Origin of the sequence: Paenibacillus thermotolerans, from assembly GCF_028745515.1 — a bacterium.
Lineage (GTDB): Bacteria > Bacillota > Bacilli > Paenibacillales > YIM-B00363 > Paenibacillus_AE > Paenibacillus_AE thermotolerans.
The window spans coordinates 1-114,928 of sequence record NZ_JAQZSG010000015.1; the positions used below are offsets into that span (position 1 = coordinate 1).

A 114,928-nucleotide genomic window follows, 5' to 3' on the forward strand; every position below is an offset into this window, starting at 1 on the left:
TTTGGAACAATGATTGTTCGTTAAACATGCCGTCGTAGAAAAAAAAGGAGCCCGGAGGCTCCCGTCAACATCGCGCATCAACTTAATTCTCTGCGTCCTTCAAGCGCCTTCGACAACGTAATCTCGTCCGCGTATTCCAAATCGCCGCCGACCGGCAAGCCGTGGGCGATACGCGTCACCTTCAGGCCGAACGGCTTGACGAGCCGCGATATATACATGGACGTCGCTTCCCCCTCGATATTCGGGTTCGTCGCCAGAATCAGCTCCTGCACCTCGTCGTTCGCAAGGCGCTTCAGCAGCTCGGCGACTTTGATCTCGTCGGGTCCGATTCCCTCCATAGGGGAAATGGCGCCTTGCAGCACGTGATACATGCCGTTAAACTCCTTCGTCCGCTCCATTGCCGCCAAATCCCGCGGCTCCTGGACGACGCATATGACGGAACGGTCGCGGGTGCGGTCGGAGCAAATCCGGCAAGGGTCCGTATCCGTAATATTGCAGCAGACGGAGCAGTAATGGAGGTTCCGCTTCACGTTCACCAGCGCTTTGGCGAAATCGATCACGTCGTCTTCTTTCATTCGCAGCACGTAGAATGCCAGCCGAGCGGCCGTTTTCGGACCGACGCCGGGCAGACGAGAGAAGGAATCAATCAGTTTGGCTATCGGTTCCGGATAAAACAATGGCGAACGCCCCTTAGAACAGACCCGGGATGTTCATGCCGCCGGTGAATCGTCCCAAATCTTGATTTGCAAGCTCATCCGCTTTCGCAAGCGCATCGTTCACGGCCGTCAGTACGAGATCCTGCAGCATTTCCACGTCCTCCGGATCGACCGCTTCCGGTTTGATCTTAACGTCCAGAAGCTTCTTGTGGCCGCTCATTTGCACCGTGACGACACCGCCGCCGGCCGTTCCTTCGACGGTCTTGTTCTCCAGCTCCTCCTGAGCTTTCATCATTTGCTCCTGCATCTTCTTTACTTGCTTCATCATCTGGTTCATATTGCCGCCCATACCGCCACGCATCATGCCAAATGCACCCCAATCGATTATTTTTTAGGTAAAATGTTACTCTTTCACAACGACGATATTTTCGCCGAACAGCTCAATCGCCTCGTTGATCCATTCTTCCTTGTAGGCTTTACCTTCATCCTGATCCTGCTCAGGGATGAGCTCGAACGCCTCCGCATCGGCAGCCGCGGCTCCCGATTTCCCCGCCGCGGTTTCCGCCGCCGCCTGCCATTCGGAAAGCATCAGCGTGGAGAGCCTGTAATGCTTGCCCAGCAGCTCGCTCATCACGCCTTCGATCAGCTCTCTGTTGGCCGGCTTCTCCGTTGTTTCGCGGTGGATCGTGTTTTTGAACGCGACAAGCACGGTATCTCCCGCAACGGATACGGGCTCCCCGTCAACCAGCCAAGCGTGAACCGTAATTTTGCGTTCCTTGACGCGGCTCAGGACGTCCGCCCACTCGGCGGCGACTTTCTTGAACTCCGCCGAGTCCTTCGCCTCCAAATACGGAACGAGCGCCGCCGGGTTTTTCACCGTGACGCGGGGCGCCGCCTGCGGCCTGGCAGGAGCCGGAGCGGCCGCGGCGCTTTCGGCTGCGCCGGCTCCCGGCGCAGCGACGCCGCGCGCTTCCAGCCGCTCGAGGCGCGCCGCCAGAGCGCGGATCTCCACTGCGAGCCCCGCGTTCGCTTGGCTCGCTCCCGGAGCAGCCGCGGCGGACGCTTGCGCCGTTGCGGCACCGCTTGCGCCTTCTTCCAGGGTGCAAAGCTTGAGCAAGGCAACCTCCAGCATCATCTGCGGCTGTGCGGCATAGCGCATTTCGCCGAGGTAGCCGTTCACGGCGTCGATCATCCGAAACAGCCGATCGTGCCCGATGCTGTCGCAGATGCCGCGCAGCCGCCGCGCCTCCGTCTCCGAAAGCCGTTCGCTAACGACAGGCGAGTCGGGAACGAGCTTGACGAGCAGCAAATCCCGAAGGAAAGACAGAAACCCTTCGAGACACTTGTCCGCACTCTTTCCTTCTCTCATCATCCGGTCTACGAACGTAAGCACGAAGACGACGTCCCGGTCGCGAACGGCTTCCGCGAGCGAGCCGTACTGGTCGAACGCCACGCCGCCGGTCATCTCCACTACGCCGTTGTACGTCACCTTGTTGCCCGTGAACGAAACGGCTTGATCGAGCACGCTGAGCGCATCCCGCATCCCGCCGTCCGACAGCCGGGCGATCAGGGCGAGCGCCTCATCCTCGATCTCGATACCCTCTTCGTTACAGATCCGCTTCATATGCGCCGCCTGCTCCGACGGGCTTACCCGGCGAAAATCGAACCGCTGGCACCGGGAATGGATGGTGGCCGGCACCTTGTGCGGTTCGGTGGTCGCCAGAATAAAGAGCACGTGCTCCGGAGGCTCCTCCAGCGTCTTCAGCAGCGCATTGAACGCTTCCGTCGTGAGCATGTGAACTTCGTCTATGATATATACCTTATATTTCACTTCCGTCGGAGCATATTTCACCTTATCGCGAATATCGCGAATTTCCTCCACTCCGCGGTTGGAGGCTGCATCGAATTCATTCACGTCGATGCAGGCGCCGGATGTAATCCGTTTGCAGGCGCCGCATTCGTTGCACGGCTCCGCCGCCGGTCCCCGCTCGCAGTTTACGGCTTTGGCGAGAATTTTCGCCGTGCTCGTTTTCCCGGTGCCTCTCGGTCCCGTAAATAAATAAGCGTGCGAAAGCCGTCCTTCCCGGAGAGAATTTTGCAGCGTCTGTGTAATATGCCTTTGTCCGACCACGTCCTCGAACGTCTGAGACCGCCAAGCGCGGTACAAGGCCATGCGGGCCATAAAATCCCCTCATATGCTTTCTAATGTTCGGCTTGCAATTAAGTTACACAAAGCCGTGTAACCGTATTATAGCAGTTCCGAACCGAACGAAAAAGCGTTTGCCCTCGATTCGAGCAAACGCTTCTTCCATTTACCTCGTATAAGGAACCGATACGATAAAGGCGGTTCCATAGCCTTTGGAGGAAACCCGGATCGTTCCGCCGATGTCGTGAATAATTCGCTGACATACGGATAACCCGAGCCCGGTGCCCTCCTCCTTCGTCGTAAAGAAAGGATCGAATATTTTATCGATCAGAAACGCCGGAATTCCCGGGCCGGTATCCTGGATTAAAATATTCACCCTTTGATCCTCTTCGTCCAGCTTCTCCGTAATCGTTAATGTGCCGCCGTCTGTCATCGCTTCGATCCCGTTCTTGCAAATATTAATAAACACCTGCTTGAGCAGCTCGCTGTCGGCGACAATATACGGCATGTCGAGGGAGGAGGCGTATTGGACCATCACGTTGTGCAATATCGCCTCATTGTTAATAATCGGCAAAATTTCACGGATGACGGACGCCACGTTTACTTTCGTCAAGGACACGTTGCGCGGCTTGCTGAGCAGCAAAAATTCGTTGACGAGCTCATTGATGCGGTCGATCTCCCCCAGCATAATTTCCGAATATCCGTGCTCCTTTTCCATCCCGTTGTCCCTTAGCGTATTTTTTAAGACTTGCAGAAAGCCCTTGATCGATGTGAGCGGATTTCTAATTTCATGGGCGGTGCCTGCGGCGATTTGCCCGATCATGGCGAGCCGGTCGCTTCGCTGTACTTGCTGTTCAAGCGATCTGAGGTTGGTTACGTCCTTAAACATCACGTAAGCGCCGACCGTTCGGCCCAGCCGGTCCTTCAGCAGGCTCGAATCCAGCAGCAGCTCGAACCGCTCGCGGTTATTCGTCCAAGACACGGCGTAATTTTTCACGACCGCCCCGTCCAAGAGGGATCGCTGGACGAGCCGATGCTCGTACGGAACGCCCGCAAACACTTTGTCCATCGGCTGGTTGAGCACCCGCTCCCGTTCCACCCCAAGAACCCGGCACGCCATATCGCTGATGTCGACCAGCTTGAAGTCCGCGTCGATCAGAATGACGCCCAAATTAATATCTTGAATGAAGGAGCCGGCAAACCGCTGCAGCAGGTTGACTCGGCCGCCGCCGTCAAGATCGTCGATCGTCAGCAAAATACCGAATTCGCGATCCGCTTCAAACACCCGAATCAATGAATAATCCCAATAATGCTCTACGCCGTAGATGTCGGTAATACCCACCTTCTCGGGCGCATTGCCGACGATCAGCTTTTCCAGGGCAGCCGCCGAACGAAATAGAACCGAAATCGAGGAGCCCTCCAGTTCCGCAGCTTCGTAACCGAGCGAAGCCGCGAGTTCCGGCTGAACCTTTAGAATCGTACCGTCGGAAGCGACAAACAGCGAGGTGCATCGGTAAAAACGTTCCAGTTGCTTTTCGAACGAACCGCATGTGATATGCAGCTTCCACTCATTCGTCGTCTCAGGCAAGAAAAGCACCACCTTCGATAAAATCGGCGTCCTTCTCGTTGGTTTATGAATAATTAGCATTCGCTTCATAACGTGCCAATTCCTTCTAATACGACAAAACACTTTGCCCGCAAGGGACAAAGTGTTTGGAGAAACGGTATGTAAAATAAAAAAGGCCAGGTTACCCCCCGGCACATGAGACTTCCTACTTACGGCTGCTTCCTTCCGGACCTGACCGGGTTCATAGGCACCCATTGCGAGGGACCCGACCGAACCTTAGTATAACCGATTGCCGGACGAAGTTCAAGCGGCTCCGGAAATTGGCAATTTCGGCGGTTTAATCGAATCGAATTTCGTAATCGTATCTCGGATTGTTCCCCTTGAGCAGCGAATATACGTCGGACCGAATCGCCTCCGCCTCCTGCGGGGAAATGTCGTCGTCCACATTGATCGTAATAATGGCCGTTGCGCCGTTAATGGCGATATACGATCTCTTGTCGAGCGCCATCTCCCGAAGCGCCTGGCGCATTAGCTGCCGGTCCTTCCGGTACGAATGATGCGACGGATGAGTGCGCAAATTCGGGTTTGAATTGCTTAGCCCCATATATCCGTCCTGCGTATAATGCTGCTGTACATTGTTGCCGGCCGTACAGCCGGATAGCGCAAATATGGAAACCGCCAAGCATCCGATCGTTATGAAGCTGCGGATGTTCATAAGAAAAAGACACCTCCCACGGATATTATCTCCGCAAAAGGTGTCATGCCATGCTTGGAAAATCTTAGATACCGTATTTTTTCTTGAATTTATCCACACGTCCGCCGGCATCGATGAATTTCTGTTTGCCGGTAAAGAACGGATGGCAAACGGAACAAATTTCGACACGAAGGCTCGGCTTAACGGATCCCGTCTCGAACGAGTTGCCGCAAGCGCAAGTAACCGTGGTCACGTGATATTTCGGTTGAATGTCTTGTTTCACGTGGATTCACCTCTTTCCGCCCTGGATCTTGAGTTACTCCTGTCGATCCAGAGTAAAATACATGCGACCGTAATTGTAACATGCATCACAGCCAAAATGCAACTTCCAACTATTGCACGTCTCAAAAAAGAAAATCGCTGTCCGTCAACGGCTCCACGTAAATGGTGCGAATATACCCGTTTCCTTTCTTCGAAAAGAAATCGTGCTGCTTCGTCCTTGTGCTGATACCATTATATACGATCGGGTTAATTTCCTCTTCGGGAAATAAAGGATCCAGCCCCAAATTCATCATTGCCTTGTTGGCATTGTAACGCAAAAACGCTTTCACATCGCAGGCAAGCCCCACATTGGCGTAAAGCTCGTCTGTGTACCGCTCTTCATTGGCGTGCAAATATTGAAGCAGCCCGCGGACCGTCTCTACGGCCGCTTCCCGTTCGCTCGGCTCCAACGCTGCGGACACTTCCTGCGCCAGCATGCCTACGTACAATCCGTGGATACTCTCGTCGCGCAAAATCAGGTCGATAATTTCTCCGCTGCTCGTCATTTTGCCTTGTCCAGCCAAGTACAACGGGTAAAAAAATCCGCTGTAAAACAAGTAGCTTTCAAGCATAACCGATGCGGCCATCGCCAAATACAAATCCTGCCGCGTATGAATGCCGTTATAATATTTCGAAATCGTCTCCGCCTTAATTTGAAGGCGGCTGTTGCTTTCGACCCACGCGAACACGCGGTCGATCTCCTCGCCCGTTGCCAGCGTGGTGAAGATGCTGCTGTACGATTTGGCGTGAATTTGTTCCATCATGCCCATAAAGCCGAGCACCGCTTTACGCTGCAGCCCCTCGGCATGCTCCATAATTTTCGGCATGCCGACCCCTCCTTGGACCGTATCGAGCAAGGTCAACCCGCCGAGCACCTTCATATACAAATCCCGTTCATGCTCATTCAGCGTCAGCCACGACATTTTGTCGTCGGATAGCGGAATTTCTTCATCCGTCCAAAACTGCATAATATTTTGATTCCAAAACGCGATCGAATAATCGTCGTCCGGGCGGTTCCAATTCACCGCTTTCCAAGCGTTCATCCCCGGTCACTCTCCGTTCCCTCATCCCAATATTTTCTTGCGCATTATACGGAGCAGCTGACGCACTCCTCGACGGACAGCCGGTTCGTCCGGGTATAATAGAGCGACTTCAAGCCTTTCCGGGCGGCGTAAATATAATAGCGGGCAAGCTGTCTCGTCGTTACGTCGCTGTTGACATGCAGAACGGTCGATATCCCTTGATCCACATGCTCTTGAATTTCCGCAATCAAGTCGAGCACCTTGAATTGATCCATTTGATAAGCGGACTTATAGTAAAAAAAATTATCAGGGCTTAAATAGGGCATCGGATAATAAGTGGTCGAGTTCGCATAGGTACGGGTTTCGATCGTCTCTACGATCGGCATGACGCTGGACGTTGCGTTCTGTATGTACGATATGCTCTGCGTAGGCGCAACGGCCAGCCGGTAGGCATGATACAGCCCGTGGCGCCGGACGTCCTCCTTCAGTCTGCCCCAGTCCTCCGGGGACGGAATCGCGATGCCCGCGAACAACGATTTCACTTTATCGGTAACCGGACGGTAATCGGTTTCCTCGTATTTGCCGAAATACGAGCCGCTTGCATATGCCGACCGCTCGAAGCCTTCGAACGCGACTCCACGCGTTCTGGCGATGTCCATGCTTTTTTCCAGAGAGTAGTAATTCATCATCATAAAAAAAGTCCGAACGAAATCTTTCGCTTCTTCACTCTCATAGGCGATTTTGTTTTTGGCCAAGTAACCGTGCAAATTCATCGCTCCGAGCCCGACCGAATGCAGCTCGCGATTCGCTTTCGCGACTCCCGGCGCGTTGGCGACGTGCGTCATATCGCTGACCGACGTCAATGCGATCATCCCCTCGTGCACGGATTCCCTCACCTTCTTGCGCTCCATCACATTGACAATGTTCAGGGAAGCCAGGTTACAGCTAATATCTTTGCGAATGCGGTCGGGCTGGCCGTAATCCCCTATTTCCGACGTCTCCTGCAATTGGAATATTTCCGTACACAGATTGGACATCTTGACCGTGCCGACACCTTTAAGCGCATGGGCGCGGTTGGCGTTGCTCTTGTTCATGATGTACGGATAACCCGATTCAAGCTGGACCGCGGCGATTTTGACCAGCATGTCCCGCGCGCTCATTACCGCTTTCTTGCGCACTCGCTCGTCTGCCATTAGCGTGTCGTACATTTCGTCCATATCCATGTCGTCCAAATGCGTTCCGTAGGCCTGCAGCACGCTGTACGGCGCGAACACGTTAAGCGGCTTATTTTCTTCGGCCAGCCGGTAAAACCTGTCCGGGACGATCAGGCCGATCGACAGCGTCTTCAGCCGCGATTTCTCATCGGCGTTAATCTTCTTGCTGTCCAGAAACTCCATGACATCCCAGCCGAAAATGTTGTAATATGCCGCTCCGGACCCTTTGCGCTGTCCCATCTGATCCGCGTAGGAGAATGCGTCCTCCATCAGCTTGAGCACCGGCATAATGCCTTTGGCCGCTCCTTCGACGCCCTTGATCGGTTCCCCGCGTCCGCGCAGCTTGGACAAGTTAACGGCGACGCCGCCCCCGATCTTTGAAAGCTGCATGCAGACGCCGAGTATGTAGTTAATCGAGTTGAGCGAATCGTCCGCTTCGAGCAGGAAACAGGACACCATTTCGCCGCGCCTGCTCTTGCCTGCATTGAGAAATGTCGGCGTTGCCGGCTGCAATCGCTGCTCCATCATCGCCGCGGCCAGCGCCCGCGCCGCAGCCGCATCGCCGCGCCCCAAATACAAAGCCGCGATCGCGACCCGATCCGGATAATGCTCCATGTATAGTGAGCGGTCGTCGCTTTTCATTGCGTAGTCCGCATAAAACTTCGATGCCGCCATGTACGAGGAAAATTCAAAGCCGTAGCTATGCGTCAGCTCGAATATTTCCTCCACCTCGGCCCGAGCGTACCGCTCATAAACATTCTCATAGTAATCATTATCAATCATGTAGCGGACCTTCGCTTCTGTATCGGAAAAGCGAACGCTCTTTCGATATACCTCTTCCATAAACGCCCCGACCGCTTCCTTGTCCTTATCAAGCTGAAAGAACCCGTCGGCGCCTCGTCTCATCAATAAATTGTTAAGCTCAATATGCCGCAACCAAGCTCACCTCCTGCTTAAACCGTTCGACGTCCCGGGCTGTGCCCGCAAGCTCGAATTTTCCTAGCACCGGCACGCCGTATTCGCGTGCAATCCGGTCTGCGCTTCCCGCAAAGTTGTGCCCCCAGTTACGATTTCCGCTTGCCGACACGCCTGCCAGCCATTGATGGTTCCTCCTCAGAAAGGATGCGACCTTCTCGGGAACATGCCCGAAGCCGGTCGTGTAGGTGACAAGCACGAACGGCTCGTCCACAATGATGCTGTCTTCGATTTGCAGCGCCGGCGCATTCAGTTTTTCGACAAACCGGCGTACATTACCCGTCCTAGAATCGTAGACGATTAACAAAACGTTCATCCCCTTCTCCCATACCCGCGAAGAGCCGCGCAAAACAAAAAGACGCATCCGGCTCCATAAAGGGCCGAATGCGCCGATGGCTATGCAAGTTAAATAAGCGTTACTTGCGTCAAGGGCTACGCGGACACCTTCCTGTTCTCCGCAGGTTTTGTGTCAAACAAACGGGCAGGTCTCCTGGCTCGAGGATCAACGTGCTCAGTCCGCCTTCCCGGCTTGTCCTATCGACAATGCCAGTGGCTGGTTGGACTGATACTCCTCTCTTACAGTGGCGGGACCGCGCCGGTTTCTCACCGGACTTCCCTATTAAGCGTGTTTGCCTGTGACGACAAACGCGCACCCGTTTGAACAATATATAGAATGTCGTTACAACTTTATATCAATATATGGTATCTGTCAATCGTTATTGCATTTATTTATTTCGTTGCGCCTTGCCTGCGTTTGTCCGGAGGCACATGCGTGTACGATCCGATTACAACGTCCGGCAGCTCGGATTGAAGAATTTCTATCGCTTGCTTCATGCCGAGCAGCTCGCCCTTCGGCTTCGGTATTAAGGAGAGGTAGCTTTCCGGGTCGATATTCAGATTGCGCATCTGAATGAGCCGAAGCTTCGTCCGTCGGGCGAAACCGATCATCGCCTCAAGCTCCTCCTCCCGGTCCGTCACTCCGGGAAAGATCAAATAGTTGATGGACGTGTATACCCCTTTGTCCGCGGCATAAGCAAGAGATTTCGCCACATTCTCGAGCGTATATCCCCGCGGACGGTAATACGCGTTGTAATGCTCGTCCAGCGCACTGATCGTGCTGACCCGCATCAAATCGAGCCCCGCATCGACGATGGCACGAATGTGATCGGTCAAGCCGGCGTTGGTGTTTATATTGATGTAACCTGTATCGGTATGCTCGCGCACCCGCTTGATCGCTTCCACAATGACGGCCGCCTGCGTCGAAGGCTCGCCCTCGCAGCCTTGGCCGAAGGAAATAATGCTTTCGGGCGTCCGAAGATGCTCCAGCATAATTTGGACGACCTCATCGACTGTCGGCCTGAACTTCAGCCGGGTTTGAGGCGCCGGAAATTCGCTGTCCTCCGGCTGCTCGGAAATGCAGCCGAAGCATCCGGCGTTGCACGCGAAGGAAACCGGGACAGCCCCTTCCCAGCGCTGCAAAAAGGTGTTCGAGGCCGTCAGGCACTCGTAGCCCAAGGCGCAGTTCGACAAGTGCTGATACAGCCGATTGTCCGGATAAGCGGCCGTCAGCCGCTTAACCCCTTCCTCCAACGCATCGACGTCGCAATTCGCGGGATTCCACTTCTCCGGATCGTCGGTTTGCTTCGCGGCCGCATAAAACTGTCCGTCTTTCCATACGACGGCGGTGTATCCGAACAGCGGCAGCGCTTCGGCCCCGGGACGCTTGACGTAGCCCGGCAGCAAGAGCCGTGTAAATCCTTGCGGCAGCAGCGCCCCGACTGCGTAAACGTCTTCTTCGGAGACGCGCTCCATCGCATCGGTCTCCAAGTTGATTCCGAGCGGCCGTGTACCCGGGAGGGAAACGAGCGTAGCGCCTTCCGGCAGCGGAATCAGTTCGTCCTCCATGATTTCGGTGACGACATCACCGTTCCGTCCGAGACCGACATAATCCGGATGATCAAACACGTTGCCTGCTTCGTCGGCATATACCAGACGCATGGTTCTTCCACCTCAAATCATAGCCTTTATCGAATGTTCCGTTACGTACGCGACGGGGAGCTGGCCGGCGTCTTCGTCCGTCTGGCCGCTCCGGCCGCCGTCGTGTTCGAGCCGGAAGCCGTCGAGGTTTCCCCGGAGACAGTCCCGGCAGATGCCGAAGCCGGCTTGCGGGCCGTTCCCGTACCCGTTCCGGAGCTCGCGTTTGCCGTACCCGCGCCCGTTCCGGAGGATGCGCCCGCCGAGGACCCGCTCCGACCGCCCTTCGTTTCGATCGTGGCGAGGAATTCCGCGTTCGTCTTCGTCTCGGCTAATTTTTTCAACAACGCTTCCGTATATTCATGCGAATCCTGCATCGATTTGCGGATCGCCCATACTTTATCCAGCTCTTCCTTGGTAAGCAGCACTTCTTCCCTTCGCGTTCCCGACCTGCGAATGTCCACCGACGGGAAGATGCGCCGTTCGGCCAGCTTGCGGTCGAGGTGCAGCTCCATATTGCCTGTGCCTTTGAACTCTTCGTAGATGACATCGTCCATGCGCGAGCCGGTCTCCACAAGCGCCGTCGCCAAGATCGTCAAGCTGCCGCCCTCTTCCACATTCCGCGCCGCACCGAAAAATCGCTTCGGGCGGTGGAAGGCGGCTGGGTCGATACCGCCGGAAAGCGTGCGTCCCGAAGGCGGAATGACAAGATTGTACGCTCTTGCCAGACGCGTGATGCTGTCCATTAAGATCACGACGTCTTTCTTATGCTCAACGAGCCTCAGCGCGCGCTCCAGCACCAGCTCCGCGACCTTGATATGGTTTTCGGGCAGCTCGTCGAACGTAGACGAGACGACCTCGGCATCAACCGAGCGCTGCATATCGGTTACTTCCTCCGGACGTTCGTCGATCAGCAAAATAAACAGCTTGATGTCCGGATAGTTGTTCGAAATGCTGTTGGCGATCTTCTTGAGAAGGAGCGTCTTGCCGGCCTTCGGCGGCGCGACGATCAATCCGCGCTGTCCAAGCCCTACCGGAGTGAACAAATCCATCAATCGGGTAGACAGGTCGCTTGGGGTTCTTTCCAGAACGATTTTCTTCTGCGGGTAAAGAGGAGTGAGTGCGGGGAAATGCAGCCGTTCGGCTGCGGTTGCAGGATCTTCGCCATTAACCGCTTCCACGTGCAGCAATCCGAAATACCGTTCATTCTCCTTAGGAGGCCTGCACTTTCCGGAGACCAAATCACCCGTCCGCAAATCGAATTTTCGAATTTGCGACGCGGAAATATAAATATCCTCCGCGCTCGGCAAATAGTTGATCGGTCTTAAAAAGCCGAAGCCTTCAGGCAGAATGTCGAGTACGCCTTCCATAAACATGAGTCCGGATTTCTCCGCCTGCGCCCTCAGAATCGAGAAGATGAGTTCCTTCTTTTTCATTTGCCCGTAATACGGAATTTGATGGGATTTCGCAAGCTGATAGAGCTCCGTCAACTTCAGCGCCTCTAGTTCGGCTAAGTTGCGATCCATTTGAATTAACCACCACATTTCTAAGAATAAAAGCGTAAGTTTGCATTCACGCAAAAGATAGCTACTCTACCATCATTGACGAACAATGCTAGATTTATTCGGGCTCCGCCCACACTTCGGCGCCAAGCCCGGCAAGATTAGGAATCAAATGATCGTAGCCCCGCCGAATGAATTCGTACCCGGAAATTTCGGTAACGCCGCCGCTCTTCACCATGAGGCCCGCAATAAAGAGCGCGGCTCCGGCTCGCAAATCGGTCGCCCGGACCTTGGCTTCATTCAATTCGCTTTGTTCGATAATAGCGGAGCGGCCTTCCACGCGGATCTTCGCGCCCATGCGCTGCAGTTCCGGCACATGCTTGAAGCGGCTGTTATAAACGTAATCCGTCAATATGCTGGTACCGCTTGCTCTCGTAAGCAAGCTTGTCATCGGCGATTGAAGATCCGTCGCAAAGCCCGGATAAACCAGCGCTTTCACGTCGATGTTCGAATATTCCGGCTGTCCGACGACACGAATCGATTCGTCCATCTCGTATACATGCGCGCCCATTTCCTGCAGCTTGGCCGACAGCGCCTCCATATGCTTCGGAATCAAATTGTCGACCGTCACGTCGCCGCCCGTAGCGGCGGCAGCGATCATGTAAGTCCCCGCCTGAATCCGGTCGGGTATAATCGAATGCCGGCAGCCTTTCATGCTGTCGACGCCTTCAATGCGAATCGTATCGGTTCCTCCGCCCTTGATCCGGGCGCCCATATTGTTCAACAAAGTGGCAACATCTATGATTTCAGGCTCTTTGGCCGCATTTTCGATAATCGTAACGCCTTTCGCGCGCGAAGCGGCGAGCATAATATTAATTGTCGCCCCTACACTCGCTACATCGAGATAAATCTTTGCGCCTACCAGCTCTTTAGCATGAATATGAATGGCGCCGTGCTCGTTCGTTACACGAGCTCCCAACGCTTCAAAGCCCTTAATATGCTGATCGATCGGACGAGGCTCGAAATTGCAGCCGCCCGGCAAGCCGATAACCGCTTTCCCGAATCGCCCGAGCAACGCCCCCATTAAATAGTACGAAGCTCTAAGCTTCTTGATATTGCCGTTAGGCAGCGGCGTCCAAGTCAATTGGGAAGGATCGATCCGGATTTGGCCGTCCTTATACTGTACCCCTGCTCCAAGCTCTTGCAACAGCTCCGAATAAATTAAAACATCGCTGATTTCAGGCAAATTATCCAGTACGACCGGCGTTTCCGCCAGCAGCGCTGCGGGCAGCAAAGCAACGGCGCTGTTTTTGGCGCCGCTTACGGCGATCGTTCCGCGAAGCGGGCGACCCCCGACTATCATTAACTTCTCAGACATCCGTAACTGTTCCTCCTGACACCATGAAGAAAAAAGAAGAGAGGGAAACCATTCGGCTTTGGGGCGCGAATGAGTTTCCCTTATTGCTGCTTAAGCTTGGTTACTGCTGCCGAACAACTGGATTTTCGAACGGACGACCTCCACCATTGCTTTCTTGGCCGGAGTCAAATATTTGCGGGGATCATACACTTCGGAATTTTTGCCGAGCACCTCGCGGATGGCATCGGTACAAGCGACTTGGTTCTCGGTATTGACGTTGATCTTGCCTACGCCCGCCGCAATCGCTTTGCGGATCGAATCGTCCGGAACCCCGGAACCGCCGTGCAGAACGACCGGAACCGGAATCTTGGAAGCTACGGCTTCAATAATATCGTAATGAATTTTCACTTCGCCTTTATACATACCGTGTGCCGTGCCGACCGCGATCGCAACGCAGTCAACGCCGGTCTCTTCGTAGAAGCGGATCGCTTCTTCCGGCTTAGCCAAGGATGCATTCGCCTCGTCCACGCTGATGTCGTCTTCCACACCGCCGATCGTGCCGAGCTCTCCTTCGACGGAAACGCCCATCGCATGAGCTGCTCGTACGACTTCCTTCGTCAAACGGATGTTCTCTTCGAACGGATAGTGAGATCCGTCAAACATAACCGACGAGAAGCCCGCCCGAATACACTTCATAGCTACTTCAAAGCTGCTTCCGTGATCAAGATGCAGAGCGATCGGCAAGCCGGATTGCTTTGCAGCGGCTTCGGCGATCGCGACAGTGAATTCGATCCCCATGTACTTCAGGGCGCCTTCGCTTACACCGTAGATGAACGGAGACTTTTCTTCCATCGCCGCTTCAACGATGGCTTGAGCAAATTCAAGATTGTTCATGTTGAACTGGCCTACGGCAAATTTATTTTGTCTGGCCTTCGGCAAAAATTCGTTCATTGATACGAGCGGCATGTTGTTCCCTCCTGTGTACGTCCTGCAGACCCCTATCCGCCGACGCTTTATCGAAAAAATTATATCATAAACGCAGCGCAATTGGTATTCGCGGTTGACCGCTTACGTTCTGGCTGCGCTTCGAGGCCCTCTCAGCTCGGCGTTAACGGCCGATCTCAGCTCATCGATGTCGAACGGCTTCGTAAAGTGCATCAATGCCCCCGATTCCGTCGCTTCCTTAATCATATCGAGCTCCCCGTAGGCCGTCATCATGATGACCTTGATCTCCGGGTTGATTTTCTTAATGTGCTTCAATATTTCCAAACCGTCCATTCCCGGAATTTTCATATCCAGCAGCACGAGCTCCGGCGCTTCCTTGTTTACGATATCAAGCGCAAGCTTGCCGTTGGAGGCTTGAAATGTACGGTAACCCTCGCTGCTGAACACCTCGGTCAGCAGCACGCGGATCCCGTTCTGATCATCCACGATTAACACCTTTTTCTTTTCCAAAGGAATCCCTCCTATCTCAGTTACCACAGTAAAACGCCTTCATTTTACCTTATAGCTTCTAGAGACAAGGGGATAATCCTCCTTTTCCGTAAAATATTTGCATGGAAAAAGCCCTTTCCCCACGCCGGAGGAAAGGGCACGGCAACTTATTTTATTGTTGCAGCAGCGCCGCCTTCACGAATTCGCGGAACAGCGGCTGCGGACGGTTCGGCCGGGAAGTGAACTCCGGATGGAATTGCACGGCCAAGAACCAAGGATGATCCGGAACCTCCACCATTTCCACCAGGTGGCCGTCCGGGGACGTGCCGGAAATTTTCATGCCTGCCGCTTCCATCTGTTCGCGGTAAGCATTGTTAAATTCGTACCGGTGTCTGTGGCGCTCGTAAATCAGCTCGTCTTTATAGCATTCGTAAGCAAGCGTTTGTTCGTCAAGCTTGCACGGATACAGCCCCAGACGCATCGTCCCCCCGAGATCTTCGATATCCTTCTGCTCCGGAAGCAGGTCAATGACCGGATGAGGCGTATTCGGGTTAATCTCGGACGAGTTCGCGCCGTTCAAACCGAGCACGTTGCGGGAATATTCAATAACCGCAACCTGCATGCCGAGGCAGATGCCGAAGAACGGAATGCGCTTCTCGCGCGCATAACGAATGGCGGTGATTTTGCCCTCGATGCCCCGGTCTCCGAAGCCGCCTGGCACAAGAATGCCATGTACTCCGCTCAGCAGCTCGTCCACATTGTGGTCGTACACTTCCTCCGCGTTCACCCAGCGAATGTTAACTTCCGTATTGCTGACGATGCCGGCATGGCCGAGCGCCTCCACAATACTGAGGTATGCGTCATGCAGCGCGACGTATTTGCCGACGATGGCGATTTCCGTCGTGCGCTCGAGCGACTTCACGCGGCGAACGAGATCCCGCCATTCGGTCATATCCGCAGGCGCAGCTTCGATGCCCAGATGGCGCAGCACGATGTCGTCCATATGCTGCGCTTGCAGCATCAGCGGCACCTCGTACAGCGTCTCCGCATCGCGGCATTCGATCACCGCATCCGAATCCACGTCGCAAAACTGAGCGATCTTCCGCTTCATGTCGTCCGCAAGCGCCTGCTCCGTGCGGCAAACGATCAGATGCGGCTGGATCCCGATGCTGCGCAGCTCCTTCACGCTGTGCTGCGTCGGCTTCGTCTTCGCTTCGCCGGCCGCGTTCAGGAACGGAATGAGCGTTACATGGATATACATCACGTTCTGGCGGCCGATATCGTTCTTCATTTGACGGATCGCCTCAAGGAACGGCAAACTTTCGATATCGCCGACGGTTCCACCGATCTCCGTAATGACGACGTCCGGCTGCGTTTCCCGACCGGCGCGCAGAATCCGCTCCTTAATCTCATTCGTAATGTGCGGAATGACTTGAACGGTCCCGCCCAAATATTCGCCGCGGCGTTCCTTCGTAATGACGGAGGAATAAATTTTCCCCGTGGTGACGTTGCTGTTCTTGCTCAGGTTAATGTCGATGAAACGCTCGTAATGCCCCAGGTCGAGGTCGGTCTCCGCGCCGTCATCCGTAACGAACACTTCCCCGTGCTGGTACGGGCTCATCGTGCCGGGATCGACATTAATATACGGATCGAATTTCTGGATCGTCACTTTGAGGCCCCGATTTTTCAGAAGCCTGCCCAAGGATGCCGCCGTAATCCCCTTGCCAAGGGACGACACAACGCCTCCGGTCACGAAAATATACTTAGTCATGGCGCTTAATTTCCTCCCTGTTTAATGAGAAACATCTATGGAAGCCGTTCACAGATATATTTCACCGAGAAACGGTCTTACCGTCAGAGGACGGCACAGCCGTTTCTTCTTGACGTTAAAAGAAAAAAAGTGACACCCGTCAGGTGACGGGGCACTTTTTTTGTTCCGTTCTGTTAAAGCCCAAAGGATAGTTTACTCTGTCCTTCAGGGCATGTCAACCCGATATTCGATCGTTGGCCGACGAACCGATTAACGGTCGTCATCCTCTTCGTCGTCCAACAGTTCTTCCTCTTCTTCCGCATCCTCGCCGCCGTCATCATCGAGTTCTTCGTCTTCGTCGATCACATCGTCTTCCGCATCCTCGTCGACGATCTCCTCTTCGACCTCTTCCTCCTCCGCGAAAAATTCGTCGCGGTCCTCATCGATCGAATCGAAGTCTTCGACTTCTCCGTCGCCGTCGTATGCATCGTCTTCTTCGCCGAAAATATCCTCGTCGATATCATCGTCATCTTCGTCGTTAATAATGCGCGGTCTTTTGTTGTTGCCCACACCGCTGTCATCGGCTTTCTCAACCGGATACCAGCGCTTTAGTCCCCAAAGATTGCTGCCGACGCACGCAAAGCGGCCGTCGATATTAATTTCGGTATACACCTGAGCGATGACGTCCATCATCTCTTCATCGGACAGGTTTTTGATTTTGGCGATTTCCTTCATTAAATCCCGGTAATAGAACGGCGTATTGGAAGCCTTTAAAATTTCAAAAGCCAAATCGACCATCGGCATTTCTTGCGCTTGGTCCGGGCTAACCTTCAACGTATACGATTCGCTCACGTTCGGCACTTTCCTTTCGCTCCCTGTGCCAAGCCGCACAGGAAAGTATGTAATACAACTACCCTTTCCATTTTCCCATTTTAGTAAAACCTATTTTCTAGAAAAATGCAACCGGGACGCGGAACACCTTAAATAAAAAGAGAGGGCGAAAGGTTTCCCCTTCGCCTTGACTGTATCCAGTGATGGCAAAATCCCTGTTTGCCACCCTTTGATCGAGAGCGACCGCTCCTAAGGCTATACTATGAAGCTTCGCTTCCGCTCGCCACATTTACGTGCCCAATTATTAAGAAAACGGCGAATGCTCAAGCCTCCTAAGACGGCAAGACATACAATGTGACGAATATCCCGACAAGCTATTCTGTGTAAGGGAGGGTTTGCCCATGGAAGCTTTCGCATTCGCCAAGATGCTCAACCGGTTGCTCTCCCGCTCAAGCGAAAGGTCGGCCAAACGCCATATTATCCGGTTGAACGATCCGTCTCTCTTCCGCGCCGTAAAGAAGGCAATTACGCAGAGCAAAAAAATCTATAAGCGTTTGCGTTATGTACAGCCGCTGCCGCTCATCTCCGCATTCGTTTGCCCCGGATTGCCGAGCCCGCAGCTCCTGGGCAAGTTCGCCGGCAGCGTAACGGTTGAGGAAGATGTCAAAATATCGGTCCACGCCATTGCCGTCCAGGATCCTGAGTCGCTAGTGAGCCCCCGGTTCCGCAAGCCGTTTATTCCGACCGGAATCCGCAAGCTGAGAGTGCCTTCGGTATGGAACCGTTCAATGGGCGACCGCGTAAAAATCGGCGTCATCGATACCGGGGTCGATTTTTTGCATCCCGATCTTCAGCCCGTGCTTGCACGCGGCATCAACTTGATCGCACCGCATACGCTGCCGTTCGACGACAACGGACACGGCACGCATATTTCGGGCACCATCGCCGCTTCGGGACGATGGGGAATGTCGGGCATAGCGCCCCGCGCGACGTTATATCCGGTCAAGGCGTTCGACCATAACGGCTCCGCTTACGTGTCCGACATCATTACCGGCATCGATTGGTGCGTTCAGAACGGCATGAACGTCATCAATATGAGCTTCGGCATGAAAAAACGCAGCGAAGCGATGCTGGAAGCCGTCCGCAACGCCGCGCGCCACGGCGTCGTTATCGTCGCATCGTCCGGCAACGACGGGAAAAGCGCCTTCGTCGACTACCCGGCCCGCTTCCCTCAAACGATCAGCGTCGGAGCGATCGACGGAAACGGAAACATTGCTCCGTTCAGCAATAGAGGTAAGCGGATCGACGTGTATGCGCCCGGTTCCCGGATTATGTCCACCTGGCCGAACCGACGCTATTACGAAATGCACGGCACCTCGATGGCGACCTCTCATGTAACCGGAATCGTCGCATTGCTGTTGTCCGCCAACCCGAAGCTGACGCCTGCGGAGCTGAAGCGGATCGTATCCGCGGCCCAAGTGCCGCTGCCCGGCAAAACAAAAAAGGCCCGGTTACCGGGCCGTATCGACGCGCTGAAGGCGTTTCGGGAAATGAATTCGTAAGCTAGCCGGGCGGACTACATTCTTTCCGGAGCGGAAACGCCGATCAAGCGGAGCGCGTTGGCGATCGTATGCCGAAGGGCGAGCAGCAGCGAAAGCTTGGCCTGCGTTTCCTTCGGATCATCCGTAAGAATTCTTTCGGCTTTATAGTAGCTGTGGAAATCGGATGCAAGCTCGTAGGCATACCGGACGATTTTGTGCGGCGCCAGCGCCAGCGCGGCATCCGCCACCGCCTCCGCAAACTCGCCCATCTTCCGCAGGATATCGTAGGTCGCCTCGGAAGCGAGAGGCGAAAGATCGGCCTCCGCACCGGACGGAACGGAAACGCCGTTCTCGGCCGCTTGGCGGAATATGCTGCAAATTCTGGCATGGGCATACTGAACGTAATACACCGGGTTTTCGTTCGATTGCGATACCGCAAGATCCATGTCGAAATCGAGATGCGTATCCGTGCTCCGCATCGTGAAGAAATAGCGTGTCGCGTCGACGCCGACTTCGTCTATGAGATCCTCCATCGTAACCGCTTTGCCGGTTCTCTTGGACATCTTCACCTTCTCGCCGCCCTGATACAGGCTGACCATCTGGGAGATCAGCACGGTCAGCTTGCCGGGGTCTTCTCCCAGCGCTTCCATGGCCGCTTTCATTCTCGGTACATATCCGTGGTGGTCCGCGCCCCAAATATTGATCATGCGGTCGAAGCCGCGGCGGTATTTATCCAGATGATAGGCAAGGTCCGGCAGCAAGTACGTGTAAGAGCCGTCGTTCTTAATCAAGACGCGGTCCTTATCGTCGCCCATCGGCGTCGTGCGGAGCCACAGCGCGCCTTCCTGCTCGTACACGTGTCCGTGCTTGCGCAGCAAGTCCAGAGCTTCGTCGATTTTGCCGGTTTCATATAAAGAGGTTTCGCTGTACCATCTGTCGAAGCGAACCCGGAACCGTTCCAAATCCCGCTTAATTTTGTTAAGCTCGCGCTCCAAGCCGAAAGCGCGGAAGAACGCGAACCGTTCATGGTCCGGCAAGGAGAGAAGCGAATCGCCTTTCTCCTCCGCCAGCTCGTGCCCGAAGCCGATAATGTCTTCGCCGAAGTAGCCGTCTTCCGGCATCTCTGCTTCCTTGCCCAGCGCCTGGACATATCGGGCCTCGATCGACTTCGCCAAATTGGCGATTTGGTTCCCGGCGTCGTTAATGTAATATTCGCGCTGCACCTCGTAACCCGCGAAATCGAGCACGTTGCACAACGCGTCGCCGACCGCCGCCCCGCGGGCGTGGCCGAGATGCAGGCTGCCTGTCGGGTTGGCGCTGACGAACTCCACCTGCACCTTGCTGCCGCCTCCGGCGTTCGTTCTGCCGAACCGTTCTCCTTGCGCAATCGCTTCCTTCACAATTTCTCTTAAGAACGATTTGTCCAAAAACAGATTAATAAACCCGGGACCTGCGATTTCCGCCCGCTCGATGCCGGCGGCTGAACGGTCCAGCTCCGCAAGCAGCGCTTCCGCAATGGCGCGCGGCGGCTTCTTTGCCAGCCGGGTCAGCTGCATCGCCACGTTCGTCGCCAGATCGCCGTGCGCCTTCTCCTTCGGCACCTCCAGCGTAATTTCCGCTTGCTGTCCGTCCGGCAGCAACCCGGCCTTGCCGATCGCTTGCGCGAAGGCCGCTCTTACTTTCTCCCTCTGCTGCTCTAGTGCGCTCATCTGATTTCTTCATCCTCCTGAACTACCAATCTTAAGCGAAAACGTCCCGCCTGCGCCCCTCCGATGAGAAGCGTATATGTCCATTCCACGTAACCGATCCCGTCCGCCAGCGAAATATCCAGCGTCTTCGTGCTCGTTTCCAGCGGAAACGACGCTTGCGGCGTTTCATAGAATCCCCTTGTAGCGATTCCCGGCACGAAGCGCTGCTCGGAGGTTACCGCCCCGCGGCGGATGACCGTAACGGAGCGGTCCGCGATCTTAATCGTTGTCGTAACCGCGCCATGCTGCTCCGTTGCGGGCTCTTCATAACGGATGTAGGTATGCTGTCCTTTTAAATATACATGGCCCTTCGCTCTGACGGTTTGCCGTTCCCCGTCATGGGCCGTATGCAGGCGTATTTGCACTTGGCGTTTCATCTCATTCATGAAATCAAGTGTACTCAACGGTCGTGCCTTTTGCAACAAAGGGAACAAGTTCTCCTGCACAACAAAAAAAGGACCGCCCCTTCCGTAAGAGCAGTCCTTTTTGCCGTTATTTCAAAAAACCGAGCAGCATCTCTCGAACGAGCTTCGCGGCGACAATCGGCGTTTGCTCCGTCGGATCGTAAATCGGCGCCACTTCAACCAGATCGGCCCCAACCACGTTCGCGCCGCTGCCTGCAATCGCGTGTACGGCAGCCAGCAGCTCCTTGGAGGTAATGCCTCCCGCTTCCGCCGTACCGGTGCCCGGCGCCGCCGAAGGATCGAGCACGTCGATGTCGATCGTCACGTACACCGGCTTTCCGGAAAGCTCCGGGAGTACCTTCTTGATCGGCTCGAGCACGTCGAACGGGTGGAAGTTCACGTTATCGCGAGCCCACTGGAACTCTTCCCGCATGCCCGAACGAATGCCGAACTGGTACACGCGCTTGCCGCCCATCAATTCGGCCGCCTTGCGGATCGGCGTAGAGTGCGACAGCGGCTCGCCTTCATACTGCTCGCGCAAATCCGCATGGGCGTCGATATGAATGAGGCGCAGCTCCGGGTATTTCTTGTACACCTCGCGGATGACCGGCCACGACACCAGATGCTCCCCTCCGAGCCCGATCGGGATTTTGCCGTCGGCCAGAAGCTTGCTCACGTATTCTCCGATAATGTCCAAGCTGCGCGCCGCGTTGCCGAACGGCAGCAGCAGGTCGCCCGCGTCGAAATACCGGATGTCCTCGAGGTGCCGGTCCAAGTACGGACTGTATTCCTCAAGACCGACGGACGATTCGCGGATGCGCGCCGGCCCGAACCGGGAGCCCGGGCGGAAGCTGACCGTATAATCCATCGGCATGCCGTAAATAACGGCTTGCGATGCGGCGTAATCGTCCGAGCTCATAATAAAGACGTTGCCCGAATACGCTTGGTCGAGTCTCATTTCACAAGGTCCTCGACGAATTTCGGCAGCACGAACGCCGCTTTATGCAGCCGAGGAGTGTAGTACTTCGTCTCGAATTCCGGAATGGACGCCTCGTCCACGGCTAGCGGGTCGTGCTTCTTGCTGCCCATCGTGAACGTCCACAGACCGCTCGGGTACGTCGGAATGTTGGCGCAGAACACGCGGACGATCGGGAAAATTTCCTTAACGTCGCGGTTCACGTTGCGGATCAAGTCCGCTTTGAACCAAGGATTGTCCGTCTGGGCGACGAAGATGCCCTCATCCTTAAGCGCTTCGTAGATGCCTTGATAAAAGCCTTTGCTGAACAGCTCGACGGCCGGTCCGACCGGCTCGGTCGAGTCCACCATGATGACATCGTAAGCATTCTTGTGCTTCGCGATGTGCATGAAGCCGTCGTCCACCAGCACCTCGGCGCGCGGGTTGTCCATTTCGCCGGCGATTTCCGGCAAATACTTCTTGGAATATTCGATGACCTTGCCGTCGATGTCGACGAGGACGGCCTTCTCCACCTTCGGGTGCTTCAGCACTTCGCGCAAAACCCCGCCGTCTCCGCCGCCAACGATCAGCACGTGCTTCGGATTCGGGTGCGTCACGAGCGCCGGATGCGCCACCATTTCGTGATATACGAATTCGTCGCGTACCGTTGTCATGACCATGCCGTCCAAGACGAGCATACGGCCCCATTCGACCGTATCGATCATCGCCAAATGTTGAAAATCGGTCTGTTCATCCACGTAAGTTCTCGTAATTTTTGCCGTTATGCCGAAATTTTCGGTCTGTTTTTCCGTAAACCACAGTTCCATATCCGCATCCCTCTTTCATCCATCCGGTTGTTACCGTATTTCAAAATATAAGAAAGTATGAGTTCACACCCATACCTGTCTTATATTTCACCGAGAAACGGTCGACCGTCAAGGGACGGCGCGGCCGTTTCTTCTTGCACAATGTCATTATAGAGAACTGCTAAGAAAATGCAACCAAATGAGGAAAACCTAGAGTATATCGCGGGCCGCATTTTTCCATAATGGGTAGTATGATGCAGGTGTACAGGAGGGCTCTAAATGGAAGAACCGCTGCAAAAACCGAATATGCGAGTGCGGGACGGCTCCGATGATATTCCCCTGCTGCGTTTGATTCGGAGAATCAAGCGTATCGTGGTCTTATTTGTCGCCGTTATTTTATGTGCGGGGATCGGATTTGCCGGTCTCTTGCTCTATTTGCGCACGCAGCCGCTTCCGCAAATGTCCTTCTCTCAGTCCTCGCAGATACTGGACGCCAACGGCGAGCTGATCGACTCGTTTCACGGCGGTCGAAACCGGCATATTGTCAAGCTGGATCAAATTTCGCCGTACATGGTGCAAGCGACGCTGGCGATCGAGGATAAAAGGTTTTATCAGCATTTCGGCTTCGACCCGATCGGCTTGGCTCGCGCGGTATGGATCGACATTAAGACAATGAAGTTTAACCAAGGCGCCAGCACGCTGACGCAGCAGCTCGCCCGGAACTTGTTTTTGTCCCATGAGCGCACCTTTGCCAGAAAAGTGAAGGAGCTCCTGTTTGCGCTGCAGCTCGAGATGGAATATACGAAGAGTGAAATTTTGGCGATGTACTTGAACGAAATTTATTTCGGACACGGCGCTTACGGTATTCAGGCCGCGTCGCAAATGTATTTCGGCAAGGACGCCAAAAATTTGTCGCTGGAAGAAAGCGCACTGCTCGCCGGGGTGATGAAAAGCTGGAAGTATTACTCTCCTTATATGGATTACGACCGAAGCAAGGCCAGGCAGAAGCTGATCTTGGACGCTATGGCCGAGCAGGGCGTTATTAGCGCTTCGGAGGCGGAAGCCGCCTATGCCCGCGAGCTCGCGCTCAAGCCGCTGGAGGATCGGAAGCCTTCATTGGCGCCCTACTTCAGAGATTATGTGAGATCGATCGCCGTTAACGAGCTGGGGATCGACGAGAAGCTGTACGATTCGGGCGGCATTACCGTTTATACGACGCTTGATTTGCGGACGCAGCGGATTGCGGAGGAGACGATGGCCAAATATTTGGACGGCAAAGACGGCCTGCAAGCGGCGCTAGTGTCCATCGATCCGCGCAACGGACATATTCGGGCGATGGTGGGGGGGCGCGATTATGAGGAAAACCAATATAACCGCGTCTTTGCAAAGACACGCCAGCCCGGCTCCTCCTTCAAGCCGATTTTATATTTGACGGCGCTTCAGCAAGAGGGCTTTACGGCGACGACGCGGTTTAAGAGCGAGCCGACCGTCTTTACCTATGATGAGGGCCGCAAAACGTATGCGCCGCAAAACTTCGGCAATCGGTACCCGAACGATTACGTCGATTTGCGGTATGCGATTTCCCGGTCCGACAATATTTATGCGGTCAACACGATTATGCAGGTCGGCGCCGACAAGGTTATCGAAACCGCTCGTAATCTGGGCATAGACAGTCCGATGGAGCCGCTGCCGTCTTTGGCGCTCGGCACGTTTCCCGTCAGTCCGTTCGAAATGGCGTCCGCCTTCGGCACGATCGCCAATCACGGCGTACGCATGGAGCCGATGGCGATATTGAAAATCGTGGATTCGTACGGGCGCACGATATATGAAAACCATATGCAGTCCAAACGCGCCGTCGACGCGCGGTATGCTTATGTGCTCACTCATTTGATGGAGAGCGTGTTTGACGACGGCGGCACCGGGAGCCGAGTGGCGCAGCTGATTAAGCGTCCTGTCGCCGGCAAGACCGGTACGACGAATACGGACGCGTGGATGGTCGGCTTTACGCCTGAGCTGGCGACCGCCGTATGGGTCGGACACGATCAGGGGCGCGAGATCTCGACGGTGGAGGCGCACTCCGCGTCGCCGATTTTCGCCGAGTTTACGGAGCATGCGCTGGAAACGGTGCCGCCGAAGCTGTTCCAAGTGCCGGAAGGCGTGGTAAACGTGTATATCGATCCGCAGACAGGGATGCTCGCTACGGCGGATTGTCCGAATCCGCGGCTCGAATCGTTCATCGAGGGCACCGAGCCTACGGAATATTGCACCGTCCACTCCAGGGATTCCGAGCCGCTGGATCCGGGCGGAGGCGGCGCCGACGAAACGAAACGGAACTGGTGGCAAGATTTGAAGCGTTGGTGGAACAGTTAAACAAAAAAAGGGTTGTGCGCCTGGCTCTCAGTCAGGTGCATAACCCTTTTATTCTTAGCTCCAAAACTTGGTGCTAACTCCACTGTTTTCCGCCGCACGACCGTCTTAGCACCAAAACTTGTTACTAACCCTACTGCTTTCCCGCCGCACAACCATCTTAGCACCAAAACTTGGTACTAACCCTACTGCTGTCCCGCCGCACAACCATCTTAGCACCAAAACTTGGTACTAACCCTGCCACTTTACCGCCGCATGACCGCCTTAGCACCAAAAACTCTCATGTCCATGCGGACACCACCGGGTATGAAAATGTAAAGTATGTTTTAAAGACGGATCTTTCTACGACGATGAGAATGGCAGGTCAAAGGTCGAATCGATTTGGGCTGTGATGACGGTGATACCAGAGCTTCCGGTTCTGCCGATGCTGCCGGTATCGCCGGTTACCACTGCTTCCGAAACTGACGCTAACCGCTTTGGCGCTAACGGAACCGGGTGTCCGCTAATTTTGTCGAAACCGGGTAAAAGGGCTCATTAACGGAACCGAATGTCCGTTAATTCGCTTGAATCTCCGAAAAGTGGCGGTTTTCGGGCGATTAGCGGACAACTTGTTCCGTTAAATCGCAGCTTTTAGGGGTGAGGCGGTTTTTAGCGGACATTTCGTTCCGTTAACTCCGGCGGCGCAAACCGGATAAGGGGGACGCCCCGGCGTTAACACCAAAAGTTGGCGCAAACGCCCCGTGGGCAGCCGGCCCAGCCGGAGCTAGCACCAATATTTTTGAGGAAGCAGGTCTTTTTATGCCGAAAACGTATTCGTGCCTAACCCACACTTAAACCACATTTTCGTATAAACTTGGAAATAACCCTACCACTTTCCCGCCGCACGACCGCCTTAGCTCCAAAACTTGGTGCTAACCCTGCCACTTTACCGCCGCACAACCATCTTAGCACCAAAACTTGGTACTAACCCTGCCACTTTCCCACCGCACAACCGTCTAAGCACCAAAGTTTGGCGCTACCGCGAGCCGCAGCTCTTCCACGCACGCATCAACCTGCCGACAAAGAGCTTACGCCTCCAGCGCCTGCTTCAGCTGCTCGCTGGAGTTCGCCCACATCTCGTCGTTGTACGCTTGCAGGAAGTTTCTCAGCACCGACTTTTCTTCATCGTTGAGCCCTTCCACCATGACGCGGCGCTTCATCGCATAATCCATCCGGTTGACGTGGTCCGCGAGAATTTTCCATCCTCTGCGCGCCTCCGTGTCGATCAGCATCTCGCACGCGGACACGCCCGCATAGCTCGCGCCGGCATCCGGCTTCTTGTCGACGGCGACCCACACAATCCAGCAGCGCCGTCCGTTCGGCACATCCTCTTTATTCGTAGAAAATTTGATGCCGCGCTCGATCTTGCTCTTCGCATGCAGGGCTCCCAAATCGATATAAGCTTCATTCCCGTCGATAATGACGGCCGAAACGTTATTCAAATCGATGGTACCCGCTCCAAAGCTCTCATGTCCTTTATTGCCCACCACGTTGAGTGCGGTTAATTTTTTCTTTCCGATTTCCAAGCTCGCTGCACCTGCACTTTCTCGGCGTTTTTCATATAGCTTCATCATATCACAATTATTTTTCCGCTAAAACTCGCATGCCGCACAATCGATTCCACGTTTTCCCCAAACCGCCGCCGAGGAATAGAAATATTCCTAGACAAGCCGACATATACATGCCTTAGAAGCTTGTCAACGGGGTGAAAACGATGAATCGTATCTGGTTAAAGTACGGCCGATCAGTGCTGCTTCTATTATTTGTTTCGGCTGTCCTAGTTACAGTGTGGACGGGCGGGCAGGCTCCGTCCGCCTTCGACGCTTCCTCAGCGGCGGATGATTCCGCCCCGGGGAAAGGAGGCAAGTCCGCAACAAAGCAAGGGACGGTGTCCAGGACCAAGTCGCCGCAAGCGCAAGCCTCCCAGCCCAAGGGCTCGCCGGAGCCCCCCGCTCCCGAGAAGCCCAAAGCGCCCGATCCTCTAAGCCAGCGCATCGTCGAATATCATATCGGCGTTCAGCTGAACGCGGAGGATAAACGGCTGGTCGGGAATCAAACCGTCACTTGGCGCAACCCGGGCAGGCAGTCTGTGCAGGAGCTTTATTTCCACCTTTACCCGAACGCGTTCGAGTCCAAGCAGTCTACGTTTAATCGCGAATCGGGGGGCAAGCTGCGCAACGACTCGGCGAACGGCGACAGCTTCGGAAGCATGAACGTCGTCTACATCAAAACGGCGGAAGGCTTAGACCTCACCCACAGGATGCAATTCGTGCAGCCGGACGACGGCAACAAGACCGACCGCACATTGGTGAAGGTAAGGCTCCCCAAGCCCGTTTCGCCCAATGACACCGTCACGCTAAAAATGGGGTTCGAAGTAAAGCTCCCCCAAGTGTTCGCCCGCATGGGATACTCCGGCAACTTCATTATGGCCGGGCAGTGGTTCCCCAAGGTCGCGGTCTATGAGCCCTCCGGCACTCGCGGCCGGACGGAGGAGGGCTGGAACGCGCATCAGTATCACGGAAACTCCGAATTTTATTCGGACTTCGGCATTTATAATGTAAAAATTCAAGTTCCGGCGCAATATACCGTCGCAGCCACCGGCTTCCCGCCGAAGCCGGCAACGATCGACAAGAAGTCCGGAATGAAGACGTACCGGTTTTACGCCGACGACGTTCACGACTTCGCTTGGGCGGCCTCGCCCGATTTCGTCTATGCGGAGGACTCGTTCTCGGCGCCCAATGTTCCCGGCATCAAAATCAAATTATATCTCGACCCTAAGCACACCGATCTAAAAGAGCGCTATATGTACGCCGTCAAAAAGTCTCTCGAAAGCTACAGCGCATGGTACGGAAAATACCCATACAGCACGCTGTCGGTCGTCGTTCCTCCCGAAGGCGCAGGCGGCGCAGGCGGCATGGAGTATCCGACGCTGATTACGACTTGGGCCGCAGATTCGGCCGATATGGACTTCGAGCTAGAGCGCGTCATCGCTCACGAAATCGGCCACCAGTACTGGTACGGCATGGTGGCGAGCAACGAGTTCGAGGAGGCGTGGCTCGACGAAGCCTTCACCTCGTATGCCGAAGACAAAGTGATGGAGGCCGAGTACGGCGTGCAGCCGAACACGTTGATCGAAGCAATCTATATGACAAATCCGGCCTCGTTAACGAGCTTTGCGTGGAATTACAAAAACCACGACCATTATGCGGACAATGTGTATATCCGCGGAAAGCTGGTATTGCTGGCCATCGAGAAGGAGATCGGCGCGAAGCAGATGAAGCGGGTGCTGAAAACGTATTTCGAGCGTTGGAAATTCCGCCACCCGTCGACCGGCGATTTTCAGAAGGTATTGGAAAATGTCACGAAGCGCAGCTGGGATTCGTTCTTCGACCAGTTCGTTTACGGAGACTTGATGGTGGATTACTCCGTCGACCGGATCGACGAGAAGAAAGTCCGTACCGGCGATAAAACAGGCTACGAATATCGCATTCAAGTGTCCAGCCTCAGCGGGAAGCACGGCCCGGTCAACGTCCGCTTCCGGTTCGAGGACGGCTCGACCGTAAACCAACAATGGAAGGGCGACGAGAAAAGCACCGTATTTACGCTCCCGCCTTCGGCCACCAAGCTTCGATGGGTTTCCGTCGACCCGGGTTACGATTCCGTGCTGGAGCATAAGCGCATTAACAATTTCATGAAAACCGATGTCAACGACAAAACGGAAGCCAGGTTCAACCTGGGGGCGTCCAAATTCATTGAAGCGATCGTAGGGGCGTTCGCGTGGTAATCGGAGCGGAGGTGATGAGTACGATGTGGTCATTCGCACGCAGCGGCTGGAACGCCGCGCGCAAAAGCTGGTTTCTGCTGTTCCTGCTGTTTATTTACCAATATATATGGGGCTTCGTATTGTTCAAATACGTCAAGGACACCGTCGTTCCCCTGCTTCATCGCTACCCCGGAGAAGAGCTCTCCGGGGCGGCGAACCGGCTGTTTTGGCTCGAAGCGCAGTTTCAATTGACCAAAACCGACGCAATTATGCCGTTCGTATGGGCTTTCGGGCTGTTCGTCCTCGCCCGGATGGTGCTGACGCCGCTCATTAACGGAGGCATCTATAATACGCTTCACCAAGGCACCGGCTCGAGGCCGCGCACATCCTTCATTCAAGGCGTGAAGCGATACGCGAAGCCGTTCCTGCTGCTCTACTTGATCCAGACCGTATTGACGTTCGCTCCGTTGTTTTGGCTCGTTCCCCATGCCATCGGCGCCGTCAATGCCGCCAAGGATTTGCAAGGCATGGCGATCGCCCTTGTTCCTTACGCTGCCGGATGGCTTGCCTACCAAAGCGTTCTGGAGCTGGCTTTCATGCACGCCGGCTTCGGCATCGTCTCCGAAAACAAGGTATGGCCGTCGCTCGGCGGGTTTCTCCGCCGCTTGCTTCCGATTATAGGGGTGGCGCTGATCGTCTTCGGCATTACGGGCGGCATCGGATTGCTTACGGCCGCCGCCTCTCTATGGTGGGCCGGCTTTCTTGCCGTACTGATTCATCAGGCGTATCCGCTGGTGAAAGCATTGTTTAAGCTGTGGGGCATCGCCTCGCAATACCATCTGTGGGCTTCGAAGTAAGCTGCACAACCAAGGCCGCCATAACCGGGCGGCCTTTCTTTACTCATTCATCAACTTCACATAATACGTTCGATGCCTCGGGCCGTCGAACTCGCAGAAATAAATTCCCTGCCATCTGCCAAGTACGAGATTCCCCTCATGAATAATAACGGTTTGAGAGGTGCCTACTGTACTTGCTTTTAGATGGGAAGCGGTGTTCCCTTCCATATGACGGTATTTGGGATGCTGCCATGGATATACTTCATCCAGTCTCATGAGCATATCGCGGACTACGTCGGGGTCTGCGTTTTCGTTTATTGTGATGCCTGCCGTAGTATGAGGACAGTACACCACAGCCAATCCATGCCTTATTTTTTCTTGGCGAACGACCTCGGCCACGTCAGCCGTAATATCGATCATTTCGTCTCTCTTTGAGGTTTGTAACGTCATTTTGCGGATCATGTGCGTCTCCACCTTCACCATGGTTTTGTGTATCACGTTTTGTCCATTTATTATGTTACCTTCGCGCTTCGCTTTGCACAATTTGCCCAATAACCCGACTCCACTATTATGGCAAAAGGATGTCTATGTTCTGGCGCGATTTGGTCATATTTTCAGGAATTTGGGTTTGCCGAATGACGGGATGGCAAATCTATGTTCAAAACCTGTTCTTTCCATGGCCGATTATGAACACACTTTTTCCATAATGTTTGGAGCCAACGGAATTTCAGCGGAATTATGGAAAGAAGGCAACACTTTATGAACATACTTTTGTCAAAGTGCTGCGCGGAGAAAGATGTTGCTGCGGTATCGCCCGTTCGGATGATCCAATACCCGCCCATAAATTGCTCGATCGTCCAGCCTAACAGTTCCCCGTAAAGTTTCGATTCCATCATAGCACCGGCATCTCCATACACCATTCCCCATACACCATTCCCCATTCCCCATCACCCATTCCCTCAACTATATAAAAAATGGTTATCGCAATGAGATTTTACCTACAACGATCGCAGTAAGCTTCTCCTAGTTTGCGCAGTTCGCCTGCGACCTCCGGTACCCCTCTAAAAAATTCAAAATCTCAGGGGCCCCCTCAATGCCGGAAAGAAAGCTCCTCCTCCGTTACATCCCAAAAAAATTCGGCGCACAGACATAGTACGAACCGTCGGGGGCCGGCGGGATCCGGAACTCCCCTTCGCCGAACAACGTCCGAGCGGAATCGGCTTAGGAAATAAGGCCGCGCATGATACCACTCGAAGCCGGCATCAATCGACACGGTTCCTTGCGCCCCTTCCGGCAATTTTGGTCCTTCTGCCGCTAGCGCAAGGCGCCGAGCATGGTAAACTCTAAGCTGTGCAATGCATTCCTCCACGCAGGAGCGGAACCGGTTCGGCGGCACGTCGACAACTTGCGCGAATCGGCTCGAAAATGTGCCGAAGTTGCGTCGGCCTGAAATCGCTGTCATCCTTGTCCCTCCCAGTCCGGCTCTATCATACTAGCAATCATGGAGTTATCCGCCTCTTTTTTCCACGCGCCGTTTCTTTCAATCTATCAGAGAATAATTTGTTAGTAGAAGGAGGAATTCGTAGGATCATGTCGAATGATTAGTATTGGACATTAACAAGCGCGCCTAAATATTCGGGCATTCAGAGGCTCGAATTACGGGGGAACCAATTTTTGGGTGAATTGATCTCGCTTCAGAGGGATCATAGGGAACCTTCAACCGAACCCTTAAGCTAACCTCGTCGGCGTCGGAAGGAGTTTACCAATTGAAAAAGACTGCTATTGCACTGCTTGCAGCCGGAATCGCTTTCGGCTCCATGGCCGGTACGGCTATGGCCGCGACTAAGCTCGAAACCGCGGTCGACAAACTGCTGGGCATCGACTACCGCTACGGCGGAACGACAACGGCTGGCTTCGATTGCTCCGGATTTACTTCGTATGTATTCGAGAAATTCGGAATCGAGCTTCCGCGCACGTCGAAAGATCAAGCGAATGCCGGATTTAAGGTGGCACGCGACGAGCTGCGTCCCGGGGACCTCGTATTCTTCAATACGGACGGCAAAGGGATTTCTCATGTAGGCATTTACATGGGCGACGGCAAATTCGCGCACTCCTCCAGCAAGTATGGTGTGAAAATCAGCGAATTGAGCGAGGCGTACTATTCGAAGCGCTATGTTACCGCAAGACGGATTTTAGGCGGCGACAATTACATCAATATCGCGACGGAAGCGCCGAAGCAAGAAGCTGCGCAGCCGGCCCAAGCCGAAGCGAAGGCTGCGGCGGAGACTACGGCTGAGCCTGTCATTGTTGACCCGGCGGTAGACCCGGTTGCGGCTTATACGGAGCAATCGCTGCTTGAATCCGAGGACGAAGAAACGGCTGCATTAGCGCGTGCGTTTGCCGCCATCATGTCCTCTGCACAATCGAATTAATACGCACCTCTGCGGCCCTGGAAGACGCTCGGACGAGCGCTTCCGGGGTTTCCTTTTTCCTTACCGAAAAAACCGGACCGCCGTCAATTCGGCAGCCCGGTCTTTTCACTTTAGTAGATTCGGTTACCCCACTCTTTGTACAAACTTTCAATGTCCACCGCTCTTAAAGCTTTGCTCCAAATTTTCACATAGCCGATTTTGCCGGTCATATAGGAGCGCGCGCCGTCATCCACCTCAGGGTCGACGCCGATGGTCAAGTCCACGATCATCGCCTGGGCAATGGAGCCGTCCTTCACTTTGGAAGCGACCTTCTTGCCGTCCATGTACAGCACCGCCTCGTGGCCGTCAAACGTAAGCGCCGCATGATAGATCGTGTCTTTCTTCAGTTCCTTGCTCTCGAGTACGACATACTCCGCGGATTCGCCGTCATCGCTCTCGATGTAAAGCCAACCCTCAAGCTTCTTGGTAACCGGGTTGAATTCGAGCGCGTAGTCGGAAGTCTGCGTCTTCGCAACGATGTCCTGCGTTCCGTCCAACGTGCCTAACGAGAAGACGGAAGCGATCGTAATTTTCGCCGGACTCAAGCTTTCCTTGTCTTTGATGCGGATATACGATTTGCCGTCAAGCACAAGCACTTTCTTCTTGAATGCTTTGTCCTGCACGACCGTCGGCTTGCCGACCGCTTTCCCGTCGTTCTTTCCCTTGGAGGAATCCTTCGTTGCGGATTCTTCGAACGTATAGTTGATAAGATCCGGATTGAACGCCGATTTTTTGGCTTTCGTCGTTGATGTCGACCCGCCTTTCGTTGATGTGGTGCCCGCTGCAAGCGCCGGCGCGGAGAATGCCAGCGTCGCGGCCATAGCGATCAATAGTAAAGATTTCACCTTCATAGTGCTTCCTCTTCCTTTCGGTTATGTTTTATTTTGACGCTTTCTTTACCTTGTGTGCGCTGTAAAGCGCGATTACCTGTTCTTGAGTGAACGCCTCGCTGTAAATTTGGACGAGCGATATTTTGCCGTTCAGAAAGCTTCGTCCTTGATGCTCCGGCTCCGGGTCGGCTCCGATCGCCAGATCGACAGGATCGCCCGCTCGGGAGATGTCCCCTTCCGCTTTCTTGGAGTCGACCTTCTCCCCGTTCAAATAAATGGCGCTCTCCTTGCCGTCGAACGTTGCGACGACGTGATACACCTGATTCGCCTTCAGCTCCGGCGTGCTGACGACCACATAAGCGCCTTCTCCTGCGCCCTTCACGTAAATCCAAGATTCGAGCTTCTTTGTGCCCGGATTATACTCCAAGCCGTAGTCGGAGTTTTGATTTTTCGCAACGATGTCCTGTACCGCGTCGAGCGTCGAGAGAGAGAACTGGGCCGCCATCGTTACATGCTTCACCCGCTGCGTCTCGTTATCCGGAATGTTGATATAGGACGAGTTGCCGTCAAGCACGAGCACGTTTTTGCCGAACGCTTCATCATATTGCACCTTCGGCGTTCCGACGGCCGTTCCCGTATTGTTCGCCGCGGAAAAATCTTCGGTTGCGGAAACGGCGAAGTCGTAATCGATCACATCGGCGGCACCGTATAGACCTTTATATGCATATTCCGCTTCAATCGACGTAAGCGCTTTGTCGTATATTTTGACGAAGCCGATCTTGCCCTTCATCAAACTTCTCGCCTTACGCTCCGGCTCCGGATCGGCGCCGATGGCAAGGTCTACCGGGTCTCCCGCTTGGGAAATTTCGCCCTCCGCTTTCTTCGCCCCTACCTTCTTCCCGTTTAAGTACATGACGCTTTCTTTCCCGTCGAAGGCGGAAATCACGTGATACACCTTGTTTGCCTGCAGCTCCGGCGTCTCGACGACCACATAGGCGCCTGTCTCTCCGTTTTTCACGTAGATCCAAGATTCCAGCTTCTTCGTATCAGGATTGTACTCGAGCCCGTAATCGGACGATTGATTTTTGGCGACAATGTCCTGCACGCCGTCCAGCGTGGCCAAGGAAAATTGAGCCTCCATCGTAACCTGCTTCACGCGCTGCGTCTGATTGTCCGGTATGTTGATATACGATTCTCCGTCCAGCACCAATACGTTCTTGCCGAACGCCTCATCGTACGCCACCTTCGGATGGCCCACCGCCGTGCCTTGATTGTCCGCCGGTGACCGGTCGAGCGTAGCCGATCTTGCGAAATCATAATAAAGCACATTCGGCTGCGGCAGCTCCTTCGGCGCTTCTGCCCTCGGCTCCTCCGCCGGAGTATCGTTGTAGCTCGGAACAGTGGCGTTCGGATCGGCTGCGATCGGGAACTGAATCGTATACTGCGCTTCCTTGATCCATTCCTGCTTGTTGAAATCGCGCCCCTTGATAACCACTTTGTCCTTGTAAACCTCTACATACAAGCCTTCGCTCGGCTTCGTTCCGGCCGGCTTGTCTTCGGCGTTGTACGGCTGGCGAACGGAAGAGGAATCCGCCATCGTAAACTTGCCGCGTATAAATTGATTCTCAATGTTCAGCTTCCAGTGGGTATGCCCGCTGAAGAAGACGACTTGCGGATATGGGCTCAAAATTTCGGCAAGCTCTTTATACTGCACGACCGGCCGCTTGTTGCTTTCGGAGTTGGTCGCGGCGAACGTTTGCGGCAGCGGCTGATGCAGGAATATAAAGATCGGCTTATGGTTCGACGCGCTGATGGCGACCGTCTTCTTCAGCCAATCCAGCTGTTCTTGGGATAAATAAGCGTCTTCGCCTTGGGTAGGATCGTCTTGGCGGTATTTCTCCGAGCCCAAGAAAATAAAGTGATATCCTTTAATCCAAGTATCGTGGTACAACCGCTTGTTTCCGGTATATTTAAAGAAGCGTTCGATGGACATTTGCTCCGTTTCGCCGTTCGGAAAGGTGTCCATGTTCATTTGGCCGGATTTGTCGTACCAAGCTTTATAAAATTCGTGATTTCCGATCGTAGTGTACACTTTGGCCGGATGAGGATTGTCCTTCAGCACTTTCTGATAGGACAAATAGTCCTCTTCTCTGCCGGTAACGGTCAAATCGCCGTTAATCACGAGCGCATCCGACTTCGGATTGATGGCATACAGATCTTTCAGAGCAGCCGCGAACTTCCGTTCGGAAATGACATCCCCCTTCTGTATGTGAATATCGCTGATGACCGGGAACGCAATCGCCGGCTTTGCCGCCGCCGCATTGGCGTTATTTGCGGAGGACGCCGTGCCGGCTGTGCCTGCCCCTCCGGCCGCCCATGCCGGAACGGTTAACGATAATAAGAGAGAAAGCGTTACAAGTGCGGCAAACCATTTCGAGCGCATCGACTTCATCCCTTTACTTTTCAATTTTGAATTTAGAGGTATCGCGAACGAATTCGGCCTGTTCCACCCATTGCCTCGTGTCGTGGCGCCGTCCTTTGATCGTTACGATATCCCCTTCAACCTCGACGAACAAGCTCTCGCTGTTCGGTCCTTCGATCGGCTGGTTCGCTTCGTTATAAGGCCGGAAGACGGAGGATGAGCCGACCATCGCGAAACCCTCTTCCTTATATAGATCCTTGCTGATTAATTCGAAGTGGGTGTGCCCCGAGAAATAAATGACCTCCGGATATTTCTCAAGCAGCTGTCTCAGCTCTTGATGCTGGACGACACCCATGTCGTACCAGCTGCCCGCAATCGTTGCCGGAAGCTGCTGATGAAGAAATACAAAGATCGGCTTCGGATGTTCGGCGTCCCGCTTCTCGGCCAGCTTATCCTCCAGCCAGCTTAACTGGGCTTCCGACAAATACGCGTCTTCCATCGACTCCGGGTCTTTATCCCTGTATTGCTCACCCCCTAAAAAGATGAAATGGTATCCATTAACCCAAGCGTCTCTGTACACCTGCTCCAGCTTCATGGAAGCTTTAAACAGATCTACCGCTTGTTCGGAGGTCCACCCGTTCGGGAACGTATCGGCGCTCCAGTTGCGGTCTTTGTCGTACCACATTTTGTAGAACTCGTGATTTCCGATCGTCGCGTAAACCGGCGGCAGCTCATATTCGCCCATAATACCGTTGAGCGTTTGATAGTCTTCTTCAAAGCCATCGGTCAGGTCGCCGTTGATGACCATCAGATCTTGCTTTTCCATCGTTTGATAGTCGTCAAGCGCCGCTCTGAATTTGTCTTGGGATTCCTTATCCCACGCTTGCACGTGAATATCGGACATCACTGCGAATCGAATCGGGCCCACCTCCTTCTGCGCGAAGCCCGGCAACGAACAGCCTTGAAAAAAGACCGCCATCCCCAAAAAATGAATAGCTGTAAGCGCTTTAGCAATAGATGACTGCCTCACATCCGACCTCCCTTGATCCGGAACGATTAAGATTGTTAAGATTTTGTAAATTTTTTCTTTGCATGCAGAACTATATCACGGAATAAATATTTCCGCCATATTTTTTTGCGTGGATGGATATATTTTTTAAACGGTAATTTACAACCCCGAAATGTTCTATTATCTTTAAATTGGTTTCTTCTATAAAAATCATATTAGGAGGGTCCGCCCTTGCCGCAAAATCGCTTAATACAAAACATACGAAGCTTTTTGATCGGTATGACCGCGGTTTTTACGCTGCTGGCCGTTTCCCCGCCCGGGGTATTCGCACATGCGGCAACTTTCGTGGTTTCGGACTTTTCGACACCCGAGCCGAATATCGTCAGGCTGGTGCTGCGCGTTGACGAGAAGACAATTATGGAGGTCGCCGCCGAAGCCGACCGGAACGGAGACGGGGTCATTGATGCGGACGAGTTGAAAACCGGATACGAATCGATCATCCACCCCTACCTGTCTAAAAGGATCACGGTCAGCAACAACGGCGAAGCGCTCTCGATGGTTGCCGTCAAGCAAGAGTTACCGAACCCGAACGTGCTTCGGTTCGAGTTCGATTTTCCGTCGGAGCAGCCGATCGAGCAGCTTTCGATCGGTTACGATGCGTTCTTTGAGGTCGCTCCGGACCACACGAATATTGCGGCGTTCCGTATCGGTGAGGAACAATCTTTCCAGCACTTGTTTTCCGGCGATAACAAAGTATGGACCGGCCGACTCGGCGAAGCCCCCTTAGTGGCGGAGACCGTCGTGCAATTTGTGCTTCTCGGCATCGAGCATATTTTGACCGGCTACGACCATCTGCTGTTTCTGTTTGCGCTTCTCTTGATTCGGGCAAGCTTCCGCCAGACGATCGCCATCGTCACCTCGTTCACGGTCGCCCACAGCATCACGCTGGCGCTCGCCGCATTGAATATCGTGTCGCTCCCTTCCCGGTTCGTAGAAGCATTTATTGCGCTGTCCATCGTTTATGTAGTGATCGAAAATGTGTTCCGCGTCAAACCTATCAAATACCGCTGGGTGCTTACCTTCATCTTCGGACTCATTCACGGCTTCGGCTTTGCGGGGGCTCTTCGCGAAATCGGTTTGCCGAAAAGCCAGGAAATGTATGCGCTCGTCACATTTAATGTAGGGGTAGAGTTGGGGCAGCTCGCCGTGGTGTGCGTCGTATTGCCGCTGTTGTTCGCCATAGGCGGCCGCAGCTGGTATTCCCGGATGCAGCTTGCCGCCTCGTGCCTCATCGGCGCGTTCGGACTGTTTTGGCTCGTCAGCCGGATTGCCGGGGTTTGATAGGCTCTGCCGTCTCCTTGTGTTACACTATTTAATAGTAAAAACGATCGCAAGGAGTTTTACAGATGAAGCTGGTTTCCTGGAACGTCAACGGATTAAGGGCATGCGTGAACAAAGGGTTTCATGACTATTTCAAGGCAGCGGACGCGGATATTTTCTGCATTCAGGAAACAAAGCTGCAAGAAGGGCAAATTACGATGGGGCCCGAGGAAGGTTACGGGGACTACGAGCAATACTGGAATTACGCCGAGAAAAAAGGATATTCAGGCACCGCCGTGTTTACTAGAATCAAACCTCTTTCCGTACGCTACGGCATGGAACAAAATTCGGAGCCCGAGGGACGAATCATTACACTGGAGTTCGATTCTTTCTATGTCGTAACCGTGTATACGCCGAATGCCAAGCGGGACTTATCAAGGCTGCCGTACCGACTGGAATGGGAGGAACGGTTTCGGAGCTACCTCAAAAAGCTGAATGAGGACAAGCCTGTCGTCGTTTGCGGCGACCTGAACGTTGCCCATCGGGAAATCGACATCAAGAACGCCAAATCGAATCACGGCAACTCCGGCTTCACCGAAGAGGAACGCGGCAAAATGACCTCCTTGCTGGACGCCGGATTTATCGACACCTTCCGGCACTTCTATCCGGACAAGACCGATGTGTATACATGGTGGTCCAATATGCCGGGAGTGCGCGCACGGAACGTAGGGTGGCGGATCGACTATTTTCTGGCGTCCGAAAGGCTGGCGCCTTATCTGAAGGATGCGCAAATCGATTTCCACATCCTGGGGAGCGACCATTGCCCCGTCGTATTGGAGATGGCGGATACTTTCGAGTAAAGACCTGTCAGCAAAGCGGAGGGCGAGAGTCCTCCGCTTTTTGCATCTGTTGCGACAGCCGCGGCTTGCCGCCGCTCTCATACGATCCACCCCGCCATGCCGGCCGCAAGAACGAAACAACCTGCAAATATCGGTTTCCTCATGCAATCGCCTCCATTTACCTTTCTTTTAAATCTTAAGCTCTCGAACTCTTATTTAATGAAAAACCAGCTCAATTACGAGAATGGTACATCTTGCACAATTGTGCGATTTGATGGGGAAAAGTCGCCCCGTCCAAAGCCGCCCTAAGTACATACTTATAACTAAATGAAAAGAAAGCGAGGTCAGACTATGTGAGGATTCCCCCTAGCATTAACAAGTGGGTTAAATATAAATTCATGAGAAGTTACAAACCGCTGCGACCCTATCTCCCGGTTACCGAACGCTTAACGCCTCACGCTTTGTGGTCCATGGTCGATCAATATTCCCACGCGGTTGTTAAACCGATTGGCGGAAGACAAGGCAGAGGCGTAATTTCCGTGTCCAAACTCGGAAACAGCCAATACGCATTGCACTTTGGAACTAGAAAAAGAAAATTCACGGAGAAAAGAAAAGCCTATCAATTTTTAAGCAAATTATGCGGCTCCCAAGCCTACATCATCCAACGCGCCGTAACCAGACCCAGTATCGGGAGACGACCGTTCGATTTTCGAGCCGTCGTGCAGCGCAACCCGCGAACGAAGCAGTGGGACGTCACCGGAAAGCTGGCAAAAGTGACGGGCAGCGGCTACTTCGTATCCAATACGATCAGGAACGGATCCGTCCTTCCTGTGGAAACGGCCTTAAAAAGATCGTCGTTGCGCGGTATTTCCCATCGCATATTGCAATCCAGAATCGACGCCGCTGCGAAGCTGTCCGCGAAAAGACTAAGCGCGCTGTTCCCCTACCACCCTATCTACGGGGTCGACATCGGATTGGATCGGAAAGGAAAGGCTTGGATATTCGAAGCAAATTTATTTCCTGGCTTATCGCAATTCAGAAAGCTAAAAGACAAATCCATGTATTTAAGGATCATGAAACGCAAAAAAGCAACGGCAACCCGAAGGAAGAAAAAGAAGCGTGTTTAGCATGAACAATGAAATCAAAGCTCCATTGAGCTGCGGTTATGCAACAATCATTAATCGATATGGGGGATGCATATGTCTGTTCGCATAGTATACGGCAAGCTGCGAAAAGGCAATGCTATGAGATCCGATCGCACACTTCGGAAGCACCTTCCAGAAACATATCCGTACAAGCCGGCCACGGTTTTGAAAATGATCCGTAAATATAGCAGTGTCTTCATAAAACCGGATAAAGGCAGCCAAGGCAAAGGGATCATCAGGATCAGGAGGCTGAGTTCCGATAAAGTTCAGATCTCGTGGGGATTACGTCACCGCAAAGTTCCTAGCGGCAAGGCGGTTCGGACATTAAGCCGATTGCTGCGGCCGAACAGCACTTACTTGATTCAGCAAGGTTTGGAGCTGGAAAAATACAAAAACCGCAAATTCGACATCCGCATATTTATGCAAAAACCTCAATCCAAATGGTTTATTTCGGGAAGAATCGTTCGTGTAGGCGCTCCCGGCCGATTCGTAACGAATTACAGTCAAGGAGCTTCGCCGCAAACCATCGAGAATGTTTTCAACTCCATATATAAAAACCGGCCGAATAATACGAAGCAAATGATTAAAAAAATCGACGCATTGTGCTTTGCCCTTGCCAAGAGGATGGATCGGAAATTTCCCGGCGTCCGCGAATTAGGCATCGATATCGGCGTAGACAAGAAAAGTAGCATATGGATTATTGAAGCAAATACGACTCCCCAATTTAATTCGTTTAAAAGACTGAGCGACAAAACGATGTATAAACGCATTCTGGCACGGCATCGGTATATTTATAGAAAATAAGAACAGGCAATAAGGCAATCTACCATTTAACCTAAAAATGCTATACCGTTATAAAAGAAACCGTCAGGGTGCATTCCCTGACGGTTTCTTCGTCGTTGTGCCGCAAACGCGTCCTTGCTACTCCTTCTTCGCGATCGGCCGGTCCGGATCGCTGATCCAGTCGCTCCAGCTGCCGGCGTACAGCTTCACGTTCTTAAAGCCCGCCTCGCGCAGCGAAAGCACGTTCGGACAAGCCGTTACGCCGGAGCCGCAATAAACAATGATCTCCTCGGCGCCTTGCAGCCGCTCGAACCGCTCCATCTGCGACTTCACCGGGCGAAACCGGCCTTCCGCATCCAGGTTCCCCTTCCAGAACCAATGCTGCGCGCCCGGAATATGCCCCGCCTTCTTATCGATCGGCTCCGTCGCTCCGCGATACCTCGCCTCTTCCCTCGAGTCGATGAGCACAACCTTGCCGGCCTCAGTCCGCTGCTTGTTCGCCAAAATATAATCGGCCGTTACCATCAGCTCTTCCCTTAGCCGCGGCACGAACCCGGCAGGCGAAACCGGCGTATCCGGCAATTCGGCGGTTACGGGATACCCCGCAGCCTTCCAGCCGGCGAATCCTCCGTTAAGCACGCAAGCCTCGTCATGACCCATATACATCAACAGCCACCAAAGGCGTGAAGCCATCGCTCCGCCCTGATCGTCGTAGCCGATAACCCGTTTGCCCGCGGAAACGCCGATGCGGGAAAGCTTCTCGGCAAGCGATGCGATATCCGGAAGCGGGTGGCGCCCGCCGTGTCCGTCGGCCCGCTTCGCGGACGATAGGTCTTGCTCCAAATCCAAATAGAAAGCCCCGGGAATATGCCCCTCCATATAGGCTGATCTTCCAGATATCGGTTCCCCCAGATTGAAACGGCAGTCAATAACGATGACGCTTCCTTCCTGCAACATCGAGTACAAACGCTCTGGGCTTATTAAATGACGCATGTTTCGTTCCTCACCCTTTCGTTGTCCCGGTTTCCCCTAGCATAACAGAACGCAAAACCTGTGAGAAGAGGCGTAAGTATTGTATAATATTGTCGAAATGTTACGGATTCGCCGAATTAAGCGCGCAAAGGAACAGAGCATATGCCCGCATTCACCGACAATCTTCGCTTTACGATAGAGCCGATGACGGAAGCTCACGCCATGGCGGTCTGCTCCTGGCGATACGAACCGCCATACGACCGTTACAATTGGGAGCCGTGGGAGACGATGGCGTCGCTCGGCAAAGAATTCGCCGATCCTCACATCCGCACCGAGCAGTATCGCAGCGCATTGCTGGACGGCGACAAGCTTGCCGGCTTTGTGCAGCTGTTTCCGCTTTCCGGGGACGACGCTGCCGGAACGATTCGGCTCGGTCTTGGCCTGCGCCCCGACCTGTGCGGCCTGCGGCGCGGAATCGGCGCTGCCCTGGCGAGGGAGGCCGCCCTTTATGCACTCGGGCTCTATCCGGGGTGGAGCGTGGATCTTGAAGTCGCCGCTGACAACCTTAGAGCGATAGCCGCATACGAACGCGCCGGATTCGTTCGCACCGACTCATACGAGCTGCGGGCTAGTCACGGCACTACAACGACCTACTGCATGGTATGGGGCGGGCCGGAACGGTAGCGCATGAAACATTTTCTATAGAAATAATACTTCAACGAAACGGACATTATGCCGATATAGTCTTATAGACTAGTGCTTACAGATAGACGAGGAGAGTGCTCGAATGGAAAAGTCGACAATAATCGGTCTTGTTTTGGGACTTATAGCGGTGTTTTACGGCATGGTGCTGAAGGGTGCGCACCTTAGCGCTCTGTTCGACAGCTCCGCCGCTTATCTCATAATATTAGGCGGTACGGCAGCTTCGTTGTTTATCGGCTTCCCTATGTCGGAGCTCAAGAAGTTCCCGAAGCTGATGAAGATCGCGTTTGTCGGCCAAAAGCTGCCTCAAAAGTCGGAAATTATCAGTATGTTCATGGAATGGGCGACCATTACGCGCCGCGAAGGGCTGCTCGCGCTGGAAAGCAAAGTAGACGAAATCGAGGATATGTTCCTCCGCAACGGAATGCGGATGATTATCGACGGCAACGATCAGGATTTGGTGCAAGACGTATTGATGGAAGAGATCAACGCCACGGAAGAAAGACACAGAGCGGGCGCTCTGATCTTTACGCAGGCCGGTACATATGCGCCGACGCTCGGGGTCTTGGGAGCCGTTATCGGTTTGATCGCCGCTCTGGGCAACCTGTCCGATATCGAGAAGCTCGGACATTCCATTGCGGCGGCCTTCATCGCCACCTTGCTCGGTATTTTCACCGGTTACGTGCTTTGGCACCCGCTTGCCAACAAATTGAAGCGAATGTCCAAGCAAGAAATGCTGCTGAAGACGATGATGGCCGAAGGGCTCCTTTCGATCCAATCCGGGGTATCCACGATCGCCATTCAACAGAAGCTGTCCGTTTACTTGACCCCAACCGAGCGGTTAGCCGAGCAGAAGGGGGAAGCAGCCGGTGAACAAAAAGCACAAACCGCATGAGCATGAAGAGCATATAGACGAAACATGGCTCATCCCTTACTCCGACCTGCTTACGCTGCTGCTTGCTCTGTTCATCGTGTTGTTCGCCTCCAGCCAGATCGACCAGAAGAAATTCGAAGAAATTAAGAAATCGTTCGTCGCGGCACTCAGTGGCGGAAAAAGCTTCTTCGACAACAATTCGCCGGTTCCTTCGCGCACAAACGTAGGTATCGACAGCAAAGCGAAGGAAGACAAGGATAAAGAGCAATCGCAGGAAGACAAGCAGCGCACGAAAGAAACGGAAGAGCTGCTTGAGCTGAAGAAGAAGATCGACCGCTTTATTGAAGACACGGGCTTAACCACACAGCTGCAGACGCACCTGGACAACGAGCAATTGCGGATTACGATCAGCGACAACGCCTTATTCGCATCGGGCAGCGCTCAGCTCAAGCCCGAGTCGCGAAAAACCGCAGCCACGATTTCAAAGCTGCTTGAGCAGTACAAAAATTACGAAGTTGTAGTCGCAGGTCATACGGACAACGTACCGATCAATACGGCCCAGTTCCCGTCCAACTTCCACCTGAGCGCGGAACGCGCCCTCAATCTCTTGGCGGTCATATTGGAAAACAAGAATGTCGGTCCCGAACGGTTCAGCAGCGTCGGCTACGGGGAATACAAGCCGGTCGCTTCGAATAAAACGGAGGAAGGCCGAGCCAAAAACCGCCGCGTGGAAGTTTCGATCGTCCGAAATATCAAGTAACTTCAGGGCTGCTCCCGGACTCGTCCGCGGGCGGCTTTTTCAATTCAATCGCGGATATGCTAAAATAAATAAAGCCTCAATCGAGGAACAGCGGTAAGAATGACTAAAATCAAGTAAACAGGTGAAGGAACATGACGACAGAAGGAGCAACTAAACCTTACAGAATTCTTCTTTACTATAAGTACGTACCGATTGAAAACCACGAGGAATTTGCCAAAGAGCATCTTGCGTTCTGCAAGGAGCTGGGCGTGAAGGGCCGCATCCTCGTTGCGCATGAAGGCATTAACGGCACCTTGTCCGGCACCGTCGAGCAAACCGATATTTATATGAAAACAATGCGCGATAACCCGTTGTTCAAGGACATGATATTCAAAATCGACGAAGCCGACGCGCACGCATTCAAGAAAATTTTCGTACGTCCGCGTCCGGAGCTCGTTACGTTCCGGCTTGAAGAAGATATTAATCCGAACGAGTTGTCGGGCAAGCGGCTGAAGCCGAAGGAGTTTCTCGAAGCGCTCGAAGACGAGGATGTCATCGTTCTCGACGGACGCAATTATTACGAATTCGACGTAGGCCATTTCCGCAACGCGATTCGGCCCGAGGTGGAATCGTTCCGCGAATTCCCGGAATGGATCCGCGAAAACCTGAGCCAATACAAAGACAAGAAAATTATAACGTACTGCACGGGCGGCATTCGCTGCGAGAAGCTGTCGGGCTTCCTGCTCCGCGAAGGCTTCAAGGACGTTGCGCAGCTTGACGGCGGCATCGCCACCTACAGCAAGGACCCGGAAGTGAAAGGAAAGCTGTTCGACGGCAAAATGTACGTGTTCGACGAGCGAATCGTCGTGCCGGTCAACTTTACAGAGACGGCGACCGTCGTCGGCAAGTGCATCCACTGCGGCACTCCGTCCGAAAAATACATCAACTGCACGTACGATTTCTGCCACAACCACCATATCGTGTGCGACAATTGCGAGGAAGAGCATCAAGGCTATTGCTCGCCGGAATGCGCGGAGAAGGACGAGCTTCTGCAAGCCTCCAGAACGTAAAACAACAAAAAAAGCCTTGGAACCGGGTGTTGTTCCGAGGCTTTTTTTATGCTGCAGCATGCCGGACGACGCTGTGAGCCGAAGCTTTCCGCCGGCCGATGGCCTTGTTTATGGCGCGCCGTTCGAGAACGTATCCATAAATTGTATGAGCACGGGTCCGAGCAGCACGATAAACAAGCAAGGGAATACGAAGATGACCAGCGGAAACAGCATCTTGATCGGCGCCTTCATCGCCTGCTCCTCGGCGCGCTGCTTGCGCCGGTCGCGCATTTCCGCCGACTGGACCCGCAGCACCTGCACCATGCCGATGCCCATCTTCTCCGCCTGCAGAATGGCGCTGACCAGCGAGCGCATCTCATCCAGCTGCAAGCGGTCCCGAACGCCGATCAACGATTCCTTCCGCGTCCGCCCCAGACGTATTTCCTCCAGACAGCGGTGAAATTCCTCCGTCAGCACCCCGCCCTTCTTCGAAACGAGCTTTCCAAGCGCAGAGTCGAAGCCGAGCCCCGCCTCCAGGCTTACCGTCAGCAAATCGAGCACGTCGGGCAGCTCGCGCAGCGCCAGTCTCGCTCGTTTCTTCACTTTGCCGCTGAGAAACAAATACGGCAGCCGCCAAGCGGCAAGCAGGCAAATCATTATGATCAGAAGCAGCGTCCCGAATGAGCTTTTCAGCAGCAGAAGCGCATATGCCCCGCCCGTTAGCGGCAGCACCAGAAACAGCGCGAGCTGAGCGAAGCGAAATTCGAACGGTGTCATCTGGAACGGCCGGCCCGCCTGCAGAATCAACATTTCGAGCTTCTGTTGAACCCGCTCGTCCGTTTTTCTCCGAAATCTCCGGCGAAACCGGACCAGCACGGCCTTGAACAGCCGCTTCCATAGCGGCGTGCCGGCAATTTCCTCCTTAGCCGCTGCGGAAGCCGCGCTTTCCGCCTCCGCCGTCTCATCGGAACGAATGAAGCTCAGCCGCTTCTTAATCCTCATCTTCCGCTCGTTAGGAATCACATACAAGCTGTAACCGATCAGCGTCATTGTAATGAAAAAAGCCGCGTATAGCATAAACACCAGGCTACACCTCGATCGTAGTAACTTTGCGGATCAGTAAAAATCCGATCGTGCCGGAGACGCACCCCGCCCCAAACAGAGCTAACCCGACGGGATGATGGAACAATATCTTAATATGATTCGGCTCCATCATGTAAATCAAAATGCCGATCGCTACGGGCAGCAAGCCGATGACGACTCCCGACAATCTTCCCTGCGCGGTCAGCGTCTGCAGCTGGCGCTGGATTTTGTTGCGGTCCCGAATCGTGCCGACGATCGTTTCCAGCACCGTGGCCAAATTTCCCCCGACCTGCTTCTGAATCAGAATCGCCTGAATCATCAGCTCCAAATCCTCGCTCGGCATCCGCTCCTTAAGCGATTGAAGCGCTGCCTCCATAGTCGCTCCGTATTGCATCTCCTTAAGCACAATATCGATCTCGCTGCGAATCGGCTCGTCCGCCTCCTCAACGACAGCCTTGAGCGACTGAGCGAAGCTGAAGCCTGCGCGCAGCGAGCTAACCAGCGTCGTAAGCATATCCGGAAGCCCTTCGTTGAACGCGTTTAAACGGTCTCGCTGCTTCTTGCCAAGAAACCAGCGCGGCGCTACCCACCCTAATAACAATCCAACCAGCACAAACACCCAGTGGGACAAAATGACGAACAGAAATCCCGCCGCCAGCGCCATCGCAATCCATTGGAACATCACAAACTCTTCCGGCGTGAGCGGAATGCCGGCCCGCAGCAGCGCCTCCTCAAGACGGTCGTTGTTTTTCTTCGTCAGCACCTTCTCGCGAATCGCACGTTTATAGCCTTGAAGCTGTACGAACATATCCAGCTTCTTTCGGTCGAGAGGACGCTTCTTCTCATCGCTGAGCTGCAAATACGCCTTCATCCGCTTCTGCAAGCGCTTGTCCGAAAACAGCGTATTTTGAAGCAAGAACAAAAACAAGAAACACATAGTCAGCCCGAAAAATACGATCATCAAAGCTTTCAACTACGACCACTCCTCCCGGTCGATAAACACAGACGTCGGTATGTAAATGCCGGAGGTTTCCAGGCGATCGTAAAATTTCGGACGGACCCCGGTCGGCACCAATCGGCCGATAATCCGGCCGGCCTCATCGACGCCCTTCTGCTCGAACGTGAAAATATCTTGCAGCACAACCGTATCCCCTTCCAGCCCCTGGACCTCGGTGATGTTGGTGATTTTGCGCGAGCCGTCCTTCAGCCTAGACTGGTGGATGATCAAGTCCAGCGCGCCTGCGATTTGCTCGCGGATCGCCTTCACCGGCAAGTCGATTCCGGCCATCAGCACCATCGTCTCCAGCCTTGAAATCATATCCCTCGGCGAGTTCGAGTGGCCCGTCGCCAGCGATCCGTCATGGCCCGTGTTCATCGCCTGCAGCATATCGAGCGCTTCGCCGCCGCGCACCTCCCCGATGACGACGCGCTCGGGGCGCATCCGCAGTGAGTTGCGGACGAGATCGCGGATCGTAATGGCGCCTTTGCCCTCAATATTCGCAGGGCGGGACTCGAGCGATACGACGTGCTCCTGCCACAGCTTCAGCTCCGCCGCATCCTCGATCGTCACGATCCGCTCGTCGCTTGGAATACAGCCCGATAATACGTTTAATGTGGTCGTTTTACCCGAACCGGTTCCTCCGCTTACAAAGATGTTCAATCTCGCCTTAACGCACGCATCCAGAAACAGCGCCATCTCCTCCGTCAGCGTGCCGAACCGGATCAGGTCTTCTATTGTAAAAGGATCCTCGGAAAACTTACGGATCGTGATCGTCGGGCCGTTCAAGGCAAGAGGCGGTATAATGACGTTCACCCGCGAACCGTCCGGCAGCCGCGCGTCCACCATCGGGCTCGATTCGTCGATACGTCTGCCGATCGGAGCGACAATCCGGTCAATGACGCCCATGACGTGCTCATTGTCCCGAAACTGCACGCCGGACAGCTCCAGCTTCCCGTTCCTCTCCACATACACCTGGTTCGGACCGTTCACCATGACCTCGCTGACATCGGGGTCAATCAGCAGCGGGTTGATCGGGCCAAAGCCGGTCAAATCGTTGATAAGCTCCTCTACGACCTTCTTGCGGTCCACGGATCCGCGGAACGTCTCGTCCTCCTTAATAATTTCTATCGCCATCGCATCCAGCTTCGGAACAATGTCCTCCACCTCCGCGTCCTTCATTTCATCTAAAATTTGTTTATGTAAACGGTTTTTAAGCTCCTGATGTTTGCTTAGCCTCGGAGTTGCTTCCTTCGCCTTGGCGGGAGCGTCGCCTTTGCGCATTTCCCGGAACGTCGCAACCAGATCCTTCTTAGGCACCCGAACCTGTTCCGGTATTGCGGAGCCCTGGGCCGCATCCTGCTCCGCTTCGTCCGAAATTCCCGCTTCCACGCGTTTCGCTTGTATACGTTCAAGTAAGCTCAAATTTTTGCCCCCTCCCTCGTCTCACAATGGATGGACTTACAGCGTCTTCGGTTTGGAAAAGATCGATTGAAACAGCGACGGAGCTTTCGGTTTAAAGAGCGAAATGTCCCGTCTGGAGACGAGCTGGTCCGCCATCCGAAACATCGCCTTGGCCACATCGGATTTTCCTTGATTCACCACAAACGGAATGCCGACATTGAGCGACTGCGACACGATCTGAAATTGATTAGGAATGTACATTCCTACCTCAACACCTAAAATATCCGCAACGTCGTGCGCTTTAATGACGCTTTCCATATTGGAACGGTTCACGATCAGCTGAACCTTGTGCTGCATTCCCAACATCTCCAGCGTATCCAGCATCAGCTTCGTATTTTTCATCGTCGCCATCTCCAAATTCGTAATGACGAATATTTGGTCCGCCTTCTCGACGATATGCAAATTTTTATCCTGAAGACCGACACCCGTATCGGCAATGACGTAATCATGCTGCGAGAGCATGAGGTCGCATACTTTGGCGATTATGTCTCCGGTCACCAAATCCGCATACTCGGGCCGATCCGGCGCAGCGAGCACGCGGACTCCGCTTGGGTGGTGCATATAAAAGCCTGATAAGCCGAACGCGTCCATATCCTCGATCGATTCCACGACATCCTTCACGCTGAATGACGGGTGCAGGTCAAGCGCAAGGCACACGTCTCCGAATTGAAAGCTCCCGTCGAGCACCCCGATCTTCACATTGCTCTTGGACAGCGCCACGGCCAGATTCACCGCAAGCACCGTCCGTCCGACCCCGCCTTTCGCGCTGCAAACGGCGATCAATTCGCCGCGGAAGCCTTTCCCCTTCGCCGTCTCCGATCCGTTCATGACCGCTCCTCCTTTCTCAATCATGTATTATAAATCGCCGAAAAAGCCGAAAACCCTACTTGTTTTCCGCCTTGTCCGCTGTTTCCTGCTGAGACACTCTCGTATGAAGAGTCAGGTGGATGGTGCCGCTCTCGATTGCGTTGACCAGCACAACTGTCTGATCCTTATTCAGCTCAAGCGTTGCGGAGCTGTATTCGACGTACGGCGTATCCGTTTCACTTTCCACCATTCTTCTGCCCACCGCCAGCACGCGAACCTTCTCCAGAAGCAGCTTCGTTATGACTTCCTTGGTCTGCATGTCTACTTTGCTGTATATAACGTCCACATAATCTTCCGGCTCGATCAGGTTCGATACCGATCGTACGAAGTCAACCCCTACGGAAACTGCCCGATAGCCCTCCTTCACCTTGCGGGATACGAACAGCGCCTCCTCCTTCGTATCCTGAAACCGGTGCGTCAGAAGCACTTCGCCTGCCGCGATGGATGCGTTCGCAATTTTCCCTTCCGCCGAGCTAATTGTCGTCACCGCATTCGGGTGCACGCCGAGCTCGGGTACGCGGGCGATCGTAAGCTTGGCGGCAGTAATAATCTCGTTTTTCGCAATCGGCTCCTTCGCGGTCACGACCTCGACGAACACCTCGCTCGCAGCAGCCTCCTGCTGGAACCGGTTCATGTATTGGTAGAAGAGCACGGTTGTCACCGCGCCCATAACAATCGCTAAAATTAGCACCATCTTTGTTCTCATTGTAGTCAACCGCCTATTCCGTCAGTCTGATCGAGAATGCTCCCTTGCCCGCCGCGCCCGGGTCAACGATTCCGGTTCCCACGCGTTCGATAAACTTGCCCTTGATGTACGTATCGTTATCCTTTTCCATGCCGATCACATAAAAATACGCAAATCCCGTAATTCTCACTTTCTTCAATTGATTCGAATTTTGGTCGTATGGCTTGTAAACAGGAACCAAGAGTACCCTCGGGCAATCTCTATGATGCATTTCACCTTCAGGGTACGGACAGTTTCTGATTCTCTCCTCGATAGCCTCACGCGTTTTTCCCGCAATATTTCCGGTTTGGGTGTCGATAATGTCATCAAGCTTCACAAGTCCTTTGTACCCATATCTAAGGTTATCGGAGTACGTGCTGGCACCCGGCCCGTCAAGCGCCAATATGCCGAAAAAACCCGATTGCTGACCGCCCGGCTCTACCTTGAGCGTATAGATTTGGTTGTACACTAACTCCGTCCGATCATCGATTCCGATCGGCGCGGCCCCTTTCGCCTCCCCCATAATACCGAGCTGCGCGGTCGCGCTGACGGATACCGGAGTGCTCTTTATGCCGAATATGCCGGCGAAGCCGAGCGGCACTTCCCGTGTCAGTCCGACGGTAACACTATCTTTCATTCGAATATCCAAAACATCGATGCCTTCTTCTTCCTTATGCTGGTGAAGCACATGACGCGCTACCGCTTCAACCGAAGTTTGGTCGGTTGTCAGCTCCTGTGCTCCCGAAAGCGCAGCTGCGTTAGCCGCCTTCTGCATTTGCATACGCGCTACGTATAGGCTTCCTCCGTCAACGACTAATCCGCCAATCGCAAGCATCGCCACCATGGACAACGCCGCTACCGCTATAACGTTGCCTTTTTGCTCCGTAACCAGCTTCCATGCGCTATGTTTTAACCAATCCGCCGATTTCATCCGTCATTCACCTCATTCCACCCGTATGGTCGAATACGCCCTTATATTCGGTCTTACCGGCAAAAGCTCCCCTACAATCGGCGTTACAAAAGTAAAGGGCTCCTGCAGCGTGACCGTGACATAATCCCCGGAGTCCCGCGTGCGGTCGTCCGGCGTAACCGTTACCGCCAGCAGCGCCGGGTCCTTAACCTTCATGTACGATCTGGCAAACGCCGCAAGCTCGGCGTCCGTATAACCGAAGCTCCCTTTTCTCACCGTTTCTTGCGCCGCCAGCTGCAGGTTCAAATAGCCGTACATATAACGCCCCAGATCTACAATGCCGAACACTAGCAGAAGCATGACCGGCGCGATGATCGCGAACTCCGTCAACGCTTGCCCGCGCTCATCCTTCCTCAGCTTCCAACTACGACTCATATGGGAATGTCTCCTCTCGTGAGAATCGCCGTCAGCGCACCGCCGCCGATCGCCACCCCGTAGGGCATGACAGCAGTTAGCGCTCCCGTATTCTTAGGGAAGGACATGCGCGTGCCGCAGCGGAATGCATACAAGAAATAAACGACTTGCTTAAAAAACGCTCTGGAATCTTTCCGCAAAAGCAGCGTAACGACCGCCATCGCCGCACCGATCAACCCCATGTATACGGCAGCCGTAACGACAAACCACGATCCCTTCAAAGCGCCGATTACGGAGAGCAGCTTTACATCTCCCGCTCCCATTCCGCCCATAAAGTAGGGGATAAGCAGCAGTCCGATACCGGCTGCGAAGCCCGCGAGCGAAGCTCCGAGACCGGACCAGCCGCCGAACCAAAAATGAAGAGTCAATGCAAGCGCAAGTGCGGGGAAGGTTACTGCGTTGTAAATTTTACGGCGGTGCAAATCGGTGCCGACGCAAATGATCAACACAGCGATCAACACAATGTCCGACCACATATCTTACACTCCTTAAGCTATAAAGAAGGGCCTTACGTTTGCACGAAAGACCCTTGCTTCGAATGAATGTTTAGTTGCCGCCGGCTGCCGGTACCTGGTCTCTGTTTTGCACTTTCCCGAGCGCATCGTTGAAGATGTTGACGAGCTCTTGGCGGAACGCTGCGATGATTCCTACAACCGCTACCGCGATAATGCCGAGCACCAAGCCGTACTCCGTCAAGCCTTGTCCTTGCTCTTCTTTAACCAACGCGATCCATTTGTTCATCATTTTCATTCTCCTTTTGATTGTTTGTTTTTTTAGTTTCGGGATTCATAAATCCCATCTTATGTCCGACTCGGGTTTCCGTCGCCCGAATCGTTCCCGCAGGCAGCTCTACCACCGAACGGGCTCCCGCTACCATCGAGCCTACTTGGCCCGGCGAAAGTGCTTCATCCGTTCCGACGACAACGCCGGCTTCATCCAGATAAAGTACATCGATCGGGTAACGCATAAAAAAGGTGTGCACGGACCGGCAGGGTACGATATGAAGCGCGCAATCCTGCGGCAGCTCTTTCGTCAGCATCAGCCCTCGGAACCTTCGAAGGAAGGTGGATGCGGCTTCGACCCGCCCGGCGACCCGTACGCCGTTCTCAAGATTGTACAGCTCCATGACTTTTCACCTCCGCTCATAACAAATAACCCTGCCTTTACGTACCGAAAGGAGGGTTACGCCATGATGCTTCCACGTAACAAGTTCCCCTGATCTTTCGGTAACTGGCTGGCATAGAAACCGGAATATCCCATTCGTTATTCCGACTCCCTTAGCCCCTCTAGCTTTGCGCCGCTAGCTTTCGCCAGCTTTGCCTTTATCGAGATTCAGCGAAATTTGTCTGAACCTGACGACTTCATAGTACGCCCGATGCAATCGTTCCCGCCATCCATCGAAATGATTATTTTTCCAGTTGGCCGCAACAAGCGTAAAGGACTACTTTCATCTTCCAAACATTGCCTCCGCCCGTGCTGAAAGATTCAGGAAATAAATCCCACGGAAAACAAAAAAACCGGCGCCTCTTCATCGAAAGCGCCGGTTTTTCCATCTTTAGGCATAGCGAAATCCCAAAATTCGGGCGAACCTCACTAGTTAATAATCTACGCGTCCGCTATAAGCGGTCCATGCGTCGAACGGCGCATGATATCCTTCCGGAGTCATACGCTGCATCGCGATCGATCGCGACTCGATCGGCTTCTCAAGCTCGTCGTAAATAAAATGATCGTCAAAGCCGATGCCCGCGGCTTCTACTTTCGTGCAAGCGTAATACACCGCTTTCGGACGCGCCCAGTAAATGGCTCCGATGCACATCGGGCAAGGCTCGCAGCTCGTATAAATTTCGCAATCCGACAGCTGGAACGCGCCGAGCTCCCTGCAGGCCGCCCGGATCGCCTGCACCTCCGCGTGCGCCGTCGGATCGTTCGAACTCGTCACCTCGTTAACGCCGGAGGCGACGATGCGGCCGTCCTTCACGACGACGGCTCCGAACGGACCGCCTTTACCGCTTAACACATTCTCCTTCGCAAGACGAACCGCTTCCCGCATCCATCTCTCATTCGACATAATACCCCTCCCAGCTTACTTCCCGGTCACAAGCAGCATGATGCTCCGATCCCTCTCAAAATCCCAATCGACAAACACGTCGATGACTTTCCGGTTCAAAGCCGCTTCGAAATGCCCGTTATTGTGAAGATAGCTCTTTTCCAGATTCCGCTTTACCCGCTTTAGGAGCGCTCCGTGGCCGAGGCGGATGAGCTCCTTCTCGATCCGCACGAGAATGCCGTTGCGCACGACTAAAATCGTACGGGAATTCAATTCGCAGGAATAAATTTCATCCGGAATTTTTTGCGCTTGCTCGCTGATGTTTACAATCTCTTGATCGATAATCGGCTTTCCAGGGTAGGCGTCATTCACATTTTCCGCGAACGGAAACGGATTTTCCCCTATAAATGTAATCATCCCCGAACGGTTATGCAAGTTCCAGTCATAATACATTTCTTGCACTTGGACGCCTGTCGTCAGCTGAATATATCCTTTCAATTCAGGAAAGAGCCGTTGTATGAGCGTATCCCTCATTTGCACGATGATGTCCGTCTGGTCCTGATCCATCAATACTCTTTCGGCCGGAGTGAGCAAATTGCGCAAGTGCACGGTCATATAGGTAAGTCCTACGGAAACGAAAACCGATTCCGGCCCTTTGCCGAAGTTTTCGCGAAACAGCTTGCCGATATAGCTCGATATATTTTGAATCACGGGTGTTTGATCTGCGTTCATGTGTCGTCCGACTCCTTAAGACCTTGCCTTATTTGCCTCTATACGGCAGTTTCATTATGCGCTGCGGGTTGGACGATTATTCCAATTACAAGACGAGCGGCAGACGGATGTCCACCGACGTTCCTACCCCTTCTTCACTGGCGATGACAAGCTTGCCCTTGTGCAGCTCAACGATATTGAAGCTTACCATCATGCCCAGACCCGTTCCCTTTTCCTTGCTGGAAAAGAACGCCTGACCGATTTTCTCCTGCATTTCTTTCGGAATGCCGCAGCCTTCGTCGACAATGCGTACCGACAAAGCTTCGCCGAAGCGGCTGACAAGCACGGAAACCGTCCCGCCGCCGGGCATCGCCTCGACCGCATTCTTTAAAATATTAAGAAACACCTGCTTGATTCGGGTTTCCTCGCACAGAATGCGGGCTTCCGAAAGTCCCGGCTCCACTTGCAGCCGTATTTCGACGTTATGAATGATCGCCTGCGTGCCCACCAGCGTCATAATCGATTCAAGCATCGGAATAATTTCTTTTTCTTCGAAAAACATTTTTTTCGGCTTTCCGAGCAGCAGCAGCTCGTTCGTGATCGTATGGATGCGATCCAGCTCGTCGAGCATAATGTCGCCGTATTGGAGCGTCTTGCTCTCCAGCGACAATTGAATGAACCCGCGCAGGCTTGCAAGCGGGTTTCGGATCTCATGCGCTATGCCCGCAGCCAACTCGCCGACGACGGCGAGCTTCTCCGAATGCAGCAGCATCTCATCATAGCGCTTCCGATCGGTAATATCCTTAAGCACCGCGTATACGCCTCTCACCTTTCTGCCTGAATGGATCGGAAAGAAAGAGACCTCGGCATCAAAGACGGCGCCGTCCTTCTTAATATATCGAGTTTCGAAATGCTGCGGTTCACCGTCCGCCGCCTTCCGAAACTTTGCAAAGACGCGTTCCCTCTCCTCCGCAGGATAAAACTGCTCGAAAGTTTTACCGATCCTTTCAGTTTCCGTATATCCCTTTAACCGCTCTGCCGTCGAATTCATCCTCTTCAAACGGCCGTTCCTGTCATAGAGGCTTACCGCTTCCCTATGATTATGGAACAAGCTTTCGTTAAAGTCTGGAATCTCATCTCTAATGAGCCAGGCGCCCAAGCCCAATGCCGAGGCGAGCAACCCGCCCTCCGCAATCCAATACCAATACGCCGCAGTCCATGGCAGCTTCCATACGGTGAACGATAGTACCTCGCCCGCAAGAACAACCAAACAGCCTGATAGTATGATTCCCATCCAACGCATAGCGCACCTTCTTTTTCGGATAAGGTCCCTTTTTCGTAAAGAAAAATGGCCTGACCTCTAAAAATATAGAAGCCAGGCCATGAAGGACGTTATCCGTTCGAACAATTCGCTCATTTACCTGAAATATTCTTTTACAAACAATCTGCAAGACCTCCGCTACCGATCCTTCGGTCCGGTTCTGCCGTTGTCTATTTCATGAATTCATAAATCATAAATTCCAAATAATCGGTGCCATCCTTGACGCCAATCTTCTTTATTTTAGCATACTTTAACATCTTCGGAAACTTCGAATTGCACCGGCGCCGCGTCACGCGCCCGGCTTATACGTAATACGGCGATATCATTAAGTATACGATAGGACCCGTCAAGCTTACATAAAGCCAAATCGGCATCGTCCAGCGCGCGATTTTCCGGTGCTTCTCCACATTGTTCGTCAAGCCCCGGATGGTCGTTATGAGCGATAACGGAACGATGGCCGCCGCAAGAATAATGTGAGTGATCAGGATGAAGAAATAGACGTAGCGGATCGGGCCTTCCCCGCCGTACGGCGTCGATTCGGTCGCGTAATGATAGGTGACATACGACACTAGAAACAAAATCGTAGTTGTGAACGCCGCGAAAATAAAATTCCGGTGAAGCTTGATGTTTTTCCTCTTGATAAAGTACAAGGCCGCCACAAGAAAGACAAACGTAAAGCTGTTGAAAATCGCGTTCAGCATCGGCAATATCGTAAAGTCGATATGGTCGAGCCCTTCCGCCTTCGGCAGGAAGAACAGAACGGCTACGAGCGCGTTGACTACGATGGAGAGGACGACAACAAGCGGTGTATAGTTGCGTTCTTTAGACGGTGCCATAAGTGGAAATCCTTCCTTTTCGAGCATGTTACCCCCATCATAATGAAAAAAGGCACCCGAAAGCAATCTTGAATGCCTAATGTCACACAACGTACAAAAAACGGCGGCTCGGTCGAATGCTTATTGCTTTGGTTTGTCTTTGCCCTTCGCTTCGGAAAGACGAACCAATATATAAGAAATAACAATGCTCCCGACGATAAAGTACCATCCGGAAAAACCGCCGAGGACCCACTCTTTTACGCTCATCGCTACTCCCCTAACTACTTATAAATTAAATATATTGTGTCACGTTCTGTGTATATTACGTATTAATTTACCATATTTTGGCGAAAATGAAAAGCATGAATACACTTATTGTGACTTCGATGTCAAGCGATTTTCGCGTCATTTATAATGTCTTCGAGGATGGTGGGACAGTTGCTCGGAGACGTCTTGCGGGAATTAAGGCTTGCCAGGAAGCTGAAGCAGGAAGAGATTTCCCGGCAAATCGGCATTGCCAGAACAACCTATGCGATGTATGAACAAAATAATCGGCAGCCCGATCACGAAACGCTGATTAAACTCGCCGAATTTTTCGGCGTCACGGTCGACCGGCTGATCGGAAGATCCTCGGATTACGGCTCCGTCCAAGGCAAGCTTGTGAAGGACAGCAACGGAACCTACGGAACCGCGTTGTTGTTTCCGCCCGTTCCCGAAGGAATGAGCGAGGAGGAATATGCGAGGCGGGCAGCGGCTGCGAGCGAAATTTTCGCCTTGCCGGCCGAAAAGATCGCTTATATTGAAGCGATTCTTACAGCGATTCGGAAAGAAATGGAGAATGAGCGAGGCAAGTAAAGGAATAAGGGGATATCCTGCAGGTCCGTTAGGACGGCTGCGGGATATCCCCTTTATAGTTATGCGCTAGGCGCAGCGGCAGCCGGCGTCGGCGCCAACGCACCGGAGCCGAACGACTGTCGGGAAGCGGAAGCCCCTTTCCCTTGCTGCAGTTCGTACATTTGATAATATTTCCCGCCGAGCGCCATCAGTTCGTCGTGCGAGCCGCGCTCGACGATTTCGCCGCGGTCCAGCACCAGAATCAGATCGGCGCTCTTAATGGTCGACAAGCGGTGCGCAATCACGAACGTCGTACGGCCCTTCTTTACGACGTCCAGCGCTTCTTGAATGACGGCTTCGGTTTCGGTGTCGATGTTCGACGTCGCTTCGTCCAGGATGAGAATCGCGGGATCGAAGGCGAGCGCGCGGGCGAACGAGATGAGCTGGCGCTGTCCGGCCGAGAGCGTGCTTCCCTTCTCGATGACCGGCTCTTCGATTCCCTTCGGAAGCTGTGCAAGCAGCCGATCCGCCCCTACATCCCGAAGCGCCTTCTCAACCCGTTCTCTCGAAATCGACGGGTCGTCGAGCGACACGTTCGAGGCGATTGTCCCCGTGAAGAGGAACGGATCCTGCAGAACGATGCCCATATGGTTCCGAAGCGTCTGCCGGGGCAGCTCGCGAGTATCCTTGCCGTCAATCGTAATGCTTCCGGAGTCTACGTCGTAGAAGCGGAACAGCAGGTTGAGAATCGAGCTTTTGCCCGACCCGGTATGCCCGACGAGCGCCACCGTCTGTCCTTGCTTCGCTTCGAACGAAATCCCTTTCAGCACCGGTTCTCCTTCTTTATATGAAAACCAAACGTCCTTGAACGATACGTTGCCTTGGTAACGCGGCATTTTTTCGTCGGACACGTCTTCTCCTTCTTCGTCAAGCAGCACGAAGACGCGTTCCGCGCTGACCAGCGCCTGCTCCAAGTTCGGAAGCTGATTGACGATGTTGACGATCGGCTGGAACATCCGGTTGAGCAGATCGACGAACGCGTATAGCACCCCGAGCGATACGCCGCCTACGATCGTGCCGAGCGATACGCCCGAAAAGTACCAGATCAATGCGACGAACGCGATGTTTCGGATGACGCCCACCAGATTGTGCGAAGTGAGCGAGTTCAAGTTCAACAGCTTGTTGCGGAAATCGAAGTACTTATTGTTGTACTGCTCGAATTCTTCTTCCTGCTTCTTCTCCCGGCGGAACGCCTGAATGATCTGCATGCCTTGAATCGATTCGTTGATCATGCCGTTCATCTCGGAAAGCGTCGAGCGGATGATGCGGTTATAATTCGCCGCGTATTTGCGGTAAATGACGATCCATACGGCCAAAATCGGAATCACGAGCGTACAGATCATCGCAAGCCGCCTGTCGAGCAGGAACATCGCTCCGAGGATGGAGAAGATGTACAGCGTGCCGGAGAAAAAATTCGCAAGCACGTTCACATACATATCTTTGATCGCTTCGGTGTCGTTCGTAATCCGCGATACGACTTTGCCTGCCGGCAAATTGTCGAAGTAGCGGATCGGCAGCTTATTGATATGCGCAAACACATCGTCGCGCATCTTGCGAATAATTCGGTTGGCGGACGACTGCAGCCAATACCGCTGTCCGTAGCTGAGTATCGCCGACAAGAAGGTAAGGGCTACGTAAATCCACGACAAGTTTGCGATCCCTGCAAATTCCGGCCGATAGAACGCGAACAATTGGCCGCTCGTAAGACGCTGCGCATCGTACCTGGCGGTTTCGCCTTGTTTCGTCGTTACCGTTAGAACGGCCTTGCCGTCTTCGCTCGCTTCTGCGGTACGGTTCCCGTCCTCCGCGATGCCGCCCGGCACGAAGTAAAACTCGCGCCCGACCTGAAGCACCCTTGCTTCCGCCCCCCGGTCGCTTTCCGGCACGCGATCGCCGCGTTTCCAGCTCTCCCCCGCGTATTCCACGCTGCCCGGGGTTCCCGGCTGCACCTGCACCCAGGCTTTCTCGATGCCCGCAATGTGATCGTCGATCAGCTTCTTTGCGATGAATGGTCCCGTCAGCTCCGTGCCGATCGCGAGCGCAAGCGTGATCAGTGCAAGCAGGATCGTCTTTTTGTATAACATAGCATACTGCCATAACCGCTTGCCCGGCCGCGCTCTGCGCACCGCTTCGCGGTCAAGCTCAAAATCCATGTCTCCGTTCATTGTTTGTTTCTCCACCCTTCTATCTGAAGCAAGTGTTTATCTACATGCGAATCGTCCTTTACGGTTACTCGCCTTCCAGCTTCGCTTCCGCCTGCTGGCGGTCCCACTGCTCTCGGTACCAGCCTCCATGCGCCACCAGCTCCTCGTGCGTGCCTTCCTCCACGATCCGCCCGTCATCCAGCACGACGATCCGGTCCGCATGCTGCACGGCGGACAGCCGGTGCGTAACGATCAAGGTCGTCTTCCCGGCGCGGGATACGCGAATATTCGAAATGATTTCGGCCTCCGTCTTGGCGTCGACTGCGGAGAGCGCGTCGTCGAGTATTAATATTTCCGGATCGGCGATCAGCGCCCGCGCAATCGACACCCGCTGCTTCTGCCCTCCGGAGAGCGCCACGCCCTTCTCGCCGACGAGCGTCTGAAGCCCGCTCGGCAAAAACTCCAAGTCTTTCTTAAATGCCGACAGCTCGATCGCTTCTTCCAGCTTGCCGGCCGCTTCTTCACCCTTGGCGAACAAAATGTTTTCCCGCACCGTCCGCGAGAATAAGAACGGATTTTGCGGAACGTAGCCGATCCACCCCTTCAAGTCGTCGAAGGCGATTTCCTCGATCGGCTTCCCGGAAATGGACAGCTCGCCGTCCCCTTTCGGGTATTCGCGAAGCAGCTGCTTGATCAGCGTCGTCTTGCCGCTGCCCGTGCGTCCGACGATGCCGAGCGTTTGGCCGCGATCCAGCCGGATCCTCACGTCGCTGAGGTTACTCTGCTCCGAGGTCGGATAGCGGAACGTCACGCTGTCGAAGGCGATTTCGCCGGGTTCCTTGATGCTTGCAGCGTCCGGTTTCTCCTCCACATCGGCCCGGTAAGACAGCACCTCGTTCACCCGATCGAGCGAAGCGTTGCCGCGCTGCATAATGTTGATCAGCTCGCCGATGGCGAACATCGGCCAAATGAGCATCCCAAGGTATACGTTGAACGTGACGAGCTGGCCGACCGTCAGTTCGTTATGAAACACGAGATACGCGCCGTAGACGAGGCCGATCAAGTAGCTGGCGCCGACAATAATTTTGATCGTCGGCTCGAAGAGCGCGTCGATCCTGGCGACGGCGATGTTTTTGTTCAGCACGTCTTGCGTGACGCCCGCGAATTTGCGCTCGGCGGCCCGCTCCTGAACGAACGCCCGAATGACCCGCGTACCGGAAATCGTCTCCAGAACGCCGTCGTTCATATCGCCGAACGCATCCTGCGCTTCTTTAAAACGGTGATGGATCCACTTGCCGTACAGCTGCATCGTGAGCGCCAAAACCGGCAGCGGAATAATCGACGCCAGCGTCAGCTTCCAAGAAATGAGCGTCGTCATTACAACGAGAATCGTCAACATCCATACGGTGGAGTCCATCAGCGTCAAAATGCCGAAGCCCGCCGTCATGGACACGTCCTTCAAATCGTTCGTCGCCCGCGCCATGAGATCGCCGGTGCGGTTTTTCTCGTAGAAGGTAGGCGTCATCTTCAAAAAATGCCGCATTAACCGCGACCTCAGCATCCGTTCCACCACGAAGGCGCCGCCGAACAGCCGGTACATCCAAATATAAGTGATGAAATAAATGGCGGCCGTCAATCCTCCGAGCAGCAAAAGCGTGCTTGTTACGATTTCCCAGTCGAGCGACCCTTGCTGAATCCGGTCGATCATGTCCCCTACGATCTTCGGCGGCACGACCTCGATGAGTCCCGCGAGCAGAAGCAGCGGAAGCGCGATCGCGTACCTTTTCCACTCGATTCGGAAAAACCAGCCTAACTTGCCTAACACCGAAAGCATCCTGTTTCTCTCCTCCTTATTTACCAAAAAAAGCACACCGCGATTGTATCAGCAGTGTGCTTTGTTTCCCATACGGAAAATAAAAAGCGCACGCCACGATTGTTTGCCGTGACCTGCGCCGTTCATTCGTCTGCGTACGCTTGATTGACGCTTATTGCAAAAACAGCGTCAATGCGTCCGAACACGGAAGCGAGAGATCACGTCATGTTTGCCGACCCGAACCATATTCATTACGATATTCATCCGATCGCGCACTCCAAAGATTGCCAACATGACGATGTCACTCCTTCCGAATTGAATTTTCCATTGGTTACATGTTCGTAAGTTATCACGACCCCATGAACCGTGTCAACATATTTTTTGTATAAAAAAACCTTTTTTCGAAGTACTTTCAAGAAAACCGGACCGCGAGCCGGGAAGCACATCAATTCATCAGTACGCGTGAGCCTTGCGATTTAGACCTGCGCGTTAGAGTTGGAACTGCGCTCGTCGCACCGGACGCCCGTACACCGCCAAATGATCATGGAACCGCCCAAATAAGGAGGTTTGACCTCACTATTTCACTTGGCCGCACCGATATTTGCGAAATAGCGAAGTTTTACCTCGCTAAGCTGCTCTTGATCAACAGACTGCGCCTCAGGCTTACACTTCGGACTTGCCGCTCGCTTCCAGCCTGCTTCTTGCCGACTCACGTTTGCCGGAGGCGGGAATATGGTTACCTGCTTTTCCAAGGCCGATCGCCGGCATATTGACGTACACGCTTTCATATTTGCCGGGCTCGATCAGATACGATTCGTGGAAAATGCCGACCGTTCCGTCGTTCCCGACTTTCCGGTTGAAATCCTTCCACTCCTTCATGTGCAGCCCTCCGCGGGCATACCGCTCGATGTCCTCGAACGAGCGCCAGTATTGCAGCAAGGTGATTCGGCGCCAAGAAACGAAATATTCCGTATGGTAAAATCCCAGCTCCCTGTGCGTGTACAGCTCTTTGATCATCGGCCCCATAGCCAAAAACACCGGCAGCCATTTGTGCACCGCCCATATTCGGTTGATGCGCATGCCGATCGCGAATACGGCGAACGGCCCTTCCATCTGTGCAGTGTAGCGGCCCGGCACAACTTTACTCATCAAAGATACCTCCCTGCTTCGGTTGAATATACTTTGACTTTACTGTTTTCGCCGTCGGGACGCATGTATCTTAAGTAAAGAAGCGAATCTGACGAAAGTCACCCTTTAAGCCGGCTTTAGTGCCGCATGATGGCGGAGACAGTCCGAGACGATCGTAAACAAGCACCGCGTTGCGGACGGTCGTGGCGGTCATCTGCGGGAAGCGCGGGGCGAGTACGCTTGTTTTCCGCTACGGTCGGACGGCTTCGGCCCGTTCCGCTTCGGCTCCATAGCTCCTCTAGAATCGCCAGCCTAGCGGGCGATAAGCGCACATTCATGCTCTTAAGCCGGAGCAGCGCTTGGTCTATGGTAGCGGCGGTTGTAGGCTCATGCATGCGTTCGCGATCGTTCATTCGGCGGTCACCTTCCCTTGTTATTTATAATTATTCTAATTTAGATTTAATTTTAGATTTGTTTGCGGTACGTGTCAACGGGAAGCGACTTCGTATGATCGGCCGGTCTCGTCCGCTCGTCCGACTTAGCACCAAAGTGTGGTACTAACTCTGCAATCTCACCGCCTCTTGACCGACTTAGCACCAACATTTGGTACTAACACCGCAACTTTTTTCGCCGCTTGTCCGACTTAGCACCAACATTTGGTGCTAACCCTGCTACCGTGAACTTTCCCGCCGCTTGACCGCCCATCCCGGAAAGGTTTGCGCCAACATTTGATCTCCCCTATTTGGTAGTATAAGAATAAGAATAGGTTTAGGTATGTATTACCGTAACGGAAAAGGAGAGCAGCCCGATGCCGACGCCGCAGCCGGTCGAGAAACAACCGAAAAGCATGCTCACCCCGACGGGAGGCTTTCTGTCGGGGTACACCCACACGCTGAATCCGTACAGCGGATGCGCCTTCGCGTGCACGTATTGCTACGTGCGGCGCATGCCGGTCGCCCTATTCCGGGGCGAGCCGTGGGGGGAGTGGGTCGACGCCAAGCGCTTCGACCCGGACGCGTTCCGCCGCGAGCTGCATCGCGCGAAGCGAAAAGGGCCGGTGGCGATCTTCATGTCGAGCGCCACCGACCCTTACCAGCCGGCGGAGTACCGGCTGGAGCTCACCCGCGCGCTGCTGACGATTATGACGGAGAACCCGCCCGCCTTCCTGTTCGTGCAGACGCGCAGCCCCCTCGTGACGCGGGATACGGATTTGTTCCTTCGGTTCCCCGAAGGACAAATCCGCGTCAGCGTCACGGTGGAAACCGACCGCGAGGACATCCGGCGGTCGTTCGCCCCGGCCGCGCCGCCGATCCAGGCGCGGCTCAAAGCGCTGCGCCGCCTCGCGGAGGCCGGCGTGCCCACGCAAGCGGCGGTCGCGCCGCTGCTGCCCTGCACGGCGGACTTCGCCGCCGTGCTAAGGACGGTGACGGACCGCGTCACCGTGGACACGTTCGCCCTCGGCGACGGCTCGGGCGGCAAACGCACGAAAGCGCTCGGCATCTCGCGCATCCACGCCTCCCTCGGTTACGAGGACTGGTACGAGGAAGACAAGTACAAACAGTTTTGGGAGCAATTGCGCGAACATTTTGACCCGGATCGGCTCTATTTGAGCAAAAACGGCTTCACCCCGGGATAGGCGCCCGCATATGTTGACATTAGTAAGCTCCACCAATATGTATTGGAGGTATCGGCTGCTAATGTACCAACCTAACCCTAACGTTGCCGGGCAGCAAATTGTTCATCAAGCCCAACCTGAGGAGGTTCGGACGCTTCAAGCGATCAGACAAAGAATGCACTCGGCCGTGCCGGCCTGCATGCATCGCCGCGTACGCGTGCAAACGATCGACGGTCACGTGCACGAAGGCGTCATCGTCGGCATCGACGGCGGCATCATCTATTTGGACGTAGAGGTTTCAGCCGGTATGTCCCGCGCATTCTACCCGTTCTACGGCCCGTTCTACAACCCGTACTACAGCGTGATTTTGCCGCTTGCTCTCTACGATCTCCTTGTCCTTACTTTGCTCATATAGCTCGTTAACAACAACGAAGGGGGCATCCGAAAACCGGATCTCCCCTTCGCTTCATTTTTCCTTAAATGACGAACGTCCTCAGTACAATTACCAACAAGACATAAAGGACCAAAACAATCGCCGTCGTAGAACCAAAACCAAAGCCAGCGCATGCGCTCATTGTTTTCCCTCCTTTATCAAGACTGAGATATATTATGACCGCTAATGCGGCTGTGCTTGGTCTACGGCCTAACACGCAAAAGAAAAAGCCGCACCCAAAGGTGCGGCGGACAAGCTCATGCCGATTAAAAGTTGAAGTTGTCCGGGTCCGCGCCGAACCGTTTGTTTTGGTTCAAAGCGTTGATCCGGTCCATTTCCTCCGCGGAAAGCTCGAAATTGAATACGTCCGCGTTTTCCTTAATGCGCTCGGCGCGGATCGACTTCGGAATCGTCACGACGCCGCTCTGCAGATCCCAGCGAAGCACGACCTGCGCAGGCGACTTTCCGTGCTTTCGGGCGATCTCGACAAGCGTCGGGTCGTCGAGATTGTTGCCCTGCATCAGCGGGCTCCACGCTTCCATCTGAATCCCCTTTTCCTTGCAGAAGGAAAGCAGCTCGCGCTGATTCAGCAGCGGATGATATTCCACCTGGTTCACAGCCGGGACAATGTCGCTTTCGGCCATAATGTCTTTTAAATGATGAACGTGGAAATTGCTCACTCCGATCGCCCGAACGCGCTTCTCTTCATACAGCTTCCGCAGCGCCCTCCACGTCTCTACGTATTTTCCTTTCACCGGCCAGTGAATCAAATACAAGTCCACATAATCGAGGCCGAGCTTCTTCAAGCTTTCCTCGTAAGCCCGGAGCGTGCTTTCATAGCCTTGGTCGGCGTTCCACACCTTCGTGGTGACGAACAGCTCCTCCCGCTTCACGCCGCTTTGACGAATCGCCTTGCCGACGCCCGCCTCATTGCCGTACACGGCTGCCGTGTCGATGCTGCGATAGCCGTGCGCCAGCGCCGCGGAAACCGCGTCCTCCACCTGCGAGCCTTCCTCAACGCGCCACACGCCCAGTCCGAGCCACGGCATGGCAACGCCGTTGTTTAATGTGGTCGTATCCGCGAGTCCTTTTGGCATAGTTGATTCCATCCCTTCTGATCCAGTCTCACCCATTATTTTACCAAAATGTTCCCCCATCTCAAACCCGTCCCGCCGCAAACGTCATTTCCCCCAAGGATAAACGACCGTTCCGTCCTCTTTCAATTTCCATAATATCACTGAATCTACTATAATAGATAATTGTTCGATTGCGATCAAACCTTCGTTGAAAAGAGGACTCATACAGATGCACTCCCCGCTAATGAAAAACCGCCCCTATGTCATGATTTGGCTGGCGCAAATCGCTTCTAATATAGGAGATCAATTTTACTCCATAGCGCTGCTGTGGTACTTGCTGCAGAAGGTCGATTCCCCTTCTTCGCTGAGCCTCTTAACGATTCCCGAGATGGCGGCCGGACTGCTGTTTTATATTGTCTTCGGCGCCGCGGCCGATCGGTACTCGCCGAGGCGGCTCATGATCGGCGCCGACCTTGCCCGGTTCGCGCTGATCGCCGTCGTATTTTTCTTGGCGCTTTCCGATGTCGGTGCGTTAGGGCCGTTTATGGCCGTGCAGTTCGGCATCGGGATGTTCGCTGCGCTGTTTTTTCCCGCACGAACGGTCGCGTTGCGCCGGGTCGTGCCGCCGGAGCAGCTGGCGCAGGCGAACGCGATCCAAGACTCGACCTTCCGCGCCGTCCGCATCGCCGCCCCGTTGGCGGTCGGCGCTCTGGCCGCCTTCGTCCCGCTGCATTGGCTGATGCTGGTGAACACGATCTCTTACGTTGCATCCGCGGTGTTTATCCTTGCGGCGAATCATAAGGCCGGGCATGCCGCGCGTTACGGCGGAGCCAACGCTCTCGGCCCGGTCGACCCGCTTGGCGCGCCGGCGATTGAAGCGCCGCGCGCGAAGGAAACGGTTGCCGCCATTGCCCGGCGGTTTTCCGAGGACATTCGCTCGGCATTGAAAGAACTGCTCCGCAAACGCTCCCTCCTGTACACGCTGTTATTCGGAAATATGGGCTTTATCGCTTGGCAAGTGCTTTGGACGGTCGGGTTTCCGGTTTTGGCGGCGGAAGTCGCCTCCGGGGCCGGTTCCTCCGTTGCGTCGCCTGGAGGCGAGGCGAACGGCGGGCAGCTTGGCGTCATCGTGGGCAGTTACGGCGTAGGGAACTTAATCGGCAGCCTGCTGATGACCAGAATACCGGTGCGCACACCCATCTATTTCATCGTTGCAGGGTGGCTTCTGCTCGCCGCCGGCTACGGCATCATCGCTGCCGGCCACGCCTCCTTGTGGCTCGTCTATGTCGGCTCCGCGATTGCGGGTCTCGGCGGTCCGGTCATCGGCATCCCGCAGACGACAGCGATTCAAACCGAATCCGAGCCGGAAAATACGGGCAAAATTTTCTCGTTAAACATGCTGATGTTCACCGTGTTTTGCATCGGCTCTGCCGGCTTCGGCGCGCTGGGCTTCGGGAATCTCCCGGTGAGCGTCATGTTCTGGTGCGGCAGCGCGTTTCTCGCCGTCATGTGCGTCTCGGCGCTTCTCCTCTATGCCGGCGAGCGAAAAAAGCTCCCCGCCCCTGTTTCCGATCAAGCGATATAATGCGGTTCGCCTCGCTCGCAGCTTTTGTGGGTGAGGCTTTTTTGTCATGTTTTCTAACCTTTAACGTTAGTAATATTTAACTTTATATAAATTAGGACTTCGTAACCGCTTCCATTACCAGGAAATTACTCCTGTTTTTTAGATTTCGAAAAAAATACACAGGAATACTGACTTTTTTGTTAAATATATGTAACTTGTAGTGACATTACATGAAGGAGGCGTCTTATGAAAAGTAAGAAACTTCTATCCGCTGCGATGGCAATGGCTCTCGGGATCGGCACCGTCGGTTCCGCAGCCATCGCCCCCGCCTTCGCATCGTTCGCGCCGAACGATGCGGCATCCTTATCCCGCGCCTACATACCTGGCGGGACGTTCGATATGGGGGTGGTCAATGACGATAAATTGATCGCCATGCTGAAGCGGAACGGAACGATTCCGGCGAACGCTTCCCCCGAAACGGCGCGTGCAGCCCTGAAATCGTACTTGAACGGCAAGGCGTCCCATGCGGCGGCAGCCCAAAGCAATGGCGAGCTTTACAAGCAAGAGCGGAAGCGCGCGGAAGCGATGAAGGAAAATGCGAACGCAGGCGGATTGTTGAACGGCAGCGGCAAAAAGCTAGGCCAATCAACCGCGGTTCCGCCGGCGGCCGCTGAGCCGTGGAACGGCGGCAAGCGCGTCGACAAGGTGCTCGTGCTGCTCATTGAATACCCTGATTTCCCGCATAACGGCATCAAGCCCGAAGAAACGGACATGTACTACCAGGATTATTCGAAAGAGCACTACGAGCAAATGATATTCGGCTCGAACGGGTATACGGGACCGAACGGCGAAACGCTGATGTCCATGAAACAATATTACGAAGAGCAATCCGGCGGGAGCTATTCCGTGGAAGGAACGGTTGCAGGATGGTATACGGCAAGCAAGCCCGCCGCGGAATACGGCGCTAACGTTCCGGCTCCGGACGGCAACGACAAGAACGCGCGCGGCCTCGTTAAAGAAGCGCTGCTTGCGGCTGCCAACGATCCTTCGATCGATCTGAAGCAGTTCGATCAGGAGGACCGTTACGATTTGGACGGCGACGGCAACTTCCGCGAGCCGGACGGCCTGATCGATCACCTGATGATCGTTCACTCCTCCGTCGGCGAAGAAGCGGGCGGGGGCTCGCTCGGCGGCGACGCGATCTGGTCGCACCGTTCCAACTTAGGCGGCGTTGCGGTGCTCCCGGGCACGTCCGCAGATGTCCCGTATTGGGACGGCATGCTCGGCGCTTACGATTACACGATCGAGCCGGCTGACGGCGCGGCAGGCGTGTTCGCCCACGAATTCGGCCACGACCTCGGCTTGCCGGACGAATACGATACGATGTATACCGGCGCCGGCGAAGCGGTCGGCTATTGGTCCATCATGGCCAGCGGTTCTTGGGCCGGCATCATCCCGGGAACGGAGCCGTCGGGCTTCAGCGCATGGGCCAAAGAGTTTCTGCAGGCGAACGTCGGCGGCAACTGGCTGACCGGCTCTTCCATACATGTCAACGACATCCCCGCTTCCGGCGTCGAATTCATACTGGATGAAGCGGTGACCAAAGGGGCGGGAAACGATGCCGTCCGTATTGATTTGCCGGAAAAGACGGTTGTCGTCAATACGCCCTACAGCGACCAATACGAATATTACGGCGGCCGCGGCGATGAGCTGAACCGATCGATGACGGCTTCGCTGGATTTAACGTCGGCGGCGAGCGCGGCTCTAACGTTCAAAACCTGGTATCAAATCGAGAAGGATTGGGATTACGCCTCGATTCAGGTCCGTGAAGCGGACGGCTCCTGGACTTCGATCCAGGGGAATATTACGACATCGGAAAACCCGCACGGCCAAAATCCCGGCAACGGCATTACCGGCGATTCCGGCGGCTGGGTCGATGCAAGCTTTGACCTGTCTGCTTACGCGGGCAAGACCATCGAGCTTCGCTTCAACTACTGGACGGACGTAGCGGTGTTCGAGAAGGGCTTCTATGTAGACGACATTTCCGTTACAGCCGACGGCGCAACGCTCTTGTTCGACAACGCAGAAGAAGAGCCCGTCTTTGCGCTTGACGGCTTTGCGAAGGATACCGGCACCTATCAGGCCGAGCACTACTACTTGCTCGAGTGGAGAAGCCATCGAGGAGCCGACCGAGGTCTCGCCCATATTTTGCGCGGCTCAAGCTTAATGTCATACGACGAAGGACTACTTGTATGGTACTTCGACGGCTCGGTCGACAACAACTGGACCGGCATTCATCCGGGCGACGGCTTCCTCGGGGTTGTCGACGCCGATCAGAAAGCCGTAAAATGGAGCGACCGCCTCGTGGCGTCCACCCGGTTCCAGCTGCACGACGCGGCCTTCAGCCTGAAAAAAGCCGATGCGATGGAGCTGGATTATACGGCCCTCTACGGCGCAACGATTCGAGACAACAACTCTACGTTCAATCCGTTGTTTGAGGACAGCAAGTCGTATGCCAATCCGGAGCTGCCGGATGCCGGACGGAACATTACGCCGTACGGCTTGAAAATCCGGGTTGTCGGCGAAGCGTCCGACCGTTCCGCGGCGAAAGTGCTGCTGTTTAAGTAAATACTGACCGAGAGCCTTAAGAAGCCGCTGCGCTTCCTAAGGCTTTTTTAATATCCCGCAAAAAAAAGATTGTTCACGTCCGCAGGCTTGTTAATGGTAAAATGTGGCCAATATATAGGGAAGGAAGATTACAATGACATCGCCGTTTCAATCGATGATAAAGCATATGATATGGGCGAACGAACGCATCATTCGCCGATTGTCCGAATGCGGCAACGCTCCTGCCGGGGCCGTTCGCTGGATGTCGCATATACTGGGAGCGGAGAAGGTATGGCTTGCCCGCTTGCACGGCGAAGACGCTTCCGCATTGCCGATCTGGCCGGAGCTCTCGCTATCCGAATGCGCGGCGGCGGCGGGCGACAATGCGGCGCGTTTCGAACGGCTTGCGGAACGTCTCGACGAAGCGGAGCTTCAGCGGCTCGCAATATATCGCAACAGCACCGGAACGGAGTTCCGCACCTCTGTCGCGGATATGCTGACTCAAGTCTTGATGCATGGATCGTACCACCGCGGCCAAATCAATGCGGCCTTGCGCGGCGCGGGCTTCGAGCCGGTCGGCGTGGATTACATTATGTACGCCCGCGAAAGGCAATAATTGCATCGCGGCGCGGTTTCGTGATATGATTACAGAACCTTTATAGGAAGTGATGCTTTTATGAATTCTGCCATAATTGTAAATACTTATATAACAAACCAAACCCTTGACTGAAACAAGTCAAGGGTTTTTGTTTCCCGTCGGCAACTTTTCTGCAGGAGGTCATCATTTATGCGCTCGGAGAACAACTCGTCCATCGTCGCCGTTTGGATCAGCTTAATCAGCAATGTCATTTTAACCGTACTCAAAATTGTCGTGGGCGTGCTGTTTCAAAGCCAGGTGCTCGTTGCCGACGGCATACACAACGCAGGCGACGTCATCGCAACCGCGGCGGCTCTAAGCTCCATGCGGATCTCTAAGCGTCCCGCCGACAAGGATCATCCGTACGGCCACGGCAAGGCGGAGGTGCTCGGCTCGGCGTTCGTCGCCATTATCCTTGGACTTGCCGCCATCTATATGGGCTATCACGCCGTAATCGCGTTCACCGAGGAGCCCGGCCACGCAAGCGTCGTCGCACTGATTGCAGCCGTTATATCACTCGTTTGGAAACAGGCATTGTACGTGTACACGATTCGGCTTGGGAAGGTCGCAGGCAGCAAGGCGTTAATCGCTACTGCCTACGATCATCTGGCGGACGTTTACGCTTCTCTTGCGGCCGTAATCGGGATCGGCCTGGCGATGCTCGGCGAGCTGTACGATATCCGTTATTTCATGTACGGCGATCCAGCCGCAGGAGTCATCGTTTCGCTGCTCGTATTGAAGCTTGCTTACGAAATGGGGCAAGAGGCGATCGACATTTTGATGGAGAAAAATGTCGGAGAAGACAAGCTGGGGGCATACGCCCAGCAAATTATGGCCGTGCCGCACGTTAAGCGGATTGACCGCCTCCGGGCAAGGGAGCACGGTCATTACATTCTCGTCGACGTGAGAGTCAGCATTCCGGCGGAGCTAAGCATTCAGGAAGGGCACGACATTTCGCGGCAAATCAAAAAGTCGGTTATGGACCGGAACAACGACGTGGACGAGGTGCTGATACACCTGAATCCTTGGTATGAGGAGTGAGAGATGATATAATCGGGCTATAACATAAAATTTCGTCGTGAAGCACACGCCTTCTTCGCACAGCGCGGAGTATGGCGTGTTTTTTTGTGTCAATGAGGGGGTGGTTGGAAGTTGAAATATTTTTTTCATTAATTAACGGGGGGATTTAGCTGATGGATGGAGATATCGCGTTTAACGAATTTATGTTGAAGCATATTGCCGAAAGCAGAGGCGACCGCAAAGCGCGTTTGTTGAAAGGGTTAGGACACGGGGAGACCGATTTTCTGAAAAACATCTGGTATCCGGCTGTCGGAAATTTCGATCATGTCTTTCCGGAATGGGAGATTCGCGATTACAAAGACGGCGTCCGCTATTTGGACATCGCTTATATGCCGGGAGTCGTGAAGGGCGTCGTAGAAGTTCAGGGGTACGGTCCTCACGCAAGGGATATTCCCAGATGGCGCTTTAAGGACGAAAGCCTGAGGCATTGCCACTTGGTGCTCGACGGTTGGACCGTGCTCCCTATCGCTTACGATCTGGTGCGCGACAACCCGCGGCTGTGCCAGCAGCTTGTGCTGTCCTTTATCGGCAAGTTCGTATCCCAGCAGCCGGTGCCGGACGATCTGAACTGGCTTGGGAGTGAGGTCGTTCGCTTTGCCCGGCGGGTCCTTCGTCCGATTACTCCGCAAGAGGTAAGCGCTCATCTGAAGGTGAGCCCCAACTATGCGAGAAAACTGCTTCACCATCTCGTAGATAAAGGAATACTTAAGGTCGCAAGCGGCCAAGCAAGAATACGGACATACATCCTTGTGTACTAAACAATGATCTCCGCGGAACCGATATACACATTGATGCCCAATTGCAAGGGGGTGCACCATGGATATCGCAAGTTTGTCGACGAATTTGGCACAATCCGGTCTTGCCCAGGCTGTCGGGATCAGCGTGTTAAAGCTGGCCAAAGACAGCGCCGTCCAACAAGCTCAAGGGCTGGTGAAGGCGATGGAGCAAAGTGTCCATCCTCATTTGGGCGGCAAGCTCGACATCAGAGTGTAGCCTCAAGAACCCCGGTATTTTTACCGGGGTTCTTGGTTACGCCGCCGAACATAGCAACACTACAGGTTGCTATTTGCCGTATAACAGGGGGCGCTGGTTTGTTAGCAACACCTGAAGTTGCTATTTGCCGCTTTCGGCCTCCTGGCCGGGCGTTTTGGAGCGAATAGCAACTCGTAGTGTGCCTAATTCTCAGCGCAGCGCAAAAAACAGGCCGATAGCCACTCGTAGTGTTGCTAATTCATATCCCGCCGAACATAGCAACACGACAGGTTGCTATTTGCCGTATAACAGGGGGCGCTGGTTTGTTAGCAACACCTGAAGTTGCTATTTGCCGCTTTCGGCCTCCCCGTCTGGCGTTTTGGAGCGAATAGCAACTCGTAGTGTGCCTATTTCTCAGCGCAGCGCAAAAAACAGGCCGATAGCCACTCGTAGTGTTGCTAATTCATATCCCGCCGAACATAGCAACACTACAGGTTGCTATTTGCCGTATAACAGGAAGCGCTGTTTGTTAGCAACACCTGAAGTTGCTATTTGCCGCTTTCGGCCTCCTTGCCGGGCGTTTTGGAGCGAATAGCAACTCGTAGTGTGCCTATTTCTCAGCGCAGCGCAAAAAACAGGCCGATAGCCACTCGTAGTGTTGCTAATTCATAAACCGCCGAACATAGCAACACTACAGGTTGCTATTTGCCGTATAACAGGAAGCGCTGTTTGTTAGCAACACCTGAAGTTGCTATTTGCCGCTTTCGGCCTCCTTGCCGGGCGTTTTGGAGCGAATAGCAACTCGTAGTGTGCCTATTTCTCAGCGCAGCGCAAAAAACAGGCCGATAGCCACTCGTAGTGTTGCTAATTCATAAACATTACAGGTCGCTATATCCGCCGCAATGCAAACAAGCCCCTGACCGAAACCGGTCAGGGGCTCTGTCGCCTCACTTACTTCTGTACCGTAGCGTTATACTCCGCGATCTTCTTCGAAATGTCCGCAGCCGCCGCGCCAAGCGCGTCCTTCGGCGATTTCGCGCCGTTGATCGCCTCTTCCATCGCGGTCTCCACAATCTGTCGCGCTTCCGGGAACACGCCCATAACCGCGCCTTGCGTTGCCGTCGTCAGCCTTGTAGCGTGCAGCTGGTCAACAGCCGTCTGGAACTGCGGGAACTGCTCGAAGTTTTGCTTGACGAGCTCCTGGTCATAAGCCGCCTTCGTAATCGGGAAGTACCCCGTGTTCACGTGCCAGTAAGCTTGCTGCTCCGGAGCAGCAAGAAACTTCATGAATTCCCATGCGCCCTTCTGCTCGGCTTCCGGTCGGTTGTTCATCACCCATAAGCTCGCACCGCCGACAATAACGCCGCCCTCCTGCGCATCCGCCGGCTTCGGAAGAAAGCCCGTGCCGACTTCAAATTTGCCGCCTACGGCGTCGACGATCCCGCGAAGACCCGCGGTCGAATCGAGAATCATGCCCACTTGCCCGGCAGCGAAAGCAGTCTTCGTATCCGCCGTTTTGCGGCCCAAGTTCAGCATCGTGCCGTCGTCGATCATACCCTTCCACCATTCCATCGTCTTCACGCCGACGTCTCCGCCGACGAGCGATTCCGTTGCAAGCGCCGTACGGCCGTTGCCGTTGTTCAAATAGTCGACTCCGGCGTTCGCGTGGAACTGTTCCATAAACCAGCCGTAAATCGCGAAGGATGCGCCGTACCGGCCGTCCTGCGTCAACGCTTTAGCGGCTGCAGCCACTTCTTCGTATGTTTTCGGCGGGTTTTCCGGATCCAGTCCGGCCGCTTTGAACATATCCTTGTTATAGTACAAAATCGGATTCGATGTGTTGAACGGCATCGAATACAACTGATTGTCGAACGTATAGTACCCGAGAATGTTTTCCTCCAGCCCGGACACATCGTAGCCATCCGCATCGATAAACTTCTGAACCGGCGTAATCGCGCCCGTATCGATCATGAAGCGGCTGCCGATTTCGTACACTTGTATCATGGTAGGGCCGGTGTCGGTACCGAACGTCGTTTTCAGCTTATTCAAGCTTTCATCGTAGGTGCCCTGGAACACGGCCTCCACTTGAACGTCCTTGTGCGACGCGTTGAAGTCTGCAACCAGCTTGTCCGCAACCTTGCCGAGCTCGCCGCCGAAGGAATGCCAGAATGTAACCTTAACCGGCTCCGCTGGAGTTTCCGTGTCAGCCGCAGGCTCTTCTGCCGTCTCCTCCGCTGCTGTTTGTTCCCCAGCTCCTTGCACTGTCTCGTCTTCCGAAGACCCAGTTTCCGCCGCGCCGCCGCATGCCGCCAAAAACATCATGACCATGACGGTAAGAATAGCGAGCATCGTTTTACCCTTTGTCATCATTCGGCTTCTTCTCCCTTTCTCCTCTATAAGTATATATATGGAACCCGCGTCAGCGCCCATACCGAAACGCCCCGCAGACGACCCCCAAGCACACGCACAAAACTTACCCTTTCACTGCGCCCGCCGTTATGCCGCGCACCAGCTGCTTCAGCCCGAACAACAGCAGCAGCAGCGACGGCAAGAGCACGATCGTTACACCCGCCAGCACCAAGTTCCACGCCATCATTTCTTCCCACTGAAGCATGCTGACGCCGATTTGCACCGTGCGCATCTGTTCCCGGTTCGTAATCAGCAGCGGCCACAAATACATATTCCAAGTGTTGATGAACACATACACGCCAAGGGTGGCGATCGCCGGCCGGGATAGCGGGAGAACAAGCCGTACAAATGTCCATACATGGCCGCAGCCGTCGATTCGCGCCGCCTCGAACAATTCCCTCGGAAGCTGCAGGAACGACTGCCGGAGCAGAAACACCCCGAAGGCCGACGCCAGGAAAGGAACGATCAGCCCTTGATAGCTGTCCATCCAGCCCCAGCCTTTGATCGTCAAATAGTTCGGGATGACCGTTACTTCCCAAGGGATCATCATTGTGGAAAGAAACGCCGCAAACAGGAACGATTTCCCGCGAAAGCGGACGAATGCGAACGCATAAGCCGCCATACTGCACGTAATCAGCTGCCCAAGCATAACCGCTCCGGAAATAATGAAGCTGTTCATAATGAACGTCGGAATCGGCACCAGCTGCATCGCCGACACAAAATTGCCCGTATAGAAGCTTTCCGGAAAAAGCGCCGGCGGAAACCGCCCCGCTTCCTCAGCCGTCATAAAACCAGCCAGAAACGTGAATGCGATCGGGTACAGCACCAGCACGGCCATAACCGCCAATACGACATATTGCACGACAGTCCAAACCCCAAACCGCAGCGGCTTTCGCGAAATCCCGGCTCCGGCTGCGGATGCCGCCGTCCTTGCGGCCACGTTCGTCGTCACGCTCATTGGTAATGCACCTTCTTTTCCACGACGCGGAATTGGACGGCCGTCAGGATCAGGATGATCGCAAACAGCACCAGCGCCTGCGCGCTCCCCGTTCCGAAACGGTAGTTAATGAACGCTTCCTGATAAATTTGATACACGATGACATTCGTTTGATTCATCGGTCCGCCTTTGGTCAAAATGTGGATTTGCCCGAAGGCCTGAAACGATCCGATCACCGAAACGATGCTTACGAAAAACAACGACGGCGAAAGCAGCGGCAGCACAACCTTCGAGTACGCTTGCATCGGATTCGCTCCGTCCAGGCTGAGCGAGTCCCATATATCTTGGGATATTCCGTTCAATCCGCCCAACAGCACGATGTATACGAAGCCGACGCTCATCCACACTGTCATGATGCTGATCGAAAGGAGCGCCCAATGCGGGTCCGAGAGCCAGAAGATCGGTTTCACGCCCGCTAAGCTCAGAAAATAATTGAGCATCCCGGCGCTCGGGTGAAACAGCAGCAGCCAGATGACGGCAGAGGTGCCGACGGAAATCGCGACCGGCAGCGAAAACACGAACCGGAACAGCTTCATCCCCCGCTTGTTCCCGTGCGTCATCGCCGCCAGCAGCAGCGCCCACAATATCGTTACGGGAACCGTATAAACGATGAACAGCCCCGTTATTTTCAGCCCTTGGTAAAATTGCGGCGATGCGAACATGTCCATGTAATTTTGAAGACCGACATATTTTGCAATGCGCCCTTGCGGGTCGGTCATGTGCAAGCTTAGATACACTGACTGCAGCAGCGGATAAAACACGAAAATCCCGAATACGATGAGCGATGGAGCCAAAAATGCGTATCCCGCCGCTTGATCCTTCCACCGCATCAGGCTTGCCGGCGTTCTTTGGGTCATAACCTTTCCCGTCCTCCCGTCTAAGCTTTTTCCATCGTAAGCGGCGAGTGTTAACGAACCGTCAACTCACTTTGGCATTTATGTAAATGTTCATTAAGACTTTGTAAATCGGAGCGGCAAGAAGCGTGGAATCGACGGGACGCGAAAAAGCGATGGAACGCAAAAAAGCGACGGATCGCTCCATCGCCTCGCCTTTGTGCCGATTATTCAAACAGGTCCAACTGGACCGGTGGCGGTTCCCCGCGCTCAAGCCCGAGCATGGACATGAACCGCTTGGCATTGCCTGCGCCGTGGCCGCCTGAGTTGTTATTGAAGATGACGCATATTTGCCCCGTCGAAACGGACATCTTCTCCAAGATGCCGATCCATTCGGCCAGCTCGCGCTCGCTGTAGTCGTACAGGTACCGCACATTCCGCCAATTCGGGCTGCCGCCGGAATTCCAGCCTTCCGCATTCCGCCCGTGAAAGCGGACGACCGTTCGCTCCGGATGCGTAGGCACAGGCACGGTCGGCACCGAGCCGCTGCCGGCTTGCGGCTCGTCGCACACGCTGTGCATCCACCCTTCGCGCTCCATGAACCTAAGCGTCCGCTCGCGCATGTCGGGAGCGAACCAGCTTTGGTGCCGAAACTCAAGCGCGACCGGCCAGCCGTCCATCAGCTCCTTCGCGCGCCGCAGGACGGCCACGTTCTCGCGGGTACAGTCAAACCACGGCGGATATTGGAACAGGACGGTGCGGAGCTTGCCGGACGCGCGCATCGGCTCGAACGCCTGCCGGAACGCGCCGAACAGCGCCGCGTCTTCCTCGCCGGGCGCCGTCGCTTCTGAGGGCCGGACAGTTGCCGGCAGCTTCCTCCCGCTTCCCCGCTCGTGCCCCGTCATCGCTTGATTCGCCTTCACGACAAAGCCGAAATCGTCCGCGGTGTCCTCCGCCCAGCGCTGCACCGTAGCCGCCTGAGGGATCGCGTAGAACGAGCTGTCCACCTCAACGACCGGGAACTGCCGCGAATACAGCTGCAGCTTCCGGCTTGCCGGCGTGCCGGGCGGGTAAATCGACTCATGATCGCCCCATCCGGCCAGTCCGATTTCAATGTTCATCTCCGGCTGCTCACCTCGACATCCGCCGCAAGGTGCCGAAGGGCACTCTTGAATGCAGCTGCAAATTCATATTCACGAATCGCTCCCCCATAGATCTCCTTTGCGCAGCCAGCGGTAGCCCTTCCGCACGCTGTTCATGAGGAAATCGGGAACCGGCAGCGGATGATCGTACATGAAAGGAAGATAAATTTTGTAATAAGCTTTCTTTACATCGTCCCACATCGTGCAAGGCTCATCCTTCAGAAAATCCGAGACGTCAACGACGATGCCGCGGCCGTTCGGGTCAAGCATCACGTTCTTCCCGTGGACGTCGTGCGGATGAAGACCGCGCTCTCTTGCGTAGTCCAGCGCCTCGTCTATATCTTGGATCGCTTGTTCGGGAATGCGGACGCCCTGCTTGATACAGTCGTAGAACGTCGTTCCGTACAATCTGCGAAGCACTAAATACCGGTATTCCCCATTCGCGTGAAAGCATTCCGCATACGCCGGATGTTTTCCGAGACGGCGGTACACCTCCACCTCGTCTTCCCAGCCGGGACGCCCCGGCGCGTAAAGCTTCAACACACGGTCCGGGTAATCGGGGTGGACGAGCACCGCGGCATAGTTTCCCGCTCCGATGACGCGCCACCGACCGGGCACGTACCGTACGACAATCGGGTCGTGCGGGTCCTCGCTCTCGATATCGATGTTAGGCAGCAGTTCCGAATGCGCCATTTCTATAAATTTATCCATCGGCACGCAGCCCTTCGGCTTGCAGCTCCCAATCTTCCCGCAGTGCAGAATACATGGCCAGCGCCCAATAAACAGGAGTCGTCTCCCGTTCCTTGCGCCGGTTCGCCCTCTTATGCACTTCCGCAGCGGTCATCGGCGTCCCTTCTTCGGCCGGCTGCATCAACTCCACCCATTGCGCTTCAAGCTCCAGCTTCGGCGCCAGCAGCCCGACAATGCCTTCCCCCAGCTCGCCGGCTTTCTTGGAAGACAACCAATGGAGCCTGTCGACATACGCGGAAAGCAGCGTCCATTCTTGTTCGGTGATCCGCTCGCGCATCCACGGCTCGAATGTGAAGATCGGCAGGAAAGGCGCCTTATCCTTCAACAGCTTGTCGATCCGTTTCGATTTCCGTTTATTGCCGCCTTGCTCGAACACGACCACCGTTCCCGCCGCCCAGTCGCCGATCCGTTTGTCCTTGGAGTGAAAGAAGCTAAATAGGATGCCGGTAAAATAAAGCGCGGGCAGCATATCGATCAGGCGAAACAGGTTGCGGATGACGGCGGACAAAAAGCTGAGCGGCCGCCCGTTCTCTTGGATGACCCGGATGCCCATCGCCCTCTTGCCGACAGTGCGCCCTCCGGTCGAAAACTCCGAGATAATGAAGTATAGCGACGTGAACGCCGCATAGAACAAAATTAGCGCCGCGACGCCGTATTCGGCCGCCCACGCCGGCATCGCGTCGCCGATCGCCGCATACACCGCCCAGCCGGCAAGCGCGACGCCTGCATTGGCCGCCATGACGATCAGCATATCAATGAGCTGCGCGCCGATTCGGCTGCCGACTCCCGCGGTTTCGAACCGCAGCTCGACCTGCTCCGGCGTCGTCACGGTGAGCCGTCGGCTCCAGCTTGGCTCATAGGCCGTTTGCATTTGTTTCTCTCTCCTCTCATCCGATTGGTGATATAATCAATACGCAGTACTATCCATTCGCGAATCAAGCGACAAACGATAAAGGAGCGCCCGCATGGAACTTACGTCGTTTATCAAAAGACACAAACCGCTGTGGACCGAGCTCGAACGAGCGGCGGATTCGATGCAGCGAAGGGCGGCACGCTTAACCGCAGGCGACGTCGACCGGTTTACCGCACTGCATAAGCAGGTGTCGGCACATTTGTCCTTTATGAATTCCAATTACCCCGGTAATGAACTAACCGGTTATTTGAATAAACTCGTATCGCGATCCCACAACGTATTGTACCGCGATTCTTGGAGCAGCACGGAAGGGTTTAAGCGATTTTTCGCGACCGGCTTCGTCTCGCTCTTAAAGGAGCGTGCGGCATTTATCGCTTTCGCCGCGATATTGATGGCCGCCGGCTTCATCTCCGGCTTTGCGGTCGTCATGAACGACCCTCACCAGCTGTCGGCGATCGCGCCGCCGCAATTCGCGGACGTCGATCCGAGCCGCATCGCGGAAGACCGAGGCGATTTGACGTCGTCGATCGACTCGGCGGCCATTATGACGAACAATATCCGGGTTGCGGTGCTCTGCTTCGTCAGCGGCATCACCCTCGGCATCGGCACATTGTATTTGCTTGTATACAACGGTGTGTTGATCGGCGCGCTCGCGGCCGTATTTTTCCGCGCGGGGGAAAGCTACGCCTTCTGGGCGTTCATCCTTCCGCACGGGGTGATCGAGCTGACAGCGATTTTCATCGCGGGCGGAGCCGGGCTGTACATGGGGTACGTCATGATGGTGCCCGGCCCGTACACGCGCAAGTACCGCTTCTTCACTTCGGTGCGCGAATCCGTGCAGCTGCTGCTCGGCACGGTGCCGCTGTTCGTCGTCGCCGGGACCATCGAAGGCTACGTGACGCCCGCGTGCATCCCGCTCGAAGCGAAATACTTCGTCGCCGCGCTCACTCTCGCCGCTCTCGTCCTTTATTATTTATACGGCAGGAAACGGCTTCAGCTACAGCGCGTCTCTTGATTTCAAGTCCAAATACGTATTGACGGCCGCCAGCGCTAATTCGTCCGCAGGCACATCCAGCACCTCGATCGCGAGGGCTGCCATGCGGGCGGCGTAGCGACGGCGGTCTTCTTGCATTTTGAGGGCCGTGCTTTTGATGTAGGCTTCCTTCGCGCGGCGAACCGGAATGCCGGCCCACTCATGCAGCAGCGGATCCTGCAAGGACAATAACAGCAGCAAGTGCGTTCTTCTTAATCGGATCAAATACGGAGCGAGTTCGTTCTCGAACAAGTAGCTCTCCATATCGGAGAACAGCACCATAAAGCTGCGCTTTTTCTGTATTTTGGCAAGATGCGTGAGCGCCAGGCCGTAATTCGACTCGGACATGTCGCTCTTCAAATCGTAGACCGCATCGATGATGGTCTGGACATGCTCCATCCCTTTGCCGGGCGGAACGTACGCCTTGAGCCCGCCGGAGAATGCCAGCGCAGCCACTTGATCGCCGCGCTGCAGCGCAACGGCGGCAAGCGTAAGCGCCGCCTCGAGCGAGCGGTCCAGCTTCGTCTTGCCGGCGAGCTCGGTGCCCATCATCCGCCCGCAGTCGATCAGCAGCGTGACGATTTTCCCGCGCTCGGGCTGGAACACGTTCACCTTCGGTTGCAGCGTCCGCGCGGTGGCGGACCAGTTGATCGTGCGCGGGTCGTCATCCGGCGTGTAATCGCGGATGCTCTGGAAGTCCGTGCCGGAACGGGCACGCCTGAACACGCGCCGGCCGTCGAGCACGAGGCTGCGCTGCATCGAAGCGAGCGTGCCGCGCACGCCGCTCAAGTCCGGGAGCACGCGGATTTCGTGCGTGCACGGGATATGGGCTTGGCGCTGCCAGAGCCCAAGCGAGCCCCGATACCGTACGAAGACGGTATCGAGCGTGTACCGGCCGCGCTCCGTCGGCCGGGTTTCATACAAGGCCTCCGCCCGGCGGCCTTGGAACGTCAGCGCGGGCCAAGCATCCGGCCCCGCGAACGTATCCGGCAGGTCGTCGACGACCTGCCCCTTCGCCGGCTGCCTGCCGCCGGCCGCCCGCACCGCGAGGCGCACAGCGACCGACCCGCCGAGGTCGACGCGGTCCGGCGCCTCGCGTTCGGCGGTGAGCCGGTTCGGCCCCGGCAGCAGCGCAAGATCGAGCGCGCTCAGCACCGCGAGCGTGCCGTTCCACGCCCAGAAGACGAGGGCGCCCAAATCCGCATCCAGCGCATACGCTCCGCCCGCCAAAGGCGCGCCCGCCAGCAGCAGCGCGGCCAGCCGGCCCGTCGGCACGACGCGCAGCGCCGGGAGCAGCCTATCGCGGAACCGGGACCGCGGCAAGTGTTTCTTGGACGACTGCGTCACTCGTCACACCCTCCAATTCCGCCTGCGGCGCGAGCAGAAGACGGTGCCTCAGCGCCGGGCGTGCCACCAGCTTCACATCGTCAGGCGTCACATAGTCTCTGCCGTCCAAATACGCCCACGCCTTGCTTGCATTCAGCATCGCGATGCCAGCGCGCGGGCTCGCTCCGAGCAGCACCTTCTTGCTCGTGCGTGTAAACCGGGCGATCGCCGTAATATATTCGATCACGCCATCCTCAACCTTGACGCCGGTCAGCGCATCGCGGTGCTTGCGGAAATCGTCGAGCGTCAGCGCCGGCTCCAGCTTGCCGTCCGACATGCCCGCTCCGGCTCCGTGTGCTCTGTATATTTCCGTCTCCTGCTCCGCGTTCGGATAGTCCAGCACCAGCTTGAACAGGAAGCGGTCGAGCTGCGCCTCCGGCAGCGGATACGTTCCTTCATATTCCACCGGGTTCTGGGTCGCAATGACGAAGAACGGATCGGGGAGCCGGTGCGTTTCCCCTTGAATCGTCACCTGCCGCTCCTCCATCGCCTCCAGCAGCGCCGACTGCGTCTTCGGCCCGGTCCGGTTAATTTCGTCCGCCAGCAGCAGGTTCGTAAACACCGGCCCGCGGACCGTAATGTACCGGTTTTCCTGCATGTTATAAATGACGTTGCCCGTAATGTCGCTCGGCATCATGTCCGGCGTAAATTGAATGCGCCGGTAGTCTCCCGAGATTAATCCGGCGAGCGTGCGGGCAAGCTTCGTCTTGCCGAGCCCCGGCACGCCTTCGAGCAGCACGTGCCCTCCGGCCAGCATCGCCGTGACGACAAGCCTCACATTCGTCCGTTGCCCAAATATGTTCTCTTCCATCCGCGAAAGCAGCTGTTGCATTTACCGTTCCCCCTCTATTGTCCGCAGCGCTTCATCCAATACGGCGCTGTCCTCAACCCATCGCTTCTCCGAATAAGCTCCGTCCGCTTGCTCCCACCGAAGGAGGACGTTCCGCAGCGCCTCCGCCGTCTCCGGCTTCAGCGCCGGTTTCGCGGCCGCGGCGATGTCCGCCGCCTTTGCGGCGCCGGGGAGCCCGACACCCCTCAGGGACAACGCCCGCTTCAGATGCTCGACCCGATAGCCGAGCGACTCTCTTGTCAGCTTCCCTCTGCGGTACCAGCCCGACACCGCCAGCAGCGTCTCGTCGCTGCGGCGCACGCGGAATTCTCTCGGCGTATACGCCGGCCCGAACCGCTTGCCCTTCCGCCACAGCCATATAATCAAAGCTGCCGCAATCTGTCCGAACGCCGCCAGCAGCCAAGGAGGATACACTTGGGAAATACCGGGCGAATCGGCGTATCCGTGGTGATACTCATCGAAATAGATCGTTCGCCCGGCCGCCGACTCTCCCCCGAGCATGGACCAAAGCAGCTCGAATTGCTCGCCTTTGAGAATGTTTTCGTTCTGCGTCCACTCCGGGGTCAGCGCCATCGTCACCGAGCCTTGACCGATGCTCTTCCGGGCGGCGATGACGCCGCGTTCGTCCCTCAGCAATACTTCGTCCGCCTCGACTTCGGTCAAGCGAAGAAAGCTTTCCACGATCGCTTCATGCGTCGTTTCCCCCGCTCCCCCGACAGCCGTGACGTATGCAGCCGATTCATCCTGTCTCACAGGCTCCGCCTTTGCCGGCTGCTTCTCTTCATCGCCTGTCCGTTCCGAATCTTCCGTACCCCACGGATTAAGCGGCCCGGGCACATGTTCCAATACAACAACATCGTTTCCGTATTCGGAAGCCCATGACGTGAGCTCCCCGCCTGCCGTTTGCGTCATCTTATACGGGTCGATCGCCACGTACAGCTGCCCTTCCGCCTTCGGAAGCCGGTCGGGCGGCAGTCGCCATTCGCGCACATCCGCGCCTTGCCGCTCAAGCAGCGTTCTCAGCGCCTTCGTCCCGTCGAGATCCGGCGAGAACGAAAGGTAGGGGGAATAATCTGTGAGCCCCGGACGGATGAACGCAAAGCCTAAGCCGATAAATAGGAATACGCAAACCGCAAGCAAAGCCTGCGTTCGGTTCGTTCGTGTCATGCCGCCTCCCCCTTGCCGTCCGCTATCGAGCTTTCTACGCGTTTGTACCAATCGCGGAAATCGTCGGAAGGGAGCTCTTTCAGCCCATACCATACCGTATCGAACCGAAGCGCGGATTCCCGAAACAGCTCAAGCCAAGGCGAGCTGCGCTCCGCAAGCTCCTCCGCGTACTCCCAATTCGTCTTCCAGGCGCGAACCTCCAGCATCTCTTTCTCCTGCAGGGATAGCAGAAGCGCCAGGAACAACAGCCGCGTTCCCTCCCGGGTATCCCCCGATTCGGCGGCGTTCCGCGCCCGCTCCAGCAAGCTCTCCGGCGGCTGCTCCAGCTCATCCTCCGTCATGGAAGCTTTCCGCTTCAGCCCTCGCTCGAACCACAGCATTTGCCACAGGAAAAACAGCAGCGCCGCAACGATCACGACCCCGATTCCGATAATGATGTACATCAGCACGTCCTCGGAGCCGTCGGCAAACTCGATTTGCGGAAATAAATCATTCAGCTTGTTGACCAGCTCTTCCAGCCAGCGGAGCAGCAAATTTTCCCCTTGCTGTCCTTCCTTCGCCGCATATGCCGTATACTCATCCCCCGACAAAATGCCCTTCAGCGCCTCTTTTTCCTCGTCATAGGACGATAGTAAGGCGAATGCCCAACCTTTTGCCACGATTCGATCACTCTTCTCCCCTCGCGGCCGCAATCATGGCGGCGAGATCATCGCCGTCGGCGCGAACCTTCTGGATTCGGTATGCCATCGTATACAGCACGATGCCCGCGGGGACGACGGCACAAAACACGAACAGTACGGCAAGCATGCCCGACAGCGTGACTCCGAACGCGGCAAACACCATAAATAAAGCGACGGAGAACACGTACATGAGGACGGCGAAATTAATGTAGATGCCGAGCAGCCGCCAAAACGATCTTCTCGTCAGCGCCCAGCTCCGGCCGATGCCTACGCTCTCGTTCTCAAACAGCAGCGGGGGCAGAAAAAAGCCGAAGCGCACTACGAAATAGTAGTATGCTAGGATTCCGATGTACATCAGCCCGATATAAATGACTAGAAAGCCTACCCCCGCCATCGCGGCGCCGGCTCCGCCGGGCAGTGCGGCAGCGGCGAATGCCGTCGCAGCCCCGTAGAAGATGGCTAGAAATCCGTTGCCCATCATGACCCCGGTGTAAACTCCGATGCAGATGATCCAAAATAATATGCCGTTGCCGAGTACGCGCCAATACCGCCTCAAAGCTTCACGAAACGCCGACGCCAATGAAAGCTCCTCGCCGTTCAGCGCGCGGTTCGTCAAAATAACGCCTGTCGCCATATGAAGCGGCAGCGCCACGAACGCAAACAGGAGCGCCAGCAGCGCGACGCCGGCGATTTTAATCCACAGTTCGATCCCGGCTTCCAGCGACTGTTCCGGGAGCCGGCTGAGCCAGAACGTCTCGAAATCCTCGAACCCTTGAAATTTCGGCACGACCGGCAGCTGCGAGACGTCGATCAGCAGCAAGCTTGATGCAAGGTAGAAAGGCCCGAAGGCGATTAACGTCAATAAAAACAACGGAGTAAATAACGTTCTGTACAACTGTAGAGAGCGGTCCAGCGTTTGCCCGACTCCCATCGGCCGTATCGGCATCGATCGCATGCGTTTGGCTCCTCCAACCTGCTATAATATCGAAAGCATTCACTCCCCATTGTAACATGGGCGGACGCGGGCGGAACACCGTTCAATTTCATAAAAAAAACGGCGCGTATCCCTCTTGGGTTTGCGCCGTTCTTTTCATCAATCTGCAAAAGGATACCAAAACCCGTCAAACATGCCGATTCGCAGCCAAACCGCTATTCCGAGGGCGGCCGCGCAAATTGCGGCGGTCAGCCAATCCGCGGCGCGAAACGGCTGGCGATGGTACCACGTGCGGGATTTATGCTTCCCGAACCGGCGCAGCTCCATGGCGTTCGTTACCGTATCGATGCGCTGGAGCGACGACATCAGCAGCGGCACGGTGACCATGCCCCAAGCCTTAAGCCGCTGAAGGACCGAAGCTTCCCCTCTGCGGAACCGCACTCCTCTGGCTTCCTGGGAGTGAATGATGTGCTTCAGCTCCGTCTGAAGCTCGGGCACGTACCGGAACGCGATGCTTACCGCATACGCCACCTTGTACGGCACGCCCGCCCGGTGGAGACTTCCCGCAAACCGGCTCGGATGCGTCGTGAACAGAAACACCACCGTGAGCGGCAGCAGATTGCCGTATTTCATCGCCAGCGTCAGCACGTAAAAGAGCGTCTCATACGGAACCTCCGCATACCCCAGCGAAAAAGCGAAGGTGTGCCGTCCCGCCAGCTCGGCGCCGTATCCCGGGGTAATCAGGATAATTAAGATCGCATTCAACACGTTGAAAAAGGCCACGGCCGCAATCAACCAACGAACCGTTCGAAAAGGAACGCGTGAAACTGCCATCAACGCAATCCCGATCAACAGCATAACCGCGAATACTCTAAGGTCGAGGAACAGGAACGTGATGACGGACCATGCAAGCCACATGAGCAGCTTGACCGTTCCGTCCATCCGGTGAAACGGGGAATCCGCTTCGGCGTACAGCGTTCCGGTGCTAATCATCGTCCGCCCGCCCCCCTTTCGAACGCGATGTAATGGCGGATGAACGCCGCGGGATCATCCAGCCCCGCTTGCCTTGCCAGCTTGGCGAGCGACGTCATCTTCAGGCTCGCCTGCGATACGATGGCTTCGTCGGCGAGCAGCTGCGCCACATCGCCGTCGCCGATGACGCGCCCTCCGGACAGAACGACCGCGCGGTCGGCATATTCGAGCGCCAAATGCATGTCGTGGGTAATGATCAGGAACGCGGTTCCGGAAGCTGCCAGCTCCGCGATCCATTCCATAAATTCGCGGTAATGCCGGTAATCCTGCCCTGCGGTCGGCTCGTCCAGAATAATCAGCTCCGGCCCGAGAACGAGAATGGAGGCGATCGTCAGCCGTTTCTTCTGTCCGTAGCTGAGCGCCGAAACCGGCCAATTCCGGTACGGGTATAAGCCGCAGGTACGCAATGCGTCTTCGACCTTGCGCGCCAAGGTTTCAGGATCCAAGCCGGCGGAGAGCAGCCCGAGTCCCGCTTCGTCCTTCACGATTTGCTGCGTAATCATATGGTTCGGGTTCTGCATCGCATACCCGATCCGCCGGCCCCGCTGCGCCACGCTCCACGGCTTAATCGACTCGCCTCGGAAACGGATATCGCCGTTTGTCGTCTTCAGCATGCCGGTGATGAGCGCCGACAGCGTCGATTTGCCGGCGCCGTTGTTGCCGAGCAGCGCGACCGTCTCTCCCGCCCCGATGCGGAACGATACGTCGGTCAGTACCGGCTTGGTTTTATCGTAGCCAAAGGTAATGCGGTCGATCTCGAGCAGCTCCTCGCCCCCGCGGTCCCTGCCGCGGGCGGCGGCCGATTGCCGCCGCGCCTCCGTCCCCGGCTCCATCCATCGCGTCAGCAAGCCGCCAACGGCCTCTCCGCGGAACGAATCGAGATTCGACCACTCCGGGGGCCGCTTGCCGCTTTCGATGCTGCCGCATTCGTCCTTGTCGCATTCGTCCTTGCCGCCTCCGGCATCCGCCTCGGAAAATCCGGCATATTGCAGCGCTTCAACATATAACGGCTGCCTGATGCCGTATCGCTTGAGCACCCCCGAGCCGAGCAGCTCGTCCGGCGTACCGGAGGCGACGATTTCGCCGCAGTCCAGGAGCACGATTCGGTCGACGGGCCTATGCAGCACATCCTCGATGCGGTGCTCGACGATAATGATCGTTTTGTTCGCTTCCCGATGGATGTCGTCGATCAGCGCAATCGCCTTCTCGCCGCTGGCAGGGTCGAGGTTGGCAAGCGGCTCGTCGAACAGCAAAATATCCGCGTCCGTACACCATATGCCCGCGATGGACACGCGCTGCTTCTGGCCGCCCGACAAGTCGTAGGGGCTTGCGTCAATCGACGCGAGCATATCCACCGCTTGCAGCGCCTGCCCGACGCGTTCCTTCATGTCGGCGGCGGGCACGTTCTCGTTCTCAAGCACGAACGCGACATCCTCGCCGACCGTCAGTCCGACGAATTGCTTGTCTTGATCCTGCAGAATCGTGCCGACGGCCTCGCTCGTCGCGAATATGCCGGCCTCGGACGGCTTCCGGCCCTTCACGATCAGCTCTCCGGTCAGGCTGCCCTCGTAATGAAAAGGAATCAGCCCATTGAGACAATGGGCCAACGTCGATTTGCCGGAGCCGCTTCGCCCGGCAATGAGCACTTTTTCTCCCGGATAAATGTCCAGGTTAATCTGTTTTAAGGTCGGTTCGTTCAAGCTGCGGTACTGAAACGAAACATTGCGCAAAGATACGATCGGCTGCATGAAGCTTATTTCGTCACGCCTCCGCCGATAGATTGGAGTTGTTCTTGTTCGCCCGGCTAATCGCGAGAACCGCAGGAATACCGATCACGCCGAAGACGATAATGTTGGAGACCGCTGCGCTTACGACTTGAACGGCGATCTTGTCGGCAGGCTCGCCGTGCACGATGATGTCGAACAATCCGGCAAATATAAGTCCGACTATAATGCCGATTACCCCTGTAATTGCAAGGTAAGCCGTCTGCTTACCGGTCGTCGCTCCGCGGCGGACGTTAAACTTCGCGCTCGTGGCCACGAGTCCCATAAACAAACCTGTGATGGCGGAGCTCATCACCCATCCCCACCATACGCCGTAGCCGGCGATCAGATCGGTAATCGTGTGGCCGATAAACCCGACAAGAAAACCGACGACCGGCCCGAACAACGCACCGAAAATCGTCAGCAATGCAAGCGCGGGCTTGAAATATGTATTAGGCCCCACCGCAAACCCGAACATGCCGAGCACGCCGTACAATGCGGCGCCGATGCCGATCGCTACAACCATCTTGGTGCTGAATCGTCCCATATCCGTTCAACCTCTTTTCCCCATGTTATACGCAAATTTCACCATATAAAGCTTTGTCCGTCAAGAAAATTTTGGCACTTTCGAATACGCCGATACGGTGGTCGCGCCGAGAGGATTGCGGTACCTCTTTACGGCTTCCGCTTACGCTTTTTCGCCGGACATGCAGGACATGTTTCCGCCTGTCCGCGAATAACGATAAGTAAGGCGCAACGCCGAATCATTCCAAAAAAATCGAGGTTGAACGTATGTCGTCATTAGAAGCTTTTATACTAGGGCTCATTCAAGGACTTACCGAGTTTTTGCCGATCAGCAGCACGGGACATTTGTACTTGGGGCGCCACGCCTTCGGCTTGAACGAGGCAGGCATATACCTGGATACGATGCTGCATATCGGCACATTGTTCGCCGTGCTGGTTTATTACCGCGAAGAGCTTGTCCGCATTATACGAGATCCGTTCGGCAAGCTGACCTGGCTGCTTGTGGTCGGCACGATTCCGGCGGTCATCGCGGGCGTCCTGTTCTCGGATTTCTTCGAGGAAATTTCGGAAACCGGGGTTACGGTCGGCTGGGAGTTTCTCGTTACCGGAGCGTTTCTATGGTTCTCGGAAAGCATCAAGAACGGCCGCAAAAAGATGGCCGACATTTCGTATACCGATGCGCTGGTCATCGGAACGTTTCAGGCGGCGGCCATTTTGCCCGCGATTTCCCGCTCCGGCTTGACGATTGTCGGGGCGCTCATTCGCAAGCTGGACCGCGAAACGGCGGCCTACTTCTCGTTCCTGCTCTCGATTCCGGCCATTGCCGGCGGCATCCTGTTTCAAGGGCTGAAGCTGCTGGAGGGCAGCGGCCCCGAAATATCGGCCGGCCCGCTCGTCATCGGCACGATCGCTTCCGCGGCGTTCGGCTACGTCGCGGTGAAATGGATGATCGACTTCCTGAAGAAGGGGTCGCTGAAATGGTTCGCCGTGTACGTCTGGGCGATCGGCGCCATCATCATCACGGCGCAGTTTATGGGCAAGTGGTGATCCGCGCATTGTATTCGTCGGTCATGCAATGGGCGCATTCATTCGCGGTCATGCTGCTGATCGGGGGGCGTTGACGGCGGTATCCCGCGTTGCAGTGCGGCCCGGCGGCCCTGCCAGGCCGTCAGTCGACAACGGTTAACGGAACGGATTGTCCGCTAAAACCGCTGTACCTCCCAAAATCGCTTAATTAACGGAACAACTTGTCCGCTAATCGGCCGAGAAACATCCAAAATCGCCATGTTTAGCGAATTAGCGGTCATCCGTTTCCGTTAATTCCCCCTTTCGCCCGGTTTCGACAAATTTAGCGGTCATTGAGTTCCGTTAGTAAGTCAGATCGCTCCGAACGCAGCAAAGAGCCCTGATCCAGGGCTCTTTACTTATTCAGCCACGCCGAGCATTTGCCGCAAAAACTGCTTCACAAGCAGCAGCTGCCGTTTCACCTGCGTCGTGTCCGGCCCCAAGTGCGAGGTCGCCAAAATGCCGCCGTCCACAAAGGTGATCAACGAACGCGCAATATCTTCAAGCGGCGCCTTCGGCTGAAAATCCCCCTGCCGCACCCCGCGTTCGAAGATGTCCATGTAGTATCGGATCGCGTTCCGATACCGCTCCGCGAGCAGCTGCGCCCGGTCCGGGTGCCGCCAGCCGGAGTTGAAAAACTCCATGATGACGAACAGCATCCCGTCCTCTTCCTCATCAAATTTCGCAATCGAGTAATCGAACAGCTTCTCGATAACCTCCCATGCGTGAGACGTTCCTTCAAACAATACGTCCGGCGCCGGCATGTCGGCGTCCATAGCCTCCATAAGAGACAGCAGCATCGCTTCCGTATTGTCAAAATACGAGTACACGAAGCCCCTGCTCATCCCCGATGCGTCGACAACATCCTTCATCGTTGCGGGCTCGAAGCCCTTCTGTACAAATACGTTCTTGGCCGCCTCCAATATTTCGCGGCGGCGATTTTCCTTATACTGTTCGTCCACCTTCGGCGTCATGCTGAACTCCCCGTTCTGCCAATCTTTTGCCGCACAAGACGATGATGCCGATCGCAACCAGCAAGCCTCCCGAGATGAAAAATGCCGAGATAACCCCATACACGGTCGAGAGCACTCCGCCGAGCAGCGGTCCGATAAAGGTCGCCAGCATCGTAATGCTTCCGACGGCCCCGAAGACGCGCCCGCTGTACTGCTCTGGCGTCAACCGCTGCGCGCTGGACTGGAACGGGATGAACACGAGTCCCGCAGCCGCGCCGCCGATCAGGAACAACGGCGACAGCCAGAGCGCGGAACCGCCGCTGCTCACAATCAGTGCGGCCGACGCAAGCATCGCCCCCATCAGGGCCCCTCCGGCCGCCATAAAGCCTAGCGGGGAACGAAATTTCAGCTTGCTGACGGCGCCGGCGGACAATATCATCCCGAGCCCGCTCGCCGCCATTGCGAATCCGACGGCGTCAACGCTTACCTCGGGAACGAGCCTCGCCAGCACGATCAGCTGGGAATCGGCGATCTGCAGCACCAACAATACGGCGGCGAGAAGCGCGGTTCCGAACATAAGAAGCGGAATGCCCCGAATGAACGCCATCCCTTCCTTGAACTCCGCCATAAAGCTATTCGCTCCGCCTTTCCGTTCTTCCGCCGCATCCCGAGCCGTGCGCTTTGGAACGCCGGCGAGAATGAGCGCCGACACGGCGAAGGTGGCGGCATCGATGTAGAACGCCGCTTTGACCCCGGCCGCGGCCACAAGCAGTCCGCCAAGCGTCGGTCCGATTATTTTCGCCCCTTGCTCGATCATGGCACTGAAGGAAGCGGCTTGCTGCATCTGTTCGTCAGGTACGATTTCCTTCAGTTTACCATTTTTCGCCGGGCTGAACAGCGCTTCAAACACTCCCTTCAATACAAGCAGCACGCAAATGTGCCACAGCTCCGAAGAGAAGGCGAGCAGCAGCACAAGAACCACTCGCGCCAAATCGGAAATAACCATGATCGTCCTTCTCTCATACCGGTCGGCCAACACGCCCGCGAACGGCCCCAGAAAGACGATCGGGCCGATAAAGCACAGCATAATCGCGGCGATGCCCATCGGGCTCGTCTTCCAAAACAGGCCGACCAAGGCGAAAAGCGCCAGGTAATCCAACCAATCCCCCAAGTTGGACACGGTTTGCGCTCCCATCAGATGCAGGAACGGCTTACTGCGGAACAGCGGTTTTTCAATCATTATGTACAGCAACTCCCTCTTTTTTATAAAACGACATACGTGTCGTTAAACGACAACAATGTCGTTATTATAAACGACACAACTGTCACTTTGTCAATGTTTTTTTCTTAACTCATGCGGCACTCACGAATGTAATACACATATGGAATAGCATTTCTCTTCGAAAGGAGCCGATCGAATGAGGTGGACGGGATTAAAAAAAAGGGACGGTTCGAATTTGGAGGTCCCGTTAAAGGATGATTTTCCGTTCGTCGAGACTTTGGAAGCGGGAACCTTTGCGTTGATGAAGCTCTCCACCGATATGAAAATTGCCGCGCTTGGAGAAGCGGCCAAAGCGTTAGCCTCCGGGAACGGTCCGGAGCTCCCGGCCGCAGGCCGCGCGCGTCTGCTGCAAGCCTTCTCCCCGGATGCGCTTCGCCGCAGCGTGAGGGAGGCTTTCCCGGCAGCCGGCTCCGCCATGCTGGACGGACCTTGCCCCGACTATGCCGGCGGATGCTGGAAAACGGCGTTTCCCGCCGGTCCTGTAGCCGTTCTAAGCGAAGGCAATGCCGCCGCCCCTGCGCTGCATGCCGCATGGCAGGCCGTTCTCTCGAACTGCCCGGTCGCATTGCGGGTAACGAAATGGAACCAGGGCATCTTTGAAGAGCTGTTCGAGTTTCTTCAAGGGCTCGAGGTGCCCCAGCTTTCCGCCCTTTTAAACAACGTACATCTATTTTTTGCGGATTACCGGGAGGTCATCGGACGCGCACAGCTGGCGCGATTGTTATCGGAGGGGCCTTTCGCAGCAGGGGTATTTTGGGGAAGCCTCGACGCCGTCGATTTTTATACGTCCATGCTCGGCCGCAATCCGAACCATCCTGTGGCCATAGCCATACCGCCGCAAACCGGCGCAATCGTCATCGACGGCTCTTATATTAAAAGCAGAGGCTTGTACTCCGAGCGGGATTGCCAGCAAACCGCCCGGGCGATTGCCGGAGGCGAGCAGCTGCAGCCGTATTGTACGCCCACGGCGGCGGTGTTTATCGGGAAACGGCGGGAAGCCGAGCGATTCGCGGAGGGCGTAGCCCAAGCACTGCAAAAGCTTCCCTCACCTGCCGGGAACGTCCCCGTCTCGGAAGGCGCCTCGCTCCGTCTGCAGCGGCTGCGCGAAAAAACCGCCGAGCTCGGCAGCAAAGTGCTGACGCCGGCGGACGGCTCCGCCTCGTGGACGGTTGTAGTCAGCGATCGGCGGTTTACGGAGAAGGAGCTCGACGAGCACATTCCGCTGCATATTTCGCAGCGTCCTGCTTATGTAGAAATCGCTGTCGTCGACAGCTTTGAGGAAGCGATAAAGCTGCTGCACGGCATCCCTTCGCTTCCGTCCCACGAAGGAGTCGCCAATGTGCAGACCGTGTTCAGTTATACGTCGGCGGAAAGCGGGCTGCGCTTAATGAACCTGCTGCGCCATATCGGCGTCACCCGGATCGTATCGCCGGACGCCGCGTTCGTCCGCGATGCGGCCGAACCGACGGACGGGGTCGGCTTGATTCGGCATTTCACGCGGGAAATCGTATACGCAGGGCTGCCGTTGCCGGCTTCAGCGGAGAAACGGGTGGATCAGGAGAAGCGGACTGCAGGCAGTACGGCTACATAACGGACTCGTGCGCCGCAACGACAAAGCACCGGCTTCCAAAGCCGGTGCCCCTCGTTTACCAGCCGAAATCCAGCGTTTTGCCGGTTTCGGCCACCGTTTTGATATTGCTCAGGATCATCCACCAGTGCGATTTGGCATTTTCGTACGACGGATGGTTTTCGGTAAACCGATCGTTCACCAAGGTCAGCTTCGTGCACTGTCCGACGGTTTCCAGCGTAAAGGTCACCCTCGACTCCAGCTCCCCATGCTTGTCCGGATAGTACGACGGACCCGGATGCTCGGTATAGCTTAGCAATTTATTGGGTTCATAAGCCAATATCGTTCCGTACACATGCACCGTCTCGTCGCCGTCGTTGCCCGGCCCCACGTATTCGAAAGGATCGCCGGGCTTGAAGGTCGAGTTCAGCACGCAACCGAAAAACGTTTTGCGCGTCCCTTCCGGCTGCACCAGCGTACTCCAAACCTCGTCAAGTCCCGCACCGATATAAAACTCGTATTTCAGCTGCTCCATGATTTACACTCCTTCGGCGTTCGTTTTACAATAACAATGATAGCTTTTCCACATTTCGCAGTATTGTAAAAACGCGACAAGTCTTACCGCAGGAGCGACAAAGCATGAACAAAACCACTGTTCCGATGTCCAGCATGGGCGTCTTGAATTTGCATAGAAGCGATGATCATTTTACGCTCACTCGCCATACTCCTTCCGGGGACACCGGCTATTTCGTGAAGCATTACTGGATCGTCAGCTGGGATTTGACAGGGCAGCCGCCGCGCGTGCAGGACGTCGTGCCGAACCCGTGCGTCAATCTAGTCGTCGAACCGGAGCGTTCGGCCTTCTTCGCCCCTTCCAACCGGAAGTTTTCTTACCATTTGCAAGGGAAAGGCTGCGTATTCGGTGTCAAGTTCAAGCCCGGGGCGTTCTACCCGTTCATTAAACGGCCGGTTTCCGAACTGTCGGGCCGCCCCCTTGATGTGCGCAGCGTGCTGGGCATCGACGCCTGTTCATTGGAGCGTGCGATGTTCGCGCAGCGGAACGAGGCGGACATGGTACAGCTTGCCGAAAGCCTCATCCGCCCGAAGCTGCCGGAGCAGGACGATACGATCCCATTTATCAACCGCATCGTCGATCGCATCATGCACGACCGCGAAATCACCAGGGTGGATCAAATTTGCGAGCGGTTCGGGATCAATATAAGAAAGCTCCAGCGCATCTTCCGGGGATACGTCGGAGTCAGTCCCAAGTGGGTCATCAAGCTGTACCGTCTCCAGAACGCCGCGGAAGAAATGGAGCACGGCCGCTTCCGCGACATGGCTCAGCTTTCGACGGAGCTCGGCTATCACGATCAGTCGCATTTTATCAAGGATTTCAAAGCCGCCGTAGGCAAAACTCCTGAGGAGTATGCGAAATCGTCTTATCATGAAAGCGGCGAAACGTAAATTTGCTTGAAATACGACCGCTTGGTGATGACAAAATAAAGCAGATGGAGCAGGAAAAACACGCCCACCACACACAGCCCGAGCCTCCAGGTGCTCGTCGCAAACACGTTCCCCAGCATTTTATAAGCAAAAGCCGCATGAACCGTCCCGACCGCGAACGGAATCATAAACACCGAGCCGATCTGAGCGGTTACGATCCGGTTGATTTCCTTCGGCGAGACACCGATCCGCATCAGCTGCTTAAACCGCGTGCGGTCCTCCTCCAGCTCGGTAAACTGCTTGAAGTAAAGAAGACTGCCGGAAGCAAAGAAGAACAAACAGACGACGAATATTCCAATGAAAAAGGTAAGCGCCGTAAACTGTTTGACATACTTATAATCCGTTACCCGTTCGTACACGCGACCCTTCATCTCGTCCGGCACGTCGCCGAGCAGCCGCTCGACGACGGCGCCGTCGTCTTCCCAGCCCTTCCATTCGTAGCCGTAATACACTCTTTTCTCCGAGTCGGCAGCCGCCGAAGCAAGCCGGGCATAATCCGCATCGTCCAGCACCCATACCGCTTTGGCGCCGTTGACGGAGGCGCCGAACCGGTTGCCCTCCGAAATAAACCGTTCCGTTCGGCCCCCGATTTCATACGAAATTTCCTTGCCTTTCGTTTCCAAATCAGAGCCCCTCTGCCCTCGGAAAGGATACATAAGCATCGTACGGCCCTGCTCCAGATTCACTTCCAGTCCGCTGCCCGCAAGACCGGAAGCCTCGTTCCATCCGCTTTCCGAAACAAAGTAAGAGACCTGCTCCTTTGCCGCGGGCAGCTGCACTTTCGCCACCGTACGCAGCATCTCCAGCCGCAGCTCATATTCAAGCTTAATGCCGCCGCTGCCGAGCGACTCCTTAACGCGGCCCGCCGGCAAGACGCGATGTTCATCGTCGCCTCGCTCCTCATATCCGAAGGCTTGCGGCGAGTTCTGAACGATTTGCGATTTGTTATCCATATAGAACACCGTTATGACGCCGGACGCCGTCAGAACGACAGCCGTCAGAACGGCTGACGAAAACATCACTCTGGCGTTGTCCTTCAGCTTGAACATCAGCTGCGATACCGCAATCAGACGAATGCCCCGCCAATAAAACGCCGGCGTTCCCGTCAATCGTCTGACGATCGCCACGCTGCCCTGCGTAAACAAGAAATAAGAGCCAGTAACGACAAGCGCCAGTATCGGCAGCATATACATCAATAATCCTCTTAAATTGGTCGTGTACGCCAAATAATACCCTGCGCCCAAGCATACCGCCGACAGCAAAGACAGCCAGCGGGAATATAGCGGTAGCGATTTCGGCTTGCGCGAACCGCGCAGCAGCTCAATAATCGGCTGACTTCCGACGCTCCTCAACGTAAGCAGCGCAATTCCGAAAAACAAAATAAAGAACAAGCCTGCGGTCAACCATACGGCCGGCGCCACAACCATAAACCGGATCGGGTTTTCGACATCCAGCAGGTCGGCAATTCCCATAAAGAACAGCTTGGAAAACAACGTCCCGAATGCAATGCCGGTCCCGATCGCACAAACTGCAATAATGAGCTGCTCGTACAATGCCATGCGCCGAATTTGCCCGATCGTCATCCCGAACATCTGAAACAGTCCGAATTCCTTGTTCCGAATCTTATAGAACGCGGAGCTGGAGTATAAGACAAAGAAGAACGAAAATATGAAAATGACATACTCCAAGCCCAAAAGCGCCTGACCCACGGCTTGGCCTCCGTAAATTTGCCCGTTGCGCACATCGGGATGAAAGATGAAGGAAGCGAACAAATAAAAGATGAGCACGGACGCGGCGCTGCTGAAAAAGAAAGCCGCATATCTCCGCCATCCGCCGCGGATGTTGCTAAGAGCGAGCTGCCGAAACGTCATGGATCTGACCTCCCAACAAGCTCAGCGTATCCAATATTTGCTGGAAGAACGCCTGGCGGTTGCCGCCGCTTCGAATTTCCGAAAACCATTTGCCGTCCTTGATGAATATAATTCTTCGGCAGAAGCTGGCGGCGAACGGATCGTGCGTCACCATAAACACCGTTACCCGCCGTTCCTCGTTCATCCGCTTAAGCGACTGCATCACATCGTTCGCTGCTTTCGAATCGAGATTGCCCGTCAGCTCGTCGGCCAGCACCAGCTCCGGACGGTGAATCATCGCCCGTGCGATCGCCGCCCGCTGCTGCTGCCCGCCGGAAATTTCGTACGTCCGCTTATTCAAAATTTTTTCAATGCCCAGCAGCGCGCTCAAATCGTTCACCCGCTGCTCGATCTCTCTCGGCTTCACTTTATCGAGCGCCAACGGCAATATAATGTTTTCTTTCACCGTGAGCGTATCGAGCAGATTGAAATCCTGAAAGATGAACCCCAGCTTGCGCCGGCGAAATAAAGCAAGCTGGTTCGGGCTCATTAGCGCCGGATCGGCGCCGCCGAGCTCGAGCTTGCCCGATGAAGGACGATCGATGGTCGCCAGCAGGTTGAGCAGGGTCGTCTTGCCGCTCCCCGACGGACCCATGACGCCGACGAATTCCCCCTCCTCCACCTCAAGATGAAAGCCGTCAAGCGCTTGATATGTAACGGCTCCTTTCCCGTAAACCTTCGACAGATGATTCGCTTGTAACACCGGCACGGCTGCCGCCCCCCTTATAACTGTTGTTTATACTGCAAGTATAGCGGCGCCGCGCGGAGGCGAACCATCGATTTACCTTTCAAAACGGACGCTCGAAGCTTACAATATTGTCACCTGACAACGCAGCGGACCTATCTGCCCAGCGCCTCCCGGAAAGTGACCTGCGGCGTCCCGAAGGCGATCGTGACGCTTGTCCCTTCCCCTTCCGCCGAGTCGACCGTTAACCGGTGCCCGAGCCGGCCGCACGCCTGCTTCGCCAAATAAAGTCCCATGCCCGTCGATTCCGGTACGAGCCTGCCGTTGCGCCCGGTAAAAAACGGTTCGAACACGCGCGGCAAATCTTCCTTCGGAATGCCGATGCCGCGATCGCGGATTTCCAGTATGACACCCTCCGATTGCCTTCGTACCGTCAGCACCACTTCCGCCCCGTTTTCCGCGTCCTTTTTGACCGCCGCACTGTATTTGACCGCATTCATCAGAAGCTGGCTTACGACGAACGACAGCCATTTCTCGTCCGACTCGACTTCGGCTTCCGCAGCCTCCGCATGAATTTTCGGAAACAGACCGTACCGGATCCACGCCGATTTGTACTCGTTCACGGCGCCCCGAAGCAGCGGCAGCAGCGGGATCCGTCTAATGTGGACATCGCGGTCGAACCGGTCCAGCCGAGCGGCATGGAGCAGCGTGCTGACGCCTTGGTGAATCCGATCGCACTCTTCGCGAATGCTGTCGACGTCTTCTTTACCGAGCGGCCCCGCGGTTTGCTGGGTTATCAGATGAATGACCGAAACCGGCGTTTTCATCTGATGCGCCCACTGCTGCATGAAATGGATTTGCCGCTCCTGCGCCGCTTGAAGCTCCGCCAGCCGATCGGCATATGCGCGGTACTGCCGTTCGATCGTCTGCTGCAGCAGCAACTGCTCGTTAGTAACGGCCGATTGCAGCAACAGCGCCTTGTCCGCCTGTCCCTCCCCGAGCTTGTCAGCCTGCCGAAGCTCAAGGTAAAATCCTCTCTGCCGCAAGTAATCGATGAACAAGAACAGCAGCAACCCGATCGCCGAAAGAACTCCTATGTATGCAACATTTCCGGTTTGAAGCGACGCCTCCTGCCCGTTAAGGTCGAGGATGATCACGGTTAAGACGAGCAATGTATTCAATAAAAAAACGACCGCATACCAAAGCCGATCCGCCAAAAAATGCCGAAGCTTCAACTCCGCACCCCCTTACAGCACGAGACGGTACCCTTGTCCGCGCACCGTTTCGATGCAGCCGGCAAGGCCCAGCTCCTCCAGCTTCTTTCTTACCCTCGTTACGTTCACCGTCAGCGTATTATCGTCGACGAAATCCATTTCGTCCCACAACGCCTCAAGCAGCTGCTCCCGTGTTACGATGGCGCCGGCTCTTCTCCCCAACGCGTCGATCAGCCGCATTTCCTTCATCGTCAGCTCCGCCTTGCGTCCGTTGTAATGCAGTTCGTTCCGCAGCGAGTCGATGAGAAGTCCGTTCACCTTCGTTAACGCTTGTTCCTCCACGGAACGGTTGTCCGCGTTCGGCTCGGCCGGGGACGCATATTCCCCGTACGTCCTGCGAAGCAGTCCGCGTATTTTTGCTACCAGCACGTCAAGATGAAACGGCTTCGTGATGTAATCGTCTCCCCCGTTCTCGATCGCCATCACCTGGTCCATTTCGCCTACCCGAGCGGATATGAAAATAACCGGCGCATTCGTCGCGCTCCGAATTTGCCGGCAAATATAAAACCCGTCGTACATCGGCAGGTTAATATCGAGCAAAATCAAGTGCGGCCTGTCCGACGCATCGGCCAGCCGCGCTTTCACTCCTGCATAATCGTCCATCCTTACAGCCTCATACCCGTACTTGACCAGGTGCCGCCTTACGATTTCCGCAATTTTATCGTCGTCTTCTATAATCCATATCCGGTACATCTCTTCATCCCCCGGCCGTTGCTTCGCCATGTTCGATTTTGCGTCATTTTTATTGTAACATGGAGGACATAAACGGAAGAATCCTAAGGATACTAGTTCGCCTTACGATACATAACGAAAGACGGTGGATGGAATTGGCGCAGCAGCAAACAGGCGGAATCAATTTGAAGATGGCGAAGCGCAAAGGGGAATGGCTGGAGCTCCGGCTGCCGGACCATTTGGCGGGCATACCGCTCTCGGGGCTGATGCGGCAGCTGCCGGTCCCTCAGAAAATTGCCGGCAGGCTGATCGGGACGAACGGCGTCGTGCGGCAAGGGAAGCAGGTGCGCCTGCGGCTGTTCCCGAGAGAGCGGCCCGAATTCGAGGCGGAGTGGGCCGAGCTGAACGTGCTGTACGAGGACGACTTCACGCTCGTCGTAAACAAGCCGGTCGGCGTGGAGGTGCACCCGAGCAGCAAGGGGCAGAAAGGCACGCTGGCGCACGCGGTGGCGGCGTACTACGAGACGACCGGTCAGGCGTGCCGCATCCGGCACATTCACCGGCTCGATAAGGAGACGACCGGCCCGGTATTGTACGCGAAGAACGAGCTGGCGCATTACGTCTTCGACGAAGCGATGCGCCGTAAGGACATCGAGCGCATTTACTCCGCCATCGCGGAAGGCGTGATCAAGGATAAGAAGGGCGTCATCGACGCGCCCATCGGACAAGACCGTCACCATTCGACGCGCCGGCGCGTGAGCGAGACCGGCGAGAAGGCGGTGACGCGGTACGAGGCGATCGAGCGGTTCGCCGATCACACGTATGTACGGCTGCGTCTGGAAACCGGACGTACGCACCAAATCCGCGTGCACATGGCGCACATCGGCCACCCGCTTGCGGGCGACGGCATGTACGGCGGGCACCGCGAGTATATCAAGCGGCAGGCGCTGCACGGCGAGAAGCTGGTATGGCTCCATCCGTGGACGCGCGAGCGGATGGAGGTCCGCGCGCCGCTGCCGGACGATATGGCGTCGGTACTGCGGACGCTGAGAGAGACGGTGCGAAAGTGATGTTGATTCGAAAGCTGCAGCCCGCTTCCTATCGAAGGGCGCTGCAGCTTTTTCGTTGACGTCGGCGGAACGGCACTTGGTTAGCAGGGGAGCCAAATTTTACTTTGACCTGACTTGCCGAATGCCCATATGATACAGCGTCAAATGACTAATAAATAACGCAATGGAGGCAAGACCTATGAACCAACCTGTTGAGGCTTCTCAAGGCGAAGCCGGATATGCCGCACAAGGGAACCGGTTTTTCGCGCCGTTTGGCTTCGGATATCCGTTCTACGGGCGAACGGTTTACCCGAACATGCCGCATCAGCAGGTAATGCCATATTCGGTGTCCCCTTATTCCACAACAAAGTAACGGATGCGTAAAAACGGGCCGCCGACGAATCGGCAGCCCGTTTCAGATTGTAGACAAGTAATTCTCTTTACCCAGTACACCGCCAAAAAGCATGGACTCGCCAAAATAAGGAGGTTGACCTCACTATTTCACCTCGCCGTGCCCAATTCCCGCCAAATAGTGAAGTGTTACCTCGCTATTGACCCCGAACACCGCCAAATGAGCATGGACTCGCCAAAATAAGGAGGTTTGACCTCACTATTTCACCTCGCCGTGCCCAATTCCCGCCAAATAGTGAAGTTTTACCTCGCTATTGACCCCGAACACCGCCAAATGAGCATGGACTCGCCAAAATAAGGAGGTTTGACCTCACTATTTCACCTCGCCGTGCCCAATTCCCGCCAAATAGTGAAGTTTTACCTCGCTATTGACCCCGAACACCGCCAAATGAGCATGGACTCGCCAAAATAAGGAGGTTTGACCTCACTATTTCACCTCGCCGTGCCCAATTCCCGCCAAATAGTGAAGTTTCACCTCACTATTGACCCCGAACGAAAACCGCGGCATCAAACCTTCATCTCGACAAAACGTCCTTCCGCCCATTCGAACACCTTTAGCGTCGTTTTGGGCTCGCCGGTTGGTTTGCCGGTTTCCGCAGAAGCGTCCGTCACGGTCTGCCAATAATATAATTGCGAGTTATCGTCGTTCAATTGATAGCTGCCGATGACCAAATGGTAATTATCCTGAAACACGGTGCGGTCCTTGAGCTTTCCGGTCCAAGCCTCCGTCCAAACTCCGTCGTTCATATACATAAGACGGGCTTCCCGGACGTCCATGCCTGTCCCGCCCGTACGCGTGACAATTTTATATAACGAGTGCGCCCCCTCAGGAGACAAATTTTCGGCGATCCAAGACTCGACATGCCACGGCCGCTCGAAAATCAGCTTATACGTCCCGTCCGGCCGCTTGTCGAACAGAAAGAAGTTCCCCAAGTGGACCCCGCCGTCGATCCGCGCCAGCACTTCTAGCTCGGGGTCGGCGTCTACGTTCGCTTCCTCCGCAAATAATCCGTCAAAATAATACGCGCTCTCCTTACCTCGCTCCCGAATCCACTCGGCAACAGTATCTTCGGTGACCCCTGTCTGCGTTTCTATGTGTACAGAATGCGTCTCTTGATCCCAAGTCACTCGTCCGCCCATCGCTTCCGCCAACGTCCGGACAGGCGCCACTGTTGTTCCGTTGTCGATCCGAGCATTGTTCAATCGTTTGCCGTCGACGAACACGCTTATAGAACCGTTAGCCGCGGCGGTTCCCGCCAATAAGACACATGCCCCGCAAAGCAGCAGCGTCCTCACACTTTTTTTGATTTTCATTTACGCTCTCCTCCGGCAATCTCAGGTTACATTTCTACTTTGGCGTTCGGGCAGCGCTCGGCGAGAGCTTTCAAGAATGCGTCCCGGTCCTCGGGGGAAATGAGTACAAAGTCATATCGGTTATACACGATTTCAATTCTTTTTAAAGAAAAGGCCGGGCTCGACAGCGGATTTCTTGTCTTCTTCGCCGACTTTACGGCGCTGAGCAGAATCACCTTACGGAACGGACCGTACTTGACAGTCAAGCTGTTGTCGTCCAAAACATAGGAAGTAGTCAAAAACATCCAAAGGAAAAAAAACGCGACTCCGACAGTAAGGGGCAATACGACGATAAGCTCGCCGAGGCCGGACGCTTCGAAGAGCGCCGCATAACAACCGGCCCCTACGGAAAAAAGGACGGTCCCCCAAACGAGAATAGTCACCCACCAATCCTTTTTCGACTTATAGGAGATCAATAGCTTCACTCCTCCGGGCTTTATACGATCTGCTCATCGTTCCCTCCTACATGTCCACGCTTACCTCGGCCGCCAGCTCCGCCGGGTCCGGGTTTACGGATTGTACGCCTGCCAAAAAGGTTACTCTGACAACATACCGACCGCTTGGAACGAGATTGCCCTCGTTGTCCCGCAAGTCCCATCGTTCCGTAAACTCGAGCTTCTCCCCCGATTGTATTTCTTTCTCGACGATGGCGGTGATGAACGCTTTATCGTGCGACCAAAGGTAGACGGCTTCCTCTTTCTCGTTATAAACGACGATGTCAAACATTTGGCCCGATCCGAACACGATCTCCATGTCGCTATTCGTAATATTTTCGAGGGAAAAACGAAGTGCGAGCCCGTCCTGCTCCTTCGCCGCGTCTAACGATGTGCGGAACAGTCCCGAAGTGATCTTGGATTGTTCCGCCTTTTTTCGGATCAACTCTTTCACTTGATCGGGTCCGAGCTTCACCGTTTCTTTAGGCTTCGGCGTCTTGACGCCAACTTCCTTCACATCCGCTCCGACTTCGAGCATTGCTTCCTGCTTAGCCCCGCTTGATGCCGCAGGGGGTTGTTCGGCGAAATTTCCGCCTTGGACTCCGGTCGAACAGCCGGTGATCATAACGATCAGTACACTCAACAACCATTGAAAAATGCCGCTCTTTTCCATAGATATCACCTAAAGAGTAAGACGGCATTTCCAATAAAATGGTTTCAACCGATTGATCAAATTTTGTCAGCGATATTGACTTTTTAATCAGCGAGCACTGACATAGTTGTCAATATGACTGACAGAAAGGTACAGCAGTCAACGAGGTTGACAATTTTGTCAGCGAACGCTGACATATTCGTCAATAGGACTGACAAACTTCTTACGCTCGAGCGGCCGCCTTTAACTGCAGCGCCGGAGCCGATACCGCCGCCGATGCCGGTGTCATCGCAGCCTCCGGAACGGACTTCTCCGAATGCTGCTTCGCATACAGCTCTTTGTAATACCCGTTCAGCTCCAACAGCTTCTTATGGCTGCCGCTTTCGATAATTTTCCCGTCCTTCAGTACGAAAATCGTGTCCGCATGCAGCACGGTCGACAGCCGGTGGGCGATCATGACGACCGTCTTTTCGCGTCCGAACCGTTCGATCGACTGCTGAACCAGCTTTTCGCTCTCATTGTCCAGCGCGCTGGTCGCTTCGTCGAGCAGGATGATCGCCGGATCCTTCAGAAATACGCGGGCAAGCGCGATCCGCTGCTTCTGGCCGCCCGACAGCTTGATCCCCCGTTCGCCGACCTCCGTGTCATAACCGTCCGGAAGGGCGGCAATAAAATCGTGAGCGAACGCCTTTCTCGCGGCGGCCATCACCTCGTCGTCCGTCGCATCGAGCTTCGCCAATCGGATATTGTCCTTGATCGAGGAGCTGTACAGGAAATTATCCTGCGTCACGATTCCCATGTGCTCTCTAAGGCTGGAAATCGAGTAATTTTTTATATTGACTCCGTCGATGACAACCTCCCCGCGGTTCACGTCATACATGCGGGTCAACAGCTGCAGGACCGTGCTCTTGCCCCCGCCGCTTCCTCCGACGAATGCGTACGTCTTCCCTTTTTCAATGGCGAAAGACATATTTTTAATCACTTCGCTGCGTCCGCCGTAAGAGAACGACACGCGGTCGAACCGGACGGAATCCGAAAAACTTTTCAGCTCTACAGGCTTCTCGATCTCTTTCACGGCAGCCGGCGTATTCAAAAACTCGAACACTCTTTGCAGCGCCACGCTTCCCTCCGTAATGGCGGGATAAGCTTGCACCAAGGCGGCTACCGGCGCTCTCATCCGGTCTACGTAAGCAAAGAACGCCATTAAACTGCCGAGCGACAGGCTGCCGTCAATGACGAACATGCCTCCGGCCAGCACGACGAGAAACGGCGTAACGTCGCTGAGCACGTTCACCGCGGACAAAGTCAGCGCATTGATTCCCGCCTGCCGATCCGTCAGCCGCTCATATCGGTTCAAGTGTCCGTCCAGCTCCTCTTGGTCCCGCTTCTCGGACGAAAACAGTTTCGACAGGAACGCACCCTGAATTTTCTCAAAAACGAAGCCGCTTAGAACGGACCGGTACTGCATCATTTCCTTCGTCGTCTTCTTCAATTTCTTTGAAAGCAGATGCGCCAGCGTAAACTGCACGCCTACCAGCAGCACGGCGAGCAGCGTCAGCTTCGCGTTTAAGGTGAGCATAACGCCGACTACGAACAGCAGCACGATCAGCTCGATCCAAATGTTAGCGAAGGCCGCCGTCATAAACCCGCGGATTTTCTCGATATCGTCGAAAAATCGCGTTCCGATTTCCCCGCTCTTGTTGTCCGCAAAATATTTGGCATCCAATGTATGCACCTTGCCGAACGTATCCCTGCGCAGCGCCCGGATTATATTGTTGTTAGCCTTATGCATGAAATATTGCCTGACGTATTCCATCGGCGCTCGGACCAGGAAGAAGACGGCAAGCATGCTGCCGGCAATGAGCAGCAGCTGCGCAAGCTTTTCCTCGCGAAGCAGCGCTTCATTCTGCAGCAGATTGTCGAACAAATATTTGATGACGAGCGGAACCGAGAGCGGAATCAGAAACCGGAACAAGCTGCCTACGAACCCTAGTATATAGAGCTTCTTTTCTTGATTGACATAAGGCAAAAAATGTTTGAACGCATTCACAATGAAATCCCCCTGTACGCATCAGTTCTACTGAAATCATCGTAAGGTACGGAGGGGCGCCCCAACGCGCAAACAATGAACGGAGCCGCGCAAACAATCGTTGCTGCCGCGCAAAAGATTGCGGCGCTCACGCAAAAGCTGATTCACTGCGGAGCCGTTTTGGCCCCGCAGCCGCAGGAGTGCGGTATTTGCGCGGGGAACGCAATCTTTTGCGCGGGCGGGCGCATGATTTGCGCATTGCAAGCCTTCTCCCGGCGGTACTATGAATTCAGATGAAATTTCGCGAGAAGAAGGAGCATTCGATATGAAGTGGGGTACAATTATCGATCTGTTCGGAACGGCAAGCAAAATCGGGCTTTTGCTTAGCTTTTGCGCAGCGTTGTGGCTCGAGGCGGCCGGCAGCGGCAACGAAGAGCTGAAACGGCTTGTGAGTCATTGTGCGGCAATATTCGTTATCATGATGGGAGTTACGCTGACAGTCTATGTATGGGAGATTGCCCGTAAACGGAATCGAAGGAGCGGCAGTTTATAACATTCGAAAATTCCCGACGGGACAAAAGCTTTCTCAACAGTCCATGACGGCATCCATTGAATTCGGGCATTACGTTATTACGAGATATCAGGGTGCGGGATATATCTCCGGGTAATTTGGAGAGGCAATCTCAGGGATCGGACCTATGATTCGGTTCATTCTTACGTAACGGACAGGGATGCAGTTATTCGGCGATTTGAATGGAGTTTGCAGCTTTAACGGACACCATTGCAGTTATTGCCTAGATTAAGCAGGGATGAGCGCCGAAAATCGGGGTTTAGCGTCTGTGCTGTCCGTTAGAAAAATGGCGGCGGGTCAATAGGCCATATAGCGTCTGTGCTGTCCGTTAGCGTCGCAGGGGGTAGTGGGGACGTATCCGTACTGCAAAAAACTTAACATTCCGGCATATAAAAAGTCCATCCGCCGCTTAAAGCAGATGGACTTATTTATTATACGGCTTGCGGCACTTGGCTCGGAGCCGCTTGTCTTTCGCGCTTGGTCAAGCTGTAAATCGTAGGGACGATGAGCAGCGTCAGCAGCGTCGAGCTTGCAAGTCCGCCGATGACGACGATGGCCAGCGCCCGGGAAACCAGTCCTGCCTCGGTGGAGAGCGCGAGCGGCAGCAGCGCCCCGACGGTGGCGAGAGCCGTCATCAGAATCGGCCGCACGCGGGTGACGCCGGCTTCGATTAACGCCTGACGGTTCGGCATGCCGCTGCGTTCGTTCTGCTTCACGCGGTCGAGCAGGACGATGGCGTTCGTAACGACGATGCCGTTCAGCATCAGCAGTCCGATCATGGCCGGCATGCCGATCGGTTCTCCGAGAATGTAGAGGCCGAGAACGGCTCCGATAATGGAGAACGGGATCGCCGCCAGAATGACGAACGGCATTAGCGCTTCGCCGAAGGCCAGCAGCATGACGAAGTAAACTAAGATAATGCTGACCGCAAGAGCGATCCCCATATTAACAAAGCCTTCGTTCATCTCTTTGGCTGCGCCTTCGGACGTCCACGTTACCCCGTCGGGCAGGTCCAATGCATGGATGGCGGCGAATGCGTCGCTTGTCACCTTCGAGGAGTTCTCGTCGGTGATGGTGCCGTACACTTCCATATATTCCTTCTGGTCCAGGTGCGAAACGACCGTCGGTCCCAGCGACAAATTGACGTCGCCGATTTCAATCAGCTTTACCGGAAGCCCCAGACGGTTGGTCAGCTCTTGCTCCTTGAGCCGCTCCATATCCGAGGTATGATCGGAATGCAGCTTAAGAATGACGTCGGAAGGCTTGCCGTCGATATCGGCGCGGGTAATTGCGCTTCCTTCAACCATCGTCCGCAAGCTCAAAGCGACCTCGGCAGGCGTCAATCCGTGATCCGCCAGCGCTTCATGGTTGAAATCGATCGCCACCTCCGGCTTCTCGCCTTCCGCCGAGCTGCGGACGTCTTCGAGACCGTCCACTCCCTTCAACGCCTGAGCGATTTGCTCGGAGCCTTCGAGAATCGCTTCGCGGTTCGGCCCGTTCACGATAATGTTCAGATACGAGCTTCCGAACATGCCGACCCCGGCAAGCACAATGCTTTGCGCGCCTTCTATGTTCTCAAACTCGCCGCGCAGCCGGGCAGCCATCTTGTCGGTATCCGCATCCGGATCCACCTTGAAGGAGACGCGAGCGCTCTCATTCGAGGCGTAGGTATTGATCCGCAGCGCATTCGCATGAGTTTTCACCGCGTCCTCCACCTGCTTTGCGACCCGCTCGGTCGCCGCCGCGTTCGAGCCGACCGGCATGTCGATATTCACGTTAAAGGTGGTCGCCTTCTCAGCCGGCAAAAAGTTGAAGCCGATCAAGCCGAGCGCCGGAATCGCGGCGCTGCCGAGCAGCAGAAGAACGGCAAGGCTGAGCGTGATGAGCCGGTGCTTCAGCACCCAGTTCAGCGTCCGGCGATACGTCCGCTGAACGCCGTTTTCTTTCGGCTCGACGTGCTTCACCTTGAGCAGGAACAGCTTCGACATAAGCGGCACGACGGTTACGGCAACGAGAAGCGAGAACAGAAGCGAGACGACGACCGTCCATGCGAGCGGCACGAAAAATTTGCCCACGATGCCGGGGACGAACGCCAGCGGCAAAAATACAGCAACCGTTGTCAGCGTCGACGATGTGATGGCGGAGGCGACCTCCCGGGTCGATTGCTCGACGAGCTCGTCGCTGCGATGCTGAACGCCGCTGACCCGGCGGAATACGTTCTCGATGACGACGATCGAGTCGTCCACCACGCGTCCGATCGCGACGGCGATCCCCGCCAGCGTCATCATGTTCAGCGTATAACCGAAATAATTAAGCACGATAAACGAAGCGAACATGGACAGCGGAATGGAAACGATGGCGATGACGGTCGACCGCAAATTGCGGAGGAAAAGCAACGTGACGATGACGGCCATAATCGCCCCTAGCACGACTTCCCTAAGCATGCTGTTCACCGAATGCTCGATGTCCTTCGATTGATCGAGCAGCACCTCATAATCGATGCCGGCCGGCACCGCAAGCTTGTCGATGCTTTTCTGTATGTTCTTCACGGCGCGAACCGCGTCCTCGCCGCCCTTGGCGGTGACGGTAACCGTTACGGCGGGCAGTCCGTTCATCCGGGAAATCGCGGTATCCGCCGTGTCATATGTCACATCGGCAATATCGCTGAGAGGAAAGCTTTGCAGCTTGCCTCCCGAAGCTTGCAGCGATTCGGGCGTCGGTACGGCCGTAAGCCGGATATTCTTGATATCTTCCACCGACTGCAGCGTCTCGTCGATGCGGATCGGCAATATTTGCGCATCGGTCCGCAAGTCGCCGACCGGTATCGATACATTGTTCGCGGTAATGAGCTGGCGGACCTGGTCGAGCGTCAGCCCCTTTTCTTTCAGATCGTCCGGACGGACGCTAATGTACACGTTCTTGTTGACTGCGCCTCTGATGTTGACCTGATCGACGCCTTGAACGGAACGAATCGCGGGCTCGACCTGCTCCTCCACAAACCGCTGCACCGCCGCCTGATCGGCTCCGCTGAACGCAATCATGTAAATTTCCGGTTCCAGCTTTTCGGTAAAAAACTGCGGCTCCCTTGCCTCTTCGGGAAGATCGGCTTTGGCTACCACACTGCGTACCTCCTCCTCCACAGAGTCGATGTCCGCCGCCATGTCGGTTTTCAGTATGCTGTAAAAGCTGTTCGGATTCCCCCAGGCGTATACCCCGACGACTCCGTCAATATTCGCGAATTCCTTCTCCAGCTTCTCCCCGATATCCCGCATCGACTGCTCCGGCGAAGCTCCCGGATACACAATGCTGACGTGCAGGTAAGGGATGTCGACATCCGGGTATTTTTCCATCTTCATCTGCGTGACGGCGAACAAGCCCGCTCCGACCAGGACGGCAACGATCAAAAAGATCGCCACCGTATTTTTCATGCTAAAACGAATTACGCTTCTCACAATAATTCTCCTCCAACGATAACGTTCGATTTCGCGGCAAACCGCTTCTTGTGGAAATTATAGGGTACACCGCGGAAGCGGCGATACAGTCTGCGGGCGAAACGAAGCAGGACCAAAGTCGGGTTTTTATTCCGGACTTTTTGGCGCGGGCAAAAAAAAACAAGCCGCTGCCAATAGGCTTCCTGCGGCTTGCCGATGCGTTCCTTGCTATCTCATCAGCTTGTTTACGCTTGTCAACAGCTCGTTAATGACCTCTTGATCGCCGGAGCGGATCCGTTCCGCCACGCAGCTTCTTAGATGAGACTCCAGCAGCAGCTTTGCGACGCCGTCCAGCGCCGATTGTACGGCGTTGATTTGATTCAATATATCGTCGCAGTATGCTCCCCTGTCGACCATCCCTTTGATGCCGCGAACTTGGCCTTCAATCCGGTTCAGCCGGGCGGCGAGCCTCGGTTTCTCTTTGTCCATCTACTCCACCTCAACGACGAACGGCACCGTAATCAACTTCCCGTTTCGTTGAAATTGCGCCCACAATTTGTATACTCCGGCGCTTGGAAATTCCGTTACAAATTTTGCTTCCGGTCCTTTAGCGTCCTCATCGATCGGATGAACGTGCAAATATTGTTCCGTATCTTCGCTCAGAACGACTACATGGCCCACAGCCCCCAAATAAGGCTCCAGATCCGCGACGGGCTCTTTCGTTTCCGCATCGGCCAGCGTAAAGCTAAGCTCAAATTCCGCACCTGCCTGCGGGTGGTCGTTCACCAGCGTGACCTGCACGCCGTCCGCGACCTTCGAATGCTTCCGGTCCGGCTTTAACGGAATCGGCTCCGTCTTGCCGCCTTCGACCGAGATCCACTCCGTCCGGGTCGTCGTTGCCCCTCCGGTCGGCACATAGTCGGCAATCAGCTTGTACTTGCCGCCTGCGGGGAAAGAGGTAACGATCTCGAACTCTCCGCCTCCCTTATATTCGGGATGGATATGGTCGAAATAAGACAAATCGCTGCTGACTACGATCAGGTGAAGCAGCTTCTCGTGATTGATGTCGAACCGGTCGACCGGTTTCCCCTCTTCGTCCTTGATGCGAATTCGGATTATCGTGTCTTCGCCCGCGATCGCGTTCTCCGCGGACCATTCCGCTTCGGTTTTCAGCGAAACAGCGCTTTCCCCTCCGCCGCCGTGACCGTGAGACATTTGCGGCTCCTCCGCCGATACTTGGGCGGCCTCGGGCGCCTCCTTCTGCTTGGTAAGGCCGTAGCCGTACCCGGCAAAGAAAGACATGCCGGTCAGCAGCAGCACGAGTACGAATTGCATTTTCCCGTTCATTCCGATATCTCCGTTCTTCTCCGTTTTTCCCGCGTCCTGCAGCCGAAGGGCGTTCAGCACGACGGATACCGAGCTCAGCGCCATCGCCGAGCCGGCCAGCCAAGGCTCGAGATAGCCGAATGCCGCAATCGGTATGCCGATCACATTGTAGGCAAGCGCCCAAAATAAATTTTGCTTAATGTTGGCCATCGTCCGCTTGCTCATAAAGAACGCGTCCGGGATGGCGTTCAAATCGCCACGCATTAAGGTGACATCCGCCGCTTCAATCGCCACGTCCGTTCCCGTGCCGACAGCCATTCCGATGTCCGCCGTCGCGAGCGCCGGGGCGTCGTTCATGCCGTCGCCGACCATGGCCACTTTCTTGCCGGACGCCTGCAGCTTCTTGACCTCGTTCGCTTTCCCGTCCGGCAGCACCTCGGCCAGCACCTCGCCGATGCCGGCTTGCTCCGCGACGGCCTTCGCCGTACGGGCGTTATCGCCGGTAATCATCACGACCTCGAGGCCGAGCCGCTTCATCCGGGCGATTGCCTCGGCGGACGTTTCCTTGATCGCATCCGCCGCCGCCGCCATGCCGGCATACGTTCCGTCAACGGCGGCAAGCATTGCGGTTTTGCCCTGCGCCTCCAGTCGACTCATTCGCTCCAGCGCGGTATCCGGTACGCTCACATTGTGCCGCGCCATCAGCCTTCTCGTCCCGACCAGGATGCTCCTGCCCTCTACGGCCGCCGCAATCCCGAATCCCGGGATCGCTTGGAACGACTCCGCTTGCGGCAGCGATACGCCCCTGCCGCGGATGCCGCTCACGATCGCCTCGGCAAGAGGGTGCTCGGAGCTTTGCTCGGCCGAGCCGATCCAGCGGAGCAGGCTCGCCTCCTCAAATCCCGGCTCCGCGAACACGTCGGTCAGCTCCGGCTTCCCCTTCGTAACCGTGCCGGTTTTGTCGAGAACGACGGTCGTAATGCGATGGGTATTTTCCAGATGCTCCCCGCCTTTGAACAGGATGCCGAGCTCGGCCGCCCGGCCGGAGCCCGCCATGATCGACGTGGGCGTCGCAAGTCCTAAGGCGCAGGGACAAGCGATGACAAGAACAGCGATCGCTTTCTCCAGCGCCCCGGCGAATTCGCCCCGCTCCGCAATGAAAAACCAGATCAGGAACGTGATGACGGCGATCCCGACTACAATCGGAACGAATATGCCCGAAATGACGTCCGCGATTCGCTGAATCGGCGCTTTGGAGCCTTGAGCCTCCTCGACGACTTTAATAATTTGGGACAGCGCCGTGTCTTTCCCGATCTTAGTCGCCCGCACCTTCAGGCTTCCGTACTTATTTACCGTAGCCCCGACGACCGGCTCGCCCGGGAACTTCTCGACCGGCATGCTTTCGCCGGTCAGCATCGATTCGTCAACAGCCGACCGGCCTTCCGCTACGACTCCGTCCACCGGCACTTTTTCTCCGGGTCTAACGAGGAATACATCGCCGACCGCAACGTCTTCCACCGGAACGGTTATCTCTATGCCGTCGCGAATGACGGCAGCCGTCTTCGCCTGCAGCCCCATTAACGTCTTGATCGCTTCGGAAGACCGGCCTTTGGCGAGTGTTTCAAACAGCTTGCCGAGCAAGATGAGCGTGATCAGCACGGAGCTTGTTTCGAAATAAAGCTCAGACGGTTTTTCCGCAACCGCAATATAAAGGCTGTAAAAGTAGGCAGCCGAGGTTCCCAGCGCCACGAGCACATCCATGTTTGCGCTGCCGCTGCGCAAAGCTTTGAACGCGCCGAGATAGAACCGTCCTCCGATCAAGAATTGAACGGGAGTTGCCAGCCAGAGCTGAAACCACGGGTCCATGAAGCGCTCCGGGACCCAAATCCAAGACGTGAAGGAAAAGTGGCCGACCATCGCCCACAACAAAGGAATCGTAAGCAGCGCGGACAAAACCGTGAGCAGCTGTTGACGGCGGAGCTCCCGGCGTCTATGCTCTCTGTCTTTTGCCGGGTCCGGCATCGGTTGCGCCCCGTACCCCAGCTGCTCCACTTTCTTGATCAAATCCGCTGCCGTCGTCAAGGAAGGCGCGTAATCGATGCGGGCGGTTTCCATCGCCAAATTCACCGACGCTTGGACGCCTTCCATTTTGTTCAGTCCTTTTTCAATGCGGGCCGCGCAAGCGGCGCAAGTCATTCCGGTAATCCGGAACGTCTCTTGGCGCTTTTCAACCGCCGCTCCATCAAGCGCAGACATAACCTTGCTCTTCGATGGCCGCTTTAATTTGTTCCTCGGCGATCTTGCTCTCGTCGTATTCGACCGATGCCGTGCCCGACGCAAGATCGATGATGGCGGACGCCCCGATGTTCCGCAGTGCGCTCAGTATGGTGTGTACGCAATGATTACAGGTCATTCCATTAATTTTCAGTTCGATGTTTCTCATATTCTCGTTTCCTCCCTATTGGACATTGACTACGTATGAAACCGTAAATACTTCGCCGTTCCTCTGGAACTGGCCCCAAACTTTATAGATCCCGGCGCGCGGAAACTGCGTTTCAAATACCGCATCCGGACCAGACCCTTGCCCTTCTTCGGCATGCACGTGCACATAGCGCTCCCCGTCCTCCGACAGGATGACTACGTGTCCGACCGCCCCCAAATACGGCTCCAAATCCGTGACGGGCTCCCCGGTTTGCTCATCCGCAATGGAGAAAGTCAACACGGTATCTTCTTTCGCCGTCAACCCGCCGGTCGCAAGCGATACCTTATTCCCGTCAACGGCTTTCACCAGGCTTTCGTCCGGAACGACCGGAAGCGGCGGTGCGCTTTCGCCTTTTTCTACCTTCACCCACTCCAGCTTCGACATCGAATCGCCGTTCGACGGCCTAAAATCGGCAATAACCCGATATTCGCCTCCGGCCGGAAAGTCGTTCACGATCTCGAACACGCCGTCCCCTTTATACTCCGGGTGAATATGGTTGAAGTACGATAAATCTTTACTGACGACGATCAAATGCAGCAGCTTCTCGTGCGTGATATCGAAGTCTCGGATCGGCTCCCCCTTATTCGTGATTTCAAGCCGGATGCGGGTTCCCTCGCCGGACCCGGACTCGGACTCTGAAAGCGTCCATTTCACATCGACGTTGTCGGACATGACACGATCGCTGACGACCGCCAGCTCTTCCTCCTCCCAAGAAGGCTTCGAGCCGCACGCCGATAGCAGCATTACGGACATCAACATCAACAACAGCAGCGACACCATTTTTTTGTTCATATCAAAACTCCTTGCTTTATTCGTTATGCAATCATCATAAAGCAGAGGGAGCTTCCCGAACGCGCAAACGATGAACGTCTCTCCGCAAAAAAATGCGGCACCCGCGCAAGAAATGGAGGTTGAAGCAGAGAGTTGCTCGAGGTTAGAAGCGGCTATCTCAGGTTTCGGCGCAACGGAGTTTCGGCGCAGCGGGGTATCGACGCAACGGAGGATCGGGGTATCGGAGTTTCGGCGCAACGGAGTTTCGGTGCAACGGGGTATCAGTACAACGGAGTTTCGGGGTATCGGACCTATCAAATTCGGAAAGCCGGCGGCTCGGTCTAACGGACATAGGGACAGTTATTCGGCGTTTTAAATAAGGTTTTCTGTTTTAACGGACACCACTGCAGTTATTGCCTCGAAAAAGCGGGGATCAGCACCAAAAATCGAGGGTTAGCGTCTGTGGTGTCCGTTAGCGAGATGGCGGTGGGCAAATCGGCAATATAGCGTCTGTGGTGTCCGTTAGCGAGATGGCGGTGGGCCAATTGGCACGTGGTGTCCGTTAGCACCGCGGGGGTAGCAAGGAGTGACGAGAACCAACCTAATCATTCCGGCGTAAAAAAAACTACGACGGCATGTTTAACGAACAATCATTGTTCCA

General features: G+C 55.2%; 103 protein-coding genes, 1 other RNA gene, 2 pseudogenes and 3 riboswitches. Of the genes and pseudogenes, 29 read left to right on the forward strand and 77 right to left on the reverse strand.

Annotation, left to right across the window (positions count from 1 at the left end; translation table 11 throughout):
• Nucleotides 1–77 precede the first annotated feature (77 nt).
• From recR to rpoE, 17 genes are all read right to left on the reverse strand, one after another.
• Nucleotides 78–677 carry a recombination mediator RecR gene (gene recR, locus PT964_RS13775; RefSeq protein WP_274363940.1) on the reverse strand — a complete coding sequence of 200 codons (600 nt, stop codon included), beginning with the start codon at nucleotides 675–677 and terminating at the stop codon, nucleotides 78–80.
• 13 nt (nucleotides 678–690) lie between these two features.
• Nucleotides 691–1,020, reverse strand: coding sequence for a YbaB/EbfC family nucleoid-associated protein (locus PT964_RS13780; protein WP_274363941.1), 330 nt, complete (start codon nucleotides 1,018–1,020; stop codon nucleotides 691–693).
• A 39-nt stretch (nucleotides 1,021–1,059) separates the two neighbouring features.
• Nucleotides 1,060–2,838, reverse strand: a complete 1,779-nt coding sequence (gene dnaX, locus PT964_RS13785; protein WP_274363942.1) for a DNA polymerase III subunit gamma/tau — start codon at nucleotides 2,836–2,838, stop codon at nucleotides 1,060–1,062.
• A gap of 130 nt (nucleotides 2,839–2,968) precedes the next feature.
• Nucleotides 2,969–4,060, reverse strand: a complete 1,092-nt coding sequence (locus tag PT964_RS13790; protein WP_274364037.1) for an ATP-binding protein — start codon at nucleotides 4,058–4,060, stop codon at nucleotides 2,969–2,971.
• 480 nt (nucleotides 4,061–4,540) lie between these two features.
• Nucleotides 4,541–4,640, reverse strand: an RNA gene (ffs, locus tag PT964_RS13795) — signal recognition particle sRNA small type.
• Nucleotides 4,641–4,706: 66 nt separating this feature from the next.
• The gene (locus tag PT964_RS13800; protein ID WP_274363943.1) at nucleotides 4,707–5,084 is read right to left on the reverse strand and encodes a hypothetical protein; all 378 of its coding nucleotides are present in this window, start codon (nucleotides 5,082–5,084) and stop codon (nucleotides 4,707–4,709) included.
• A 64-nt stretch (nucleotides 5,085–5,148) separates the two neighbouring features.
• Nucleotides 5,149–5,346, reverse strand: a complete 198-nt coding sequence (gene rpmE / locus PT964_RS13805; RefSeq protein WP_274363944.1) for a 50S ribosomal protein L31 — start codon at nucleotides 5,344–5,346, stop codon at nucleotides 5,149–5,151.
• Nucleotides 5,347–5,467: 121 nt separating this feature from the next.
• Nucleotides 5,468–6,427 (reverse strand): class 1b ribonucleoside-diphosphate reductase subunit beta, encoded by a 960-nt coding sequence (nrdF, locus tag PT964_RS13810; RefSeq protein ID WP_274363945.1) that lies wholly within the window; start codon nucleotides 6,425–6,427, stop codon nucleotides 5,468–5,470.
• A gap of 44 nt (nucleotides 6,428–6,471) precedes the next feature.
• Entirely contained in the window at nucleotides 6,472–8,556 is a 2,085-nt protein-coding gene (gene nrdE, locus PT964_RS13815) for a class 1b ribonucleoside-diphosphate reductase subunit alpha (protein ID WP_274363946.1), read from the reverse strand.
• Entirely contained in the window at nucleotides 8,543–8,902 is a 360-nt protein-coding gene (gene nrdI / locus PT964_RS13820; RefSeq protein WP_274364038.1) for a class Ib ribonucleoside-diphosphate reductase assembly flavoprotein NrdI, read from the reverse strand. The genes nrdE and nrdI overlap by 14 nt, the downstream gene beginning before the upstream one ends.
• A 156-nt stretch (nucleotides 8,903–9,058) precedes the next feature.
• A riboswitch (cobalamin riboswitch) is annotated at nucleotides 9,059–9,267 on the reverse strand.
• 57 nt (nucleotides 9,268–9,324) lie between these two features.
• Nucleotides 9,325–10,593: a radical SAM family protein gene (locus PT964_RS13825; protein WP_274363947.1), complete on the reverse strand. Its 1,269-nt coding sequence runs from the start codon at nucleotides 10,591–10,593 to the stop codon at nucleotides 9,325–9,327.
• Between the two features lie 41 nt (nucleotides 10,594–10,634).
• Nucleotides 10,635–12,095 (reverse strand): transcription termination factor Rho, encoded by a 1,461-nt coding sequence (gene rho, locus PT964_RS13830; RefSeq protein WP_274363948.1) that lies wholly within the window; start codon nucleotides 12,093–12,095, stop codon nucleotides 10,635–10,637.
• 94 nt (nucleotides 12,096–12,189) lie between these two features.
• On the reverse strand, nucleotides 12,190–13,449 hold the full coding sequence (locus tag PT964_RS13835) for a UDP-N-acetylglucosamine 1-carboxyvinyltransferase (protein ID WP_274363949.1): 1,260 nt from the start codon (nucleotides 13,447–13,449) through the stop codon (nucleotides 12,190–12,192).
• A 90-nt stretch (nucleotides 13,450–13,539) separates the two neighbouring features.
• Nucleotides 13,540–14,394, reverse strand: coding sequence for a class II fructose-1,6-bisphosphate aldolase (fba, locus tag PT964_RS13840; protein WP_274363950.1), 855 nt, complete (start codon nucleotides 14,392–14,394; stop codon nucleotides 13,540–13,542).
• A 102-nt stretch (nucleotides 14,395–14,496) separates the two neighbouring features.
• Entirely contained in the window at nucleotides 14,497–14,883 is a 387-nt protein-coding gene (locus tag PT964_RS13845; protein WP_274363951.1) for a response regulator, read from the reverse strand.
• 151 nt (nucleotides 14,884–15,034) lie between these two features.
• Nucleotides 15,035–16,633, reverse strand: coding sequence for a CTP synthase (locus tag PT964_RS13850; RefSeq protein ID WP_274363952.1), 1,599 nt, complete (start codon nucleotides 16,631–16,633; stop codon nucleotides 15,035–15,037).
• A 249-nt stretch (nucleotides 16,634–16,882) separates the two neighbouring features.
• Nucleotides 16,883–17,464 (reverse strand): DNA-directed RNA polymerase subunit delta, encoded by a 582-nt coding sequence (rpoE, locus tag PT964_RS13855; protein WP_274364039.1) that lies wholly within the window; start codon nucleotides 17,462–17,464, stop codon nucleotides 16,883–16,885.
• A gap of 380 nt (nucleotides 17,465–17,844) precedes the next feature.
• On the opposite strand from rpoE, the gene PT964_RS13860 reads away from it, so the two are divergent.
• The gene (locus PT964_RS13860) at nucleotides 17,845–19,005 is read left to right on the forward strand and encodes a S8 family peptidase (RefSeq protein WP_274363953.1); all 1,161 of its coding nucleotides are present in this window, start codon (nucleotides 17,845–17,847) and stop codon (nucleotides 19,003–19,005) included.
• A 14-nt stretch (nucleotides 19,006–19,019) separates the two neighbouring features.
• On the opposite strand, the gene argS is transcribed toward PT964_RS13860, so the two are convergent.
• The 4 genes from argS to speE all read right to left on the reverse strand — a co-directional run bounded on the left by argS (nucleotide 19,020) and on the right by speE (nucleotide 22,918).
• A complete protein-coding gene (gene argS, locus PT964_RS13865) occupies nucleotides 19,020–20,693 on the reverse strand; it encodes an arginine--tRNA ligase (RefSeq protein ID WP_274363954.1) in 1,674 nt (557 codons plus the stop codon).
• The gene (locus PT964_RS13870) at nucleotides 20,690–21,136 is read right to left on the reverse strand and encodes a YwiB family protein (protein ID WP_274363955.1); all 447 of its coding nucleotides are present in this window, start codon (nucleotides 21,134–21,136) and stop codon (nucleotides 20,690–20,692) included. The genes argS and PT964_RS13870 overlap by 4 nt, the downstream gene beginning before the upstream one ends.
• Before the next feature lie 88 nt (nucleotides 21,137–21,224).
• Nucleotides 21,225–22,094: an agmatinase gene (speB, locus tag PT964_RS13875; protein ID WP_274363956.1), complete on the reverse strand. Its 870-nt coding sequence runs from the start codon at nucleotides 22,092–22,094 to the stop codon at nucleotides 21,225–21,227.
• Nucleotides 22,091–22,918: a polyamine aminopropyltransferase gene (speE, locus tag PT964_RS13880; protein WP_274363957.1), complete on the reverse strand. Its 828-nt coding sequence runs from the start codon at nucleotides 22,916–22,918 to the stop codon at nucleotides 22,091–22,093. Before speE ends, speB begins: the two co-directional genes overlap by 4 nt.
• Before the next feature lie 258 nt (nucleotides 22,919–23,176).
• Between speE and PT964_RS13885 the strand changes: the two genes are divergently transcribed.
• Entirely contained in the window at nucleotides 23,177–25,267 is a 2,091-nt protein-coding gene (locus PT964_RS13885; RefSeq protein WP_274363958.1) for a transglycosylase domain-containing protein, read from the forward strand.
• A gap of 1,064 nt (nucleotides 25,268–26,331) precedes the next feature.
• Here the strand turns inward: PT964_RS13885 and PT964_RS13890 are convergent.
• Nucleotides 26,332–26,874 (reverse strand): YwhD family protein, encoded by a 543-nt coding sequence (locus PT964_RS13890; protein WP_274364040.1) that lies wholly within the window; start codon nucleotides 26,872–26,874, stop codon nucleotides 26,332–26,334.
• 143 nt (nucleotides 26,875–27,017) lie between these two features.
• On the opposite strand from PT964_RS13890, the gene PT964_RS13895 reads away from it, so the two are divergent.
• Both PT964_RS13895 and PT964_RS13900 read left to right on the forward strand, forming a co-directional pair.
• The gene (locus PT964_RS13895) at nucleotides 27,018–29,087 is read left to right on the forward strand and encodes a M1 family metallopeptidase (protein WP_274363959.1); all 2,070 of its coding nucleotides are present in this window, start codon (nucleotides 27,018–27,020) and stop codon (nucleotides 29,085–29,087) included.
• Between the two features lie 14 nt (nucleotides 29,088–29,101).
• Nucleotides 29,102–29,923 (forward strand): hypothetical protein, encoded by an 822-nt coding sequence (locus PT964_RS13900; protein WP_274363960.1) that lies wholly within the window; start codon nucleotides 29,102–29,104, stop codon nucleotides 29,921–29,923.
• Nucleotides 29,924–29,962: 39 nt separating this feature from the next.
• Here PT964_RS13900 and PT964_RS13905 read toward each other — a convergent pair whose 3' ends face one another.
• Both PT964_RS13905 and PT964_RS13910 read right to left on the reverse strand, forming a co-directional pair.
• Nucleotides 29,963–30,364, reverse strand: a complete 402-nt coding sequence (locus PT964_RS13905) for a secondary thiamine-phosphate synthase enzyme YjbQ (RefSeq protein ID WP_274363961.1) — start codon at nucleotides 30,362–30,364, stop codon at nucleotides 29,963–29,965.
• Between the two features lie 628 nt (nucleotides 30,365–30,992).
• Complete coding sequence (locus PT964_RS13910; RefSeq protein WP_274363962.1) at nucleotides 30,993–31,364, reverse strand: hypothetical protein; 372 nt, start codon at nucleotides 31,362–31,364, stop codon at nucleotides 30,993–30,995.
• Between the two features lie 152 nt (nucleotides 31,365–31,516).
• Nucleotides 31,517–31,665, forward strand: a riboswitch (cyclic di-AMP (ydaO/yuaA leader).
• 3 nt (nucleotides 31,666–31,668) lie between these two features.
• On the opposite strand from PT964_RS13910, the gene PT964_RS26425 reads away from it, so the two are divergent.
• Nucleotides 31,669–32,334, forward strand: a complete 666-nt coding sequence (locus tag PT964_RS26425; protein ID WP_337995034.1) for a C40 family peptidase — start codon at nucleotides 31,669–31,671, stop codon at nucleotides 32,332–32,334.
• A 110-nt stretch (nucleotides 32,335–32,444) separates the two neighbouring features.
• Here the strand turns inward: PT964_RS26425 and PT964_RS13920 are convergent, their stop codons facing one another.
• Genes PT964_RS13920 through PT964_RS13930 form a run of 3 tightly spaced genes read right to left on the reverse strand, consistent with a single transcriptional unit; the run spans nucleotide 32,445 to nucleotide 36,655 of the window.
• Nucleotides 32,445–33,224 carry a LamG-like jellyroll fold domain-containing protein gene (locus PT964_RS13920; protein WP_274363963.1) on the reverse strand — a complete coding sequence of 260 codons (780 nt, stop codon included), beginning with the start codon at nucleotides 33,222–33,224 and terminating at the stop codon, nucleotides 32,445–32,447.
• A gap of 28 nt (nucleotides 33,225–33,252) precedes the next feature.
• Nucleotides 33,253–35,646, reverse strand: a complete 2,394-nt coding sequence (locus PT964_RS13925) for a LamG-like jellyroll fold domain-containing protein (protein WP_274363964.1) — start codon at nucleotides 35,644–35,646, stop codon at nucleotides 33,253–33,255.
• A gap of 13 nt (nucleotides 35,647–35,659) precedes the next feature.
• The gene (locus PT964_RS13930; protein WP_274363965.1) at nucleotides 35,660–36,655 is read right to left on the reverse strand and encodes a metallophosphoesterase family protein; all 996 of its coding nucleotides are present in this window, start codon (nucleotides 36,653–36,655) and stop codon (nucleotides 35,660–35,662) included.
• A gap of 210 nt (nucleotides 36,656–36,865) precedes the next feature.
• Between PT964_RS13930 and PT964_RS13935 the strand changes: the two genes are divergently transcribed.
• From PT964_RS13935 to PT964_RS13950, 4 genes are all read left to right on the forward strand, one after another.
• Nucleotides 36,866–37,975, forward strand: a complete 1,110-nt coding sequence (locus tag PT964_RS13935; RefSeq protein WP_274363966.1) for a HupE/UreJ family protein — start codon at nucleotides 36,866–36,868, stop codon at nucleotides 37,973–37,975.
• Between the two features lie 65 nt (nucleotides 37,976–38,040).
• Nucleotides 38,041–38,814 (forward strand): exodeoxyribonuclease III, encoded by a 774-nt coding sequence (locus PT964_RS13940; protein ID WP_274363967.1) that lies wholly within the window; start codon nucleotides 38,041–38,043, stop codon nucleotides 38,812–38,814.
• Nucleotides 38,815–39,146: 332 nt separating this feature from the next.
• Entirely contained in the window at nucleotides 39,147–39,920 is a 774-nt protein-coding gene (locus PT964_RS13945; protein WP_274363968.1) for a YheC/YheD family protein, read from the forward strand.
• Nucleotides 39,921–39,992: 72 nt separating this feature from the next.
• Nucleotides 39,993–40,742 (forward strand): YheC/YheD family protein, encoded by a 750-nt coding sequence (locus tag PT964_RS13950; RefSeq protein WP_274363969.1) that lies wholly within the window; start codon nucleotides 39,993–39,995, stop codon nucleotides 40,740–40,742.
• A gap of 117 nt (nucleotides 40,743–40,859) precedes the next feature.
• On the opposite strand, the gene PT964_RS13955 is transcribed toward PT964_RS13950, so the two are convergent.
• Nucleotides 40,860–41,714, reverse strand: coding sequence for a sulfurtransferase (locus PT964_RS13955; protein ID WP_274363970.1), 855 nt, complete (start codon nucleotides 41,712–41,714; stop codon nucleotides 40,860–40,862).
• A gap of 141 nt (nucleotides 41,715–41,855) precedes the next feature.
• On the opposite strand from PT964_RS13955, the gene PT964_RS13960 reads away from it, so the two are divergent.
• From PT964_RS13960 to trhO, 4 genes are all read left to right on the forward strand, one after another.
• Nucleotides 41,856–42,377, forward strand: a complete 522-nt coding sequence (locus PT964_RS13960) for a GNAT family N-acetyltransferase (protein WP_274363971.1) — start codon at nucleotides 41,856–41,858, stop codon at nucleotides 42,375–42,377.
• 103 nt (nucleotides 42,378–42,480) lie between these two features.
• A complete protein-coding gene (gene motA / locus PT964_RS13965; RefSeq protein ID WP_274363972.1) occupies nucleotides 42,481–43,290 on the forward strand; it encodes a flagellar motor stator protein MotA in 810 nt (269 codons plus the stop codon).
• Complete coding sequence (gene motB / locus PT964_RS13970) at nucleotides 43,265–44,029, forward strand: flagellar motor protein MotB (RefSeq protein ID WP_274363973.1); 765 nt, start codon at nucleotides 43,265–43,267, stop codon at nucleotides 44,027–44,029. Before motA ends, motB begins: the two co-directional genes overlap by 26 nt.
• A 131-nt stretch (nucleotides 44,030–44,160) precedes the next feature.
• Nucleotides 44,161–45,078, forward strand: a complete 918-nt coding sequence (trhO, locus tag PT964_RS13975; protein WP_274363974.1) for an oxygen-dependent tRNA uridine(34) hydroxylase TrhO — start codon at nucleotides 44,161–44,163, stop codon at nucleotides 45,076–45,078.
• Nucleotides 45,079–45,186: 108 nt separating this feature from the next.
• Here trhO and PT964_RS13980 read toward each other — a convergent pair whose 3' ends face one another.
• The 15 genes from PT964_RS13980 to PT964_RS14050 all read right to left on the reverse strand — a co-directional run bounded on the left by PT964_RS13980 (nucleotide 45,187) and on the right by PT964_RS14050 (nucleotide 56,737).
• Nucleotides 45,187–46,134: a type II secretion system F family protein gene (locus PT964_RS13980; RefSeq protein WP_274363975.1), complete on the reverse strand. Its 948-nt coding sequence runs from the start codon at nucleotides 46,132–46,134 to the stop codon at nucleotides 45,187–45,189.
• Nucleotides 46,135–46,144: 10 nt separating this feature from the next.
• Nucleotides 46,145–47,113, reverse strand: coding sequence for a type II secretion system F family protein (locus PT964_RS13985; RefSeq protein ID WP_274363976.1), 969 nt, complete (start codon nucleotides 47,111–47,113; stop codon nucleotides 46,145–46,147).
• Complete coding sequence (locus tag PT964_RS13990) at nucleotides 47,114–48,562, reverse strand: TadA family conjugal transfer-associated ATPase (protein ID WP_274363977.1); 1,449 nt, start codon at nucleotides 48,560–48,562, stop codon at nucleotides 47,114–47,116. It abuts the gene before it with no gap.
• Between the two features lie 36 nt (nucleotides 48,563–48,598).
• A complete protein-coding gene (locus PT964_RS13995; protein ID WP_274363978.1) occupies nucleotides 48,599–49,429 on the reverse strand; it encodes a CpaE/TadZ family protein in 831 nt (276 codons plus the stop codon).
• Between the two features lie 55 nt (nucleotides 49,430–49,484).
• Entirely contained in the window at nucleotides 49,485–50,174 is a 690-nt protein-coding gene (cpaB, locus tag PT964_RS14000) for a Flp pilus assembly protein CpaB (protein WP_274363979.1), read from the reverse strand.
• Between the two features lie 13 nt (nucleotides 50,175–50,187).
• Nucleotides 50,188–51,123 (reverse strand): pilus assembly protein TadG-related protein, encoded by a 936-nt coding sequence (locus PT964_RS14005; RefSeq protein ID WP_274363980.1) that lies wholly within the window; start codon nucleotides 51,121–51,123, stop codon nucleotides 50,188–50,190.
• Between the two features lie 12 nt (nucleotides 51,124–51,135).
• Entirely contained in the window at nucleotides 51,136–51,537 is a 402-nt protein-coding gene (locus PT964_RS14010; RefSeq protein WP_274363981.1) for a TadE/TadG family type IV pilus assembly protein, read from the reverse strand.
• Nucleotides 51,534–52,052: an A24 family peptidase gene (locus PT964_RS14015; protein WP_274363982.1), complete on the reverse strand. Its 519-nt coding sequence runs from the start codon at nucleotides 52,050–52,052 to the stop codon at nucleotides 51,534–51,536. Before PT964_RS14015 ends, PT964_RS14010 begins: the two co-directional genes overlap by 4 nt.
• A gap of 70 nt (nucleotides 52,053–52,122) precedes the next feature.
• A complete protein-coding gene (locus tag PT964_RS14020) occupies nucleotides 52,123–52,317 on the reverse strand; it encodes a Flp family type IVb pilin (RefSeq protein ID WP_425262725.1) in 195 nt (64 codons plus the stop codon).
• On the reverse strand, nucleotides 52,292–52,702 hold the full coding sequence (locus tag PT964_RS14025; RefSeq protein ID WP_274363984.1) for a DUF192 domain-containing protein: 411 nt from the start codon (nucleotides 52,700–52,702) through the stop codon (nucleotides 52,292–52,294). The genes PT964_RS14020 and PT964_RS14025 overlap by 26 nt, the downstream gene beginning before the upstream one ends.
• Nucleotides 52,703–52,798: 96 nt before the next feature.
• A riboswitch (cyclic di-GMP riboswitch) is annotated at nucleotides 52,799–52,907 on the reverse strand.
• A 266-nt stretch (nucleotides 52,908–53,173) separates the two neighbouring features.
• Nucleotides 53,174–53,644: a nucleoside deaminase gene (locus PT964_RS14030; protein WP_274363985.1), complete on the reverse strand. Its 471-nt coding sequence runs from the start codon at nucleotides 53,642–53,644 to the stop codon at nucleotides 53,174–53,176.
• Between the two features lie 15 nt (nucleotides 53,645–53,659).
• Nucleotides 53,660–54,355: a Na-translocating system protein MpsC family protein gene (locus tag PT964_RS14035; RefSeq protein ID WP_274363986.1), complete on the reverse strand. Its 696-nt coding sequence runs from the start codon at nucleotides 54,353–54,355 to the stop codon at nucleotides 53,660–53,662.
• An 85-nt stretch (nucleotides 54,356–54,440) separates the two neighbouring features.
• On the reverse strand, nucleotides 54,441–55,637 hold the full coding sequence (locus PT964_RS14040) for an ATP-binding protein (RefSeq protein ID WP_274363987.1): 1,197 nt from the start codon (nucleotides 55,635–55,637) through the stop codon (nucleotides 54,441–54,443).
• 320 nt (nucleotides 55,638–55,957) lie between these two features.
• The gene (locus PT964_RS14045) at nucleotides 55,958–56,491 is read right to left on the reverse strand and encodes a DUF420 domain-containing protein (protein WP_274363988.1); all 534 of its coding nucleotides are present in this window, start codon (nucleotides 56,489–56,491) and stop codon (nucleotides 55,958–55,960) included.
• Between the two features lie 120 nt (nucleotides 56,492–56,611).
• The gene (locus tag PT964_RS14050; RefSeq protein WP_274363989.1) at nucleotides 56,612–56,737 is read right to left on the reverse strand and encodes a hypothetical protein; all 126 of its coding nucleotides are present in this window, start codon (nucleotides 56,735–56,737) and stop codon (nucleotides 56,612–56,614) included.
• Between the two features lie 171 nt (nucleotides 56,738–56,908).
• Between PT964_RS14050 and PT964_RS14055 the strand changes: the two are divergent.
• Nucleotides 56,909–57,094, forward strand: a pseudogene (locus tag PT964_RS14055) (helix-turn-helix domain-containing protein); the annotation flags it as partial.
• A gap of 290 nt (nucleotides 57,095–57,384) precedes the next feature.
• Here the strand turns inward: PT964_RS14055 and PT964_RS14060 are convergent.
• The 4 genes from PT964_RS14060 to PT964_RS14075 form a co-directional block, all read right to left on the reverse strand.
• Nucleotides 57,385–59,529, reverse strand: a complete 2,145-nt coding sequence (locus PT964_RS14060) for an ABC transporter ATP-binding protein (RefSeq protein ID WP_274363990.1) — start codon at nucleotides 59,527–59,529, stop codon at nucleotides 57,385–57,387.
• Nucleotides 59,530–59,593: 64 nt separating this feature from the next.
• Entirely contained in the window at nucleotides 59,594–61,342 is a 1,749-nt protein-coding gene (locus PT964_RS14065) for an ABC transporter ATP-binding protein (RefSeq protein ID WP_274363991.1), read from the reverse strand.
• 642 nt (nucleotides 61,343–61,984) lie between these two features.
• Nucleotides 61,985–62,470 carry a DUF4188 domain-containing protein gene (locus PT964_RS14070; RefSeq protein ID WP_274363992.1) on the reverse strand — a complete coding sequence of 162 codons (486 nt, stop codon included), beginning with the start codon at nucleotides 62,468–62,470 and terminating at the stop codon, nucleotides 61,985–61,987.
• Between the two features lie 116 nt (nucleotides 62,471–62,586).
• Entirely contained in the window at nucleotides 62,587–62,862 is a 276-nt protein-coding gene (locus PT964_RS14075) for a hypothetical protein (RefSeq protein WP_274363993.1), read from the reverse strand.
• Between the two features lie 395 nt (nucleotides 62,863–63,257).
• On the opposite strand from PT964_RS14075, the gene PT964_RS14080 reads away from it, so the two are divergent.
• Together PT964_RS14080 and PT964_RS14085 are read left to right on the forward strand one after the other, a co-directional pair.
• Complete coding sequence (locus PT964_RS14080; RefSeq protein WP_274363994.1) at nucleotides 63,258–64,085, forward strand: SPL family radical SAM protein; 828 nt, start codon at nucleotides 63,258–63,260, stop codon at nucleotides 64,083–64,085.
• 61 nt (nucleotides 64,086–64,146) lie between these two features.
• Nucleotides 64,147–64,479: an acetyl-CoA acetyltransferase gene (locus tag PT964_RS14085; RefSeq protein WP_274363995.1), complete on the forward strand. Its 333-nt coding sequence runs from the start codon at nucleotides 64,147–64,149 to the stop codon at nucleotides 64,477–64,479.
• A 284-nt stretch (nucleotides 64,480–64,763) separates the two neighbouring features.
• Here PT964_RS14085 and PT964_RS14090 read toward each other — a convergent pair whose 3' ends face one another.
• Nucleotides 64,764–65,594, reverse strand: a complete 831-nt coding sequence (locus PT964_RS14090; RefSeq protein ID WP_274363996.1) for an aldo/keto reductase — start codon at nucleotides 65,592–65,594, stop codon at nucleotides 64,764–64,766.
• A 208-nt stretch (nucleotides 65,595–65,802) separates the two neighbouring features.
• Between PT964_RS14090 and PT964_RS14095 the strand changes: the two genes are divergently transcribed.
• The 6 genes from PT964_RS14095 (at nucleotide 65,803) to PT964_RS14120 (ending at nucleotide 72,454) form a co-directional block, all read left to right on the forward strand.
• A complete protein-coding gene (locus tag PT964_RS14095) occupies nucleotides 65,803–67,158 on the forward strand; it encodes an MFS transporter (RefSeq protein WP_274363997.1) in 1,356 nt (451 codons plus the stop codon).
• Nucleotides 67,159–67,383: 225 nt separating this feature from the next.
• Nucleotides 67,384–69,765, forward strand: coding sequence for an immune inhibitor A domain-containing protein (locus PT964_RS14100; protein ID WP_274363998.1), 2,382 nt, complete (start codon nucleotides 67,384–67,386; stop codon nucleotides 69,763–69,765).
• A gap of 133 nt (nucleotides 69,766–69,898) precedes the next feature.
• The gene (locus tag PT964_RS14105) at nucleotides 69,899–70,360 is read left to right on the forward strand and encodes a DinB family protein (protein WP_274363999.1); all 462 of its coding nucleotides are present in this window, start codon (nucleotides 69,899–69,901) and stop codon (nucleotides 70,358–70,360) included.
• A gap of 171 nt (nucleotides 70,361–70,531) precedes the next feature.
• Nucleotides 70,532–71,422 carry a cation diffusion facilitator family transporter gene (locus PT964_RS14110; RefSeq protein WP_274364000.1) on the forward strand — a complete coding sequence of 297 codons (891 nt, stop codon included), beginning with the start codon at nucleotides 70,532–70,534 and terminating at the stop codon, nucleotides 71,420–71,422.
• A gap of 152 nt (nucleotides 71,423–71,574) precedes the next feature.
• Nucleotides 71,575–72,219, forward strand: a complete 645-nt coding sequence (locus PT964_RS14115) for a transcriptional regulator (RefSeq protein ID WP_274364001.1) — start codon at nucleotides 71,575–71,577, stop codon at nucleotides 72,217–72,219.
• A gap of 58 nt (nucleotides 72,220–72,277) precedes the next feature.
• Nucleotides 72,278–72,454: a YjfB family protein gene (locus PT964_RS14120; protein ID WP_274364002.1), complete on the forward strand. Its 177-nt coding sequence runs from the start codon at nucleotides 72,278–72,280 to the stop codon at nucleotides 72,452–72,454.
• A 930-nt stretch (nucleotides 72,455–73,384) separates the two neighbouring features.
• Here PT964_RS14120 and PT964_RS14125 read toward each other — a convergent pair.
• The 6 genes from PT964_RS14125 to PT964_RS14150 form a co-directional block, all read right to left on the reverse strand.
• On the reverse strand, nucleotides 73,385–74,803 hold the full coding sequence (locus PT964_RS14125) for an ABC transporter substrate-binding protein (protein WP_274364003.1): 1,419 nt from the start codon (nucleotides 74,801–74,803) through the stop codon (nucleotides 73,385–73,387).
• Nucleotides 74,804–74,906: 103 nt separating this feature from the next.
• Nucleotides 74,907–75,680, reverse strand: coding sequence for a carbohydrate ABC transporter permease (locus PT964_RS14130; RefSeq protein ID WP_274364041.1), 774 nt, complete (start codon nucleotides 75,678–75,680; stop codon nucleotides 74,907–74,909).
• 116 nt (nucleotides 75,681–75,796) lie between these two features.
• A complete protein-coding gene (locus tag PT964_RS14135) occupies nucleotides 75,797–76,696 on the reverse strand; it encodes a carbohydrate ABC transporter permease (protein ID WP_274364004.1) in 900 nt (299 codons plus the stop codon).
• Nucleotides 76,697–76,899: 203 nt separating this feature from the next.
• Entirely contained in the window at nucleotides 76,900–77,793 is an 894-nt protein-coding gene (locus PT964_RS14140) for a DUF72 domain-containing protein (RefSeq protein ID WP_274364005.1), read from the reverse strand.
• A gap of 72 nt (nucleotides 77,794–77,865) precedes the next feature.
• Nucleotides 77,866–78,525 carry a serine/threonine-protein kinase gene (locus PT964_RS14145; RefSeq protein WP_274364006.1) on the reverse strand — a complete coding sequence of 220 codons (660 nt, stop codon included), beginning with the start codon at nucleotides 78,523–78,525 and terminating at the stop codon, nucleotides 77,866–77,868.
• Nucleotides 78,518–79,435 (reverse strand): RDD family protein, encoded by a 918-nt coding sequence (locus tag PT964_RS14150; RefSeq protein ID WP_274364007.1) that lies wholly within the window; start codon nucleotides 79,433–79,435, stop codon nucleotides 78,518–78,520. Before PT964_RS14150 ends, PT964_RS14145 begins: the two co-directional genes overlap by 8 nt.
• A gap of 94 nt (nucleotides 79,436–79,529) precedes the next feature.
• Here PT964_RS14150 and PT964_RS14155 point away from each other — a divergent pair, with 94 nt between their 5' ends.
• The gene (locus PT964_RS14155) at nucleotides 79,530–80,492 is read left to right on the forward strand and encodes a stage II sporulation protein M (protein WP_274364008.1); all 963 of its coding nucleotides are present in this window, start codon (nucleotides 79,530–79,532) and stop codon (nucleotides 80,490–80,492) included.
• Here the strand turns inward: PT964_RS14155 and PT964_RS14160 are convergent.
• From PT964_RS14160 to PT964_RS14195, 8 genes are all read right to left on the reverse strand, one after another.
• Nucleotides 80,475–81,857 carry a DUF58 domain-containing protein gene (locus tag PT964_RS14160; RefSeq protein WP_274364009.1) on the reverse strand — a complete coding sequence of 461 codons (1,383 nt, stop codon included), beginning with the start codon at nucleotides 81,855–81,857 and terminating at the stop codon, nucleotides 80,475–80,477. The genes PT964_RS14155 and PT964_RS14160 overlap by 18 nt on opposite strands.
• Nucleotides 81,808–82,728 carry an AAA family ATPase gene (locus PT964_RS14165; RefSeq protein ID WP_274364010.1) on the reverse strand — a complete coding sequence of 307 codons (921 nt, stop codon included), beginning with the start codon at nucleotides 82,726–82,728 and terminating at the stop codon, nucleotides 81,808–81,810. Before PT964_RS14165 ends, PT964_RS14160 begins: the two co-directional genes overlap by 50 nt.
• Nucleotides 82,729–83,913: a DUF4350 domain-containing protein gene (locus PT964_RS14170; RefSeq protein ID WP_274364011.1), complete on the reverse strand. Its 1,185-nt coding sequence runs from the start codon at nucleotides 83,911–83,913 to the stop codon at nucleotides 82,729–82,731.
• Complete coding sequence (locus PT964_RS14175) at nucleotides 83,910–84,572, reverse strand: DUF4129 domain-containing protein (RefSeq protein ID WP_274364012.1); 663 nt, start codon at nucleotides 84,570–84,572, stop codon at nucleotides 83,910–83,912. Before PT964_RS14175 ends, PT964_RS14170 begins: the two co-directional genes overlap by 4 nt.
• 7 nt (nucleotides 84,573–84,579) lie before the next feature.
• The gene (locus PT964_RS14180) at nucleotides 84,580–85,548 is read right to left on the reverse strand and encodes a hypothetical protein (RefSeq protein ID WP_274364013.1); all 969 of its coding nucleotides are present in this window, start codon (nucleotides 85,546–85,548) and stop codon (nucleotides 84,580–84,582) included.
• A 138-nt stretch (nucleotides 85,549–85,686) separates the two neighbouring features.
• Nucleotides 85,687–86,520: an energy-coupling factor transporter transmembrane component T family protein gene (locus PT964_RS14185; protein ID WP_274364014.1), complete on the reverse strand. Its 834-nt coding sequence runs from the start codon at nucleotides 86,518–86,520 to the stop codon at nucleotides 85,687–85,689.
• The gene (locus PT964_RS14190; RefSeq protein ID WP_274364015.1) at nucleotides 86,517–88,307 is read right to left on the reverse strand and encodes an energy-coupling factor transporter ATPase; all 1,791 of its coding nucleotides are present in this window, start codon (nucleotides 88,305–88,307) and stop codon (nucleotides 86,517–86,519) included. The genes PT964_RS14185 and PT964_RS14190 overlap by 4 nt, the downstream gene beginning before the upstream one ends.
• 13 nt (nucleotides 88,308–88,320) lie before the next feature.
• Nucleotides 88,321–88,869, reverse strand: coding sequence for an ECF-type riboflavin transporter substrate-binding protein (locus PT964_RS14195; RefSeq protein ID WP_274364016.1), 549 nt, complete (start codon nucleotides 88,867–88,869; stop codon nucleotides 88,321–88,323).
• Nucleotides 88,870–89,114: 245 nt separating this feature from the next.
• Here PT964_RS14195 and PT964_RS14200 point away from each other — a divergent pair, with 245 nt between their 5' ends.
• Complete coding sequence (locus tag PT964_RS14200; protein WP_274364017.1) at nucleotides 89,115–89,894, forward strand: undecaprenyl-diphosphate phosphatase; 780 nt, start codon at nucleotides 89,115–89,117, stop codon at nucleotides 89,892–89,894.
• 377 nt (nucleotides 89,895–90,271) lie between these two features.
• Here the strand turns inward: PT964_RS14200 and PT964_RS14205 are convergent, their stop codons facing one another.
• Nucleotides 90,272–90,886, reverse strand: a complete 615-nt coding sequence (locus tag PT964_RS14205; RefSeq protein ID WP_274364018.1) for a TetR/AcrR family transcriptional regulator — start codon at nucleotides 90,884–90,886, stop codon at nucleotides 90,272–90,274.
• The gene (locus tag PT964_RS14210; protein WP_274364019.1) at nucleotides 90,858–92,105 is read right to left on the reverse strand and encodes an MFS transporter; all 1,248 of its coding nucleotides are present in this window, start codon (nucleotides 92,103–92,105) and stop codon (nucleotides 90,858–90,860) included. The genes PT964_RS14205 and PT964_RS14210 overlap by 29 nt, the downstream gene beginning before the upstream one ends.
• Nucleotides 92,106–92,283: 178 nt before the next feature.
• Between PT964_RS14210 and PT964_RS14215 the strand changes: the two genes are divergently transcribed.
• Entirely contained in the window at nucleotides 92,284–93,738 is a 1,455-nt protein-coding gene (locus tag PT964_RS14215) for an aldehyde dehydrogenase family protein (protein WP_274364020.1), read from the forward strand.
• A gap of 55 nt (nucleotides 93,739–93,793) precedes the next feature.
• On the opposite strand, the gene PT964_RS14220 is transcribed toward PT964_RS14215, so the two are convergent.
• A complete protein-coding gene (locus PT964_RS14220) occupies nucleotides 93,794–94,249 on the reverse strand; it encodes an SRPBCC family protein (RefSeq protein ID WP_274364021.1) in 456 nt (151 codons plus the stop codon).
• A gap of 104 nt (nucleotides 94,250–94,353) precedes the next feature.
• Between PT964_RS14220 and PT964_RS14225 the strand changes: the two genes are divergently transcribed.
• Nucleotides 94,354–95,178, forward strand: coding sequence for a helix-turn-helix domain-containing protein (locus tag PT964_RS14225; protein WP_274364022.1), 825 nt, complete (start codon nucleotides 94,354–94,356; stop codon nucleotides 95,176–95,178).
• On the opposite strand, the gene PT964_RS14230 is transcribed toward PT964_RS14225, so the two are convergent.
• The 4 genes from PT964_RS14230 to PT964_RS14245 all read right to left on the reverse strand — a co-directional run bounded on the left by PT964_RS14230 (nucleotide 95,157) and on the right by PT964_RS14245 (nucleotide 99,779).
• Nucleotides 95,157–97,088, reverse strand: a complete 1,932-nt coding sequence (locus tag PT964_RS14230; RefSeq protein WP_274364023.1) for an FtsX-like permease family protein — start codon at nucleotides 97,086–97,088, stop codon at nucleotides 95,157–95,159. The genes PT964_RS14225 and PT964_RS14230 overlap by 22 nt on opposite strands.
• Nucleotides 97,063–97,836 carry an ABC transporter ATP-binding protein gene (locus PT964_RS14235; RefSeq protein ID WP_274364024.1) on the reverse strand — a complete coding sequence of 258 codons (774 nt, stop codon included), beginning with the start codon at nucleotides 97,834–97,836 and terminating at the stop codon, nucleotides 97,063–97,065. Before PT964_RS14235 ends, PT964_RS14230 begins: the two co-directional genes overlap by 26 nt.
• Before the next feature lie 131 nt (nucleotides 97,837–97,967).
• On the reverse strand, nucleotides 97,968–99,047 hold the full coding sequence (locus PT964_RS14240; RefSeq protein WP_274364025.1) for a sensor histidine kinase: 1,080 nt from the start codon (nucleotides 99,045–99,047) through the stop codon (nucleotides 97,968–97,970).
• Between the two features lie 12 nt (nucleotides 99,048–99,059).
• Entirely contained in the window at nucleotides 99,060–99,779 is a 720-nt protein-coding gene (locus tag PT964_RS14245) for a response regulator transcription factor (RefSeq protein ID WP_274364042.1), read from the reverse strand.
• Nucleotides 99,780–99,913: 134 nt separating this feature from the next.
• Between PT964_RS14245 and PT964_RS14250 the strand changes: the two genes are divergently transcribed.
• Together PT964_RS14250 and PT964_RS14255 are read left to right on the forward strand one after the other, a co-directional pair.
• On the forward strand, nucleotides 99,914–100,828 hold the full coding sequence (locus PT964_RS14250; protein ID WP_274364026.1) for an RluA family pseudouridine synthase: 915 nt from the start codon (nucleotides 99,914–99,916) through the stop codon (nucleotides 100,826–100,828).
• Nucleotides 100,829–101,006: 178 nt separating this feature from the next.
• Nucleotides 101,007–101,180, forward strand: a complete 174-nt coding sequence (locus PT964_RS14255; protein WP_274364027.1) for a hypothetical protein — start codon at nucleotides 101,007–101,009, stop codon at nucleotides 101,178–101,180.
• 545 nt (nucleotides 101,181–101,725) lie between these two features.
• Here PT964_RS14255 and PT964_RS14260 read toward each other — a convergent pair.
• The 4 genes from PT964_RS14260 to PT964_RS14275 all read right to left on the reverse strand — a co-directional run bounded on the left by PT964_RS14260 (nucleotide 101,726) and on the right by PT964_RS14275 (nucleotide 105,707).
• Nucleotides 101,726–102,532 carry a stalk domain-containing protein gene (locus tag PT964_RS14260; RefSeq protein WP_274364028.1) on the reverse strand — a complete coding sequence of 269 codons (807 nt, stop codon included), beginning with the start codon at nucleotides 102,530–102,532 and terminating at the stop codon, nucleotides 101,726–101,728.
• A gap of 26 nt (nucleotides 102,533–102,558) precedes the next feature.
• Nucleotides 102,559–102,996 carry a PH domain-containing protein gene (locus PT964_RS14265; RefSeq protein ID WP_274364029.1) on the reverse strand — a complete coding sequence of 146 codons (438 nt, stop codon included), beginning with the start codon at nucleotides 102,994–102,996 and terminating at the stop codon, nucleotides 102,559–102,561.
• 37 nt (nucleotides 102,997–103,033) lie between these two features.
• A complete protein-coding gene (locus PT964_RS14270; protein WP_274364030.1) occupies nucleotides 103,034–103,678 on the reverse strand; it encodes a BsuPI-related putative proteinase inhibitor in 645 nt (214 codons plus the stop codon).
• Between the two features lie 202 nt (nucleotides 103,679–103,880).
• On the reverse strand, nucleotides 103,881–105,707 hold the full coding sequence (locus PT964_RS14275; protein WP_274364031.1) for an ABC transporter ATP-binding protein: 1,827 nt from the start codon (nucleotides 105,705–105,707) through the stop codon (nucleotides 103,881–103,883).
• Nucleotides 105,708–106,011: 304 nt separating this feature from the next.
• On the opposite strand from PT964_RS14275, the gene PT964_RS14280 reads away from it, so the two are divergent.
• On the forward strand, nucleotides 106,012–106,239 hold the full coding sequence (locus PT964_RS14280) for a hypothetical protein (protein ID WP_274364032.1): 228 nt from the start codon (nucleotides 106,012–106,014) through the stop codon (nucleotides 106,237–106,239).
• A 449-nt stretch (nucleotides 106,240–106,688) separates the two neighbouring features.
• Here the strand turns inward: PT964_RS14280 and PT964_RS14285 are convergent, their stop codons facing one another.
• The 4 genes and pseudogenes from PT964_RS14285 to PT964_RS14305 all read right to left on the reverse strand — a co-directional run bounded on the left by PT964_RS14285 (nucleotide 106,689) and on the right by PT964_RS14305 (nucleotide 114,288).
• Nucleotides 106,689–109,709: an efflux RND transporter permease subunit gene (locus tag PT964_RS14285; protein WP_274364033.1), complete on the reverse strand. Its 3,021-nt coding sequence runs from the start codon at nucleotides 109,707–109,709 to the stop codon at nucleotides 106,689–106,691.
• A 207-nt stretch (nucleotides 109,710–109,916) separates the two neighbouring features.
• The gene (locus PT964_RS14290) at nucleotides 109,917–110,177 is read right to left on the reverse strand and encodes a metal-sensitive transcriptional regulator (RefSeq protein ID WP_425262728.1); all 261 of its coding nucleotides are present in this window, start codon (nucleotides 110,175–110,177) and stop codon (nucleotides 109,917–109,919) included.
• Between the two features lie 894 nt (nucleotides 110,178–111,071).
• A pseudogene (locus PT964_RS14295) lies at nucleotides 111,072–113,457 on the reverse strand (heavy metal translocating P-type ATPase); the annotation flags it as partial.
• Between the two features lie 15 nt (nucleotides 113,458–113,472).
• Entirely contained in the window at nucleotides 113,473–114,288 is an 816-nt protein-coding gene (locus PT964_RS14305) for a hypothetical protein (RefSeq protein WP_274364036.1), read from the reverse strand.
• Nucleotides 114,289–114,928 lie beyond the last annotated feature (640 nt).

Coding starts and splice junctions, on each gene's coding strand:
- PT964_RS13780 (WP_274363941.1), bottom strand. CDS start 1,020: ATGATGCGTGGCGGTATGGGCGGCAATATGAACCAGATGATGAAGCAA.
- dnaX (WP_274363942.1), bottom strand. CDS start 2,838: ATGGCCCGCATGGCCTTGTACCGCGCTTGGCGGTCTCAGACGTTCGAG.
- PT964_RS13800 (WP_274363943.1), bottom strand. CDS start 5,084: ATGAACATCCGCAGCTTCATAACGATCGGATGCTTGGCGGTTTCCATA.
- nrdF (WP_274363945.1), bottom strand. CDS start 6,427: ATGAACGCTTGGAAAGCGGTGAATTGGAACCGCCCGGACGACGATTAT.
- PT964_RS13825 (WP_274363947.1), bottom strand. CDS start 10,593: ATGCGTCTGGTATATGCCGACGAAGCAGGCAACGTGTTTGATCATCCG.
- rho (WP_274363948.1), bottom strand. CDS start 12,095: ATGGATCGCAACTTAGCCGAACTAGAGGCGCTGAAGTTGACGGAGCTC.
- PT964_RS13835 (WP_274363949.1), bottom strand. CDS start 13,449: ATGTCTGAGAAGTTAATGATAGTCGGGGGTCGCCCGCTTCGCGGAACG.
- fba (WP_274363950.1), bottom strand. CDS start 14,394: ATGCCGCTCGTATCAATGAACGAATTTTTGCCGAAGGCCAGACAAAAT.
- PT964_RS13850 (WP_274363952.1), bottom strand. CDS start 16,633: ATGACTAAGTATATTTTCGTGACCGGAGGCGTTGTGTCGTCCCTTGGC.
- PT964_RS13860 (WP_274363953.1), top strand. CDS start 17,845: ATGGAAGCTTTCGCATTCGCCAAGATGCTCAACCGGTTGCTCTCCCGC.
- argS (WP_274363954.1), bottom strand. CDS start 20,693: ATGAGCGCACTAGAGCAGCAGAGGGAGAAAGTAAGAGCGGCCTTCGCG.
- speB (WP_274363956.1), bottom strand. CDS start 22,094: ATGAGACTCGACCAAGCGTATTCGGGCAACGTCTTTATTATGAGCTCG.
- speE (WP_274363957.1), bottom strand. CDS start 22,918: ATGGAACTGTGGTTTACGGAAAAACAGACCGAAAATTTCGGCATAACG.
- PT964_RS13885 (WP_274363958.1), top strand. CDS start 23,177: ATGGAAGAACCGCTGCAAAAACCGAATATGCGAGTGCGGGACGGCTCC.
- PT964_RS13890 (WP_274364040.1), bottom strand. CDS start 26,874: ATGAAGCTATATGAAAAACGCCGAGAAAGTGCAGGTGCAGCGAGCTTG.
- PT964_RS13895 (WP_274363959.1), top strand. CDS start 27,018: ATGAATCGTATCTGGTTAAAGTACGGCCGATCAGTGCTGCTTCTATTA.
- PT964_RS13900 (WP_274363960.1), top strand. CDS start 29,102: ATGAGTACGATGTGGTCATTCGCACGCAGCGGCTGGAACGCCGCGCGC.
- PT964_RS13905 (WP_274363961.1), bottom strand. CDS start 30,364: ATGATCCGCAAAATGACGTTACAAACCTCAAAGAGAGACGAAATGATC.
- PT964_RS13910 (WP_274363962.1), bottom strand. CDS start 31,364: ATGACAGCGATTTCAGGCCGACGCAACTTCGGCACATTTTCGAGCCGA.
- PT964_RS13920 (WP_274363963.1), bottom strand. CDS start 33,224: ATGAAGGTGAAATCTTTACTATTGATCGCTATGGCCGCGACGCTGGCA.
- PT964_RS13925 (WP_274363964.1), bottom strand. CDS start 35,646: ATGCGCTCGAAATGGTTTGCCGCACTTGTAACGCTTTCTCTCTTATTA.
- PT964_RS13940 (WP_274363967.1), top strand. CDS start 38,041: ATGAAGCTGGTTTCCTGGAACGTCAACGGATTAAGGGCATGCGTGAAC.
- PT964_RS13950 (WP_274363969.1), top strand. CDS start 39,993: ATGTCTGTTCGCATAGTATACGGCAAGCTGCGAAAAGGCAATGCTATG.
- PT964_RS13955 (WP_274363970.1), bottom strand. CDS start 41,714: ATGCGTCATTTAATAAGCCCAGAGCGTTTGTACTCGATGTTGCAGGAA.
- PT964_RS13960 (WP_274363971.1), top strand. CDS start 41,856: ATGCCCGCATTCACCGACAATCTTCGCTTTACGATAGAGCCGATGACG.
- motA (WP_274363972.1), top strand. CDS start 42,481: ATGGAAAAGTCGACAATAATCGGTCTTGTTTTGGGACTTATAGCGGTG.
- trhO (WP_274363974.1), top strand. CDS start 44,161: ATGACGACAGAAGGAGCAACTAAACCTTACAGAATTCTTCTTTACTAT.
- PT964_RS13980 (WP_274363975.1), bottom strand. CDS start 46,134: ATGCTATACGCGGCTTTTTTCATTACAATGACGCTGATCGGTTACAGC.
- PT964_RS13995 (WP_274363978.1), bottom strand. CDS start 49,429: ATGAACGGATCGGAGACGGCGAAGGGGAAAGGCTTCCGCGGCGAATTG.
- cpaB (WP_274363979.1), bottom strand. CDS start 50,174: ATGAGAACAAAGATGGTGCTAATTTTAGCGATTGTTATGGGCGCGGTG.
- PT964_RS14005 (WP_274363980.1), bottom strand. CDS start 51,123: ATGAAATCGGCGGATTGGTTAAAACATAGCGCATGGAAGCTGGTTACG.
- PT964_RS14010 (WP_274363981.1), bottom strand. CDS start 51,537: ATGAGTCGTAGTTGGAAGCTGAGGAAGGATGAGCGCGGGCAAGCGTTG.
- PT964_RS14015 (WP_274363982.1), bottom strand. CDS start 52,052: ATGTGGTCGGACATTGTGTTGATCGCTGTGTTGATCATTTGCGTCGGC.
- PT964_RS14020 (WP_425262725.1), bottom strand. CDS start 52,317: ATGAACAAATGGATCGCGTTGGTTAAAGAAGAGCAAGGACAAGGCTTG.
- PT964_RS14025 (WP_274363984.1), bottom strand. CDS start 52,702: ATGGAGCTGTACAATCTTGAGAACGGCGTACGGGTCGCCGGGCGGGTC.
- PT964_RS14030 (WP_274363985.1), bottom strand. CDS start 53,644: ATGTCGAATGAGAGATGGATGCGGGAAGCGGTTCGTCTTGCGAAGGAG.
- PT964_RS14035 (WP_274363986.1), bottom strand. CDS start 54,355: ATGAACGCAGATCAAACACCCGTGATTCAAAATATATCGAGCTATATC.
- PT964_RS14040 (WP_274363987.1), bottom strand. CDS start 55,637: ATGCGTTGGATGGGAATCATACTATCAGGCTGTTTGGTTGTTCTTGCG.
- PT964_RS14045 (WP_274363988.1), bottom strand. CDS start 56,491: ATGGCACCGTCTAAAGAACGCAACTATACACCGCTTGTTGTCGTCCTC.
- PT964_RS14050 (WP_274363989.1), bottom strand. CDS start 56,737: ATGAGCGTAAAAGAGTGGGTCCTCGGCGGTTTTTCCGGATGGTACTTT.
- PT964_RS14060 (WP_274363990.1), bottom strand. CDS start 59,529: ATGAACGGAGACATGGATTTTGAGCTTGACCGCGAAGCGGTGCGCAGA.
- PT964_RS14065 (WP_274363991.1), bottom strand. CDS start 61,342: ATGCTTTCGGTGTTAGGCAAGTTAGGCTGGTTTTTCCGAATCGAGTGG.
- PT964_RS14070 (WP_274363992.1), bottom strand. CDS start 62,470: ATGAGTAAAGTTGTGCCGGGCCGCTACACTGCACAGATGGAAGGGCCG.
- PT964_RS14075 (WP_274363993.1), bottom strand. CDS start 62,862: ATGAACGATCGCGAACGCATGCATGAGCCTACAACCGCCGCTACCATA.
- PT964_RS14080 (WP_274363994.1), top strand. CDS start 63,258: ATGCCGACGCCGCAGCCGGTCGAGAAACAACCGAAAAGCATGCTCACC.
- PT964_RS14085 (WP_274363995.1), top strand. CDS start 64,147: ATGTACCAACCTAACCCTAACGTTGCCGGGCAGCAAATTGTTCATCAA.
- PT964_RS14090 (WP_274363996.1), bottom strand. CDS start 65,594: ATGCCAAAAGGACTCGCGGATACGACCACATTAAACAACGGCGTTGCC.
- PT964_RS14095 (WP_274363997.1), top strand. CDS start 65,803: ATGCACTCCCCGCTAATGAAAAACCGCCCCTATGTCATGATTTGGCTG.
- PT964_RS14100 (WP_274363998.1), top strand. CDS start 67,384: ATGAAAAGTAAGAAACTTCTATCCGCTGCGATGGCAATGGCTCTCGGG.
- PT964_RS14105 (WP_274363999.1), top strand. CDS start 69,899: ATGACATCGCCGTTTCAATCGATGATAAAGCATATGATATGGGCGAAC.
- PT964_RS14110 (WP_274364000.1), top strand. CDS start 70,532: ATGCGCTCGGAGAACAACTCGTCCATCGTCGCCGTTTGGATCAGCTTA.
- PT964_RS14115 (WP_274364001.1), top strand. CDS start 71,575: ATGGATGGAGATATCGCGTTTAACGAATTTATGTTGAAGCATATTGCC.
- PT964_RS14120 (WP_274364002.1), top strand. CDS start 72,278: ATGGATATCGCAAGTTTGTCGACGAATTTGGCACAATCCGGTCTTGCC.
- PT964_RS14125 (WP_274364003.1), bottom strand. CDS start 74,803: ATGATGACAAAGGGTAAAACGATGCTCGCTATTCTTACCGTCATGGTC.
- PT964_RS14130 (WP_274364041.1), bottom strand. CDS start 75,680: ATGGCCGTGCTGGTGCTGTACCCGATCGCATTCACGTTTCTGGCTGGT.
- PT964_RS14135 (WP_274364004.1), bottom strand. CDS start 76,696: ATGACCCAAAGAACGCCGGCAAGCCTGATGCGGTGGAAGGATCAAGCG.
- PT964_RS14140 (WP_274364005.1), bottom strand. CDS start 77,793: ATGAACATTGAAATCGGACTGGCCGGATGGGGCGATCATGAGTCGATT.
- PT964_RS14145 (WP_274364006.1), bottom strand. CDS start 78,525: ATGGATAAATTTATAGAAATGGCGCATTCGGAACTGCTGCCTAACATC.
- PT964_RS14150 (WP_274364007.1), bottom strand. CDS start 79,435: ATGCAAACGGCCTATGAGCCAAGCTGGAGCCGACGGCTCACCGTGACG.
- PT964_RS14155 (WP_274364008.1), top strand. CDS start 79,530: ATGGAACTTACGTCGTTTATCAAAAGACACAAACCGCTGTGGACCGAG.
- PT964_RS14165 (WP_274364010.1), bottom strand. CDS start 82,728: ATGCAACAGCTGCTTTCGCGGATGGAAGAGAACATATTTGGGCAACGG.
- PT964_RS14170 (WP_274364011.1), bottom strand. CDS start 83,913: ATGACACGAACGAACCGAACGCAGGCTTTGCTTGCGGTTTGCGTATTC.
- PT964_RS14180 (WP_274364013.1), bottom strand. CDS start 85,548: ATGCGATCGATGCCGATACGGCCGATGGGAGTCGGGCAAACGCTGGAC.
- PT964_RS14185 (WP_274364014.1), bottom strand. CDS start 86,520: ATGATTAGCACCGGAACGCTGTACGCCGAAGCGGATTCCCCGTTTCAC.
- PT964_RS14190 (WP_274364015.1), bottom strand. CDS start 88,307: ATGCAGCCGATCGTATCTTTGCGCAATGTTTCGTTTCAGTACCGCAGC.
- PT964_RS14195 (WP_274364016.1), bottom strand. CDS start 88,869: ATGGGACGATTCAGCACCAAGATGGTTGTAGCGATCGGCATCGGCGCC.
- PT964_RS14200 (WP_274364017.1), top strand. CDS start 89,115: ATGTCGTCATTAGAAGCTTTTATACTAGGGCTCATTCAAGGACTTACC.
- PT964_RS14205 (WP_274364018.1), bottom strand. CDS start 90,886: ATGACGCCGAAGGTGGACGAACAGTATAAGGAAAATCGCCGCCGCGAA.
- PT964_RS14210 (WP_274364019.1), bottom strand. CDS start 92,105: ATGATTGAAAAACCGCTGTTCCGCAGTAAGCCGTTCCTGCATCTGATG.
- PT964_RS14215 (WP_274364020.1), top strand. CDS start 92,284: ATGAGGTGGACGGGATTAAAAAAAAGGGACGGTTCGAATTTGGAGGTC.
- PT964_RS14220 (WP_274364021.1), bottom strand. CDS start 94,249: ATGGAGCAGCTGAAATACGAGTTTTATATCGGTGCGGGACTTGACGAG.
- PT964_RS14225 (WP_274364022.1), top strand. CDS start 94,354: ATGAACAAAACCACTGTTCCGATGTCCAGCATGGGCGTCTTGAATTTG.
- PT964_RS14230 (WP_274364023.1), bottom strand. CDS start 97,088: ATGACGTTTCGGCAGCTCGCTCTTAGCAACATCCGCGGCGGATGGCGG.
- PT964_RS14245 (WP_274364042.1), bottom strand. CDS start 99,779: ATGTACCGGATATGGATTATAGAAGACGACGATAAAATTGCGGAAATC.
- PT964_RS14255 (WP_274364027.1), top strand. CDS start 101,007: ATGAACCAACCTGTTGAGGCTTCTCAAGGCGAAGCCGGATATGCCGCA.
- PT964_RS14260 (WP_274364028.1), bottom strand. CDS start 102,532: ATGAAAATCAAAAAAAGTGTGAGGACGCTGCTGCTTTGCGGGGCATGT.
- PT964_RS14270 (WP_274364030.1), bottom strand. CDS start 103,678: ATGGAAAAGAGCGGCATTTTTCAATGGTTGTTGAGTGTACTGATCGTT.
- PT964_RS14280 (WP_274364032.1), top strand. CDS start 106,012: ATGAAGTGGGGTACAATTATCGATCTGTTCGGAACGGCAAGCAAAATC.
- PT964_RS14290 (WP_425262728.1), bottom strand. CDS start 110,177: ATGGACAAAGAGAAACCGAGGCTCGCCGCCCGGCTGAACCGGATTGAA.
- PT964_RS14305 (WP_274364036.1), bottom strand. CDS start 114,288: ATGAACAAAAAAATGGTGTCGCTGCTGTTGTTGATGTTGATGTCCGTA.